General features: G+C 64.2%; 103 protein-coding genes, 1 tRNA gene, 1 other RNA gene and 7 pseudogenes (2 of these 112 cut by a window edge). 57 read left to right on the forward strand and 55 right to left on the reverse strand.

Annotation, left to right across the window (positions count from 1 at the left end; genetic code table 11):
- The 5 genes and pseudogenes from HQ394_RS10945 to HQ394_RS20495 all read right to left on the reverse strand — a co-directional run.
- Nucleotides 1-463: pseudogene (locus tag HQ394_RS10945) on the reverse strand (IS110 family RNA-guided transposase); it reaches 547 nt to the left of the window's first position.
- A gap of 471 nt (nt 464-934) precedes the next feature.
- Complete coding sequence (locus HQ394_RS10950) at nt 935-1,141, reverse strand: type II toxin-antitoxin system HicB family antitoxin (protein WP_190260273.1); 207 nt, start codon at nt 1,139-1,141, stop codon at nt 935-937.
- Nucleotides 1,142-1,442: 301 nt separating this feature from the next.
- Nucleotides 1,443-2,390, reverse strand: a complete 948-nt coding sequence (locus HQ394_RS10955) for an IS630 family transposase (protein ID WP_223291524.1) — start codon at nt 2,388-2,390, stop codon at nt 1,443-1,445.
- 73 nt (nt 2,391-2,463) lie between these two features.
- Complete coding sequence (locus tag HQ394_RS20490; protein ID WP_263053718.1) at nt 2,464-2,643, reverse strand: GntT/GntP/DsdX family permease; 180 nt, start codon at nt 2,641-2,643, stop codon at nt 2,464-2,466.
- On the reverse strand, nt 2,640-2,948 hold the full coding sequence (locus HQ394_RS20495) for a GntT/GntP/DsdX family permease (protein WP_263053719.1): 309 nt from the start codon (nt 2,946-2,948) through the stop codon (nt 2,640-2,642). The genes HQ394_RS20490 and HQ394_RS20495 overlap by 4 nt, the downstream gene beginning before the upstream one ends.
- A 128-nt stretch (nt 2,949-3,076) precedes the next feature.
- Here HQ394_RS20495 and HQ394_RS10965 point away from each other — a divergent pair, with 128 nt between their 5' ends.
- Together HQ394_RS10965 and HQ394_RS10970 are read left to right on the forward strand one after the other, a co-directional pair.
- Nucleotides 3,077-4,261, forward strand: coding sequence for an IS701 family transposase (locus HQ394_RS10965; protein ID WP_190260091.1), 1,185 nt, complete (start codon nt 3,077-3,079; stop codon nt 4,259-4,261).
- Entirely contained in the window at nt 4,258-4,425 is a 168-nt protein-coding gene (locus tag HQ394_RS10970) for a hypothetical protein (RefSeq protein ID WP_190260090.1), read from the forward strand. The genes HQ394_RS10965 and HQ394_RS10970 overlap by 4 nt, the downstream gene beginning before the upstream one ends.
- A gap of 31 nt (nt 4,426-4,456) precedes the next feature.
- Here HQ394_RS10970 and HQ394_RS21190 read toward each other — a convergent pair.
- A pseudogene (locus tag HQ394_RS21190) lies at nt 4,457-5,173 on the reverse strand (GntP family permease); the annotation flags it as partial.
- Between the two features lie 245 nt (nt 5,174-5,418).
- On the opposite strand from HQ394_RS21190, the gene rnpB reads away from it, so the two are divergent.
- The 21 genes and pseudogenes from rnpB to modD all read left to right on the forward strand — a co-directional run bounded on the left by rnpB (nt 5,419) and on the right by modD (nt 30,558).
- Nucleotides 5,419-5,843: RNase P RNA component class A (gene rnpB / locus HQ394_RS10980), an RNA gene on the forward strand.
- Between the two features lie 681 nt (nt 5,844-6,524).
- Nucleotides 6,525-6,710: pseudogene (locus HQ394_RS19925) on the forward strand (division/cell wall cluster transcriptional repressor MraZ); the annotation flags it as partial.
- Nucleotides 6,711-6,788: 78 nt separating this feature from the next.
- A complete protein-coding gene (rsmH, locus tag HQ394_RS10985; RefSeq protein ID WP_263053798.1) occupies nt 6,789-7,799 on the forward strand; it encodes a 16S rRNA (cytosine(1402)-N(4))-methyltransferase RsmH in 1,011 nt (336 codons plus the stop codon).
- Entirely contained in the window at nt 7,796-8,182 is a 387-nt protein-coding gene (ftsL, locus tag HQ394_RS10990; protein WP_190260275.1) for a cell division protein FtsL, read from the forward strand. Before rsmH ends, ftsL begins: the two co-directional genes overlap by 4 nt.
- A 187-nt stretch (nt 8,183-8,369) precedes the next feature.
- Nucleotides 8,370-9,341, forward strand: a complete 972-nt coding sequence (locus HQ394_RS10995) for a peptidoglycan D,D-transpeptidase FtsI family protein (RefSeq protein WP_456151590.1) — start codon at nt 8,370-8,372, stop codon at nt 9,339-9,341.
- Complete coding sequence (locus tag HQ394_RS20790) at nt 9,293-11,611, forward strand: UDP-N-acetylmuramoyl-L-alanyl-D-glutamate--2,6-diaminopimelate ligase (protein WP_190260277.1); 2,319 nt, start codon at nt 9,293-9,295, stop codon at nt 11,609-11,611. The genes HQ394_RS10995 and HQ394_RS20790 overlap by 49 nt, the downstream gene beginning before the upstream one ends.
- A gap of 6 nt (nt 11,612-11,617) precedes the next feature.
- Nucleotides 11,618-12,850 (forward strand): UDP-N-acetylmuramoyl-tripeptide--D-alanyl-D-alanine ligase, encoded by a 1,233-nt coding sequence (locus HQ394_RS11005; RefSeq protein ID WP_190260278.1) that lies wholly within the window; start codon nt 11,618-11,620, stop codon nt 12,848-12,850.
- 4 nt (nt 12,851-12,854) lie between these two features.
- Nucleotides 12,855-13,943: a phospho-N-acetylmuramoyl-pentapeptide-transferase gene (gene mraY / locus HQ394_RS11010; RefSeq protein WP_190260279.1), complete on the forward strand. Its 1,089-nt coding sequence runs from the start codon at nt 12,855-12,857 to the stop codon at nt 13,941-13,943.
- Nucleotides 13,944-13,950: 7 nt separating this feature from the next.
- Entirely contained in the window at nt 13,951-15,330 is a 1,380-nt protein-coding gene (gene murD / locus HQ394_RS11015; RefSeq protein WP_190263270.1) for a UDP-N-acetylmuramoyl-L-alanine--D-glutamate ligase, read from the forward strand.
- A complete protein-coding gene (locus tag HQ394_RS11020; protein WP_190260280.1) occupies nt 15,327-16,451 on the forward strand; it encodes an FtsW/RodA/SpoVE family cell cycle protein in 1,125 nt (374 codons plus the stop codon). The genes murD and HQ394_RS11020 overlap by 4 nt, the downstream gene beginning before the upstream one ends.
- A complete protein-coding gene (gene murG / locus HQ394_RS11025) occupies nt 16,448-17,587 on the forward strand; it encodes an undecaprenyldiphospho-muramoylpentapeptide beta-N-acetylglucosaminyltransferase (protein WP_190260281.1) in 1,140 nt (379 codons plus the stop codon). The genes HQ394_RS11020 and murG overlap by 4 nt, the downstream gene beginning before the upstream one ends.
- Nucleotides 17,584-18,984: pseudogene (murC, locus tag HQ394_RS11030) on the forward strand (UDP-N-acetylmuramate--L-alanine ligase); the annotation flags it as partial. The gene murG and the pseudogene murC, both read left to right, overlap by 4 nt.
- 24 nt (nt 18,985-19,008) lie before the next feature.
- Nucleotides 19,009-19,957 (forward strand): annotated as a pseudogene (gene murB / locus HQ394_RS11035) (UDP-N-acetylmuramate dehydrogenase).
- Entirely contained in the window at nt 19,954-20,859 is a 906-nt protein-coding gene (locus HQ394_RS11040) for a D-alanine--D-alanine ligase (protein WP_190260282.1), read from the forward strand. The pseudogene murB and the gene HQ394_RS11040 overlap by 4 nt, the downstream one beginning before the upstream one ends.
- A 185-nt stretch (nt 20,860-21,044) precedes the next feature.
- Nucleotides 21,045-21,977, forward strand: coding sequence for a cell division protein FtsQ/DivIB (locus HQ394_RS11045; RefSeq protein WP_456151591.1), 933 nt, complete (start codon nt 21,045-21,047; stop codon nt 21,975-21,977).
- 7 nt (nt 21,978-21,984) lie between these two features.
- On the forward strand, nt 21,985-23,301 hold the full coding sequence (gene ftsA, locus HQ394_RS11050) for a cell division protein FtsA (RefSeq protein WP_190260284.1): 1,317 nt from the start codon (nt 21,985-21,987) through the stop codon (nt 23,299-23,301).
- Between the two features lie 44 nt (nt 23,302-23,345).
- A complete protein-coding gene (gene ftsZ, locus HQ394_RS11055) occupies nt 23,346-24,914 on the forward strand; it encodes a cell division protein FtsZ (protein WP_190260285.1) in 1,569 nt (522 codons plus the stop codon).
- Nucleotides 24,915-25,071: 157 nt separating this feature from the next.
- Nucleotides 25,072-25,890 carry an outer membrane protein assembly factor BamD gene (locus tag HQ394_RS11060; RefSeq protein WP_190260286.1) on the forward strand — a complete coding sequence of 273 codons (819 nt, stop codon included), beginning with the start codon at nt 25,072-25,074 and terminating at the stop codon, nt 25,888-25,890.
- A gap of 15 nt (nt 25,891-25,905) precedes the next feature.
- Complete coding sequence (gene recN / locus HQ394_RS11065; RefSeq protein WP_190260287.1) at nt 25,906-27,591, forward strand: DNA repair protein RecN; 1,686 nt, start codon at nt 25,906-25,908, stop codon at nt 27,589-27,591.
- Nucleotides 27,588-29,702 (forward strand): NAD-dependent DNA ligase LigA, encoded by a 2,115-nt coding sequence (gene ligA, locus HQ394_RS11070; protein WP_190260288.1) that lies wholly within the window; start codon nt 27,588-27,590, stop codon nt 29,700-29,702. Before recN ends, ligA begins: the two co-directional genes overlap by 4 nt.
- A gap of 13 nt (nt 29,703-29,715) precedes the next feature.
- On the forward strand, nt 29,716-30,558 hold the full coding sequence (gene modD / locus HQ394_RS11075) for a ModD protein (RefSeq protein WP_190260289.1): 843 nt from the start codon (nt 29,716-29,718) through the stop codon (nt 30,556-30,558).
- A gap of 130 nt (nt 30,559-30,688) precedes the next feature.
- On the opposite strand, the gene HQ394_RS11080 is transcribed toward modD, so the two are convergent.
- Entirely contained in the window at nt 30,689-31,774 is a 1,086-nt protein-coding gene (locus HQ394_RS11080; protein ID WP_456151592.1) for a PQQ-dependent sugar dehydrogenase, read from the reverse strand.
- 654 nt (nt 31,775-32,428) lie between these two features.
- On the opposite strand from HQ394_RS11080, the gene HQ394_RS11085 reads away from it, so the two are divergent.
- The gene (locus HQ394_RS11085) at nt 32,429-33,412 is read left to right on the forward strand and encodes a cell wall hydrolase (protein ID WP_190260291.1); all 984 of its coding nucleotides are present in this window, start codon (nt 32,429-32,431) and stop codon (nt 33,410-33,412) included.
- A gap of 258 nt (nt 33,413-33,670) precedes the next feature.
- Here HQ394_RS11085 and HQ394_RS11090 read toward each other — a convergent pair whose 3' ends face one another.
- The 9 genes from HQ394_RS11090 to HQ394_RS11140 form a co-directional block, all read right to left on the reverse strand.
- Nucleotides 33,671-34,216, reverse strand: a complete 546-nt coding sequence (locus HQ394_RS11090; protein ID WP_190260292.1) for a F0F1 ATP synthase subunit B family protein — start codon at nt 34,214-34,216, stop codon at nt 33,671-33,673.
- Nucleotides 34,216-34,707: a F0F1 ATP synthase subunit B family protein gene (locus tag HQ394_RS11095; protein WP_190260293.1), complete on the reverse strand. Its 492-nt coding sequence runs from the start codon at nt 34,705-34,707 to the stop codon at nt 34,216-34,218. The genes HQ394_RS11090 and HQ394_RS11095 overlap by 1 nt, the downstream gene beginning before the upstream one ends.
- A gap of 66 nt (nt 34,708-34,773) precedes the next feature.
- The gene (gene atpE, locus HQ394_RS11100) at nt 34,774-34,998 is read right to left on the reverse strand and encodes an ATP synthase F0 subunit C (RefSeq protein ID WP_190260294.1); all 225 of its coding nucleotides are present in this window, start codon (nt 34,996-34,998) and stop codon (nt 34,774-34,776) included.
- A 92-nt stretch (nt 34,999-35,090) separates the two neighbouring features.
- Nucleotides 35,091-35,813: a F0F1 ATP synthase subunit A gene (locus HQ394_RS11105; protein WP_190260295.1), complete on the reverse strand. Its 723-nt coding sequence runs from the start codon at nt 35,811-35,813 to the stop codon at nt 35,091-35,093.
- A 4-nt stretch (nt 35,814-35,817) separates the two neighbouring features.
- Entirely contained in the window at nt 35,818-36,207 is a 390-nt protein-coding gene (locus HQ394_RS20795; protein ID WP_190260296.1) for an AtpZ/AtpI family protein, read from the reverse strand.
- 171 nt (nt 36,208-36,378) lie between these two features.
- A complete protein-coding gene (locus tag HQ394_RS11115; RefSeq protein ID WP_190260297.1) occupies nt 36,379-37,320 on the reverse strand; it encodes a coiled-coil domain-containing protein in 942 nt (313 codons plus the stop codon).
- Nucleotides 37,321-38,793: 1,473 nt separating this feature from the next.
- Nucleotides 38,794-39,873 carry an AAA family ATPase gene (locus tag HQ394_RS11130; protein WP_190260300.1) on the reverse strand — a complete coding sequence of 360 codons (1,080 nt, stop codon included), beginning with the start codon at nt 39,871-39,873 and terminating at the stop codon, nt 38,794-38,796.
- Nucleotides 39,874-39,895: 22 nt separating this feature from the next.
- Entirely contained in the window at nt 39,896-40,501 is a 606-nt protein-coding gene (locus HQ394_RS11135; RefSeq protein WP_190260301.1) for a DsbA family protein, read from the reverse strand.
- 3 nt (nt 40,502-40,504) lie between these two features.
- The gene (locus HQ394_RS11140) at nt 40,505-41,113 is read right to left on the reverse strand and encodes a DUF721 domain-containing protein (RefSeq protein WP_223291525.1); all 609 of its coding nucleotides are present in this window, start codon (nt 41,111-41,113) and stop codon (nt 40,505-40,507) included.
- 49 nt (nt 41,114-41,162) lie between these two features.
- Between HQ394_RS11140 and mutY the strand changes: the two genes are divergently transcribed.
- Nucleotides 41,163-42,278 (forward strand): A/G-specific adenine glycosylase, encoded by a 1,116-nt coding sequence (mutY, locus tag HQ394_RS11145; RefSeq protein ID WP_190260303.1) that lies wholly within the window; start codon nt 41,163-41,165, stop codon nt 42,276-42,278.
- Here mutY and HQ394_RS11150 read toward each other — a convergent pair.
- Both HQ394_RS11150 and HQ394_RS11155 read right to left on the reverse strand, forming a co-directional pair.
- Nucleotides 42,250-42,765, reverse strand: coding sequence for an adenine phosphoribosyltransferase (locus HQ394_RS11150; protein ID WP_190260304.1), 516 nt, complete (start codon nt 42,763-42,765; stop codon nt 42,250-42,252). The two genes, mutY and HQ394_RS11150, sit on opposite strands and share 29 nt — an antisense overlap.
- A gap of 121 nt (nt 42,766-42,886) precedes the next feature.
- Nucleotides 42,887-42,961: transfer RNA gene (locus HQ394_RS11155), tRNA-Val, on the reverse strand.
- A gap of 266 nt (nt 42,962-43,227) precedes the next feature.
- On the opposite strand from HQ394_RS11155, the gene HQ394_RS11160 reads away from it, so the two are divergent.
- The 3 genes from HQ394_RS11160 (at nt 43,228) to HQ394_RS11170 (ending at nt 46,851) form a co-directional block, all read left to right on the forward strand.
- Nucleotides 43,228-44,307 carry a glycerophosphodiester phosphodiesterase gene (locus HQ394_RS11160; protein WP_456151593.1) on the forward strand — a complete coding sequence of 360 codons (1,080 nt, stop codon included), beginning with the start codon at nt 43,228-43,230 and terminating at the stop codon, nt 44,305-44,307.
- A 120-nt stretch (nt 44,308-44,427) separates the two neighbouring features.
- Nucleotides 44,428-46,074, forward strand: a complete 1,647-nt coding sequence (locus tag HQ394_RS11165) for a thiamine pyrophosphate-dependent enzyme (protein ID WP_317628941.1) — start codon at nt 44,428-44,430, stop codon at nt 46,072-46,074.
- Nucleotides 46,075-46,176: 102 nt separating this feature from the next.
- Nucleotides 46,177-46,851, forward strand: a complete 675-nt coding sequence (locus HQ394_RS11170; protein ID WP_190260307.1) for a class I SAM-dependent methyltransferase — start codon at nt 46,177-46,179, stop codon at nt 46,849-46,851.
- Nucleotides 46,852-46,896: 45 nt separating this feature from the next.
- On the opposite strand, the gene HQ394_RS11175 is transcribed toward HQ394_RS11170, so the two are convergent.
- The 4 genes from HQ394_RS11175 to HQ394_RS11190 form a co-directional block, all read right to left on the reverse strand.
- On the reverse strand, nt 46,897-47,526 hold the full coding sequence (locus HQ394_RS11175; RefSeq protein WP_190260308.1) for a FecR family protein: 630 nt from the start codon (nt 47,524-47,526) through the stop codon (nt 46,897-46,899).
- Between the two features lie 50 nt (nt 47,527-47,576).
- Complete coding sequence (hemN, locus tag HQ394_RS11180; protein ID WP_190260309.1) at nt 47,577-48,941, reverse strand: oxygen-independent coproporphyrinogen III oxidase; 1,365 nt, start codon at nt 48,939-48,941, stop codon at nt 47,577-47,579.
- The gene (locus HQ394_RS11185; protein ID WP_190260310.1) at nt 48,938-49,738 is read right to left on the reverse strand and encodes a phosphodiesterase; all 801 of its coding nucleotides are present in this window, start codon (nt 49,736-49,738) and stop codon (nt 48,938-48,940) included. The genes hemN and HQ394_RS11185 overlap by 4 nt, the downstream gene beginning before the upstream one ends.
- A gap of 42 nt (nt 49,739-49,780) precedes the next feature.
- Nucleotides 49,781-50,638: a fumarylacetoacetate hydrolase family protein gene (locus tag HQ394_RS11190; RefSeq protein WP_190260311.1), complete on the reverse strand. Its 858-nt coding sequence runs from the start codon at nt 50,636-50,638 to the stop codon at nt 49,781-49,783.
- Nucleotides 50,639-50,836: 198 nt separating this feature from the next.
- On the opposite strand from HQ394_RS11190, the gene HQ394_RS11195 reads away from it, so the two are divergent.
- Nucleotides 50,837-51,574 carry a TerC family protein gene (locus tag HQ394_RS11195; RefSeq protein ID WP_190260312.1) on the forward strand — a complete coding sequence of 246 codons (738 nt, stop codon included), beginning with the start codon at nt 50,837-50,839 and terminating at the stop codon, nt 51,572-51,574.
- 68 nt (nt 51,575-51,642) lie between these two features.
- Here HQ394_RS11195 and uvrB read toward each other — a convergent pair whose 3' ends face one another.
- The 10 genes from uvrB to HQ394_RS11245 form a co-directional block, all read right to left on the reverse strand.
- Nucleotides 51,643-53,817 (reverse strand): excinuclease ABC subunit UvrB, encoded by a 2,175-nt coding sequence (uvrB, locus tag HQ394_RS11200; RefSeq protein WP_190263271.1) that lies wholly within the window; start codon nt 53,815-53,817, stop codon nt 51,643-51,645.
- A gap of 74 nt (nt 53,818-53,891) precedes the next feature.
- On the reverse strand, nt 53,892-55,064 hold the full coding sequence (gene nhaA / locus HQ394_RS11205; protein WP_190260313.1) for a Na+/H+ antiporter NhaA: 1,173 nt from the start codon (nt 55,062-55,064) through the stop codon (nt 53,892-53,894).
- An 82-nt stretch (nt 55,065-55,146) separates the two neighbouring features.
- Nucleotides 55,147-56,244 carry an ATP-dependent 6-phosphofructokinase gene (locus HQ394_RS11210; RefSeq protein ID WP_223291526.1) on the reverse strand — a complete coding sequence of 366 codons (1,098 nt, stop codon included), beginning with the start codon at nt 56,242-56,244 and terminating at the stop codon, nt 55,147-55,149.
- A gap of 199 nt (nt 56,245-56,443) precedes the next feature.
- Nucleotides 56,444-57,256 (reverse strand): vWA domain-containing protein, encoded by an 813-nt coding sequence (locus HQ394_RS11215; RefSeq protein ID WP_190260314.1) that lies wholly within the window; start codon nt 57,254-57,256, stop codon nt 56,444-56,446.
- Nucleotides 57,257-57,411: 155 nt separating this feature from the next.
- Nucleotides 57,412-57,795, reverse strand: coding sequence for an FHA domain-containing protein (locus tag HQ394_RS11220; protein WP_190260315.1), 384 nt, complete (start codon nt 57,793-57,795; stop codon nt 57,412-57,414).
- Nucleotides 57,795-58,787 (reverse strand): vWA domain-containing protein, encoded by a 993-nt coding sequence (locus HQ394_RS11225; RefSeq protein WP_190260316.1) that lies wholly within the window; start codon nt 58,785-58,787, stop codon nt 57,795-57,797. Before HQ394_RS11225 ends, HQ394_RS11220 begins: the two co-directional genes overlap by 1 nt.
- Before the next feature lie 36 nt (nt 58,788-58,823).
- Nucleotides 58,824-59,642, reverse strand: coding sequence for a MotA/TolQ/ExbB proton channel family protein (locus HQ394_RS11230; RefSeq protein ID WP_190260317.1), 819 nt, complete (start codon nt 59,640-59,642; stop codon nt 58,824-58,826).
- A 2-nt stretch (nt 59,643-59,644) separates the two neighbouring features.
- A complete protein-coding gene (locus HQ394_RS11235) occupies nt 59,645-60,088 on the reverse strand; it encodes an FHA domain-containing protein (protein WP_190260318.1) in 444 nt (147 codons plus the stop codon).
- A gap of 99 nt (nt 60,089-60,187) precedes the next feature.
- Nucleotides 60,188-62,230, reverse strand: a complete 2,043-nt coding sequence (locus HQ394_RS11240) for a protein kinase domain-containing protein (protein ID WP_223291527.1) — start codon at nt 62,228-62,230, stop codon at nt 60,188-60,190.
- A 127-nt stretch (nt 62,231-62,357) separates the two neighbouring features.
- Complete coding sequence (locus HQ394_RS11245; protein ID WP_190260320.1) at nt 62,358-62,807, reverse strand: RT0821/Lpp0805 family surface protein; 450 nt, start codon at nt 62,805-62,807, stop codon at nt 62,358-62,360.
- Nucleotides 62,808-63,043: 236 nt separating this feature from the next.
- Here HQ394_RS11245 and HQ394_RS11250 point away from each other — a divergent pair, with 236 nt between their 5' ends.
- Complete coding sequence (locus HQ394_RS11250) at nt 63,044-64,033, forward strand: hypothetical protein (RefSeq protein WP_190260321.1); 990 nt, start codon at nt 63,044-63,046, stop codon at nt 64,031-64,033.
- Nucleotides 64,034-64,130: 97 nt separating this feature from the next.
- Here HQ394_RS11250 and HQ394_RS11255 read toward each other — a convergent pair whose 3' ends face one another.
- The 4 genes from HQ394_RS11255 to HQ394_RS20800 all read right to left on the reverse strand — a co-directional run bounded on the left by HQ394_RS11255 (nt 64,131) and on the right by HQ394_RS20800 (nt 71,381).
- Nucleotides 64,131-65,564, reverse strand: a complete 1,434-nt coding sequence (locus HQ394_RS11255) for a L,D-transpeptidase family protein (protein ID WP_223291528.1) — start codon at nt 65,562-65,564, stop codon at nt 64,131-64,133.
- 15 nt (nt 65,565-65,579) lie between these two features.
- Nucleotides 65,580-68,645 carry a transglycosylase domain-containing protein gene (locus HQ394_RS11260; RefSeq protein ID WP_190260323.1) on the reverse strand — a complete coding sequence of 1,022 codons (3,066 nt, stop codon included), beginning with the start codon at nt 68,643-68,645 and terminating at the stop codon, nt 65,580-65,582.
- 215 nt (nt 68,646-68,860) lie between these two features.
- A complete protein-coding gene (locus HQ394_RS11265) occupies nt 68,861-70,309 on the reverse strand; it encodes a cryptochrome/photolyase family protein (protein WP_190263273.1) in 1,449 nt (482 codons plus the stop codon).
- Nucleotides 70,310-70,382: 73 nt separating this feature from the next.
- On the reverse strand, nt 70,383-71,381 hold the full coding sequence (locus HQ394_RS20800) for a response regulator (protein ID WP_190260324.1): 999 nt from the start codon (nt 71,379-71,381) through the stop codon (nt 70,383-70,385).
- A gap of 271 nt (nt 71,382-71,652) precedes the next feature.
- Here HQ394_RS20800 and HQ394_RS11275 point away from each other — a divergent pair, with 271 nt between their 5' ends.
- The gene (locus HQ394_RS11275; protein WP_190260325.1) at nt 71,653-71,868 is read left to right on the forward strand and encodes a hypothetical protein; all 216 of its coding nucleotides are present in this window, start codon (nt 71,653-71,655) and stop codon (nt 71,866-71,868) included.
- 1,494 nt (nt 71,869-73,362) lie between these two features.
- Here HQ394_RS11275 and HQ394_RS11285 read toward each other — a convergent pair.
- Nucleotides 73,363-74,723: pseudogene (locus HQ394_RS11285) on the reverse strand (IS1182 family transposase).
- 127 nt (nt 74,724-74,850) lie between these two features.
- Here HQ394_RS11285 and HQ394_RS11290 point away from each other — a divergent pair.
- A complete protein-coding gene (locus HQ394_RS11290; protein ID WP_190260327.1) occupies nt 74,851-75,216 on the forward strand; it encodes a winged helix-turn-helix domain-containing protein in 366 nt (121 codons plus the stop codon).
- A gap of 37 nt (nt 75,217-75,253) precedes the next feature.
- On the opposite strand, the gene modA is transcribed toward HQ394_RS11290, so the two are convergent.
- Nucleotides 75,254-76,057, reverse strand: coding sequence for a molybdate ABC transporter substrate-binding protein (gene modA / locus HQ394_RS11295; protein WP_190260328.1), 804 nt, complete (start codon nt 76,055-76,057; stop codon nt 75,254-75,256).
- A gap of 102 nt (nt 76,058-76,159) precedes the next feature.
- Between modA and HQ394_RS11300 the strand changes: the two genes are divergently transcribed.
- The 3 genes from HQ394_RS11300 (at nt 76,160) to HQ394_RS20510 (ending at nt 79,644) form a co-directional block, all read left to right on the forward strand.
- Nucleotides 76,160-76,777, forward strand: a complete 618-nt coding sequence (locus tag HQ394_RS11300) for a molybdopterin-dependent oxidoreductase (RefSeq protein WP_223292090.1) — start codon at nt 76,160-76,162, stop codon at nt 76,775-76,777.
- A gap of 540 nt (nt 76,778-77,317) precedes the next feature.
- Nucleotides 77,318-77,635, forward strand: a complete 318-nt coding sequence (locus tag HQ394_RS11305) for a hypothetical protein (RefSeq protein ID WP_190260330.1) — start codon at nt 77,318-77,320, stop codon at nt 77,633-77,635.
- Nucleotides 77,636-79,509: 1,874 nt separating this feature from the next.
- Complete coding sequence (locus HQ394_RS20510) at nt 79,510-79,644, forward strand: hypothetical protein (RefSeq protein WP_263053720.1); 135 nt, start codon at nt 79,510-79,512, stop codon at nt 79,642-79,644.
- Nucleotides 79,645-79,762: 118 nt separating this feature from the next.
- On the opposite strand, the gene HQ394_RS11315 is transcribed toward HQ394_RS20510, so the two are convergent.
- The 3 genes from HQ394_RS11315 to HQ394_RS11325 form a co-directional block, all read right to left on the reverse strand.
- Nucleotides 79,763-82,132, reverse strand: coding sequence for a tetratricopeptide repeat protein (locus HQ394_RS11315; RefSeq protein ID WP_190260332.1), 2,370 nt, complete (start codon nt 82,130-82,132; stop codon nt 79,763-79,765).
- A 284-nt stretch (nt 82,133-82,416) separates the two neighbouring features.
- A complete protein-coding gene (locus tag HQ394_RS11320) occupies nt 82,417-82,584 on the reverse strand; it encodes a hypothetical protein (protein WP_190260090.1) in 168 nt (55 codons plus the stop codon).
- Nucleotides 82,581-83,765 carry an IS701 family transposase gene (locus HQ394_RS11325; protein ID WP_190260091.1) on the reverse strand — a complete coding sequence of 395 codons (1,185 nt, stop codon included), beginning with the start codon at nt 83,763-83,765 and terminating at the stop codon, nt 82,581-82,583. The genes HQ394_RS11320 and HQ394_RS11325 overlap by 4 nt, the downstream gene beginning before the upstream one ends.
- A 485-nt stretch (nt 83,766-84,250) precedes the next feature.
- Here HQ394_RS11325 and sdhC point away from each other — a divergent pair, with 485 nt between their 5' ends.
- From sdhC to HQ394_RS11350, 5 genes are all read left to right on the forward strand, one after another.
- Complete coding sequence (sdhC, locus tag HQ394_RS11330; protein ID WP_190260333.1) at nt 84,251-84,640, forward strand: succinate dehydrogenase, cytochrome b556 subunit; 390 nt, start codon at nt 84,251-84,253, stop codon at nt 84,638-84,640.
- A gap of 3 nt (nt 84,641-84,643) precedes the next feature.
- A complete protein-coding gene (gene sdhD / locus HQ394_RS11335) occupies nt 84,644-85,024 on the forward strand; it encodes a succinate dehydrogenase, hydrophobic membrane anchor protein (protein ID WP_190260334.1) in 381 nt (126 codons plus the stop codon).
- 24 nt (nt 85,025-85,048) lie between these two features.
- Nucleotides 85,049-86,821, forward strand: a complete 1,773-nt coding sequence (sdhA, locus tag HQ394_RS11340; RefSeq protein ID WP_190263274.1) for a succinate dehydrogenase flavoprotein subunit — start codon at nt 85,049-85,051, stop codon at nt 86,819-86,821.
- Between the two features lie 24 nt (nt 86,822-86,845).
- The gene (locus HQ394_RS11345; protein WP_190260335.1) at nt 86,846-87,625 is read left to right on the forward strand and encodes a succinate dehydrogenase iron-sulfur subunit; all 780 of its coding nucleotides are present in this window, start codon (nt 86,846-86,848) and stop codon (nt 87,623-87,625) included.
- Between the two features lie 258 nt (nt 87,626-87,883).
- Complete coding sequence (locus HQ394_RS11350) at nt 87,884-89,041, forward strand: aminotransferase (RefSeq protein ID WP_190260336.1); 1,158 nt, start codon at nt 87,884-87,886, stop codon at nt 89,039-89,041.
- Between the two features lie 110 nt (nt 89,042-89,151).
- Here HQ394_RS11350 and HQ394_RS11355 read toward each other — a convergent pair whose 3' ends face one another.
- The 6 genes from HQ394_RS11355 to HQ394_RS11380 form a co-directional block, all read right to left on the reverse strand.
- Complete coding sequence (locus HQ394_RS11355; protein ID WP_190260337.1) at nt 89,152-89,727, reverse strand: hypothetical protein; 576 nt, start codon at nt 89,725-89,727, stop codon at nt 89,152-89,154.
- Nucleotides 89,728-89,996: 269 nt separating this feature from the next.
- A complete protein-coding gene (locus HQ394_RS11360) occupies nt 89,997-91,217 on the reverse strand; it encodes a cation:proton antiporter (RefSeq protein ID WP_190260338.1) in 1,221 nt (406 codons plus the stop codon).
- Between the two features lie 222 nt (nt 91,218-91,439).
- Nucleotides 91,440-91,991 (reverse strand): HNH endonuclease, encoded by a 552-nt coding sequence (locus HQ394_RS11365; protein WP_190260339.1) that lies wholly within the window; start codon nt 91,989-91,991, stop codon nt 91,440-91,442.
- Nucleotides 91,992-92,100: 109 nt separating this feature from the next.
- A complete protein-coding gene (locus tag HQ394_RS11370) occupies nt 92,101-92,775 on the reverse strand; it encodes an alpha/beta hydrolase (protein ID WP_190260340.1) in 675 nt (224 codons plus the stop codon).
- A gap of 81 nt (nt 92,776-92,856) precedes the next feature.
- Nucleotides 92,857-93,609, reverse strand: coding sequence for a hypothetical protein (locus HQ394_RS11375; protein WP_190260341.1), 753 nt, complete (start codon nt 93,607-93,609; stop codon nt 92,857-92,859).
- A 225-nt stretch (nt 93,610-93,834) separates the two neighbouring features.
- Nucleotides 93,835-94,167 carry a hypothetical protein gene (locus HQ394_RS11380; RefSeq protein ID WP_190260342.1) on the reverse strand — a complete coding sequence of 111 codons (333 nt, stop codon included), beginning with the start codon at nt 94,165-94,167 and terminating at the stop codon, nt 93,835-93,837.
- 405 nt (nt 94,168-94,572) lie between these two features.
- Here HQ394_RS11380 and HQ394_RS11385 point away from each other — a divergent pair, with 405 nt between their 5' ends.
- The 3 genes from HQ394_RS11385 to HQ394_RS11395 are packed head-to-tail and all read left to right on the forward strand — an operon-like array spanning nt 94,573 to nt 97,291.
- Complete coding sequence (locus HQ394_RS11385; RefSeq protein WP_456151594.1) at nt 94,573-95,361, forward strand: protein-disulfide reductase DsbD domain-containing protein; 789 nt, start codon at nt 94,573-94,575, stop codon at nt 95,359-95,361.
- 51 nt (nt 95,362-95,412) lie between these two features.
- Nucleotides 95,413-96,909, forward strand: a complete 1,497-nt coding sequence (locus HQ394_RS11390; RefSeq protein ID WP_190260344.1) for a protein-disulfide reductase DsbD family protein — start codon at nt 95,413-95,415, stop codon at nt 96,907-96,909.
- Nucleotides 96,851-97,291, forward strand: coding sequence for a peroxiredoxin (locus HQ394_RS11395; protein ID WP_407644742.1), 441 nt, complete (start codon nt 96,851-96,853; stop codon nt 97,289-97,291). The genes HQ394_RS11390 and HQ394_RS11395 overlap by 59 nt, the downstream gene beginning before the upstream one ends.
- Before the next feature lie 129 nt (nt 97,292-97,420).
- Here HQ394_RS11395 and HQ394_RS11400 read toward each other — a convergent pair whose 3' ends face one another.
- On the reverse strand, nt 97,421-97,915 hold the full coding sequence (locus tag HQ394_RS11400) for a bacteriohemerythrin (protein ID WP_223291529.1): 495 nt from the start codon (nt 97,913-97,915) through the stop codon (nt 97,421-97,423).
- Nucleotides 97,916-98,224: 309 nt separating this feature from the next.
- On the opposite strand from HQ394_RS11400, the gene HQ394_RS11405 reads away from it, so the two are divergent.
- The 3 genes and pseudogenes from HQ394_RS11405 to HQ394_RS11415 all read left to right on the forward strand — a co-directional run bounded on the left by HQ394_RS11405 (nt 98,225) and on the right by HQ394_RS11415 (nt 101,307).
- Nucleotides 98,225-98,767: a phage integrase N-terminal SAM-like domain-containing protein gene (locus tag HQ394_RS11405; protein WP_456151595.1), complete on the forward strand. Its 543-nt coding sequence runs from the start codon at nt 98,225-98,227 to the stop codon at nt 98,765-98,767.
- A gap of 12 nt (nt 98,768-98,779) precedes the next feature.
- Complete coding sequence (locus HQ394_RS11410; RefSeq protein ID WP_190260195.1) at nt 98,780-99,955, forward strand: IS91 family transposase; 1,176 nt, start codon at nt 98,780-98,782, stop codon at nt 99,953-99,955.
- Between the two features lie 401 nt (nt 99,956-100,356).
- A pseudogene (locus tag HQ394_RS11415) lies at nt 100,357-101,307 on the forward strand (IS630 family transposase).
- 145 nt (nt 101,308-101,452) lie between these two features.
- On the opposite strand, the gene HQ394_RS11420 reads toward HQ394_RS11415, so the two are convergent.
- The 3 genes from HQ394_RS11420 to HQ394_RS11430 form a co-directional block, all read right to left on the reverse strand.
- Nucleotides 101,453-101,932: a bacteriohemerythrin gene (locus HQ394_RS11420; RefSeq protein ID WP_190260348.1), complete on the reverse strand. Its 480-nt coding sequence runs from the start codon at nt 101,930-101,932 to the stop codon at nt 101,453-101,455.
- 128 nt (nt 101,933-102,060) lie between these two features.
- Nucleotides 102,061-102,579, reverse strand: coding sequence for a ribonuclease HI (gene rnhA / locus HQ394_RS11425; protein ID WP_190263275.1), 519 nt, complete (start codon nt 102,577-102,579; stop codon nt 102,061-102,063).
- An 82-nt stretch (nt 102,580-102,661) separates the two neighbouring features.
- Nucleotides 102,662-103,639, reverse strand: coding sequence for a homoserine kinase (locus tag HQ394_RS11430; RefSeq protein ID WP_190260349.1), 978 nt, complete (start codon nt 103,637-103,639; stop codon nt 102,662-102,664).
- 106 nt (nt 103,640-103,745) lie between these two features.
- On the opposite strand from HQ394_RS11430, the gene HQ394_RS11435 reads away from it, so the two are divergent.
- The 7 genes from HQ394_RS11435 to HQ394_RS11465 all read left to right on the forward strand — a co-directional run bounded on the left by HQ394_RS11435 (nt 103,746) and on the right by HQ394_RS11465 (nt 109,720).
- Nucleotides 103,746-104,030, forward strand: a complete 285-nt coding sequence (locus HQ394_RS11435; protein ID WP_190260350.1) for a CDGSH iron-sulfur domain-containing protein — start codon at nt 103,746-103,748, stop codon at nt 104,028-104,030.
- Nucleotides 104,031-104,035: 5 nt separating this feature from the next.
- Complete coding sequence (locus tag HQ394_RS11440; protein ID WP_190260351.1) at nt 104,036-104,647, forward strand: hypothetical protein; 612 nt, start codon at nt 104,036-104,038, stop codon at nt 104,645-104,647.
- Between the two features lie 98 nt (nt 104,648-104,745).
- The gene (gene gcvT, locus HQ394_RS11445) at nt 104,746-105,861 is read left to right on the forward strand and encodes a glycine cleavage system aminomethyltransferase GcvT (protein WP_190260352.1); all 1,116 of its coding nucleotides are present in this window, start codon (nt 104,746-104,748) and stop codon (nt 105,859-105,861) included.
- Between the two features lie 14 nt (nt 105,862-105,875).
- Nucleotides 105,876-106,253, forward strand: a complete 378-nt coding sequence (gene gcvH / locus HQ394_RS11450; protein WP_190260353.1) for a glycine cleavage system protein GcvH — start codon at nt 105,876-105,878, stop codon at nt 106,251-106,253.
- Entirely contained in the window at nt 106,253-107,620 is a 1,368-nt protein-coding gene (gene gcvPA / locus HQ394_RS11455; protein WP_190260354.1) for an aminomethyl-transferring glycine dehydrogenase subunit GcvPA, read from the forward strand. Before gcvH ends, gcvPA begins: the two co-directional genes overlap by 1 nt.
- Nucleotides 107,617-109,203, forward strand: coding sequence for an aminomethyl-transferring glycine dehydrogenase subunit GcvPB (gcvPB, locus tag HQ394_RS11460; RefSeq protein ID WP_190260355.1), 1,587 nt, complete (start codon nt 107,617-107,619; stop codon nt 109,201-109,203). Before gcvPA ends, gcvPB begins: the two co-directional genes overlap by 4 nt.
- 49 nt (nt 109,204-109,252) lie before the next feature.
- Nucleotides 109,253-109,720, forward strand: coding sequence for a type II toxin-antitoxin system RatA family toxin (locus HQ394_RS11465; RefSeq protein ID WP_190260356.1), 468 nt, complete (start codon nt 109,253-109,255; stop codon nt 109,718-109,720).
- Nucleotides 109,721-109,723: 3 nt separating this feature from the next.
- Here HQ394_RS11465 and HQ394_RS11470 read toward each other — a convergent pair whose 3' ends face one another.
- Nucleotides 109,724-110,524 (reverse strand): YdcF family protein, encoded by an 801-nt coding sequence (locus HQ394_RS11470; RefSeq protein WP_223291530.1) that lies wholly within the window; start codon nt 110,522-110,524, stop codon nt 109,724-109,726.
- Between the two features lie 169 nt (nt 110,525-110,693).
- Here HQ394_RS11470 and aqpZ point away from each other — a divergent pair, with 169 nt between their 5' ends.
- On the forward strand, nt 110,694-111,392 hold the full coding sequence (gene aqpZ / locus HQ394_RS11475) for an aquaporin Z (protein WP_263053721.1): 699 nt from the start codon (nt 110,694-110,696) through the stop codon (nt 111,390-111,392).
- A gap of 95 nt (nt 111,393-111,487) precedes the next feature.
- Here aqpZ and HQ394_RS11480 read toward each other — a convergent pair whose 3' ends face one another.
- The 3 genes from HQ394_RS11480 to mtnA all read right to left on the reverse strand — a co-directional run bounded on the left by HQ394_RS11480 (nt 111,488) and on the right by mtnA (nt 113,475).
- On the reverse strand, nt 111,488-111,796 hold the full coding sequence (locus HQ394_RS11480) for a hypothetical protein (RefSeq protein WP_223291531.1): 309 nt from the start codon (nt 111,794-111,796) through the stop codon (nt 111,488-111,490).
- Nucleotides 111,797-111,859: 63 nt separating this feature from the next.
- A complete protein-coding gene (locus tag HQ394_RS11485) occupies nt 111,860-112,333 on the reverse strand; it encodes an EndoU domain-containing protein (protein WP_190260359.1) in 474 nt (157 codons plus the stop codon).
- A gap of 47 nt (nt 112,334-112,380) precedes the next feature.
- Nucleotides 112,381-113,475, reverse strand: a complete 1,095-nt coding sequence (gene mtnA / locus HQ394_RS11490; RefSeq protein WP_190260360.1) for an S-methyl-5-thioribose-1-phosphate isomerase — start codon at nt 113,473-113,475, stop codon at nt 112,381-112,383.
- Nucleotides 113,476-113,954: 479 nt separating this feature from the next.
- Between mtnA and HQ394_RS11495 the strand changes: the two genes are divergently transcribed.
- From HQ394_RS11495 to HQ394_RS11505, 3 genes are all read left to right on the forward strand, one after another.
- On the forward strand, nt 113,955-114,197 hold the full coding sequence (locus HQ394_RS11495; protein ID WP_190260361.1) for a hypothetical protein: 243 nt from the start codon (nt 113,955-113,957) through the stop codon (nt 114,195-114,197).
- A 52-nt stretch (nt 114,198-114,249) separates the two neighbouring features.
- The gene (locus HQ394_RS11500; RefSeq protein WP_223291532.1) at nt 114,250-114,429 is read left to right on the forward strand and encodes a hypothetical protein; all 180 of its coding nucleotides are present in this window, start codon (nt 114,250-114,252) and stop codon (nt 114,427-114,429) included.
- 293 nt (nt 114,430-114,722) lie between these two features.
- A protein-coding gene (locus tag HQ394_RS11505) for a multicopper oxidase family protein (protein WP_223291533.1) crosses the window boundary here: on the forward strand, nt 114,723-115,343 show its 5' end (the start). It continues 771 nt past the right edge of the window; only the first 621 of its 1,392 coding nucleotides appear in the window; the start codon lies at nt 114,723-114,725; the stop codon falls past the right edge of the window.

The raw sequence follows: 115,343 nt of genomic DNA on the forward strand, positions 1-115,343 counted from the left end.
CGGCCAAGGCGGCCGACATGACCGAACTCGGCCGCGTGTCCGCGCAGCGCGTTGACCAGCTGCGTGCGTTGGCGCACCAGGAGCTCGCGCACCGACAGCAGCATCGCGTTGGCCTGCTGCCTCGCCGACTTGACCGCGACCTCGCGCATCTCCGGCCGGGCCGCGGCTTCGCTGATCGCCTCGGCATCGTTGCGATCGTTCTTGCCGCGCTTGACGAAGGGTTTGACGTATTGCGGCGGGATCAACCGCACCGTGTGGCCGAGCCCAGCCAGCACACGGCCCAGTGATGCGAGCCGCCGCAGGCCTCCAGCACCACCTCCATCGGCGGTCGGCGCGCGAAGAATGGCACCATGTCCTGGCGGCGCAGATTTCGTCGCAGCACCGCCCGCCCGTCGGCATCCGTGCCATGCAGGGTGAAGACGGACTTGGACGTGTCGATCGCAATGCGGGTAAGCTCGGTCATGGACGGCTCCTGTTCACTTTGACAGCGAACCTTGGCACCAGATGCCGCGGGGCCGTCCACCCCAACGGATAAAATCCCGATACATCTGTCAGCTGCATCCAAGCGTCCGTCGGAACGATGCCCTTCGCCGCCGGCGGACGATTCAGCCCTCTCACGGCTACGGGTCGAGGTTACGACGCCTCATCGATTTGCGCAGGATACCGGATATCGCAAGCGAAAACATGAACCGATGCACCTGGGATTTCTGCTCAGTTCGATCGAAATGCCTCGGCTAACGCCTCGGGCGTAGGGCGTAACGCCGGCTTGTTTCGGAATGCCGATCAGGGTTCCGGTTTTAAGCTCCCGATGATAGGGACCACGCAACCGACGCCGCCGCGTCGCATCATGATATGGCCGCTGCGCTGCCGGGCGACGATGAATCCTAGCAATTCGAGCGTCCTGACGACATCGGCGCCGGAGACTCGCGGTGGCTTACCCACGAACCTCCACTTCGAAGGTGGTCAACAGTGGGCGCTCCGACGCGACGAGCGGTAACTCCTCAAGGTATAGCGTTGTCGTCTCGCGAAGATTGGCCAGCGTCTCTTCCACCGTTGCACCTTGGGTCGTCGTTCCGGTCTCGGGATTGAACGCGGTCAGCCCACCCTCCGTGGCAGGCAATAGAACGGCGGTCAGCAGCATATCGACATCTCAAATCAGGGTTGGGGAACAGGGTGTGCCGCGGACTGGAGCGCTGCCAAGCGCAACGTCAGAGAGGAGAGGGAAGTCCTGGCTCTACGGCAACACAGTGTTTGGTAACGCCTGGCGGGGGCGAGCCCAGGGAAAAGTGCTCGTTGCCGCTGAGGAGCGGGGGCGACTGGCCGCCGTTGTCGGTGATGGTGAATCCTCTCGTTGTGTCAGTGTGTTAAAGAACGAATGCAGCTATCACCCAGACGGCGGCCCCGGCGACGACTCCCTGGACAAGCGTCCCTAGAGCGGAATCCTACCAGTCTGGATCGTATCCGCAGGCGCTGAAGTAGTTTGCGCACTCGGCTGGGGTGAAGTCGTCGGCGAAGCGGCCGATGGCGGCCCAGAGGGCTTCGACGGTGCGCTCGGCGGCCTTGCGGAGCAGGGCCTTGAGCTTCGCGAACGCCTTCTCAATGGGGTTGAAGTCGGGGCTGTAGGGCGGCAGGAAGAGGAGGCTGGCGCCCGCGTCCTTGATCAGCGCATCGGTGCGCGGCCCCTTGTGGCTGGACAGGTTGTCCATGATCACGATGTCGCCGGGGCGGAGCTCGGGGACGAGCACCTTCTCGACATAGGCATCGAAGGCGTCGCGGTTGATCGCTCCGGTGAGCACGAAGGGGGCGATCATGCCGCGCATGGTCAGGGCGCCGACGAAGGTCGTGGTCTTCCAGTGGCCATGGGGAAGCCCATGCGCAGCCGCTCGCCGCGGGGCGCGCGGCCGTAGGTACGGCCCATGTTGGTCTTCGCCCAGGTCTCGTCGATGAACACGAGGCGCTCCGGGGCCAGGTCGATCTGGCCGTCGAACCACGCCTCGCGCTGCTTCAGGATGTCGGGGCGGTCCTGTTCGGTCGCATGGCCGGTCTTTTTTGCGCGTGAGCCCGTGGCGGCGGAAGAACCGCTGCAGCGTGCCGTAGCCGAAACCGTGGCCCCGCTCGGCCAGCGTCGCGCGCAGCTCTTCGGTGGTGACGTCCGGCGTCGCCTCGATCAGCTGCCGGATCAGCGCGCCTTGCGCCTCGACGCGGGCGGAGCGGCGGTCGCCGCCGAGCGGGCCAGGGCGCGGATCACCCTGCGTCCGCTCCAGCGCCCGCCATCGGCTCACGCTGGCGGCGCTGACGCCGAACCGCGCCGCCGCCGCGCGATGGCTCGCGCCTTCCGCCACCGCCTTGAGAACCCGGACGCGAAGATCGAGGGAAAGCGCTGTCGACATGTCCACCGGCCTCCTCCTCCGGCAGACATCTTGAATCAGAACCAGCCCCCAATGGGAATCCCCAACGATTCACTCAGATCGGCCTCCGCTCTAGCGTCTGCAGCTTGTAGCCGGTCTCCGGGGTCATGTTCGAGAACTGGGTGACAACCCAGAAGAAGCTGTCGTTGGCGTGCGAGGCCACCATTGCTCCTGCACCGATCGCCACCACCACCAGCGCCTTTGCCGTCTCGCCGTCCAGACCAAGCGGTGTCACAGCAGCGGCGCCATCAGGCCGGCCGTGGTGATGATCGCAACAGTAGACGAACCCTGAGCCGTCTTGATGCCGGCAGCGATAACGAACGGTAGCAGGATGCCGAGCGGTGTGTTCGTCAGACTCTGACCAACCACGGCGGCAATGCCGGAGTTCTGCAGGACCTTGCCGAAGGCGCCGCCTGCCCCGGTGATGATGATGATGATCGCGGCATCGAGAATTGCATTTCCCACCAGTCCCTTGTCGGACAGCATCATACGCTCGAGCTTTTTCGGCAACAGCACGGCCAGCCCCACTCCGAGCAGCAAGGCAACTACTGGCTGGCCCACAAAGCCGAGAGCCTTGAACGGGATGCCCTTCCCCAGCGGCCTACTACTACAGTTGCATTTTATCCTCTAATATGGTTCCGTTGCCTGCGGCTGTGGGAGGGCGACGGATGGGTGTGGCGGAATGGGCGGGCACGCTTGTTGATTGGAAGGCGGAGCTCGAGGGGTTGAGGCGGGTGATCGCGCCGGCGCTGGGGCGGGCGGAGACGCGCCGTTCGGCCGGGATGTTCATCGACGGGCTGTTCTCGGCGGCATCGCGCAAGACCGGCTGGATGCTGGCCGAACAGGCGGGCCTCGAGGCACCCTATCGCCTCCAGTCACTGCTCGGACGCAGTTCATGGTCGGCAGACCAGCTTCGCGATCTGGTGCGCGGGTACGTGACGAACGCGCTGGGTGATCCGGGCGGCGTGCTCGTTGTCGATGAGACCGGTTTCCTGAAGAAGGGCCGGCACTCGGTGGGTGTCGGCCGTCAGTACTCGGGCACCGCCGGCCGGATCGAGAACTGCCAGGTCGGCGTTTTCGTCGCCTACGCCAGCCGCTGGGGCCACGCGCTCATCGACCGGCAGCTGTACCTGCCGAAAGACTGGGCGGACGATGCGACGCGCCGCCGGACGGCCGCCGTGCCGGACGACGTCGAATTCAAGACCAAGCCGGCGATGGCGCGGGAGATGATCGAGCGGACGCTCGACGCCGGCCCGCCTTGCGCCTGGGTTCTCGCCGATGCGCTCTACGGCTCGGACAGTCAACTCCGGCACCTGCTCGAGGGCCGCGGCCAGCCTTATGTCCTTGCCGTACGCTCCAACCACACCCTTCGCTTCCTCGAGGACGGGACCCTCGTCCAGACCGACCCTGCCACCATGCTGGACACGCTGGCGGACGATGCGTGGTCGTCGCTGACCGCCGGCGAGGGGGCGAAGGGTCCAAGGCTCTACGACTGGGCAAGGCTGCCGCTCGGATGGTCGACGGATGACGGTTTCGAGCGCTGGCTGCTCATCCGCCGCAGCCGGCGTGATGCGCAAGCACTCGCCTATTACCTTGCCTATGCCCGGCAAGGCACGTCCCTGCCCGAGCTTGCCGCTGCCGCAGGCCTCCGCTGGACGATCGAGGAGTGCTTCCTGCGGGCGAAGGACGACCTCGGCCTCGATCACTGCGAGGCGCGCTCCTGGCACGGATGGCATCGCCACATGAGCCTGGTCCTCGCTGCCGCCGCCTTCCTCGCCAAATTGTCGGCCGACCAGCGCCGGATCGCCTTCGATAAACGGGACAAAACGAGTCCGGCCGCCGCGGCCGCATGACCGTCCCGCTCGCCACGCCGGAAATCCGCCACATGCTCGAAAGGATCCTGTTCCGGGCGAAAACCCATCCCGCCTTCGTCTGGGCCTGCTCACGATGGCGCCGCAGCCACCAAACGACAGCCGCCAGCAGTCACCGCAAGAAACGACTAGAAACGCAACTGTAGTACTAGTCGGAAACTCGGCGATTGAACGCAGCACGATCAGCAGAATAGGGATCAGGATTGGCATCAGCGACGCGAAGGCGGAGGGACTGTTCTCTACGGAGGGCAGCGGCGGTGGTGCTTCCCCGGGCTTGTCCGGCGAGATCTCGACGCGCTTAGCGACGGTGATGGCGAACAGCCAGCCGCCGAGGCAGGCGATCACGGCGGTGAGAAGCCCCCACATGATGACGAGGCCGATGTCCGCCTTGATGATGCCGGCCGCGGCGATCGGGCCCGGGGTCGGCGGCACCATGGTGTGCGTCGCGTAGAGCCCGAGCGATAATGCAATGGCGCTAGCGGCGATGCCGATACCGGCCCGCCGGCATAATGCCTTGTTCAGCGGCGAGAGCAGGATGAAGCCGGAATCACAGAATACCGGGATCGAGACGATGTAACCCATGATCGACATCGCTGCCGGAACACTGTTGCGGCCGGTAATCCGTAACACGCTCTCGGCCAATCGGTAGGCGCCGCCGGACTGCTCGAGGAAGGCGCCGATAATCGCCCCGGCGAGGATGAAAATGCCGATGTAGCCGACTGTCCCACCGAAACCGTCGTTGACCGACTTCACCACATCGGCGAGTGGCATTCCGGACAGTATGCCGAAACCGAACGCAGCGATCAGCAGGGCAAGGAAGGGGTGCAGTTTGAGTCGCGCTGTTGCAAAGATGATGAACGCGATCGCGACGACGAGGAGAACGAACAGAAACATGGCGGGACCACCTTTGTGAGGTGCTGTACCCCAGGGGGCATTAATCCTACGCGCACGCTATACCAACGGCAACGCATTGCCGACGCATCAGGCAGTGGTGTTAGTGGTAACTTTCTAACTCCCGGGATGGTTACGAGAGAGCAACTGTTGCAACGAGCCGTCCGCAGGGTGCGTCGGGACAAACTTGAGCCGCGGCGCCGCACTTGGCTTGCATTCACGCCCGACCCTACTAGCATCAACGGATGCCAGACGGCCGGATGGCCGCCTTCGTTTGGCCTTGCGCCAGCGGGGAGGAAAGTCCGGGCTCCACGGAAACACGGTGCCGGGTAACGCCCGGCGGGGGCGACCCCAGGGAAAGTGCCACAGAAAGCAAACCGCCGGCCAGGGCGCGTCAATGCGGGCGATCGACCGTAGCGCGACGGCCTGTCGGCAAGGGTGAAAGGGTGCGGTAAGAGCGCACCGCGCCTCCGGCAACAGAGGCGGCATGGTAAACCCCACCGGGAGCAAGACCAAGTAGGGACGGTACGCCGGCTTCGCGCCGGCAAGCGCGTTTCCGCGCCGCCGTCCGGGTCGGTCGCGCGAGGCGCCCGGTAACGGGCGCCCCAGATGAATGGCCATCACCCACCCTGAAGGGTGGGTACAGAACCCGGCTTACAGGCCGTCTGGCATTTTCATTCCCGCTGCAGCAGCGGGTGCGATTTGCACGCATTCGCTAACGACGAGGTGATTCGGCCGTTTTAGGTCACGGAGACGCAGACGGCGCTCGTCAGCGGCGCCTCCGGGATGGCGAACGCCCGTCTGCAACAAGAACAAAAAATGAACAATTGTCCAAGCAACAGACTCACCGCCGTAAAGCCGCCGCAGATGATTCGCCGGGTCGGTGACGAATCGAATTCTGTCCACAGCCAGTGCTGAGGCAAGCGGCTTCCTCGTTATGACTTCATGGTTTAGCCGATATCACTTTGTCGTGGCGTCAGAACCCACCGATTACCCATCATTACCCAGCCCCTCCCATTGACGACCAACAGGACCCATGTTATTGGATAATTAACCGGCGATCCTTGTGGCAGCCAAACGCGGTGGGTCGATCGGCACAGTGAGCGTCGCGGCAGCGACGAAATGGGCCGTTTCCGCGGGGGCCGGAATGCCGTTATTGGTCGGCAGACATCTCAATAAGATCGACCGTAAAGGACGCGTGTCCGTGCCCAAGGCATTTCGCGATGCTCTGCAGCCACAAGCGACGGAAGGCCCATTGGCCCTATACGCCTACCCCTTGTTTAAGGCGTCCGGGGTCGAAGCGTGCGGCGAGGAATTTATGCAGCGGATCGCGCAGAGCCTGGACGACCTGGACATGTTCTCCGACGAGCAGGATGAGCTTGCCTCGGTGCTGCTGGAGAGCGCGCATTTGTTGCCCTTCGACCCGGAGGGCCGAGTAGTGTTGCCGGCCGACCTGATCGAGCATGCCGGCATCGACGGCGAGGCGCTGTTTGTCGGTCGCGGCGTCCGCTTTCAAATCTGGAATCCCAAGGCCTATCAGCAGCATCGTGGCGAAGCTGTCGCCCGCGCGCGTGCACGCGGTGCGACCTTGCCTTTGCGGCGAGAGGGTGCGGCCGCATTGACAGCCCCCACATTCCCTGCCGCCGCCTTGTCTCCCCTGCATCGACCGGTGATGCTCGACGAGGTGCTGGCAGCGCTGGCGCCGCGTGCGGACGCGGTCTATCTCGACGCCACCTTCGGTGTCGGCGGTTATACCGCGGCGCTGCTTGAGGCGGCGCCCTGCAGCGTCGTCGGCCTCGACCGTGACCCCGCCGCCTGCGCCCGCGCTGCGGCGCTGTGCGAGCGTTACCGCGGCCGGTTGACCGTGCTGCACGGCTGTTTCGGCGAGTTGGCCTCGGTGTTGCCGGCGCATGGCTTCGCCCGTATCGACGGCGTCGCTTTTGATCTCGGCGTTTCCTCGCCGCAACTGGACGATCCCGAGCGCGGCTTCTCCTTCCGCGCCGACGGTCCGCTCGACATGCGCATGGACCCCACCGCTGGCCAGCCGGCCTCGTGGGCGGTGAACGAATTGCCCGAGGTGGAACTGGCGCGGATCATCGCCGAGTACGGCGAGGAANNGCGGGCGGCGCGGCGCATTGCCCGCGCCATCGTCCGCGCCCGCAAGGCGGCTCCGATCGCGACGACGCTGATGTTGGCGGAGATCGTCCGCGCCGTCCTGCCGCGTGCGGCCGACGGCATCGATCCGGCGACGCGGACCTTTCAGGCGTTGCGCATCCTCGTAAACGACGAGTTGGGTGAGCTCGATCGCGGATTGCTGGGTGCCGAGCACCTGCTCGCCGCCGGCGGCCGGCTGTGTGTGGTGTCGTTCCATTCCCTCGAGGACCGCCAGGTGAAGACNTTTTTGCGCGCCCGTGGTGGTTCGGCGCCACGGCCGTCGCGTCACCGCCCGGAGGCGATCGATCTGCACGAGGCGGCAGCCTCGTTCCGGCTGATCACCAATCGGCCTCAGCGACCCACGGAGGCAGAGATAACCGTCAATCCACGTGCCCGTTCGGCGCGCCTACGTGCGGCCGAACGGACATCCGCCCCGGTCTGGCCCGGATCCAATGCGAACAGGAGAGCTGCATGAATGGCTGGCCGGTCTTTGTCCGCCAGACGACGATTCTCTGCTTGTTGCTCGCGGTTGGCTTGGCCGTGGTGCTGTTGGCGCTCAAGCATCAGGTGCAGCAGTTGAGTGACGAGCTGAATGCGCTCAATCGGCAGTACGTCGAAGAACAGCAAACCATCCGCGTCCTCAAGGCAGAGTTCGCCTATCTGAGTCAGCCCGATCGGTTGCGCGGACTGGCGACGCAACTGGGGTTGGTGCCGGTGGAGCCGCGGCAGTTGGCAACCTTCGCCACCCTTGACGCTGTCCTCGCCGCCCTGCCGCCCGAACCAAAGGCAGCAAAGCAGACGGCCAGCAATCGCAGCAGTGTACATTTGGTATCGAAGACGAGGGGATCGCAGAGATGAGCGGCGCTGACGACCTGTGGGCACTCCCCGGACCAAATTGAACACCTTCGCCATCCGTCGGGCGCGGGCGGTCGAAATCGCCCGTAACCGGTTGCTTGCCACCGGCCTGATCTTTATTTTTGCCTTCCTGGTCATCGGCGGTCGCCTGATCGACCTCACTATCGTTGATCAGGGCGACTCGCGGAGCGTGGCGGCGGCAATCAAGAAGAGTACGGTCGGTCGCGGCGATATTGTCGATCGGACCGGTGCCATTCTCGCAACCAGCCTGCCACTTCCCTCGGTTTATGCCGACCCGCACGACATCATCGACGTGGACGCGGCAGTGCGCGACCTTTCCAGTGTCTTCCACGATCTGGATCGCCAGGCGCTGCGCACGAAGCTTGCCAGCGGCGGCCGTTTCGTCTGGATCAAGCGGCTGATTTCGCTCGACGACAAAATCAAGATCAATCGTCTCGGTATTCCCGGCGTCAACTTCGTCGACGAGCGTCGGCGCTTCTATCCCACGGGCAACGCCGCCGGCCACATCCTCGGCTTTACCGATATCGATGGTCGAGGCATCGCCGGTGTCGAGGAATACTTCGAACCGCAGCTGTCCAATGGCGAGTCGCTGCGGCTGTCGCTCGACATACGCATCCAGCAACTTATGCGTCAGCAGCTTGAGCAGGCGCGACGCGAGTTCGACGCCATCGGCGCCGCCGGCCTCGTCTACGATGTCAGCACCGGCGAGTTGCTGGCCATGGTCTCGTTGCCCGATTTCGACCCCAATGCCCCAGTAACCGATCCGAAGGACGACGCCCGCTTCAACCGGATCACCAAGGGCGTCTACGAGATGGGCTCGACGTTTAAGCTGTTCACGCTATCGATGGGTCTCGACAGCGGCGTCACCACCATCAAGGGAGGCTATGACGCCAGCCGGCCGATCCATATTGCCAAGTACACCATCAGCGACTACCACGCGCTCAATCGCTGGCTGTCGGTGCCGGAAATTCTCATCCATTCGTCGAACATCGGCGCCGCCCTGATGGCGGTGGACGTGGGAACGGCACGGCAGAAGCAGTATCTGCAGCGTTTCGGCATNNTCTCAACAAGCCGCAGATCGAGCTGCCGGAAGTGGGGGCGCCGCTGGTCCCCGATCCATGGCGTGAGATCAACACCATGACCATCGCTTTCGGGCATGGGTTAGCGGTGACGCCGTTGCAACTGGCGGTGGGCGTTGGAGCGGTGGTCAACGGCGGCACGCTGTTGCGGCCGACCCTGTTGCGGCGCGATAATGACGATCCCGTCCCCGGCAAGATGGCGATTTCGCCCAAGACATCGCGGCAGATGTGCGATCTGATGCGACTCGTGGTGGAGGTGGGTACCGGCGCCAAGGCCGACGTGCCGGGATACGAGGTCGGCGGAAAGACCGGTACTGCCNNCGAAAAGCTTGGCCATGGCCGCTACATCGCCAATGCTCGCATAGCCTCCTTCGTCGGTGCGTTTCCCATGTCGGACCCGCGCTACGTTGTTCTGGCCATGCTCGACGAGCCGAAGGGCAACAAGAGCACCTATAACTATGCCACCGGCGGCTGGGTGGCGGCGCCGGTGGTTGGCGCCGTGGTGCGTCAGATGGCGCCGATCCTCGGCATTCCACCCGAGGCGACACAGGAAGCAGCGAAACCAATGGGCAAGACGAAGGGAACCGGCAAGCCGCAGAAGGTGGCGGTTCGTGATGCGATTGCCCGCGTTCAGGGANNAAGCAGGTTGCGGCTAACTGACCTCTTGGAAGGGATCCGGATCACCTTGACTGCTCTTGACGCCGAACGATTGGAAATCACCGGCCTTGCCGCCGATTCACGCAAGGTCGAACCAGGCTTCCTGTTCGCCGCCCTCCCCGGCAGCCGCGCCGACGGCGTGAACTTCGTCGGTGAGGCAGTGCGGCGTGGTGCCGCCGCGGTGCTGGCGCCGAAGGCGGCCGAGGCATCGCTGCGGCTCGCCCTCGATCAGGCGCCCCCGGTGGTGCTCATCTGTGATCCAAATCCGCGGCGCCTGTTTGCGTTGATGGCGGCGCGCTTTTTCGGTCGGCAGCCGGAAACGGTGGCGGCGGTGACCGGTACCAACGGCAAGACCTCNGTGGTTTCCTTCCTGCGTCAGATCTGGACAGCGGCGGGACGGCGGGCGGCAAGCCTCGGCACCCTTGGGCTGACGGCCCCCGGGCGGAGCGACGCGGGCAGCATGACCACCCCCGATCCGGTGGCGCTGCACCGGATGCTCAGCTCACTCGTCGACGCCGGGGTCCAATGTCTCGCCATGGAGGCCTCCAGCCATGGCCTCGATCAGTGCCGTCTCGATGGCGTTCGCATCGCGGCCGGCGCGTTCACCACCCTCGGCCGCGACCATCTCGACTATCATCCGAATATTGAAGCTTATCTGAGCGCCAAGCTGCGCTTGTTCGATGCACTGGTGGTGGACGGTGGTGCGGCGGTGATCTGCGCCGACGATCTTGCTGCCGGGCGAGTCCGCTCGGCCGCCGCGGCGCGTGGTCTGCGGGTGCTTACCTACGGCCGGCGTGGTGAAGACCTGCGGCTGCGCGGCATCAGCCCCACCGCCGACGGACAGCAATTGGCAGTGACCGTCGCCGGCCAGGATCGGCTGATCGAACTGCCTCTGGCGGGCGAATTTCAGGCATTGAATGCCCTCTGTGCGCTTGGCTTGGCGCTGGCTACCGGCACCGATGCCGAATTGGCGATCGCCGCGCTTGGCCGACTGGAGGCGGTGCGTGGCCGGCTGGAGCGCGTCGCCCGCGTCGGTGGCGCTTCGATCTATGTGGATTACGCCCATACCCCCGACGCGTTGGCGGTGGTGCTGCGGGCGCTGCGACCGCAGGTGCGCCGGGAATTGGCCGTGGTGTTCGGCTGCGGCGGCGATCGCGACCCTGGCAAGCGCCCGCAGATGGGCGAGGTGGCGCGCCAGTTCGCCAATCGCATCGTCGTCACCGACGACAACCCGCGCAGCGAGGAGGCGAGTGCCATTCGCCGGCAGATTCTCACCGCCTGTCCCGACGCGCTGGAGATCGGCGATAGGGCCGAGGCGATCGCCGCGGCCATCGCCGCGCTGCAGGATGGCGACGTGCTGGTGGTCGCCGGCAAGGGACACGAGACAGGGCAGGTCGTCGGCGATCGGGTGCTGCCCTTTGACGATGCCGCCGTCATTCGTCACGTCGTCGGNGGAGACTGCCCGGTGACCGATCTCACGGCGCTCTGGACGAGCGCAGCGGCAGCGGCGGCGACGGGGGCGNNATCGACCGGTCCCTGGTCGGCGACCGGAGTCGGTATCGATTCCCGCAGCCTCGTCCCCGGTGATCTGTTTATTGCCATCAAGGGGCCGTCGCAGGACGGCCATGCCTTCGTCGCCGCGGCGCTGCAGCGGGTGCGGCGGCAGCGGTGGTAAGCCAGNGTGCCGGACGACGTCGCCGCCGATGCGCCGCTCCTGGTGGTGGACGATACGATGACGGCGCTGTGGGACCTGGGCCGGACCGGCCGGGCGCGCACTGCCGCTCGCGTTGTCGGCGTCACCGGCAGCGTCGGCAAGACCAGCATCAAGGAAGCCTTGAAGCAGGTGTTGGCGCGGCAGGGTCGTACCAGCGGCAACGACGGCAGCCTGAACAATCATTGGGGCCTGCCGCTGACCCTGGCCCGTCTGCCGCAATCGGCCGTATATGGCGTCGTCGAGATGGGTATGAACCATGCCGGCGAACTAACGCCGCTCGCCCAGCTGGCGCGGCCGCACGTGGCGGTGATCACCACCATCGCTCCCGTGCACATCGAGCATTTTCCTTCGGTGGAAGCGATCGCCGACGCCAAGGCGGAGATCTTCACCGGCTGTACGCCGGATGGCATCGTCGTCCTGCCGGCCGACGACGTCCACTTTTCCCGCTTGGCCGCGGCTGCAAGGCGAGCCGGGATTGAGCGCGTTATCAGCTTCGGTATTGCCGCGGATGCGGACGTTCGCCTGCTCGGTGCCGACGTAGATGGAGGCGGCTCATCCATCCACGCCCGGGTGATCGATCGCGATCTCGTCTACCGCGTCTCACTGCTCGGCCGCCACTGGGTGGTCAACAGCCTTTGTGTGCTGGCGGCGGTGCAGGCGCTTGGCGGCGACGTAACGCAGGCCGCGGCCGATCTGGTGACGCTGCAGGCAGCGAAGGGACGGGGACGGCAGTGCATCGTCCGCCTGCCGTATGGATCGTTCCGTCTGATCGACGACAGTTACAACGCCAGTCCGGCTTCCATGGCCGCGTCCTTTGATGTTCTCGGCCGGCTGCAGACCGGCAGCGGTGGCCGCCGTATCGCCATCCTCGGCGACATGCTGGAACTTGGCCGGGACGAAATCGCCTTTCACGCCGCCCTCGCCGTGCCGCTGGAGGACAACGGCATCGATCTGGTGTTCACCGCAGGTGAGCGGATGCAGGCACTGGCCGCCGTCCTGCCGCCGCACATGCAGGGCGCCCACGCGGCCGACGCGGCGACGCTCGCGCCGCTGGTGGCTGCCGCGGTTCGACCGGGCGACGTCGTCAGCGTCAAGGGGTCGGCCGGCAGTCGGATGGTGCGCGTCGTCGAGGCGTTGCGGGCGCTGGACGGTGCAAGCGAGGCGGCAAGCGAACGGACCTGTGCCGAGGGAGTGTCCTGACCCCATGCTCTATGCACTGTTGGTTCCTTTCGCCGACGAGATCGGACTGTTTAACGTCTTCCGCTACATTACCTTTCGCAGCGGCGGGGCGCTCCTGACTGCGCTCCTTATCGGCTTTGTCATCGGCCCGCGGCTGATCCGTCTGTTGCGCTCGAAGCAGAACGGCGGCCAGCCGATCCGCGAGGACGGGCCGCAGAGTCATCTGGTGACGAAGCGCGGTACTCCGACCATGGGCGGCTTCCTGATCCTGGTCGCCGGTTCGCTGTCGACGCTGCTGTGGATGGACCTGCGCAGCGGCTTCGTCTGGGTCGCTCTGATGGTCACCCTCAGCTACGGTGCCATCGGCTTCCTCGACGACTATCGCAAGGTCGTCCACAAGAACAGCAAGGGTTTGCCTGGGCGTGGCAAGTTGTTCCTGCAAGTGATCATCGCCGTCAGTGCGGCGATCTGGATCACCCTGCTCACCCCAGGGCCGCTGGAACACACGCTCGCCGTCCCATTCTTCAAGAACGTGCTGATCGACTTGCACGTCTTCTTCTACCTACTAGCCATTGGCGTCATCGTTGGTGCCTCGAACGCCGTCAACCTCACCGATGGCCTGGACGGCCTCGCCATCGTCCCGGTGATGATCGCCGCCGGCGTCTTTGCAATGATCGCCTACCTCGTCGGCAACAAGGTGTTTGCCGATTACCTGCAGATTCATTACGTGCCGGGCACCGGCGAGCTGGCGGTATTCTGCGGCGCGCTGATGGGCGCCGGCCTCGGTTTCCTCTGGTTCAATGCCCCGCCGGCCAAGGTGTTCATGGGCGACACCGGCTCGCTGTCGCTGGGCGGCGCCTTAGGGGCGATCAGCGTTTCCACCAAGCACGAACTGGTATTGGCGATCGTCGGCGGCCTGTTCGTGCTCGAAACCGTGTCGGTGATCGTCCAGGTGGCGTCATTCAAGCTGACCGGCAAGCGGGTGTTTCGCATGGCGCCGCTGCACCATCATTTCGAAAAGCTGGGCTGGGCGGAGCCGACGATCGTCATTCGCTTCTGGATCATCGCCTCGGTGCTGGCGTTGATCGGCCTCTCGTCGCTGAAGCTGCGGTGAGGTGGCAATGATTCCCTTGACCGCCCTCGCCGCAAACACCTTCGCCGTCCTCGGGCTCGGTCGTAGTGGTCGTACCGCCGCCCAGGCGCTGCTGACTGCCGACAAGTCGGTGCTCGCCTGGGACGACAATGCGGGGGCACGCGAGACCGCAGCCGCCGACGGTCTGCCCATCGTCGATTTGCAGGCTCGCGGCCTTGCCGGTGTTGACGCGCTGGTGTTGAGCCCCGGCATTCCGCATAGCTTCCCGGCGCCGCACCCGGTCACCACCCTGGCGCGCGAACAAGGCGTGCCGATCATCGGCGACATCGAACTGCTGTTCGCGGCGCAGCCGGACGCCCGCTACGTCGGCATCACCGGCACCAACGGCAAGTCGACGACGACGGCGCTCATCGCGCACATTCTCATTCGCTGCGGTGTTGAGTGCGAGGTGGGTGGCAATCTCGGCCAGCCGGTGTTGGGCTTCCGCCCACTTGGTGCCGGTGCTGTCTATGTCCTTGAAATGTCCTCCTACCAGCTGGAACTGACACCTTCACTCGCCTTCGACGTTTCGGTGCTGCTCAACATCACCCCGGATCATCTCGACCGACACGGCGGCATGGACGGCTACGTGGCGTCGAAGCGGCTGATCTTCGCCACTCTCCCAGAGGGGGCAACCCAGGTGATCGGCATCGACGACGCGCCGTCGCGACAAATCTATCAAGACCTTGTCGCCGCCGGCCGCGGCCGGGCGATTCCCGTTTCCACCCGCGAGCGGCCGGCGGGCGGCGTGTTCGTCGTCGATGGCAGGCTCTACAACACCAGCCAATCCGGTGAGCCCGAGTTGCTTCTTGATTTGCGGGAAGCACAGGCGCTGCCCGGCGAGCACAACGGCCAGAACGCCGCCGCCGCCTACGCTGCTACCGCTGCCCTCGGCCTCGATCGGGCGGCGATCGTCGCTGCCATCGGCGATTTTCCCGGTCTTGCCCATCGCCAGGAGCGGATCGGCGTCGTCGCCCAAGTGGCCTACGTCAACGATAGTAAGGCGACCAATCCCGAGGCGGCGGCGAAGGCACTTGCCTCCTACTCCACCATCTACTGGATCGGCGGTGGCCGACCGAAACAGGGCGGTCTCGAAGCGCTCAACCCCTTTCTCGATCGCATTCGCCACGCCTTTCTCATCGGCGAGGCGGCGGCACCCTTTGCCGCGGCGCTGCAGGGGCGGGTGGCACTCACCCATGCGGAGACACTCGATCGCGCGGTAGCGGCGGCACGGGCGCTGGCCGAGGCCGAGCGGTTGCCGGGAGCCACCGTCCTCCTCTCGCCCGCCTGTGCCTCCTTCGATCAATTCCGCAACTTCGAAGCCCGCGGCGATGCCTTCCGCGCGCTGGTGGAGCAGATGACGCGATGAATTCCTTTGCCCGCACCGACAAGAGCCTGATCAGCCGCTGGTGGTGGACGGTCGACCGTTGGACTTTGGCCGCGGTGCTACTCCTGGCCGGTGTCGGCGTGGTGCTGACCATGGCGGCCTCGCCTTCAGTGGCCGAACGGATCGGCGTCGATTCCTTCTATTTTGCCCGCCGCCAGTTCGTCTACGTGCCGATCGCCGTTGCGATAATGCTGGTAACCTCGCTGCTTTCACCGACCGGCGTTCGCCGCATCTGTCTCAGCATGTTCGGCCTCGCGCTGCTGATGACGCTCGCGACCATGTTCGTCGGCACCGAGATCAAGGGCGCCGTCCGCTGGCTGAGCGTCGGCGGTCTGTCGATCCAGCCGTCCGAGTTTCTGAAGCCGGCGTTCGCCGTTGCCAGCGCCTGGGCGATTGCGCGTAGCCGGGAGAAGGAGGGGATCGTTGGCTACCCGCTGTCCATCGCCATCTGGCCGCTAGCTGCNGGTGTCCTGCTGGTGCAGCCGGACGTGGGGACCTCAGTGCTGCTGATTGCGGTGTGGGGGATGCAGATCTTCCTCGCTGGCTGCCCGCTGGCGCTGATTGCGCTGCTGGCGTTGCTCGGCGTNGGGGGGGCGGTCGGTGCCTACTTCACCTTCAGCCACGTGCAGTTGCGGGTTAATCAGTTCCTCGATCCGGGATCAAGCGAGGGCTATCAGGTTAACCGAGCGCTGGAAGCGTTTCAGAGCGGCGGTCTGTTCGGCCGCGGGCCTGGCGAAGGCCGGGTGAAGGAAGTCCTGCCCGACGCGCATGCGGACTTTATCTTCGCCGTTGCCGGTGAGGAGTTCGGCCTCATCGTCTGCATTCTCATCGTTGCCCTGTTTGCCTTCGTCGTCCTGCGCAGCCTCGCCCGCACCTTCAAAGACGAGGATCTGTTCGTCATCCTCGCTGGCAGCGCCCTCGTTGCGCTCTTCGGTATGCAGGCGTTGATGAACATGGCGTCCACCATGCACCTGATTCCACCGAAGGGAATTACCCTGCCGTTCATCTCCTACGGCGGTTCCGCCACCCTGGCACTTGCCTGGGCGATGGGGATGATGCTGGCGATGACGCGCGAGCGGCCAAAGAGTGGGGGCGTCGAATGAGCTTGCCGCAGCCCTGCATCGTCCTCGCTGCCGGCGGCACGGGAGGCCACGTCTTCCCCGCCGAGGCGCTGGCCGGTGCGTTGGCCACCCGAGGCCTGGATACCGTCCTGCTCACCGACTCGCGCGGCCGTGACTTTCGCGGCGCGAAGCAGATCCAGGTTATCGCCGGCGGCGGTATCGCCGGCCTCGGGACCGCCGCTCGTCTGCGCAGCGTTGGCGCGCTCGCGGTTGGTTTCGCCCAGGCGCTATGGCACCTGCGGCGGGTCGCGCCGCAGGTGGTCGTCGGTTTTGGCGGCTATGCCTCGCTGCCGCCGATGCTGGCCGCGGTCCTGCTCCGCATTCCCACCCTGCTGCATGAACAAAATGCGGTGCTCGGTCGCGCCAACCGGCTGCTTGCCCGGCGTGTCAAACGCATTGCCGTTGCTTTCGACCAAGTGGCGCGACTGCCCGCCAGTGCGGCGTCGCGCACGGTGCGTATCGGCATGCCGGTGCGGCCGGCGTTCGCAGCGATTGCCGGGACGGCCTATCAGCCAGCGACCGATGGCGAACCGATCCGCCTGTTGATCCTTGGCGGCAGCCAGGGGGCGCAGATCTTTTCTACCCTGCTGCCGGATGCGATCGCCCACATCGACCCGGATCTGCGCGGACGTCTGCAGGTCAGCCAGCAATGCCGGCCGGAGACCCTCGAGCTTACCCGCACGGCTTATCTCGAACTAGGCGTCGAGGCCGAACTGGCGACCTTCTTCGACGATGTCCCCCTGCGCATGGCTACCTCGCAGCTGGTGATCGCCCGCTCCGGCGCTTCGACGATTGCCGAATTGACTGCGGCTGGGCGGCCGGCGCTACTGGTGCCTTACCCCTATGCCATCGACGACCACCAGTCGGCGAACGCCCAGGCGATCGAAGCCGCGGGCGGCGGTTGGATGCTACCGCAGGCAACGCTGACTCCCGAGGCGCTGGCCGCCCGGATAACGGCGCTGCTGCGCCAGCCGGCGACGTTGATCGCGGCCGCGGCGGCGGCGCAGGCCGCCGGGACCATTGATGCCGCCCAGCATCTCGCCGATCTCGTCATCTCCATGATCCCCGCGGCCGGTGGCTGTTCTGCCGCCGCCTTACCCAAGCAAGGCGCGGCATGAAATCCATTCCTCTCGACATTGGCACCATCCACTTCGTCGGCATCGGCGGCATCGGTATGAGCGGCATTGCCGAACTGCTGCACAACCTCGGCTACCGGGTGCAGGGAACCGACCGGGCGGAGGGCGCCAACACCCGGCGCCTGCAAGCCGCCGGCGTTCCCATCACCATTGGCCACGACGAGAGCAACCTCGGCGACGCGCAGGTGATCGTCACCTCTTCGGCGATCAAGTCCGACAACCCTGAGGTGGTGGCTGCGCGCAAGCGGCTGATTCCGGTGGTGCGCCGCGCCGAGATGCTGGGCGAACTGATGCGGCTCAAGTGGTCGATCGCCGTCGCCGGCACCCATGGCAAGACCACTACCACCTCGTTGGTGGCCTCGATCCTCGATACCGCCGGCCGCGATCCGACGGTGGTCAACGGCGGCATCATCAACGCCTGGGGCTCCAACGCCCGGCTCGGCTCCGGCGATTGGATGGTGGCAGAGGCGGACGAGTCCGACGGCACTATGGTGAAGCTGCCGGCGACCATTGCCATCGTCACCAACATCGACCCCGAGCACCTTGACCACTACGGCACCTTCGAGGCGCTGCGCGAAGGCTTCGTCACCTTTCTCGCCAACATTCCCTTCTATGGCTTTGCAACCCTGTGCATTGACCATCCGGAGGTCCAGGGCATTATTCCCCGGCTGCTCGACCGGCGGATCATCACTTATGGCTTCAGCGCCCAGGCCGACGTCCGCGCCAGCGACCTGCAGCTGACGTCTGCCGGGGTCCGCTTCACCGCCATCATCACCGACCGCAAGACCGGCCAGGCGAACACGGTGGACGATATTTTCCTGCCCATGTTCGGCCGCCATAACGTGCAGAACGCGTTGGCCGCTCTCGCCGTCGCCCACTTCATCGGCATCGACGATGAAGTGGTCAAGTCGGCCTTCGCCGGTTTCGGCGGCGTCAACCGCCGGTTCACCAAGACCGGCGAGGTGGATGGGATCACGATCATCGACGACTATGGCCACCACCCGGTGGAAATCGCTGCGGTGCTGGCGGCTGCGCGCAGCGTGACCCAGGGACAGGTGATCGCGCTGGTCCAGCCGCATCGCTATTCGCGACTGAAGAGCCTGTTCGACGGTTTTTGCTCCTGCTTCAACGACGCCGATACGGTGATCGTCGCCGATGTCTATCCGGCAGGGGAAGAGCCGATCGAAGGCATGCACCGCGACGGCCTGGTNGGGGGGCTGCGCGCGCATGGTCATCGCCACGTGGTGCCGCTGGCCGAACGCGGCGATCTGGCACGGCTGGTCTCCGATCTGGCGCGGCCAGGCGATTTCGTCGTCTGCCTCGGCGCCGGCAACATCACCCAATGGGCACACGCGCTGCCGGAGGAACTGACGGACCTGCGTCGGCGCGGGGGCGGGCGAATGATGGCGGCACGCCGACACGACGAGCCGCGGCTGATCGATCGCCTGCCAGCCGTCCGCGGCCGCTACAGCGAGAACGTGGCGTTGGCGCCGATCACTTGGTTTCGCGTCGGTGGTCCGGCGGAGGTGGTGTTCCGGCCGCTGGATGTGGACGATCTTGCGACGTTTTTGCGGGCAAAGCCGGCTGACGTTGCGGTGACCGTGCTCGGCGTCGGTTCCAACCTGTTGGTTCGCGATGGCGGCGTGGCGGGCGTGGTCGTCCGGCTCGGTCGTGGCTTCGCCGCGATTGCCGCCGAGGACGAGCGGATCGTCGCCGGTGCCGGCGCGCTCGATCTCAACGTCGCCCTCGTTGCCCGTGATGCCGGCCTCGCTGGTCTCGAGTTCCTCTCCGGGATTCCGGGGACCATCGGCGGCGCCCTCAGGATGAACGCCGGTGCCTATGGCAGCGAAATGGCGGATGTCCTGCTGCAGGTGCAGGCGCTGGATGGCGCGGGCAACACGTACATGCTGGCGCCAAGCGAGATGCGGCTGAGCTATCGCCACTGCGGCCTGCCGGCGGACTGGATTTTCACCGGAGCGGTGTTGGCCGGCCGGCCGGCGGAGGCGCTGGCGATCGCGCGGCGGATNGGGGAGATCCGTCAGGCACGGGAAACGACGCAGCCGATCCGTTCGCGCACCGGCGGCAGCACCTTTGCCAACCCCGAGGGCGCCAAGGCCTGGCAGCTCATCGACCGCGCCGGCTGTCGTGGCCTGCGTCGCGGCGGCGCCATGGTCTCCGAGCAGCACTGCAATTTCCTGATCAACACCGGCACTGCCAGCGCCGCCGATCTGGAGGAACTGGGCGAGGANGGTGCGTCGGCGGGTGCTTGACGCCACTGGCGTCAAGCTCAGCTGGGAAATCGACCGCATCGGCCAGCTGGCCGCGGTGTCATCGGTGGAGGAGCCGCGATGACCCGGCGGGTGACGGTACTAATGGGCGGCTGGTCCTCGGAACGAGAGGTCTCGCTGGTCAGCGGCGCTGCTGTCGCCGACGGCCTGCGCGCCAGCGGGTTCGCGGTTACGACGGTAGACGTGGGCCCAGATCCGCGGCTGCTGATCGATCGCCTCGATCCGCGCCCGGATGTTGTCTTTAATGCTCTGCACGGCCGGTTCGGTGAGGACGGCTGCATCCAGGGCCTGCTCGACATCCTCGGCATTCCCTACACCCATTCGGGCGTGTTGGCCTCGGCCCTGGCGATGAACAAGGCGATGGCCAAGCAGCTGTTCTCCGAGGTGAGTATTCCGGTGGCAGCGCATCGGGTAGTCAGCCGCGAGGAGATGGCGGCCGGTGATCCGCTGCCGCGCCCCTACGTGGTGAAGCCGGTGAGCGAAGGCTCCAGCGTTGGTGTGCGCATTGTCCGCGACGACGACGAAGGCGTCCCGGTGGGCATCGATAGCTGGCCCTATGGCGCCAGGGTGATGGTGGAACGGTTCGTGCCCGGCCGCGAACTGACCGTGGCGGTGATGGGCGACCGACCGCTCGCGGTCACCGAGATCACCACCAAGCGTGGCTTCTACGATTACGATGCCAAGTACACTTCCGGNGGCTCGCTGCACGTCATTCCTGCTGCGGTCAGTCGTGCGGTGTACGACGAGGCACTTGAGTTTGCCGTCCGCGCGCATCGAGTGCTCGGTTGTCGCGGCGTCTCCCGCGCCGATTTCCGTTACGACGGCGATGAACTGTTCATTCTCGAAGTCAACACCCAGCCGGGGATGACACCCACCTCGCTGGTGCCTGAGCAGGCGAAATACGCCGGGATCTCCTTCCCGCAACTCGTTGCCTGGATGGTGGATAAAGCGGAGTGCGACGGATGACCTTCGGACGTAAGCCAGGCAAGGCACAGGCGGCGCGTGCATCCGCCGGCCAGTTTTTCAGCCGGCGTAAGATCGTCGTCACCGCCGGGGTGCTGACGTTGGCCACTCTCGTGGCCGCGGCGGCGGTCCTGGGCAAGAACTCTCCGATCCATGATCGGGTGCAGACGGCGGCCGACGCATTCACCATGCACTTGGCGCAGCTCACCGGCTTCACCGTAGGCGAAATTCTCGTTGTCGGGCGCCAGGAGACACCGCGCGATGCGCTGGTTGACGCCCTGAACGTGGACTTCGGCGATCCCATTTTTGCCATCGATCTGCAGACGGCGCGCGAGCGGATTTTGGCTCTGCCCTGGATCAGTAGCGTCGCGGTGGAACGGGTGCTGCCCGACACCGTGGTGGTCCACCTGACCGAACGGCGACCGATGGCGGTCTGGCAGCACAACAACAAGCAGTACGCCGTCATCGATCGCGAGGGCCACGTCCTCGACCGCGACAGCGTGTCCGCTTTTCCCAACCTGCTGGTGGTCTCGGGCGAGGATGCGCCGGTGCACGCGGCGGCGCTGATCGACATGTTGCGCAGCGAGCCACAGCTGATGGAGCGCGTCGATGCGGCGATGCGCGTCGGNGGGCGGCGCTGGAACGTGTTTCTGGACAACGGTGTCAGTGTCCGCCTGCCGGAAGAGGACCCGACGGAGGCGTGGCATCGGCTAGCCGAATATCAGCGGATGCATGCCCTGCTGGCGAAAAACATTCGTGCCATCGACATGCGGATCCCGGACAAGCTGATTTTGCAGGCAAAGGGGCCGCAGGAGCCGGCGTCGGAGGATGCTGCGGCTACCAGCGGTGACGACGTCAAGTCGCAAAGCGGCGTGGCTCCGCGCAGCGCCGGATCCGTCAACACCGGCCAGCCGGCTACCGGTAAGTCGGTTCGTGACAAAGCGAGTCCCAGCAAGCCGGTTCAAGGCAGGGCCACGCATGACCACGGCGACGCAGGCAAGACGGCGCCGGGCAAGACGGCTGCCGGCAACGGCGGCGCCGGCAGGACTCGTCCCGGCAAAACCGCGCCGGACAAGGCAACCGAAGGCAAGGTGACGGCGCGAGGACACGCCGAGGGCTGACGGCTGAATGAATGAACACAACGCGGCAGGAGAGTTTGAGGGAACATCGGTGAAAAAGGCAAAGGCATCCTCCCAGACGAAGGCACGCAGCGGGCTGATCGGTGCCCTCGACATTGGCACGACGAAAATCACCTGTCTGATCGCGCGCGTTGCCGGCTCCCAGGGCGCACGCGTCGTTGGCGTCGGCCACCATGCGTCGCAGGGGGTGCGCAACGGCACTTTGGTGGACCTGGACGCCGCGGAAACGACGATCCGTGCCTGCGTCGACGCCGCCGAAAACATGGCCGGCGAAAAGATTCGCCACGTGGTGGTTAATGTCGCCACCGGTTCNTCGCCGCGCTCGCGCCTGTTCGCTTATGAAATCTCCGTGGGAGGGCACGAGATCGGTGATGGCGACATTCGCCGCATCCTCGATCCAATTGGTTTCGCCGACTCGGTGCCTGATGACCATCGCGTCATCCATGCCATCCCGGTGGGTTATTCGATCGATGGCTGCCGTGGCGTACGCGATCCGCGCGGCATGTTCGGCCAGCGCCTTGGCGTCAATCTGCACGTCATCACCGCCGCGGCAGGAGCGCTGCGCAACCTCTACACCTGCGTCAGCCGCTGCCATCTCGATGTGGTCGGCCGGGTGGTTTCGCCCTACGCCTCGGCACTTGGCTGTCTGATCGATGATGAGAAGCAACTGGGCGTCACCCTCATCGACATGGGTGGCGGGACGACCTCCGTTGCCGTCTACTTCGANCCCGAACTGGTGTTCACGGATGTCCTGCCGGTGGGTGGCATGCATGTCACCCGCGATCTGGCCAAGGGGCTGTCGACGCCGATGGCGCAGGCGGAACGGATCAAGACCCTGTTCGGCAGTTGCTTGCCGTCGCCGTCGGATGTCCGTCAGCTGATCGAGGTGCCGCCAATCGCCGCCGAGGGGGGGGCGAATGCNACCCAGGTTCCTCGCTCGATGCTGGTGACCATCATCCGCCCGCGGATGGAAGAGATCTTCGAGATGGTTCGCTCGCGCCTCCAGGAAGCCGGCTTCGATAAGGTGGCCGGCCGTCGCTTGGTGTTGACCGGTGGGGCCAGCGAGCTGCCCGGCACGGCCGACCTAGCCGGCATGATTCTCGACAAGCAGGTGCGTATCGGTCGACCGGCACCCATCGAGGGGTTGCCGGAGGCTGCGGCGAACCCGGCATTCGCTACCTGCGCGGGACTGCTCCGCCAGGCTGTCAGCCAGGCCGAAGAGCCGGCGCAAACAATCTATTGCCCGACCAATGTGCCGCAGGGCCGTTTCGGCCGCTTCGGCCAGTGGCTTCGGGAAAACTTCTAACCGTCGTTTCGGGTTTACAACATGTGCAACCGGAGGCTTTGCCTATGACCATCAACCTCAGCGTTCCCCCTGCCGGCCCGGCCCCGGAACTGCGTCCGCGGATTACCGTGGTCGGAGTTGGCGGCGCGGGCGGCAACGCCGTCAACAACATGATCCGTGCCAAGCTTGAGGGTGTAGAATTCATTATTGCCAACACCGATGCGCAGGCGATTGCCCAGTCGCTCTCTGACCGCCGCATTCAACTGGGCGTCACGGTAACTCAAGGTCTCGGTGCCGGCTCCCGGCCGGACATCGGCCGCATCGCTGCCGAGGAAGCGCTCGAAGACATCATTGAAGAGATCCGCGGCTCGAACATGGTGTTCATCGCCGCTGGCATGGGCGGTGGCACCGGCACCGGCGCGGCTCCGGTCATTGCCCGCGCGGCGCGTGAGCAGGGGATTCTGACCGTCGGCGTCGTTACCAAGCCGTTTCAGTTCGAGGGCGGCCACCGGATGAAAATCGCCGACGGCGGGATCGAGGAGCTGGAGCAGTTCGTCGATACCCTGATCATCATCCCGAACCAGAACCTGTTCCGGATTGCCAACGAGCGCACCACCTTCGCCGACGCCTTCAAGATGGCAGACGATGTGCTCTATTCCGGTGTCCGCGGCGTCACCGACCTGATGGTCATGCCGGGCCTGATCAACCTCGACTTCGCCGATATCCGCGCGGTGATGAGCGAGATGGGCAAGGCGATGATGGGGACCGGCGAGGCCACTGGCGACCGCCGCGCGCTCGACGCGGCTGAGGCGGCGATCTCCAACCCGCTCCTCGACGACATCTCGATGAAGGGCGCCAAGGGCGTGCTGATCAACATCACCGGCAGCTACGACATGACGCTGTTCGAGGTGGACGAGGCCGCCAACCGCATCCGCTCCGAGGTGGATCCGGAAGCCTTCATCATCTTCGGTTCCACCTTCGACGATGTGATGGAAGGCCGCATTCGCGTCTCCGTCGTTGCCACGGGCATGGACGCGGTGCAGGCGCTGCGGGCCACCCCGCCCAAGGTTTCAGTAGTCAGCCGGTTGAGCGATGTTCGCCCGCAGCAGTCGGTGGCCAAGCTGCGCGAGATCGGTTCCGGTGACGGCCCTGGTCGTATCTTCGCCGAGGACCATCTGCCGGGACTGCAGGCTGGCCACGGCCATGCTGAAATGCCGCGCGAACTGGTCCAGGCCGACGCGGGAGAAAACACCATGGCGGCGACGGGTACAGACGGCTCGCCGGTGACCAACGTCTTCATTCCGCCGGCACCGGTCTCCAAGGGCGACATGGATGCATCCGGCATGGCCGAAGTTGCTCCTGGTGGGCATGGCGCAGCGCGTGACGGCGACAGCGATCCCAATCGCAGCCGGACGCGGATGTCCAATCTGTTTGCCCGCATAGCCGGCACCACCGGCATGAAGGCGGCGAAGAGCGACGTCGGTGCGGAAGCAATCGAGGAGACGCCGGCGGCGGCGGCCGCACGCAAGGCACCGCGACTCGGCGGCTTTTCCACTGCTGAGCGGCTGCCGTCTTCACAGCCGGAGGAGGACATGCTCGATATTCCGGCGTTCCTCCGCCGTCAGGCCAACTAGGCCAAGCCGACCAGGCGAGGCCAACCTAGGCTGCTGCCTCGACCGACGGTTCAGGTGAAGGGAGCCGGGCGAAAGCCCGGCCCCTTCCCTCTGACTTGCCGATCAGGAATCCCGCGTGCTATACTCGCCCGCGGTCGCTGCTGGCTAAGGTTTGCACATGAGGATCCTCCCGATTGCGAAATCGCCCAGCAGGCGCATTGGCGCCTGCTTCGGCATTCTCTGCCTGTTGCTGGCGGCATGCGCCTCCGACGACAAGGACGCCTACGTCGATCGTCCAGTCGACGACCTCTATAATGACGCCATGAACAAGCTGGAGGAGGGCGACTACAAGAAGTCGGCAAAGTTGTTTGACGAGGTTGAGCGCCAGCATCCCTACTCTCCTTGGGCGACCAAGGCGCAGTTGATGGCGGCTTTCGCGCATTATAAAGCCGATCAATACGACGAGGCGATCGCTGCCGCCGACCGATATATCGAACTACATCCGGCTAACCCGGATGTTGCCTACGCCTATTACCTCAAGGGTTTGTCGTACTACGAGCAGATCTCGGATATTCATCGCGACCAAAACATGACCGTTGATGCGAAGAAGGTATTCGAAGAACTGGTCTCGCGCTACCCGGACCCGAANTACGCGCGCGATGCCAAGATCAAGATCGAACTCTGCAACGATCACCTGGCTGGCAAGGAAATGACCGTCGGCCGCTTCTATCTTCGCCGGGCACAATACCTGGCCGCGATCAACCGATTCAAGACGGTGATCTCACAGTATCAGTCGACGACGCATGTACCGGAGGCGCTGTTGCGGCTGACTGAAGCCTACACGGCCGTCGGCCTTGACGAGGAAGCGCGCCGGACAGCGGCGGTCCTCGGCTACAACTACCCCGGCAGCGAATGGTATGCCGACGCTTACAAGTTGGTCGGCGCCTCTGCCGACCGGGGGCGCCCAGGAGGAACAGGGGCCACCGCCAGCTTCTGAGGAGCGCGCGCCGGTATGCTGTCGTCGCTCTCGATCCGTGACGTGGTGATTATCGACCGGCTCGACCTGGAGTTTCCTCCGGGCCTGTGCGCCTTGACCGGCGAGACCGGCGCCGGCAAGTCGATCCTGCTCGATGCACTTGGCCTTGCCCTCGGTGGCCGCGCCGATGCGCGGTTGGTGCGCCAGGGTGCGACGCAGTTGACGGTGACGGCGGCATTCCGCCTGCCGCCGGCGCATCCGGCTTTGGCGATCATTGCCGCGCAAGGGATTGACGGCATTGAGGATGGCCTCATTCTGCGCCGGACGGTGAGCAGCGACGGCCGCTCGCGCGCCTTCGTCAACGACCAGCCGGCGAGTGTGTCGCTGTTACGGCGGCTGGGGGAGACACTGGTGGAGATCCACGGCCAGTACGACAATNNCAGAAAGCTGCTGGATCCCAACACTCACCGCATCATCCTTGATGCCTTCGGTGTCCTCCAAACGCAAGTCACCGCCTGTGCTACCGCGTGGAAGGCCTGGCAGGTAGCGCGCGATGAGCGCCTGCAGGCGGAAGAGGCGATCAAGGCCGCGCGACGCGACGAGGACTTCCTGCGTCACGCGTTGGCCGAGATTGAGAAGATGCATCCGGAAGCGGGCGAGGAGATGCTCCTCGCGCAGCGTCGGGCGATGCTGATGCACGCCGAGAAACTCATTCAGGCTATGGACGAGGCAGGGCAGGAACTGGCTGGCGGCAGCTCCGGCCGTGGGGTGGCGGAGTCGCTGCGTTTGGCGAACCGGTCGCTGGAGAGGATTGCCACCAAGGCGGAAGGTCGCCTCGATCCGGTTCTGGCCGCGTTGGAGCGGGCGCAGGGCGAGGTAAGCGATGCGATCGACGGCTTGGCGCGGCTGGCTGCCGATGCTGATCTCGATCCGCGCCACTTGGAAGAGGTGGAAGAGCGGCTGTTTGCCCTGCGCGCCCTGGCACGCAAGCACGACATCGCGGTGGACGACTTGGCGCGGCTGGCAGAGGATTTTGCGGCGCGACTGGCGGCGATCGACTGTGCCGATATCAACATCGCCGGACTGGGTAAGGCCGAAGCGGCGGCGGAACGGGCGTATCTGCAGACGGCGGCAACGCTGCACGACGGACGTCTCCAGGCGGCGAGCGGCCTCGATCGCGCCGTCGCCGCCGAACTGGAGCCGTTACGGCTTGGTCGCGCCCGCTTTCTCTGCCGCATCGATGCTCTTCGCGTCGAGGAGTGGGGACCGAATGGTCAGGATCGGGTGGTGTTCGAGGTGATCACCAATCCCGGCATGCCGGCAGGACCACTGAGTAAAATCGCCTCTGGCGGCGAGCTTGCCCGGTTCATGTTGGCGCTGAAGGTGGTGCTTGCGCGCTCAGATCCAGTACCGACGCTGATTTTCGACGAAGTGGACGCCGGCGTTGGTGGTGCTGTGGCGCACGCCGTGGGCGAACGTCTTGCCCGCCTCGCGACCGACGTGCAGGTGCTGGTGGTCACCCACTCGCCGCAGGTAGCGGCGCGCGGCCACCACCATTGGCAGATTCAGAAAGCGGTGAACGACGGTGCAACGCGCGTCTCGGTCGTTCACCTCGATGGCAGCGGCCGCCGTGAGGAGATCGCCCGGATGCTGGCGGGGGCTGCCGTGACCGACGAGGCGCGCGCCGCCGCCGACAGCCTCCTGCAGGGCACCGCGGCATGACCGGCGATCTGCGTTCGGTTCCGGTCGAGGCGCTGGACGAGTCCCAGGCGGCAGCGGAACTGGCGGCACTAGCAGTTGAGCTTGCCGCTGATGACGTCGCCTACCATCAGAACGATGCGCCGATTATCACTGACGCCGAGTTCGATTTTCTAAAACGCCGGAACGCAGCAATCGAGGCCCGTTTTCCTCACCTAATCCGTGAGGATAGTCCATCGAAAAGAGTTGGTGCCCCACCGGCAGCGGGATTTATTAAAGTACAACACTCTCGTCAAATGACGAGTCTTGATAATGCCTTTACAGAGGATGAACTTATCAACTTTGTGAACGGAGTTCGGCGATTCTTAAGAGAGCTGCAGGATCAAGCTGTAACTCTGGAAATGATGGCAGAGCCGAAGATTGACGGCCTATCAGTCGCTCTTAGATACGAGCGAGGCAGGCTAACATTGGGGTTAACTAGAGGCAATGGCTATGTCGGCGAAGATATAACTGATAATATTCGAACAATTTCGGCGATTCCGGCAGCAGTACAGACGGAATTAGCTGTATTGGAAGTGCGTGGAGAGGTCTTTATGGACCGTCATGCGTTTCAACAGTTAAATGAGTCTCAGCGTGCTCAAGGCAATAAGATTTTTGCTAATCCTCGTAATGCTGCAGCAGGGTCACTTCGCCAACTTGATCCTGCGATCACGGCCGAACGACCCCTGCGCTTTTTGGCTTACGCTTTAGGCGAGTCAAGTAAGCAGATTTGGGAAACTCATGAAGAGATCCTCAACTACTTCAAGTTAATCGGAATTCCTGTAAATAATGAAAACATATTGTGTAATAATATTGAATGTATGTTGCAATATTATAGAGCATTAGAAGGTAAACGGGCGGATTTGCCGTATGATATTGACGGTGTTGTCTTTAAAGTGAACCGCTTGGATTGGCAGGAGCGATTGGGATTTGTTACCCGAACTCCGCGCTGGGCGATAGCACAAAAATTTCCGGCTGAGCGGGCGGAAACGAGAGTAAACGCGATCCGCATCCAGGTGGGCCGGACAGGGACGCTGACGCCAGTCGCCGAGTTGGAGCCGGTGACGGTGGGCGGCGTCGTCGTCTCGCGGGCGACGCTGCACAACGAAGACGAGATCGCCCGCAAAGACATCCGTGTCTGTGATCAGGTGATCGTCCAACGGGCCGGCGACGTGATCCCGCAGGTGGTGGCGGTGGTCCCAGAGAAGCGGCCGGCCGACTCACTGCCGTTCGCCTTTCCCGATCATTGTCCCGAGTGTGGCAGCCTTGCGGTGCGCGAAGAAGGGGAGGCCGCCCGGCGCTGCACCGGCGGGCTGATCTGCCCCGCTCAGGCGGTGGAACGCCTCAAGCACTTCGTGTCTCGCGACGCCTTCGACATCGAGGGGCTGGGCGAAAAGCACATCAGCGCATTCTGGGCGGATGGCCTGATCGCGAAGCCCGGTGACATCTTCCGCCTGCGGACGAAGGTCGACAGCCTGCACAGCCGCGAGGGCTGGGGCAGCCGCTCGATCGAAAACCTGCTGGTGGCGATCGAGGCTAGGCGGACGATCGGTCTCGACCGCTTCATCTATGCACTTGGCATCCGTCAGGTGGGTCAGGCGACGGCGAAACGCCTCGCCCGCCATTACCGGACGTGCGAGGCTTGGCGGTCAGCGATGCAGGCGGCGAGCGAACTAGCCGCCGAATCAGCTACCGAACCGGCGGCGAACGCCAGAAGCGAACTGATCAATATCGAGTCTATCGGCCCGTCGGTGGCGGCCGACCTCGCTGCCTTCTTCGCCGAGCCGCACAACATCGAGGTGCTCAACGATCTGGCGCGCGAGGTCACCGTCGAGCCGTACGTGCCGCGGACCGCTCTGGTCTCACCGGTGGCCGGTAGGACGGTAGTCTTCACCGGAACCTTGGAGAGTATGACCCGCAGTGAGGCGAAAGCGCGCGCCGAGGCCCTGGGCGCCCAGGTGGCGGGGGCAGTGTCGAAGAAGACCGACTACGTGATCGTCGGCGCCGACGCCGGATCGAAGGCAACCAAGGCGCGGGACCTGGGCGTGACTGTACTCAACGAAGCCGAATGGCTGAGGCTGATCAGCGTCGAATAGGGAATATTGACCAATGATGCTTGCTCACGAGGAGGTGGATCGCCTGCTCGACGAAGACGTGCCATTCGGCGATTTGACGACGGCGGCACTGGGGATCGGTACGCGGCGCGGCCGGATGACGTTTGCGGCGCGCGGCGAGATGGTCGTCTGCTGTGTCGAGGAGGCGGAGGGGCTGCTGCAGCGTCAGGGCGCCAACGTGGTTCGCTCGGCCACCAGTGGCGACCGAGTGCCGGGCGGTCAGATTTTTCTCCAGGCCGAGGCGAAGGCGGCGGTGCTGCACCGCATCTGGCGAGTGGCGCAAAACCTGATCGAGCATGCCTCGGGCATCGCCACCGCCACCCGGCTGATCGTCGATGCTGCCGCTCAGGTGACGCCTGACATCGTCGTCGAATGCACGCGCAAGCACCTTCCCGGCGCGCGGGGCATCGCGGCGCGCGCGGTCCTTGCCGGCGGAGGGCAAATGCACCGGCTGGGATTGTCGGAGACGTTCCTGATCTTCCCGCAGCATCTGGCCTTCCTGCCGGACGGTGCGGACCTCGCCATGATGATCCGCCGGTTGCAACGCCAGCATCCGGGCAAGAAGGTGACGGCGGAGGCTTGGTCGATGGAGACGGCTCTGCAGCTGGCAACGGCGGGGGTGGACATTATCCAACTCGACAAGCTTTCGCCGGCGGACGCGCGCAGCGTTGTCGAGCGCACCCGTCAGTTATCCCCGGCACCGCTGATTGCTGCGGCCGGCGGCGTCAACCTTCGCAACGCCGACGACTACGCTGTTGCGGGCTGTGCGATTCTGGTGACCTCGGCGCCGTATTTCGCCCCGCCGATGGACGTGAAGATCAGCATCGAGCCGGAATGAGAACGCTGGCGACGATATGATCACCACCCAGCCGAAGCGGTACCAACTCTTCGCTTCCTCTTGGCGGCCTGTGCTCGTTGGCGGCATGGGTCAGATGCCGCGAACCGAGCTTCGCTGATGTGAGGAGCGTTTATTTGGGCAGAGTGACCTCCCAGATGCTCTGCGTCCCACCGTAGTCGATGACGTAGATCTTATTGTTGATCATCGCGGAATCGATCGGATTATTGAAATTGCCGACGATCCGCGTCGCATGAAGGCTATAACCCGTCGTCGTCTTGGTCAGGTTCAGGTGCAGCAGATCCTGGCCGGGATCCTTGAACGGACCGGCCGCGCTGTTACCGGTCGGGTCGCCCTTGGTCCAGCTTAGCATGAACCCGTGGCCGCGAAATTCTGGCGCGAGCGTCCGCGTCTGGTCGAAGACCAAACCGAGCGGACTGCGATGCGCGGTGAAGGTGCCGATCGAGGCATGCAGCAGGCTAGCGTCATGGATGACGCCGTCGGCGGAACGGAAACTGTCGGCATCCGGGCCGAAGTTGCGGATCGGCTCAATCAGGGCCACCGCCGGTCGCGGTGGGAAGGCCGGATCGTTGCGATAGTAGCCCTTCTGCACCGCGTTGAAGAGCGGGTTGAGCAACTTATCGGTGGCCGGGTTGTAGTTGGCAAACTGCTGCGGGTTATCGGCGCCACCAATCCGCCACGGAAAGCCGTAATGCAAACCAGGGCGCAGCCAGTTCAACTCGTCCGCCATATCGCGGTCGGGGCCATTTTCCGTCCCGAATAGGTTGCCATCGGCATCGTAAGCCATGTCAAAGGTGTTGCGGATGCCTTCGGCGAAGATGTAGCCGTTGCTTTTCAGCCAAGCCCGATCATTCTGCAGCAAAATGTTGTTGCCATTGGTCGGCAGCTTAAGGATGCAGGCGGTCAGGCCGACTTCGCGGACGCCCGGAAACAGGCCGCCGGCCGATTGCTCCTCGCCGTGGTCGGTGCGGGCGCCGCTGTTGACATAGACGAAGTTCCCGCCTTGGGCGACGATGATGCCGTTCAACCGATGGTCGTAAGCGGTCTTACTCTTCGGATAGGCGGCGGTCTTCGCCAGCACTGACCAGACTCGCCCATTGGGCGATAATTTTCCCCGGGCGATTGTGCCTTGCGTCTTCGTCCCGGACACGTCGGTGTTGCCGACGAGGTAAATTGTTCCGTCGGGCCCGATGGCCATGCCTTGGGTTATGGTCAATCCGTGCCCGTTCGGGCCGGCGACGANACTGCTGGTCCTCGCTGTGACATCGACTTGGTAGATATCGCCCGAACTCTTCAGGTAGTAGAGCGTATTGTTGCGCGGATCCTTGACGAGCCGCGTCGGTGGCACGCTGGGCTTGAGGGTCACCAGAAGCCTGCGAACGGTAATATCCGAGCGCAGCGACTGCGGCACCGTCTCGGCGATCGCGCCGTGGATCGATGCCAGCAGAATCGCTCCCGCTAACGTAAGGCCCGCCAACGTTAGGCAAGTGGTTCGCCCACGCCGGCGCCGTGCGCCCCCATTGTCTCCATCACAAAACGGCCTTTCCAGCTATTACAGTCCCCAACGCCAGTAGATAGGCGATCATCAAAGCAAAAATTCTACCATTCATTGATCAATCGATCCAGTTCGCACGGCTCAGTGGGCCGATGAGCGTGGCGCCCGCTGATGGATATGACGATCAGGATCGAACCGAAGTCATCGCTCCGTTGCCGCCAAAGGAATCGGCGCTCTATTTGCGGCCGCGGCAACATGCCGGGCCGGGCCGAGCCTTGCCATGTTGAGCGGGTGCGGCAAAGACGCCAGTGGCTGTTCGTTGGCACGTAAATGCCGGGTCATTCAGGATCTTAGCTTGTGTCGGTGGATAAAAATATCGTCGTTGGATCTTTATTTCCGTATTGCACAGCAGGGCATTTGCCTCAAAGCCGGCCGGATGCCAGTATTAACTCGGACAAACAACCCGATGAGCCAGCAATGCCGAGACGACCCGTTCGTGACATTGTCGCCGCCGCATCATTGACTCTTTCAATTGCGGCTTGTGCCAGTCCGGACGGGACACAGTCTTGGAATGATGCAACGACAGCGTCCTACGGTGCAGCGGCAGGGAGCTATTACGGCATGGGCGCGCCGGAGCTGACCTGGGAGGACCGCGATGCTCTCGGCCGCGTCGCTTTCGCCGAGGCGGGGAACCAGGGCGATCTCGGGATTGCCGCCGTCGTCTACACGATCTTCAACCGCGTCAACTCCGGCCAGTTCCAGAGCACGGTGCAGGACGTGATCGATGCACCCAATCAATTCGAGCCGTGTATGCGTGCCGGCGGCTGGCGAAACCTGCGACCCTTGAGCGCGTCGCAGGACGCTGTGTTTGCCAATATCCTCGATCAGATCCTCTCCGGGGCTCTGCCTGACCCGACCAATGGCGCGCTGTTCTTCCAGAATGCGCGGATCGTCGCCGCGCGAGCGGCGCGAGGGAAAGGCTCGGCGAGCCTGGTGGATTTCGGCGGCACGCCGCCGGTGGCCGAGATCGGTGATCACCGATTCTACGACTGGCGGGCGGCGATTAATCTGGCTGCTGCACGCAGCCGTTCCTCTGGCGGCTATTCGTCTCCGGAAGTTGCTGATTTGAACAGCCGATCCGCCGACGGAAGCTATAGCGCAGTGTCGTCCTATTCCTCTCAGGAGGTGGCAGACCTGAACGCTCAGCAATTCCGTGGTAGCTCAGGCTATTACGCTTCCGCGGCTTCGTCTTACGCCGATCCGGAGGTGGATTACTCCTCCCAGGAAGTTACCGACCTGAACGAACGCTCTCTCGTCCGACTGCTCAACGAGAACCAATAAGCCTGTCAGCAGGCATTGGCTCCATTGGCCGGTCGCTTCGCGGCGATGAACTCACCACGATCCGGTACGGCGGCAAAACAAAATTCGGAGACGAGGCCTTACCTGCTCATGCGAAATGGCCTGAAGTAACCGGAGCTACTAAGTAGGTTACTGATTATAAATGTTTAGGCCTGATTCATAATGCTCATAATTATAAAAAAATCCCCGGGACCAGCCCGGGGATTTTTGATGGTGTAGTTATCGTGGTGCGACCGCTGCCTAATGCAATTTGCCCGGCAGTTCGGCGATGGCGGTGTCGATCAGCGCATTCGACTGCGCCGGGGTGAGCTTTTGGATCAGCAGATTCTGCGTTGCCTGCATCGCCACATCGACGGCACGGGCGCGGACTTCAGCGACGGCCGAAGCCTCCGCCTGAGCGATCCGCTCCAGCGCCAGTTCTTCGCGCCGCTTCAAGGAGCGCTGCAGTTCGGCCGAAGCCTGTTCGGCAAGGCGGTCGGCCTCGCGACGGGCGTCGGCAACGATCGCCTCCGCTTCGCCGGCAGCATCCCGCTGCTTGCGCTCGTAGGTGGCAAGCAGCGTCTGGGCTTCTTCCGCCAGCCGTCCGGCTTCCTCTAGCCGGGCCCGGATCCGCTCGGCGCGCTCGTCGAGGCCAACGACGACCAGCCGATACGCCCGCTTGCCGATGAGCGCGATGAAGATGAGGAAACCGATTGCGACCCAGAATTCGGCGGTAGCGTAGAAGGCCTCAGGTGCGGCGGCATGCGCCGCACCGTGGGCGGTTTCGGCGGCAAGGGCGGACCACATTACGCTTTCCCTCCCAAGACGACTTCGACGGCGTTGCTGACGGACGTGGCATCCGCCGGTTGGCCGATCAGACGCTCAATGGCAGCACCGGTAACCGCTACAGCCACTTCACGAATATGGGCTACCGCCTGACCACGCGCGGCAGCGATGCGGGCTTCGGCATCGGCAACCTGCTTGGACAGCAGCTCGCTCAACTGCGCGTGACGCTCTGCCGCTTCGGCATCGGCGCGTTCGCGTACGGTGCGAAGCTGGTCGTGCGCCTTGGTCCGTGCATCCACCATCAATTTCTCGTAGGCGGCGACGGCATCCTCGGCCTGAAGCTTGAGCGCCTCGGCTTTGCGCAGACTCTCGTTGATACGAAATTCACGCTCTTCCAGGACCTCGGCGACCCGCGGCAAGGCGATACGGGCCATGAGAAAGTAGAGCGCAATGAAGCTGATAATCAGCCATACGATCTGGGGCGGCCAGACGGCCGGATCAAACTGCGGCATATGTGGATTCCGCGAAAGCGACGAGGCGGCTAAGCCGCCGCCTCCCGGGCGGGCCGGACGAACTGATCAGACGAACAGGATGATCAGCGCGACAACGAGAGCGTACAGGGCGANGGCTTCCACCAGTGCGAAGCCGACCCACATAGGCAGCTGAATCAGTGGCTGGGCGGCAGGATTGCGTGCCAGCGAGGCGATTGTCGTCGAGAAGATGTTACCGATACCGGCGCCAACACCACCCAAGCCGACGACCGCGATACCCGCGCCGATCATCTTTGCAGCATCAAGTTCCATGACCTGATTTCCCTCTTCAACGTTTGTTGTATCGTTGGGCGGCTTGGCCGTGCCTTACGCCCGCTACCGGTCCTCAATGTACTGATTGGCACTTAGTGCATGTGCAAGGCGTCATTGAGGTAGATGCAAGCCAGTACTGCATACACATAGGCTTGCAGAAACGCGACAAGAAACTCCAGACCCGTCAGGCCGATGACGGCCAGCATGGGAATGAAGCCCATGAAGCCGAGCGAAACGACGAAGCCGGCGAACACCTTCAACAGGGTGTGGCCCGCGGTCATGTTGGCGAACAGACGCAGCGAAAGGCTGACTGGCCGGAAGCGGTAGGACATCACTTCGAGTGGGATCAGCAGCGGCGCCAAGAAGATCGGCGTGCCATGCGGGAGAAAGAAACCGCAGAACCCGAGGCCGTTCTTGATAAAGCCGATCACCGTCGTGCCGATGAATACGGCCAGGGCCAACCCCAGCGTTACCACCAGATGCGAGGTGAATGCATAGCCATATGGCAGCATGCCCAGCATGTTGCCAAGGAGAATGAAAAAGAACAGGGAAAAGATAAACGGGAAATACGGCCGACCTTCGCGACCAACATTGGTTCTGATCATGTTGGCGATAAATTCATAGGCGAGTTCGGCGATCGATTGCAGCCGCCCGGGTATGACCGACCGCGGTTTCATCGCCTGGACGAGGAAACCGGTGATCACTGCCACCGCCACCAGCATGAACAGGCTGGCATTGGTAAACGAGGCATTGAAGTTGCCGATCTGGATCGGAAGGATGGTGTGGACTTCGAATTGATGCAGCGGGCTGGCCACCGTTTTACCTTTCTTGTTCCCCGTTTCCGTCGCCGGTTGAGGGACCCGGCGAGCGCTGTCCCGTTTGACTGGTCCCGGTGGGGTTACGAAACCCCATGGCTGCGTCGTGACCGCGAGCAGTCCGATAGACGTTCCACATTCCGGCAGCGGCGCCGACAAAGAAGAACCCAACCAGACCCCACGGCGCGGTATTAAGCCAGGAATCAATCCCCCAGCCGAGCAGGCCACCTCCGATCAATCCGCCCACCATGTCAGTGGCGAGCGTAAACGCGAGACCGTAACCGCTGCTTGCCGGCCGCTTCGGCGCGGCATTCCCCTCGGATAGCTCCCCTTGCAGACGCTTGATCCGCGCGTCCAGGTCGTCAATCCTCCGGGGAGGTTGTTTATCGGTCATTGAGGATGGTGTGGCCAACCCCTGGCGAAATCCGCTGCATTGCACAAGCGGACGATAAAGAGGGGTCAACGGGGTGTCAAGGCTCACGCAGTACGAAAGAATCGCAACCGAGCGGCCGCAAGCTGCTGAACGAAGTCGCTGATTCGGAGGCTAAATTCGCCACGACAGCCGTTAGCCGACGGAGCGCAGGCCGTTGTGGTCGACCAGATCCACCGACACAAGCTGCGAGACGCCCTTTTCTGCCATGGTTACGCCAAACAGCCGATGCATCCGTGCCATGGTCAGCCGGTGGTGGGTGATTACCAGGAAGCGGGTGCCGGCGGCGGCGAGATCGTCCAACAATGTGCACATGCGATCGACGTTGGCGTCGTCGAGCGGCGCGTCAACCTCGTCGAGGACGCAAATCGGCGTCTGCTTGGCGAGGAAGATCGCAAAGCGCAGTGCCAGGGCGGTGAGTGTCTGTTCGCCGCCGGAGAGCAACGACAGATGCTGCAGTTTTTTGCCGGGCGGGCTCGCCATCACCTCAAGGCCGATCGCCATCGGATCATCCGCATCCATAAGCGACAAATGCGCATGGCCGCCCCCGAACAAACGCCGGAACAGCTGCTGGAAATGGCGGTCGATCTCATCGAAGGCGGCGAGTAGGCGGGCGCGCGCCTCCTTATCCAGTTGTCCGACCCCCTGGCGCAGCTTGGCAATCGCCTGCAACAGGTCCTCGCGTTCGCCGTCGAGCCGGCCGCTTTCGCCCTCCAGTTCCGCCAGTTCCTCCTCGGCGCGCAGGTTAACCGGGCCGATCAGGTCGCGTTCCCGCTTCATCCGCTCGAGCTGCTTCTCCGCGGTGGCGAGATCGCCCGTCGTGGGCTCGTTCACCTCACCCACAAGCTCGGCAAGTCGCTCCGGCGGAAGCGAGAAACGCTCGTTCGTCTGCCCCTCGATCGTCACCAGTGTTGCCTCGGCCTGCTCGGCTGCGGTTTCGGCACGAACCCTCTCCTCGCGCGCCGCCGCCAGCCGCCCTTCCGCAGCACGCAGGGTTCGATCGGTCTCCTCCAGTTGTCGTTCACTGTCATCCAGGCGCCGACGGCAATGATCGGCGCGGCTTGCAGCCGCGGCCATCTCATCGTTCAAGTCCTGACTGCGCTGGGCGAACTCTTCCGGCAGGCTATCGAGATGCGCGACATCGCGTTCGGTCGCGGCACGACGGGCGAGGAGAACCTCCACCTTTGTTGCCGCCTGCTGCCGCCGGCTTTCCCATGCGGACGTTTCCGAGGCGATGCCGTCGAGGCGGCGACGGCGTCCATTTGCTTCTCGGACGATGGCATCGAACTGGGAGCGGCGATCCAGTTGCGCTTGGCGCCAGCGGCCGACCTCGGCCGCAAGCTGCCGCAGCTCTTCCTGACGCGCGACCAGTTCGGGATCAAGCGTCGCCTCGGCCGCCAAGGTTTCGCGCCGCTCGGCCAGTTCATCGATTTGNNCGCTTTGAGCGTGGCGGTGGCGGCTGCCAGCGCTGCCGATCGCTCTTCCTGCCGGGCACGGGCTTCCCGCGCCCGCGCGGCGGCGGTTGCTGCCGCGGTTGCCGCCTGCCGCGCCTGACCGGCGGCGGTCTCGGCGTTGCGCACCTGATGGCGATGCAGCTGGAGCGCGGTGGCGGCCTGCTGCTCGCGCTCGCGTGTCGCCCGGAGTTGGCTTTCGCTTTCCTCGCACCGCGCCTCAGCCTTGGCGAGAGAGGCCGCNAACATCGGCCAGACGGGCGCGTTGCTGCATCCGGACCGCGGCCGGGGTGGCGCTCTCGGCTGGTTTGCGGAAACCATCCCAGCGCCATACGGCGCCATCGGCGGTGACCAAGCGCTGACCGGGACGCAGCTCCGGCTGCAGACGTTCGCCGGTGGCGTCGTCGTCGACGAGCCCAACGTGGGCGAGGCGACGGTTAAGGGCGGCGGGAGCGTTCACCCGTGCCATCAGCGGCGCAACGCCGGCGGGAAAATCGTCTATAGCCGGCAGTGGCGGCAGAGTTTGCCAGTGGCGGGGTGCCGTTCCCGTCATCGGCAGCAGTGCATCGTCACCGAGGGCTGCGGCCAGTGCCGTTTCCAGACCCGTGGCGACGCCGAGCGTGTCGACGAGAACGGTACCAGCACCTGCCGCGTCACCCTCAAATCCGATCACGTTGGCCAACGCCTGATGCTCGGCGCGCAACTTGGCTCGTGCCGTCTCTGCCGTGTGGTGCAACCGCGTCGCCTCGGCGACAGCGGCCGCCGCTTTCGCCTGCGCAGTCTCGACGGCGTCGAGCGCCTCACGAACAGCTTCAAGCGTGGCATCAGCCTCGGCGAGGATGGCGGCCGCTTCCTCCGCATCGTCGGTGTCCGGCTTTGGCGGTAGCGGTTCGCCACCCTGGCGCACCGCTTCACCGAGCCGTGCCTGCAGGCGGCGCTGCTCGGCGTCGATTTCTTCCAGACGGCGGACGCCGGCGCTGCGGCGCGCCTCTGCCTCGGCCACCCCGCGGGTAAGCACNNGCCCATCCGCTCCTCGATCTCGCCCAAGGTCGCGCTCACCTCGGCAAGTGCCGCCTCGGCCTCATACCGGGCAACGTCTTCACTTCCTGTTGCCGCGCTCAGCCGGGCGCGCTCGGCGGCAAGCCGCTGCAGGGTNCGCCTCGGTGTCTTTCAGTTGCGCCTGCTCGCGCGCAAGATCACCGATGGTCTCTTCGAGACGCCGGCGTGCCGCCAGTCGATCCGCTTCGAGTCGCTTGCCCTCGGCGAGCAGGGAATCGTGCATCGTCCGCAGCCGCTCCAGTGCCGCCGCTGCCTCCTGGTCTTCCTGTCGCAGTGTCGGCAGGGCGGCGGATGCACTCACCCGGCGTTGGTCAAGTTCGCTGACCGCTTGGCTGGTCTCCCCGCTCAGCGCCTCGGCAGCATTGAGCCTCGCCGATGCCGTCACCAGCGCCGTCTTGGCCTCACGCCAGCGCCGGTGGAACAATCGGGCCTCGGCGGTGCGAATGTCCTGTGAAATCTGCCGATAGCGGGTCGCTTGGCGGGCCTGCCGCCGCAAGTTCTGCAGTTGGGTGGTCAGCGTCGACAGCACGTCTTCCAACCGTTGCAGGTTGGCCTCGGCTGCGCGCAGCTTCAGTTCGGCTTCGTGACGGCGGGAATGCAGGCCGCTGATCCCGGCCGCTTCTTCCAGGTAGCTGCGCCGGTCCACCGCCTTGGCGGAGATCAGGGTTGCTACCTGACCTTGGGTAACGATCGCCGCCGAACGCGCGCCCGACGAAGCGTCGGCGAACAGCAATTGCACATCGCGGGCGCGCACCTCGCGACCATTGATTCGGTAAAGGGAACCACGGTCACGCTGAATGCGGCGGCTAACCTGGAGAATGTCACAGGCGGAATAGGGCGGCGGTGCACTGGCATCTGAATTGTCGAGATCGATGGTCACCTCCGCAAAGCCGCGCGACGGCCGCGAGGATGAGCCAGCGAAGATGACGTCTTCCATTTCGCCGCCGCGCAACTGCCGCGCCGAGGATTCACCCATCGTCCAGCGTAGCGCCTCGATCAGGTTGGATTTACCGCAGCCGTTGGGTCCAACGATGCCCGTCAAGCCGGATTCAATCTGCAGGTCCGTAGGCTCGACGAAGGACTTGAAGCCGCTCAGCCGAAGTCGGTTGAATTGCAACACGCGCTACAAGTGCTCCCTTATCTTACTGCTTCGCCTTCAACGCTTCGTTGATTGCCGCCTCGAATTGCTCATAGGGCACGGCGCCACTGATTTTCGTCCCGTTGACGATAAAGGTTGGCGTCGAGTCGATGCTGTATTCCTTGCTGCCGGCCTCCGCCCGCCTCTGGATGCCCTCGAACAACTGCTTGTTGTCGAGGCAGGCCTTGAAATCGCTCTCCGACATCCCGGCAAGTTGTGCCCGCAGCTGCAGTTCCTTGATCGGATCACTCGCTTTCGCCCAACTCGCCTGATCGCCGTAGAGCATGTCGACGAAGGCAAAATAGCGGCTGGGATCGACGCACCGGGCAATGATTGACGCGGCCATCGCTCGTGGTTCAAGGGGAAACTCACGGAACACATAAAGAACCTTGCCCGTGTCAATGTAGTTGGACTTGATTTTTGCCAACGTCTCTCGGTGAAAAGCGGCGCAGTGCGGGCAGCTCATCGATGAATACTCGATCAAGGTGACCGGTGCCTTGGGGTTGCCGAGGCTTCGCTCGGCGAGCGCCTCTTCCGTCGATAGTGCCGCGAATGCGGTTATCGGCGCCATGACCACCAGCAAAAGCAGCAGTCGCCAAAATTTAGTCACGATTCACCTCTTAGACACAAGATGTTGGGGTACTATAGCGATTCTGTATAATCCCGACAAGCGGGCGCAGGATCCAGGGGGCCGGTGGCGGCGAATCGCTACCGGCGAGGCGATTGGCGAGCCGGGCGAGCGACGCGCGTAGTCGCGGATCGGTGATGCCGTCAAGCGGTACGGTGGCAGCCGCCGCGGCGTCGCCGCGGCTGGCGCGAAGGCTGGGAAGGCTGGCAGCGAGCGTCGCTGGTGACGGGTGGGACAGGGGGCGTGAACTAGCTTCAGCCGTGCCACAGCGGCATAGCCGAGACAGCTGTTGATCCGCTGCATCAGCAGAGGTGCCTGATGCTGCAATTCGATCGCCACCGCGCCCGAGGCCACCTGCAGGTGCAAGGTCCCGTTGGTGCGTTGGCGTGGGGGCATAACCAAGCGATGCGGCTGGCATAACTCCGCCAGTCGCCGGCCGACGATCTCGCACCAAGCCACACGCAGATCCGCGAGCGGAACGCGACGGTCGCCGATCAGGGGATGGGTGACCTGCGCCACCGTTTCACTCAGCGAACGCAAACCGGATATGTTGCTGCGGCCGATCGAGCGTCCGTGTGCGATCGATGCATTCATCAACCGCGATGGTAGCGCACCCGGCGCCGCCTCGCCATCATCCACGTCGATGCCTACACCCTGCGCACGCCTTAGTGAACACCCGCTCGCCGAGCAACTGCTCGCTTGGTATGACCGCGCCCGGCGGCAGTTGCCGTGGCGGGCAGCCCCGGGAATGGCGGCCGATCCGTACGCGGTGTGGATCAGCGAGATCATGCTGCAGCAGACCACGGTTGCGGCGGTGGGTCCTTATTTTCGCGCGTTCCTCGGCCGCTGGCCCAGCATCGAGTCGCTGGCCGCGGCGCCTTTGGATGACGTGCTGCACGCCTGGCAGGGGCTCGGCTATTACGCCCGTGCCCGCAACCTGCATGCGGCGGCGCAGGCGGTGGTGCGCGACTGGCACGGCCGCTTGCCGCACCTTGAGGCCGAGTTGCGGACGCTACCGGGAATCGGCGCCTACACCGCGGCGGCAGTCGCCGCCATCGCCTTTGGCGAGAGGGCGACGCCGGTGGACGGCAACGTGGTTCGCGTCGTCGCCCGTCTCTTCGCCATCGCCAAGCCGCTGCCGGCCGCGCGTCGCCTTATCGAGGCGCAGGCGCGACAGCTGACACCGGCGCAGCGCAGCGGTGATTTCGCCCAGGCGATGATGGATCTGGGCGCCACCGTCTGCCTGCCGCGCCAGCCGCTGTGCCGCCTTTGTCCATGGCGCGACGCCTGCCTCGGCCACGCCGGTGGCCGGCCGGAGGCACTGCCGGTGCGGGCAGCCAAGCCCGAGCGGCCAACCCGTCACGGCGTCGCCTTCTGGGCCGAGCGGGCGGACGGCGCGGTATTGTTTCGCCGCCGTCCGGAAAAAGGCCTTCTCGGCGGGATGATGGAGGTTCCCTCTACCGATTGGCGGGCGCAGCCGTGGGAATTGACGGAGGCGCTGGTGGCGGCCCCTCTCACCGGCGCTTGGCGGTTGCTGCCGGGCGCGGTCGAGCACACCTTCACCCACTTTCACCTGGTCCTGCAGGTGGTCAAACTTATCGCTCCCGCCACGGCGGAGGCGAGTGGAGCCGTCGGCCTCTGGGTGGCGCCGGCGCGGTTTACTGATCTGGCGCTACCGACGCTGATGCGCAAAGCGGTTCGCCAGGCCCAGGCGGCCGCGGCGCCAGTTGCTACGCATCGTAGGTCACGAGCGACGTAAAGGGAACGTCGAGGCGCTTGCGGCCGTTGAGGAAACTGAGCTCGATGATGCACCCGGCGCCCACCACGTTGGCGCCGAGGCTGTTGAGCAGGTCGATGGAGGCACCCATGGTGCCGCCGGTGGCGAGCAGGTCGTCGAGGACCACCACCCGCTGCCCGGTCTGCACCGCGTCAGCCTGCACCTCGATCACGTCGGTGCCGTATTCGAGTGCGTACTCGTAGGGGACGGTCGGCCCCGGTAGCTTGCCGCGCTTGCGCACCATGATGAAGCCAAGCCCCAGCTTGAGCGCCAAGGGCGCGGCGACGAGGAAGCCCCGCGACTCGACGCCTGCCAGCACGTCCGGCTGGTAGCGGCTGATCCCCTTGGCGAGACGGCCCATTGCCACCGACCAGGCGTCGGCGTGCGCGAGCAGGGTGGAAATGTCGTAAAAGAGGATGCCCGGCCGGGGAAAATCCGGGATCGAGCGAATGTGGTCCTTGATGTCCATACTGCCGGTTCCGCCGCGCTGAAGAGGGAAGCGGCGAAGCTAACCCGTCCCTGCACCGGCGGCAACGCGCATGAGAAGTATAGTGATGCAGAGCAGATATTCGGCTAAGCCACTGATTCAATGGTGGGCGCGGCTGGGATTGAACCAGCGACCCCTACGATGTCAACGTAGTGCTCTCCCACTGAGCTACGCACCCACTGACCGTGGCCAACCTGCCGACCATGGTCGACGGCACCCGGACGGAGACAGATAGGCGCCTGCGGTCGGTTTGGCAAGCACAAGCCGCCCGGTTCAACGCAATTCCACGACCGCCGCACCAACGCGACCAGCGGGGCGAGATGAAAAACAACGCGGCGCCGTTCCTGAATCGGCGAGTGCAAAGAAGAAGACAGCATGGTCAGCTTCAGGCATGTTCGGCGGCGTGTCGCGGCCGTGGTGGCCGCGGTTCTGGCTATGGCAACCATGCCGGCGAACGCCACCAATATCCAGCCCGGTGGCCCGACAGTGATCGGCCATCGCGGCGCCAGCGGCTACCTGCCCGAGCATACGCTTGGCTCGTATTGCNNGCTCGCCATCGAGATGGGGGCCGACTACATCGAACCCGATCTGGTGATGACCAAGGATGGGGTACTGGTCGCGCGCCACGAGAACGAAATCAGCGGCACCACCGACGTGGCCGACCGTCCCGAGTTCGCCAGCCGCCGGGCCACCAAGACCATCGACGGTGTCACCGTTAGCGGCTGGTTTACCGAAGACTTCACGCTGGCCGAATTGAAGACCCTGCGCGCCATTGAGCGCCTGCCCGAGCTGCGGCAAGCGAACACCCGCTTCAACGGTGATTTCGAGATACCGACGCTGATGCAGGTGCTCGACCTCGTCCGCGGCACCAATCAGCGCTTCTGCATCGAGGCGCGGCGCAACGGCAGCACAAAACAACGAATCATCGGCGTCTATCCCGAAACGAAGCACCCCAGCTATTTCACCGCCATCGGTCTGCCCATGGAGGCGTCTCTGGTGGCCAGCCTGCACGGTGCCGGTCTGAACAAGCGTGGGTCGCCGGTGTTCATCCAGTCCTTCGAGGTGGGCAACCTGAAGGCCCTGCGGCAGATGACCGAACTGCGGCTCATTCAGCTGATGGACGCTAGCGACAGGCCTTACGATTTCGTTGTGTCGGGCGATCCGCGCAGTTACGCCGATCTCACCGCGCCAGCCAATTTGGCGGAGATCGCCACCTACGCCGACGGCATCGGCGTCAACAAGGCGCTGATCATCCCGCGTGATGCGGCGGGCAAGCTTCTGGCGCCGACGCCGCTGATCCAGAATGCGCACGCTGCCGGCCTGCTCGTCCACGGCTGGACCTTCCGCGCCGAAAACACCTTTCTTCCGGCCGACTTCAGCAGCGGTAATCCCGCCGACGCGGCGGAGTTTGGCAATCTCACGGGCGAAATCACCACGTTTCTTCAGGCGGGCATGGACGGTTTCTTCACCGACATGCCGGACCTGGGCGACAAGGCGCGCGGCGCCTTCGCCGCCGGTCGTTGAGGCCATCGGCCACGCCGTGGTGCGGCTGCCGCATGTTGCGGTATTGCCTGGCAAGGGACACCTTCGGTCATCCATGTCGAACCAAGTCCACCATGCATGAATGAGGCTTCTTCCTCCTCCTTGTCCCACCGCACTGGCGGCCGGCTGCTCGCTGACGCGCTGAAGGCGCATGGCTCCGGGACGATCTTCTGTGTTCCCGGTGAGAGTTTTCTAGGCCTGCTCGATGCGCTCTACGACGAGCGCCACACCCTGCCAGTGGTCGCCTGCCGCCACGAGCACGGTGCGGCGATGATGGCCGAGGCCTTGGGCAAGCTGAGCGGCCGGCCAGGGGTCTGCGTCGTCACCCGCGCGCCTGGGGCCTGCAATGCTGCCATCGGCGTGCACACCGCCTTTCAGGATTCGACGCCGATGCTACTCATCGCGGGCCAGGTGCGGCGTGCCTTTCGCGGCCGTGAGGCGTTCCAGGAAGTCGACCTGGTGGCGATGTTCCGGCCGCTCGCCAAACACGTGGAAGAGGTTGCGACCGCGGCGGCGATCCCGGGGGCGGTGGCACGGTGCTGGCAGCAGGCAATGTCGGGCCGGCGGGGACCGGTGGTTCTCGTCGTTGCCGAGGATATTCTGCGCGAAGAGGCTCAGGTTGCCGATGTGGCACCAATGACTGTGGACGCGCAGCAACCCAATCCGGCGCTGGTCGCCGACGTGGCGCATCGCCTCGCGGCGAGCCGGCGGCCGCTGCTGATTGTCGGCGGTAGCGGCTGGTCGCAGGCGGCACGCGCCGATCTTCTTGCCTTCGCAGAAGGGCAGAGCCTGCCGGTCTGCTGCGCCTTTCGTCGTCTTGATCTCGTCGACAACCGGCGGTCGATCTTTGTGGGCGAACTCGGCATCGGTGCCAACCCGCAGCTACTGGCAAGGGTCAATACCGCCGATCTGCTGATCGCCATCGGCACTCGGCTTGGCGAATCGACCTCACAGGGCTATCGGCTGATGGCGACGAGCGACGCCAAGCTGGTTCACGTTCACCCAAGTGCTGCGGAATTGAACCGCGTCTTCCCGGCGGTGGTGGCGATCGAAGCCGACGTTGCTGCCTTTATTGCCGCGGCTCGGGCGCTCCCGTTCTCGGACGATCCGCAGCGTTGCGCCTGGGCGGCGGCGGCGCGCCAGGACTATCTTGACGATCGGGTCGGTGGCGTCGTCGCGGGGTTGCTCGACCTGCGTCAGGTCATGGCGATTCTTGACGAACGCTTGCCGCCGGACGCCATCGTCACCGTCGATGCGGGCAACTTCTCCGGGTGGCCGCAACGATTTCTCACCTTCGGCGGCGAGCGCAGGCTGCTGGCACCTGCCAATGGTGCCATGGGCTATGCCGTTCCGGCGGCGGTGGCGGCGCAAATCCATGCGCCACAGCGGACGGTAGTTGCCTGTGTCGGCGACGGTGGCTTCGGCATGACCGGACAGGAATTAGCCACCGCCGCCCGCTGCGGGGCGAAGCCGCTCGTTCTCGTCTTTGACAACGGCATGTATGGCACGATCCGGATGCATCAGGAGCGCGCCTATCCCGGCCGAGCGATCGCAACCGACCTCGGCAGCATCGATATTGCCGCGTTTGCCGCGGCGCTCGGCGCCTGGGGTGCACGCGTCGACTCTGCCGCCGCCTTTGCCGTCGCCCTCGACGACGCGCTTGCTTGTGGGCGGGCGGCGGTGATCGCGTTGTCAGTGGATCCGGAGCAGATTTCCACCCGCGCCCGCCTGAGCGAGCTTCGACCGTAGTGACCGTAGCCGTCGGGCTACTGGCCGCAGCGAGGTGCCGATTGTCCCATCCGGCGGAACTGCGCATCTATTGGGAAACCAGACCAAGAGGGAGCAAACCGGGTGTCTCGACGAACCATCGGCCTCAGCGAGGAACTGCACCGCTATCTGCTCGGCACCTCTCTGCGTGAAGTGCCGCTCCAGCGTCGCCTCCGCGAGGAAACGGCTGCCCTGCCCAATGCGCAGATGCAGATTTCGCCCGACCAGGGCCAGTTCATGGCCCTCTTAGTGCGCCTGATCGGCGCGCGTCGTATTCTTGAGATCGGCACCTTCACTGGCTACAGCGCGCTGGCCATGGCTCTGGCGATGCCGGCCGATGGCCGCCTCGTCGCCTGCGATATCAATGCCGAGTGGACGGCGATCGGCCGACGCTACTGGACGGAAGCCGGCGTCGGCGACCGGATCGACCTCCACCTGGCGCCGGCTCTGGCGACCCTCGATCAGCTATTGGTAGAGGGCTGCGCCGGCAGCTTCGATCTCGCCTTCATCGATGCCGACAAGGAATCGTACGCGGCCTATTACGAACGAGCGCTAGAGCTGCTTCGCCCCGGCGGGCTCATCTTGGTGGACAACACGCTGTGGAACGGGGCTGTTGCCGATCCCGCGCGCAACGATCCGGACACCGTGGCAATTCGCGCCTTTAACGCCGCCTGTCTGACGGACGAGCGGATCGACTTCAGCCTGCTTCCCATCGGCGACGGCCTAACGCTGGCGCGCAAACGTGAGGTCGTTGCCTGAGCCGGCCGGCCGACACGTCTGCCGCCCGGGACAATATGGGACGGCTTACTGCAGGTCGAAGCTGATGGCGGCTCGGGCGGCGGCCAAGCGTTCGTCGGCCCACGGCCGCGGCTGCGGCGGCACCTGTCCCGGCACGACGGTGATCCCGGAATTCGGCTGCGTCATCTCAACCTTGCCCTCCGGCGTCGTCACGCTGACGGCGGTGCCGGAGAGGAGGGCGATCTCGACCCGGTTGTCGTCATCGACTCGTCCCCAAACCTCCGTGCCACGGACGCCAAGGATGGCCGATGGTGTTTCGACGACGAAGTGGTCGGGACCCAGCTTGGCAAGGGCACCGCTGACGGCGAGAAAGACGCCGCTCGCCATCTTCAAGATGCCGACGCCCTGCTCATCCACTTTACCATAGAGATCGACGACCATGCTGCTGTTTTCACCCAGCGTAATCTCGCTGCCGTCGTTCATCCGCAGCTGTATGCNGGCGCCGGATGTGGTCTCGATCCGGTCACCGACGAGAATGGTCGAGCCGAGGTACAACGGGCGGGAAAAGCCGGTGTTCATCGCCGCAACGGAGTTGCCGAGAAGACGAACCACCGTTCCCGCAGGATCCACCGCGTAACCGGGTGGGGCAATCAACAGCAGGACGAACAGGAGGGCTGACGCGGCCAGTCGAAGCATGAGAATAAACTCTCCTAAATGCAGGATGGAACGGCAAAGGGGCTGGACGGTCAAACGGCGCGGGAATGACGGGCGTTCTGGGGTGCGAGGTAGGTATCGAAGACGGCGGCAATGATTCGCACAAATGGCCGGCCGGCCTCGGTGATCGTCAGCCGATGATCTTCAATCGTCAACAGTCCATCGTCGGCGTAGGCCTGCAGGCGGTTGAGCTCNNGGCGGCGAAAGGCGGGATGTCGGATGGGGGCGTCAGGCTCGACGACACGCAGCGCTGCGTCCAGGTCGACACCAAGCTGGCACATCAGCGCCTGGATGATGTGACGGCGCAGTCGGTCGTCCGTAGTCAGTGTCCGGCCGCGCGCGATCGGCAGCGTGCCCGCAGCGACGGCCCGCGCATAATCTTTGAGCGGCGAGACGTTCTGCACGTATCCCCCGGGCAGGGCGCCGATCGCCGAGGCGCCGAGACCGATGAGCACCGGCGCGTCGTCGGTGGTATAGCCCTGAAAATTGCGCGACAGCCGGCCGGAGGCGAGCGCCCGGGCGAGACCGTCGTCAGGGCGGGCGAAGTGATCGAGCCCGACGGCGACGAAGCCGTGCTGGCGCAGGCGGGAGGCAGCCTGGGTCAATTGCTGCCAGCGCTCTTCGGTGGACGGCAGGACCGTGGTATCGATCAGCTTCTGGTGCACCTTCATCCAGGGCACATGCGCATAGCCGAAAAGGGCGACACGACTGGGTGCCAGCGCCACCGCCTGGTCCACCATGCGGAGGACAAGCTCGACGGTTTGGTGCGGCAGGCCGTACATGAGATCGAGGTTGATCCGCTCGATGCCGTGGCGGCGCAGCCAGCAACAGACCCGTTCCACCACCTCGAAGGGCTGCAACCGGTTGATCGCTAGCTGCACTGTTGGATCAAAATCCTGAACACCGATGCTTGCTCGGTTGACTCCCGCTGCGGCGAGGGCTGCCACGTAGGCTTCGGTGGCGTCGCGCGGATCGAGTTCCACCGCGAGCTCCGCCTCGGCCGCGAGGTCGAAATGGCGGCGAATGTGGGCGCTGAGCCGCTGCCAGTCCTCGGCGCGCACCATCGTCGGACTACCGCCACCCCAGTGCAGGTGACGCAGGCCAAATCGCCCGGGCAGTGCCGCCGCCACCAGTTCGATTTCCCGCTCCAGCGTATCCAGATAGTCGCGAACCGGCTCGTAGCGTTGGACGATCTTGGTGTAGCAGCCGCAAAACCAGCACATCTCGTCGCAGAAAGGGATATGCAGGTATAGCGAGAGCGGCTCGTCGGCGGCGAGTTGCGCCAGCCAGTGGCGATAATGGTTGGCGGCGATCCCCGCATGGAAGTGCGGCGCCGTCGGATAGCTCGTATAGCGGGGGACGTTGATATCGTACTTGCGCGCCAGTTCGATGGTCATGGTCTGCCTTCGGCCATCTGCCGGTTTTCCGTCATGCCGATCAGGCTGAGGTAGCCCACCGGGGCCCCTTCGCCGGACCAGAGATAAAGCGACATCGCCGATGGCTGGTTGAGGAGGTAAAAGCTCTCCCCGTCGTTCAGCGCCAAGCTCATCTGATAGACGACGCTGGGGGCGATGGCCGCAGTCGTCCCGGCCCAGCTGTGATGCACGGCGCGGTGGAGATGGCCGCAGACGATCTGCCGCACCTGTGGGTGCTGACGGACGATTGCTGCCATCGCCTCGGCGCCGACGAAGGGCGTATCGAGGAAACGGATCCCGGTGACGAAGGGTGGATGATGCATGAACAGCAGCGTCGGCCGCTCCGGCTGCTCGGCGAGACGATCGGCGAGCCAGCGCAGCCGTTCGGCGCAGAGGCCGCCGCCCATCTCTCCGGGTAGCAGCGTATCGAGGCCAAGCAGTCGCAACGGCCAGTCTTCGATCGCGTAGTGGATAAAACCGTCGCGGGGCATGTAGGCATAGTCGGCGAAGGCGGCGGCGAGGCCGGCGCGGTCGTCGTGGTTGCCGGGAATGAGCAAGACCGGCATCGGCAGCCGGGCGAGATGGTCGTACAGTAGCGCGTAGTCCTCAGGCCGTCCCAGGTCCACCAGATCGCCGGTGGCGAGGACCACGTTCGGGCGCGGATGCAGGCGCAGCAGGTGATCGATGCAGGCGACAACCGCCGCCTCGGTATCGATGGCACCGTGCAGCGGCCGGCCGCAGGCGCGAAGGTGGAGGTCGGAAATCTGCGCGATCAGCATGCGGCTGCTCCCGATTGCCTGCGGCGATACGGTGCTTCCTTCTCAGACGCCGGCGAGTGGTGCCGCAATTACTTCGTGGCGCTGCTGGCCGAGGCCGGCGACGCCGAGATCGACCACGTCGCCCGGCTTGAGGAATTGCGGTGGTTTGCGGCCGGCGCCGACGCCATCGGGCGTTCCGGTGGCGATGACGTCGCCCGGCATCAGCGTCATGAACTGGCTGATATGGCTGATCAGGAAGGCGACCGTAAAGATCATATCGCGGCTGTTGCCGGTCTGCCGGCGCTCGCCGTTGACGTCGAGCCAGAGGTCGAGAGCCTGCGGATCGGCCACTTCGTCGCGGGTCACCAGCCAGGGGCCGATGGGAGCGAAACTGTCGGCGCTCTTGCCTTTGACGAACTGCCCGCCGCGCTCCTTCTGGAAGGCGCGTTCAGAGAGATCGTTGATGACGGCATAGCCGGCGACGTAGGCAATGGCTTCCGCTTCGTCGACGTACTGCACCTTGCGGCCGATGATCACCGCCACCTCCACCTCCCAATCGGTCTTTACCGAGCCGCGGGGATGATNGATGGGATCGGTGGGGCCGCTAAGTGCTGTCACCGCCTTGGAGAATAGCAGCGGTTCGCTGCCCGGGGTGGCGCCGATCTCCGCTGCATGACTGCGGTAGTTGTGGCCAATGCCGAGGATGTTGCCGATCCCTGCCACCGGCGTGCCGAGCCGCGGCGAACCGCCCACCAGCGGCAGCGTCTCAGGATCGAGTGCGGCGAGGCGGGCGAGGCCAGCGTCCGACAGCACGTCGTCGCGAATATCTGACACCAGCGCCGAGAGGTCGCGCACGCCACCCGCAGCGTCGATCAAACCCGGCCGCTCCGCGCCGCGCGGACCATAACGTACCAGCTTCATGCTACCTCTCTTCGACCCTGAGCGCCCTGATCTTCGACCATGGACGCCCTTACCATTCCGTGCCCGTGCTCGCCACAGAGTAGCCACCTCCAATCCCGCGTCAACGTCGGCGGTGGGTAAAGGACCCGCGGCGAACGTGGACGGCGTTGCTATCCCCTGCTATGGGGTAACACCCTACGACTGCCGTCGGAGTGCTCCATGATCGAACTGCTGCAGGACCCGCAAGCTTGGGCGAGCCTGCTGACGCTTACCGCCCTTGAGATCGTCCTCGGGATCGATAACGTCATCTTCCTGTCAATCATTACCGCCAAGTTGCCGGCGGCACAGCAACCGCTGGCCCGGCGCGTCGGCCTTGGTCTGGCGGCGATCATGCGGATCGGGCTGTTGCTGTCGATCACCTGGATCATCGGTCTGACCGAGCCGCTGACGACAATATGGGGCTACGTCCTGTCGTGGCGCGACGTGGTGCTGATCGGTGGTGGGCTTTTCCTCCTCGTCAAAGGGACAACGGAAATCCACCAGATGACCGAAGCGCTGGAGGAAAACGCCGTCGGCGGTTCCGGTGGCAAGTCCTCCTTTGCCATGGTCATCGTCCAGATCGTCCTGCTCGACATCGTCTTTTCCCTCGATTCGGTGATCACCGCCGTCGGCATGGCGCAGCACCTGCCGGTGATGATCGCAGCGGTGCTGATTTCCGTCGGCATCATGTTGCTGGCGGCAAAGTCGATCGGCGACTTCATCCACCGCCACCCGACGGTCAAGATGCTGGCGCTGAGTTTTCTGCTCCTCGTCGGCGTCGCGCTCGTCGCTGACGGTCTCCACTTCCACATCCCGCGCGGCTATCTGTACTTCGCGATCGCGTTCTCCATCGGCGTCGAGATCCTGAACCTGCTCGCCGCCAAGGCGCGACGACGCAAATCTCCCGCGGCGCACTGAGGCAAACAGCGCCGCGCATGATCGCGCCCGGGCCGCCGCCCCTGTCCGCTTGGGGCGGCTGTCACGCCCTACCGCGCACGGCGGCCGCGCGTGCGTTTTGCCGCCACCTTGTGCTCGGTGAGTTGTGCCTGGCGCTTGGCGACCTTGGCGCGTTTTTCCAGCTTCGCCTTATCGGCATCGCTCCAGCCGGCTGACGCCGCGGCCTTCGGCGCCATGCCGGGGCGGTCGAGGCCCAGTTCCATCGCTTCGAGGCGGCGGATCTCGTCGCGATAGCGGGCTGCGTCCTCGAACTCCAGGTCTGCGGCCGCCTCGCGCATCTTCTTCTCCAGATCGGCCAGCACCGACTTGATATTGTGGCCGACCAGTTGCGTCGCCCCGGTGGCGCCGGTATCTACGGTGACGTAGTCCTGCTCGTAGACGCTCTGAAGCACGTCGGAAATGCCCTTGCGGACGCTCGCCGGGGTGATGCCGTGCGCCTCGTTGTAGGCAATCTGCTTTGCCCGGCGGCGTTCGGTCTCGGAGAGTGCATACTGTAGCGACTGAGTGAGGGTGTCGGCGTAAAGGATCACCCGGCCATCGACGTTGCGCGCCGCCCGGCCGATGGTCTGCACCAGCGAGGTCTTCGAGCGCAGATAGCCTTCCTTGTCGGCATCAAGGATCGCCACCAGGGCGCACTCGGGAATGTCGAGACCTTCGCGCAATAGGTTGATGCCGACGAGGATATCGAAGGCACCGAGACGGAGATCGCGGATGATCTCGATGCGCTCCAGCGTTTCCACATCGGAGTGCATGTAGCGAACGCGCAGCCCTTGTTCGTGCAGGTATTCGGTCAGGTCTTCCGCCATCTTCTTCGTTAGCGTGGTGACCAGGATGCGCTGGCCGGCGGCGGCGACCGCCTTGCATTCGCCGAGCAGGTCGTCGACTTGGTGCGCCACCGGGCGGACGATGCACAGGGGATCAATCAGCCCGGTGGGACGAACCACCTGTTCGACGATGACGCCTGCCGTCTGCGACAGCTCCCACGGCCCCGGCGTCGCCGAGACGAAGATGGTTTGCGGTCGCATCCGCTCCCACTCCTCGAACTTCAGCGGCCGATTGTCGACGCAGGACGGCAGGCGGAAGCCGAAGTCGGCTAGCGTCGACTTGCGCTGATAGTCCCCGCGGTACATGCCGCCCAGTTGCGGGACGGTGACGTGGCTCTCGTCGGCGACGAGAAGCGCATTCTCAGGAATGTATTCGAACAGGGTCGGCGGCGGTTCGCCCGGATTGCGGCCGGTCAGATAGCGGGAATAGTTCTCGATACCAGAGCAGTGGCCAGTGGTTTCCAGCATTTCGAGATCGAAGGTGGTGCGCTCCTGCAGCCGCTGCGCCTCCAGCAGTTTGCCCTCGCCGACGAATTCGTCGACGCGACGGCGCAGCTCCTGTTTGATCCGCGGGAATGCCTGCTGCAGCGTCGGTCGCGGGGTGACGTAATGGCTGTTGGGGAAGACGGTCACCTGCTCAAGGGTCGCCAACTTATCACCGGTGAGTGGGTCTACCTCCCAGATCGCCTCGATCTCGTCGCCGAAGAGGGAAAGCTTCCAGGCACGGTCTTCCAGGTGCGAGGGGAAAATCTCGATAGTGTCGCCCAGCGCGCGGAAGGCACCGCGGCCGAAGGCGAGGTCGTTGCGCTTGTATTGCAGTTCCACCAGCCGCTTCAGCAGCGCCGCGCGTTCCATCATCTGGCCGGTGGCAAAGGTGGCGGTCATCTGGGCGTAGGTTTCCACTGCGCCGATGCCGTAGATACAGGAGACCGAGGCGACGATGATCACGTCGTTGCGTTCGAGCAGTGCCCGGGTGGCGGCGTGGCGCATCCGGTCGATCTGCTCGTTGATCGAGGAATCTTTCTCGATGTAGGTGTCGGTGCGCGGAACGTAGGCCTCCGGCTGGTAGTAATCGTAGTAGGAAACAAAGTACTCCACCGCGTTCTCGGGAAAGAAGCCTTTCATTTCCGCATAGAGCTGGGCGGCGAGGATTTTGTTCGGGGCAAGGACCAGCGTCGGCCGCTGAATGCGGGCGATGACGTTGGCAACGGTGAATGTCTTGCCGGAGCCGGTGACGCCGAGCAGCACCTGGTCGCGCTCGCCGTCGGCGATGCCGCGGACGAGGGTCTCGATCGCCTGCGGCTGGTCACCTGCCGGCTGGTAGGGAGAGGCGAGGACGAAGGGCCGCCCTCCGGCGACCGGTGGTCGCTTCGCCGGCATGAAGATAGCGGGGTTGTGGAAGGTCTCCATGGCCAAGAAGTAGGGTGCCGGCGTCCGTCGTGCTAGCGCGTCGGCTACGTCGACCGGTTCGGTGGGGCGAACAGCAGCACCATGGCGCCGATGAAAGCCGATGCGACCGATCCGAGAATCACCCCCAGCCGGACCTCGGCGTCGTAGTCGGTATGCGGCCAGGCAAGGCCGCCGATGAACAGGCTCATGGTGAAGCCGATACCGCAGATAATCGCGACGCCATAGACCTGTGCCCAGCTTGCACCCTCCGGCTGGCTGGCAATGCCGGCGCGGCAGGTGAGCCAAGTGGCACCGAATACGCCAAGCTGCTTGCCGACGAACAGACCAAGAGCGATGCCGAGCGTCAGCGTGTCGGCCAGCTTGTACCAGCCGATATCGGCGAAGGAGACGCCGGCGTTGGCAAAGCCGAACAGCGGCAGGATGCCGAAAGCGACCCAGGGGTGCAGCCCGTGCTCGCAGCGCTTCAGCAACGACTCCTCGCCGGACTTGGGCTCTCGCACGGGAATCGCCATCGCCAGCGCTACTCCGGCCAGCGTTGCATGCACGCCCGATTTCAGGACGCAGACCCAGAGAATGAAGCCCAGGATCAAATAGGGCGCCAGCTTGTTGACATTGCACAGGTTGAGAATGACGAGGCCGACCAGGGCGGCACCGGCGAGGGCGAGCGACAGCAGCGATAATTCATAGGTATAAAAGATAGCGATAATGACGATCGCGCCCAGGTCGTCGATGACGGCAACGGCGGTGAGGAACACCTTAAGCGACAGGGGCACACGCGAGCCGAGCAGCGCCAGCACTGTCAAGGCGAAGGCAATGTCGGTGGCGGCAGGGATTGCCCAGCCGTAGAGATAGGACGGCGCGCCCAGGTTGAGGCCCGTGAAGATCAGCGCCGGCAGCAGCATGCCTCCGATGGCGGCGATGAAGGGCAGGATCGCCTGTTCCCGCCGCGAAAGTTCGCCACGCACGAACTCCCGTTTGATCTCAAGGCCGACGAGCAGGAAAAACACCGCCATCAGGCCGTCGTTGATCCATAGCAGCAGCGGCTTGTCGATTTTCAGCGCGCCCGCCTGAATCGCCAAGTGGACGTCGAGCAACTCCTGGTAGTAGGGGGCAACGGGTGAATTGGCGACCCAGATGGCCAGCGCTGCGGCGATGACCAGCACCACGCCGCCAGCAGCCTCCATGCGGAAAAAGTCACGAATCGTGGTGATGGCCATCGGCAAATTCCTTCGCGGGTCTGATCGAACGGGATCGACCTCTTAGCGTCAGTCTTGATTCTAGCAGACCAGCGCGCGGGGGTCAGTCACCGAGGCAGATTCCCAGCTGCCGCGCCGTCTTCACCAGGGTGTGGTCAGCAGTGAGCGCCCGCGTCTTGCCAGCGACATCCTGCAACGCCACGTCGCTCGCTTCGCCATTGCGCCAGACGGTGACCCGGTCGGTCATGCCGCGCGCCAGCAGATCCACCGCGTGCGCGCCCAGCGACGAGGCAATGATGCGGTCGAGGGCGGTCGGACTGCCGCCGCGCTGCACGTGACCCAGCACCGTTACCCGCGCCTCGGCGCCGGTTTCCTGCGAGATCAGCTCGGCGATTGCCGCGCCGACGCCGCCGTAGCGCACCTCACCATCGGCGTAAACCTGGGACACCCGCTCGCCGGAAACCAGCTTCACGCCTTCAGCGCAGATGACGAGGGCGTAGTTGCGGCCGACCGCGTAAAGCGCGCGGATCTTCTCCCCGACCTTTGCCATATCAAAAGNGATCTCCGGGATCAGCGCCACATCGGCGCCGCCGGCGATCGCCGCTGCGAGTGCAATCCAGCCCACGTCACGGCCCATCACTTCAAGGACAATCACTCGGCCGTGGCTGGAGGCCGTCGGCTGCAGCGCGTCAAGAGCACCGACAGCGGACTGCACCGAACTGAGAAAGCCGATGGAGTAGTCGGTCTGGTCTACATCGTTGTCGATCGTCTTCGGGACGGCGATAAAAGGGATCTGACCTTCCGACGCCAAGCGGCTGAGAATGCGCAGGCTGCCATCACCACCGATGCCGATCAGCGCATCCACGTTAAGCGCGCGAAACCCATCGATCACTTCCCGCGATCGGTCTTTGATGGTGCCGTCGGGTAGCGGATACTCGAAGGGATTACCCTTATTGACGGTGCCGAGCATGGTGCCGCCGCGACTGAGGATGGTGCCGTCGAAGACCTCCATGCGCAGTTCGTGAAACTTGACCGGACGGGTCAGCAAGCCGGCGGTGCCCTCGTGGATACCGATGACCGTCCAACCATATTCTCCCGCCGCCCTGAGGACGATCGCCCGGATCGCTGCATTGAGGCCGGAGCAATCGCCACCGCTGGTTAGAACGGCGATGCGATTGTGCTTCATCTTGAACTCACTCATCGATTATCCTTGCCTGATGTGCGCCGCGTCCGCCTCGCTTGGCGATTGGCGACCGACATCTCTAAGCAAGACCCCGGCCATGTGCGGTGCCGCTGATAGCATGATTGAGATGCGGCAAAAAGCATCACAGGGTTGTCATCTAAAAAGCGCTTCAGTACAGCATGTTATTCGATGAGCACCGAGGCGAGGACGCTGTCGATCATGCTGCCGGCATGGTCGGTGAAGGTGCCGTTGCCGGCGGCAGCGATGCCCTGAAAAACGATCGATCAATTTGCCCGCGCAGCAGCGAACCAGGCGTGGTGACGAACAGAGCGGAAACGGTTCGCTTGTCGCCAGCAGCGGTGCCGCGGGCGACAAAGGCGCGTACCAGTTGCAGGGCGGGCGCCACTTCTTCCGGGTGCGCGGCGGCGTCGCCGATCAGCACTAGCGACTGGATCGCCGTCGGTCGGTAGGCGAAGGTGACGGCGGTCTGCAGACCGAGATAGTCATCTTCCTCCGGCGTTGGGCTGGAGATGCTGGAGGCCCGCAGTCCCTGGACGAACTGCAAGATGCGCGGCAGCGACGGCGTGGTCGCCGTCAGCGGTAGCACGGTAATCGGGTTCTGGCCGGTATCGCGATCACTATAGGCGACAACGCCGATACGCACTGAAGGAACCAGCCGCTCCAGGACGCGAACAATGCTGGAGAGGTCGAGAGCGAGTTCGCCTATCGCCGGCGTCATGCTGGCGGTGCGGTCGATCACGAACACCAGATCCAGCTCGCCGGCGACGGGTGTCCCCAGCGCTGGCACCGGCGGCGTCTTTGGGGCGGAGGGTTGGGGGGCGGGCGGCGCCGGCTTCGGGATCCGCGGCCGGGCGGAACGGTCAAGGTCTGCCCGCTGCTCCAGCGACTTCGCCACTGCAGTGAGGTGGGAGACTTCGCCGAGCAGTGCTTCGGCCTCGTCATCAGCCCAGGCGGCACGGGCGGCCACTGCCGCCGTTTCCGCCTCGGTGGCGATGATCGTTGCCCGCAATTGCTGCAGCCGCGCGCCTCGGCGTCGAGCGTCTTGCGGTAGTAGGGGATCATCATCACCAGCAGCAGAACGAAAACGCCGGTGGACATGGCGAGCACGTCGAGTGCCGACATGGAGAAGGTGGTGACCTCGCGAGGCGGGCGGCGCATGGCGGGCTACGTTGCCAGCGGTGTCACTAGCAGCGTGATCCGACCTATGGTGATCCGCTGGCCCGTCGTTACCGCCAACGGCTGGAAGGGAGTGAGTTCCATGTCATCCACCAGCGTGCCGTTGAGTGAATTGAGGTCTTCCACGAACAGGCCGCCGTCGGCGAGGCCGATGCGGCAATGGCGGCGCGACACGGCGGCATCGGTGACGACGCGGTCGTTGAGGGTCGCGTCGCGGCCAATGGTGAGACCGAGATACGCCTCCGCCAGCTCCGTTTCGCCGAAGACGAAGCGCAGTTCCTCGCCCTCCACGCCGCCGCCGGTGAGGACCCATCCGCCTTCCACATCGCCATGCGATTTGAATGGACCAGCACCACTGCCGCGCGTCTTCATTATTTCGTTTCTCCCTGGTTACCCAGCACCGCCAGCATCACGCTTTCGATGATCCGGCCCTTGTTCTGCGCAAAGGCACCGCCCCCGGCCTCGGCGACCTTTTGAAAAAAGACCCGATCAAGCGGGTTTTGACCGGCGAACACTGCGGTCACCGTTCGCGTGGTCGTTGGTGATGGACTGGATGCTTGGAACTGGCTGGCAAGGGCGAGGGCGCGTGCCACCGCGTTGGGGTGGGCTCGTGCATCGCCAATCAGGATGATCCGTCCCGCCGCGTCGCTGCGCCAGGGCATGGCAACCGCTGCGGCGAGGGCTTCATCCACCGCTTCCGGGTCGTCGCCGCCACCGCCAGCCTGAATGCTGCGGACGAAGCTGACGATTTCCTCCGCCTGGTTGCCGGTGGCAGGTCGCAGCGAAAAGATCCGGGTAACATAGGCCTCCCCTTGATCCTTATAGGCGACGAAGCCGACCCGCAGACTGCCGGTCAACCGGGCGAGTACCTTCAGCGTTCCGAGCAGACTGGCCTGCACCTCAGCCAGTTCGTCTCCCATGCTGCCGGTGGTGTCCATGACCAGCACGAGATCGAGGGGACCGATGGCGATGCCGGGCTTGGTGGCGTTCGCCGGCGGTGGCGCTGGCGCAGGTAGCGCCGGCGTTGGTGCCGGAACGGGTGTTGCTAGTGTTGCCGCCGCTGCTTCGGCATCCCGCCGCGCCCGGCTTGCCGCTGCCTCCGCTGCAGCGGCGGTTGCCGTTTCCTGTCGCGCTTTCGCTGCCGCCAGGGCTGCATCGGCATCGGCAATCCGCTGCTTCGCCTGCGCTTCTGCCAGCGCGGCCGCATCGCGGCTACGGGTGGCGCTGGTCAGTGCTGCTGTTGCCGTTGCGATGTCGCGATCAAGGGCCGGTTTCTTTAGGTAGTAGGGAAACAGCATCACCGCCAACAGCATGAACACGCCTAGCGACGAGGCGAACAGGTCAAGCGCGGACACACTCAGCATGAGGAAGCTCGTGGGGCGGCGAGCGCGCACGACGACTCAATCCACGTAGAGGCGGTTGATCAGGTTGTCGAGGCAGTACTCGCCGCAGCGGTTGAGCGCTCGCTCCTCGGCGGCCTGTACCAAGTGCTGCACCAGCACCAGCACCGTTGACATGCACAGTGCCACCAGCGTGGTGTTGAACGCTACCGCCAACTCGCGGGTCAGGCCGGCGAGAAAGCCGGGATCATCGACGTTGGCGCCGCCGGCATAGTTGAGGGCGAGCGCGATGCCGAGGACGGTGCCGAGGAAACCCAAGGTCGGGATCGCCCAGATAATGTAGCGGACCATGGTGTAGCGGAGATCGATTTCGTGCAGATAGAGGTCGAGGCTCGAATTAAGCACTGCATTGGCCTGGTCCACCGACTTCGTGGTTTGAAACTGGGTCACGACTCGGTGGATTAGCCGCGGCAGGAAGCGTTCGCTTCCCGCTGGCACCGCGTCTCGGGCCGACCTGGCGATGGCGTAGACACGCCGCAGGTCCAGCGTCTGCAACACCGTCGTCTCATCCTCGGGCAGGTAGCCGCGCTGCAATTCGGTGCGCTCGCCGGCTGCCTCCCGGGCACGCACCAGGAGTTCGCCGAGGCCGAGCGCGAAAACTACCCACTGCACCGTCTGCACCGTAAACGGGTAGGTGGTCTGCTCGATGTCGAGAAGGACGACCGCCCAGGAATGCGGCAGCGCCACTGCCATCACCGCAATTATTGCCACCGCGGCGGCGATGCTGAGCCCGATCGCCAACCATCGGTGGGGCAGCGGTCGTCGCCCGCCCGAGTGTTTGGCTACCGGCGTCGTTGGGTCGACGAGGTGATCTGGCATGGCTACGGCCTCCGACGAACAATCTCGCCGGTGGCGGCATCGCGTTCAACCCTGCCGCGAGGAACCAATCCTCCCTGGGCAGGGGACAGACGTGCCTCACCCGCCGCCTCACCCGCCGCTGCGAGTGGAGGCCCCTTGCGCGCCCGGGCGAGCAACTCGCCGACGGTGCAGCAATACTCGCCAAGCCGCAGCGGCGTCTGCGGCGTAACGAAAGTCTGACGCACACGGACCCAGCCTTCCGCGGCCGGTCCGGTGGTGGCTGCGTTGCTGCTGCCGTGCCCGGATGGCGACGGCAACTGCCACGTCCCACCCTGGGTGGCACAATCGGTTGCGTGCACTCGGCCGTTGTCGGCAATCACCAGTTCCAGGTGGTGCGGGGCAACGCTGGCATCGGCGACGACGACGTCGGCGAAGGGACTGCGGCCGATGACGAGCGTCCGAGGCATGACGAAACGAGTCCTTTCCACCCTTTAGGGCGCGTCCTTTCTACCGGCTACGCAGGTCAAGAATGTCGGGCGTCCGATTGTGCTCGGTTCGATTACCGCTCACTGTTTCCGCCACTTCGCCTTCGGCGACGATAACTGCATGTCCCTTGTTGTCACGCAGCGTGTTGTCGACGATACGTCCACCACCATTTTCCAGCACCAGGATGCCGTGTTCACCCGAACCGGTGATTGTGTTGCCGAAATGTCGGGCGAGCCGCCGGCGACGACAACGCCCGACAACCGGGCGCCGACGATTTCGTTGCCGCTGATCCGTCCGTTGCCGTCGTCGTAGATGTAAATGCCCGCTTCCGCCGGCCGTTCAATGTTGTTGTCGACAATTTCCGGCCGTGCACCTGAGGCGACCTGGATCGCCGACGTCCGGGCGTTGCGGATGATGTTGTGGCTCAGCCGGCCGCCACCACCGGAGATGAACAGCACGCTGCCGCTGTCATCGATATTGTTGTGCTCAACGGACGGCTGCGCACCGCTGCCGATGCGGATCGCCGCCACGGGCGTATTGCTGATACTGTTGCCACGGATCACGGGCACGGCGCCGTCCTTCACTTCGATGGCAGGGCCGGCCTGAGCGCTGATCCGATTCCCGTTCAGTTCCGGCGCACCACTGCTGACGATGACGCACGCCTCGCTGGCCAACGGGTCTTCGGACGCAGCAGCGGGGTTGGCCGTGAGCTCTGCCGGCTTTGCTGCCAGTGGCATGCCGCGAATCTCCAGGCTGCGCACGACAATGCCGTCGCCACGGACGGTCAGGCACGGGCCGGCGATCGGTGCGATGATGGGCGGTGCCGAGGTGTCTGCCGCCTCTAGTAGCATCGGCCGATCGAGCGCGATCGATTCGGCATAGGTACCGGGCTCGATGCGAATGTGCGCGCCATTGGGCGCCTGGGCGATCGCTTCGCTGATCGTTCGCGTATCGCCGGTGCCTTTGCTGTCGACCGTCCATTCCTTGAGCACCTGGCGTCGATAGGACGGCTCCAGCAACCAGCCGATGGCGGGTATCGCCAGCGCCACCGCGAGCAGCACCAGTAACACCCGCGACAGCATCGATGAACGCCCGCCCTTGGCTGCGGCGGCCACATGCGGGGTGATCGGCGCGAAGGGCGTGCCGATGCCGCTTGGCGTCCGGGTGATGCGCAGTGTTGGTGGATCCTCGGACGGATTGTTCGCCAATTCCTGCTCACTCTTCGCCTCCAGGTCCTCCGCTTGCAGGATCGGCTCGGCAAGCACCCGCTCGTCGTCGATGCCGCCGGGCGACAGCAGCGTCGCTCGCCAAGCGGCAATGTCATGCGGTCGGACGTGTGGATCGAGGCTGAGGCCGCGGGTGACTGCCGCCGCCAGTGCCGGATCGGCGGCAGAAAGCCGATCAAGAGCCGGCAATTGCTCCCCCACTTCGCCGAGGCGCAGCGGCGCCGGCGGCGGCGGCGCCCCGGTCACGATGCGATAGGCGATGGCAGCCAAAGCGTAGATGTCCGTCCACGGACCTTCCACGCCATCGATCTGGTACTGCTCCGGCGCGGCGTAACCGTCGGTGGCGAAATCCTCGGCCCGCGCTTCGTCTTCGGACGACGAAGACCCGCGTGCGGCGCCGAAATCGATAATCACCGGCGTGCCATCGGCGCGGACGATGATGTTGGCCGGTTTCAGATCCCGATGCAGGATGCCGGCCCGGTGGACGGCATCAAGCGCGTTGGCCAGCGCCAGTAGCATGGGTCGCACCTGGCGGGTCGACCGGGCCGGACCATCGTCGCGCAGGCGTCGTTCTAGCGATGCTCCCGGGACCAGGTCTAGCGCCAGGTAACCCCCGCCAGCGTGCATGCCCCAATCGATCATCCGAGCGAGCGCCGGATGATCCAACTGGGCGAGAATTGCCGCCTCGCGCCGGATAGCATTGCCATCGATGCTGAGCTTGATGAAGACCGGTCGGCCCGTCTCGGTGTCGCTGCCGTTCATCCGCAAGCGGGGCGGTGCGTCGGGCGCGGTTGCGGCGCGACGGACGTCCGCTTCGATCAGGTAGCGTCGGGGGAGCGCGGCGAGAGTCGGCGGGCTCTCAGGCGAATTCGGACGAGAGGAAGCAGAGGAACTCAAACTTGGGGCGTCCATGGCGAATCGATGATTGAACGGTTTATGAGCCCGCCTTGGTGGGGAGCGTATACGCCGGCAGCGAAGGCGCGCTGCTGCTGGAGCAGTGGGTCTGCCGCCGGCTTGCGCGTCGTTACGCTGGTCGGGCTGGCCTTGCGCGCGGGCGGTGGTGCAGGCGATGCCGATGGCGTGGGTGAAGATGGGGTGAACCGACGGCGACGGCAACCGTGACCACGGTTTCCTCCACCGTCCAGATGGCGGGACCGATGCGGCAACCGTTGCCTCGCACTTCGGCCGGGCTGAAACCCGGCTGTTCGATCGTGCGCCGATAGCCGCGGCAGGGCTTGTTGGGCTCCGCATAGGTGGCAGCCTCGAGGATGATGGTGCCGCTGTGGCCGGTTTGCGCGTTGGTCCAGGGAATGGCGCCGCCGCTGCGCTCCCGTTCCAGCGCCTGATTGACCGCAAAGCCAACAATAGGCGCATCGCGGCTGTCGCCGGCTACCGCTGCCACGCCTGAGGCCGCGCCGCAGACGCAACAAAGGACCGTCAGCGTCAGGGTTCCCAGGGTGCGAGGCGTAACCAAAGGCCGCCCTCGCAAGCCGCGGCTTGGAAGTGCAACTTGATCGGCAATGGCAGCGTCGGTCGGGCCGACGAATGCGCCAACTTTATCGGCAACGTGGAACATTGTTTCCCGCGATCGAGGCGTCAAGTGCGTGGTTACTTATCGCCCCATTCGTCACCACGATACGCCATCAGCGTAGCATAATCTTGGTGGAGATTGTGGCTGCACTATGTATGCAGGAGTGAGGCGCGTGTTCCGTGCAAGGCGCTTCCATAGAAGGCGTTTTGCCGGCTGTGGTGCTCGATCACTGCCAACCCGACCATGCCAACCCCGAGGATGAAAGCATCGTGCTGAACCGTTACGTCTGCACCCTCGTCGCAGGTCTTATCGTCGCCGGCTGCGCTAATCCCACGTCGAGCCGTTACGAAGGCGCGGAAGTGGGGCGAACGATCGAAACATCACGTGGAACCATCGTTGCCGGGCGCGTGGTGGACATCAACGGCGAATCCAATGCCGCCGGACCTCTCGCCGGCGCCGCCATCGGTGGTGCAAGCGTCGGTCTTGGCACCCATTCCGGCTGGGCGGCCATTCTCGGTGCCGTCGTCGGTGCCGGCATCGGCTATGCGACACAGCAGGTCGCCAACGACCGCGAAGGCATCGAGTACATCGTCGATATGGAAGACGGGCGGACGGTGACGCTGGTGCAGAACCGGGAGAAGAGTGAAGCGCCACTGCAGCCAGGTACCGTTGTGCTGGTTCAGGTGAGCGGCACGTACAGTCGGGTCATTCCGCGCACACCGCCATTGGATCGCCCCGTGACCGTGACCGGGAGCGAGCCGGCGGCCGGTGCGGCGCCGGCGACAGCGCCGGAAGCGGAAGCCGCAGGGGCAGGCGGGGACGGCGGCAGTGGCAGTGGCTGGAACGACCCTGACAAGCCAGCCACGGTGCCAACGTCTTTACCGGCGCCAGCATCCGCCAGCCCAACTACAAACCCGCAGGGGTCGCCCTCGACGCAACCGCAGCGGCCGCCATCAACACAGACACAGACTACGGGTGAGACGACACCCCTGGTGGCGACCGGTCAGTCAACGTCATCGCCAGTGACGACGACGCCGGCCACCGAGGCCACGCAATTCACGGCGAGTGGTACGGCCGCTGGTCAGGCCACGACGAGTCGTCCGTCAGCGGCATCGTTGCGCAGCGGCACGACGACCTCCTGGGCCGTTCCGCCGCCGACGCAACAGTGAAGGGCCGTCGGTTGTTTCGAAGCCGATAACAGGTGATAGCAGCGCCGGGTCGGAGCTGAGTGGGTGAAGATCGCCGGTGGTCAGCTACGGCCGCTATTCAGCGACTGGCCGTTCGCTGCGTCGTACTGGTGACCGCCGGTTTGGCAACCGGGGTCTTAGCCGGCGCGGAGGATGTCTTGGCGGTGCTGTTTTGGGCCACCGTGGACTTGGGCGTGGTGGTTTGCGAAGCGGTCGCCTTTGCTTTGGCCGGGGTTTTCTCGGCCGTTTTCGTTTTGGTTGTTTCCGGGGCCTTGGTGGCCGCCGATTTTGTCGGCGCACTTTTGCTGGCCGGCACGTTGGTCGATGTCGATGCCTGTTTGGCGCTTGCCGGCTTGCCGGTGTTGGCGGCTGTCGTCTTCGTTGCCGTGTCGGGTTTAGTGTCCGTCTTGTTCGCTGCTGCTGCGGCCGCTGCCAGGGTGAGCGGCAGGGCAACGGCAGCAAGCGCCGGTTTGTCGATCGGAATCGCCGACGCGGCCGGCGTGCCCGCATGGTTCTCGCTGGTGGCGATGCGGACGGGGTAGCCCTGGCGGTCGCTCAGCGCCTTTTCCACCGCTGGCCAGTCGATTCGGTCCATATCGGGCCCGGCAAGGGTCAGGATTCGGTCACTCCACTCGGCAAGCGGCAACGGCTCGGCAGGCGCCGGCGCCTTGCTCGTCTCCTCCATCACATCGATCTGGTGCGAGGACGGCTGTACTTCGATGTAAAGGTCGCCATCCATGCGACCGATCTTGACCGGCTGATCGACGACAGTGACCTGGGTGCCGATCGGCACCCGGGAGAACAGCCATTCGATGTTCTCCGGATACATGCGGATGCAACCGCGGCTGGCGCGTCGGCCGATGCCCCAGGGAATATTGGTGCCGTGGATGAGGTAGCTATGCCAGCCGAGGTACATGGCGTAATCACCGAGCGGGTTGTCGTCGCCCGGCGGAATCACGCTCGGCAACTCCGGATGATCGGCGATCTCCGAAGGGGTCAGGTACCAGCTTGGCTTTTCCTTCTTGCGGACGACGGTGGTGCTGCCATGTGGTGTCAGATAGCCGTCGCGACCAACACCGATAGGGAACGACAGTGGTTTCGCCGGGTCGCCATAATAATACATCCGCAATTCAGCGGTGTTGATGACGATGCCCTTCTTCGGCGCGTCAGGCAGCAGATGCGCTGTGGGCAGCAGCAGATTCACGTCGGCACCGGGCAGCCAAGCGTCGACGCCGGGATTGGCCGCCATCAGCTCGATGGCACCGAGACGGGAGTCGCGGGCGATGTCGAGCAGGGTATCGTTATAGTGCGTCTTATACGTGTGCATCTGGCCGAGCATGTCACCGTTCAGCTGTGCGCGAGCGCCCACAGGAGCGATGCACAACGCCAGCGCGAGTCCGGCGGCAAGAACGAGGGGACGGGCGACGAAGCGGCCTGTCCGACGGGCGGAGGTGCTGCGGACTGGTTGCCCAGTCACGGCTTGGTGGGTCAAGCGGCGAAGCAAGTTGATCATCGTCCAGACGGTCCTCTATGGCCCGATAGCGCTCTGCCCGGTGCGTCCCTTGGCTGATGCCACCACGGTCGACGGCACATCGGCCGGGACCTGTGGCTCGTTGATCATCGGTTGCAGCGCTGGGGCCAGCGACTTCAGAACCTGCACCGGCAGGGCGCTGGTAAACCGATAACCATATGCATTTGGTCCTGGTACATGCGCGGTTATCACACCGAAGAAGCGATCGCCAATGAAAAAGGTGAAGGCGGCACTGCGGCTGACTTCCTTCAGCTTGGCGCCGGCGGTACCCGGTCCGTAGCGATCGGCGAGTTCGTCACCGGTGCCGGTCTTACCGCCAGCCGGTAAGGGCTTGCCCGCAGCATCCTTGAACGTTCCGGCCAGTCGCTTCGCCGTGCCATTCGCAACAACCTCTGTCAGGGCTCGCCGCACCGCAACGGCGACCTCGCGCGGCAGGATCTGCTCGCCACCGGCAGGAAGTCCCATGTGCGTTTCATATGGGGTGCCCTCGGCGAAATGCAGTTGGGTAACCCGCGCCGTCGGTTGGCGGACACCATCGTTGACGATGATACCCATCAGTTCCGCCAACGCTGCCGGCCGGTCGGCCGAGGTGCCGATGGCGGTCGCCAGCGATGGGACCAGACTAGGGAACGGATATCCCAAACGCGCCCACGCCTGATGCAACTGCTCGAAGGCTTCCTCTTCGAGAATGATGCGGATGCGGCTATCGGCGGCACCCTTGCGTTTTGACTTGAACAGCCACTGGTAGACTTCCTGCCGCGTATCCGCGCTGGCGTCGATCATATCCCGGCGACGTCCACCGGGATGAGACTGCAGGTAATTGACCAGCCACAGCTCCAGAGGATGAATGCGGGAAATATAGCCGCGGTCGTGCAGATTGAATTTCTCCGGTCCATAGCCGGCGTACAATTCGGCGAGATCGTTGCTGTCGAGCGACGACGATGCGTGGGCGTGCATGAAGGTGGCAAACTCTGCCAAGCCGGCCTCCGGACGCACCGAGCGGAAGACGGTGGCGAGCCGGTGCGGCGCCGGCGGCGTCCGCGCCGCCACCGTCTGCAGCGCCTCATCAGGCGAAAGTTTGGCGTAGCGGCGCCAGAACTGGTTGAGGAAAGTTTGCCCTTCCATATCGGCGAACCGAGCCAGATATTCCTGACGCGCCGGGTGTGTGGGATCACCCAGGATGTCCTGCGGTGAATCTTCGCTTCCTGCCTGATAATAACGGATGATGTCGCGCATCATCCGGATAAACACGAGATTGACCGAGTTCCTGAGCGCGTCGGAAACGGTCATGATCCGGCTGTTGTCCGCTTTATTGAAGTTGACGAAGGTGTGCATTCCGCGCCCGGTGAAAAACGCTTCGCCGGGATTGCCGGAGTATTTACGCGCCATGGCGGCGTCAATGATCGCCTCCAGGCTCTTGTCTTTGGCATCGACAAGCCACCCGGCGGCCCAGCGGCTCAGTGGATCGGCGGACGCCTTGGCGAGCGCCACCAGGTCCTCGCGGTCGGAGTCCGCCAGCCGGTCGTGCAGTTCGGCAATGATCTCAAGATAGGTCACGAGGGTGCGGAATTTGGCGGTCGAGCCCAGGTCGAACTTACCGCCCTCATTGATATCAAGCGGTCGTTCCAGATTGTCGGCCTGCAGCCGCAGCAGATTCAGTCCCTGTGTTCGCTCGTAGAGGGTCACGCTGTATACGACACCGGCGGGATGGCCTTGCAGCAACCGTTCGCCGATCAACCCGGCTTTGGCCGCTCCGTCCATGGTTGCCAGTTCACGTAGCCGTGCGATCACCTGCTCCTGGGTGGTGCTGTCGAGGGTGGTTTCCGCCCGCAGGTCCAAACGGTCGAGGTCGTAGTATTGCGGAACTTTCAGCAGTGAGGCGATGTGGGTGCGCATGGCGTTGACTGCCTTGCGCTCGACGAAAGAGAATTCGGCAGTGGCAGGCAACTCGTTACGGAACTTGAGCGGTGCCGCCAAAGCCAAGTCGCGAAAGTCGTCATCGATGATGCCCGCGCCTGCCAAGAGGCGGAGGTGACTGTCGGCGAGTTCCGCCAGATCGTTGCGACCCTGGATCAGATAATAGGATGGTCGCCGCTGCGCCAGCATCAGGCTGAGTGCGGACTTGAAAACGGCGGCTGCCTGGTTCCTTTCGGCGCTATCCCGCGCCGGCGTGCCGAGCAGGCGAATCGCTTCCGCCAGTTCGATGCCATACCAGGCAAAGAGGCCGTCGCCGAGGCCGATCACTTCACCGAAGCCGGGGCGTGCCGACAGCGGCGTCGAATTGATGTAATCGAGAACGATGCGGTGGCGTGCCTCGGTGGTGTCCGGTCCGTCCTGGTACGCCCGCATGCTGGCAGAGGTTATTTGCCGCAGTTTTTCGCCTACCGAGCCGGTGCGCCCTTCCGGTGAGTGGCGATATTTCTCCAGCTGTGTTGCCAGCGTGCTGCCACCGAAGCGATGACCACCGTCGTCGATATGGCGGGTGACGATGTTGGCGGCGGCGGCGGCGAAGCGATCCCATTCCACCGCCGGATTGCGGGTGGCCGCACCGCTATCGAGCAATTCGCGGTTTTCGACGAACAGCAAGGTGTCCACCAACAGGGGTGGAATGGCTTCGAAATCGGCGAAAATTCGTTCAGGATAGCTGGCAGTATGGAGGATTTCGCCCCGTCGATCGAACAGCATCAGCCCGGTTTGCGGCTTTTCCGCATAGAGGGCGAAACNCCCGTAGTCCATGAACCGCTGCAAATCAGGCGACATGCGGGCTTGGCGCTCGACCATGTAGCCGCTGTCCTTCAGTGCCGCGATGAATTGCGGCAGCCGAGCATAGCCCAGACGTTCGTCGTAGGGGCCACCTTGAGGAAAGCGGATGTCGTCGCTCGCACCGGCGTCGGTGTGATACGTCATGCCGCGCGCGAGCTTGGAAAATAGCCGTGACTGGACCGGCGAATCCTCAACCTCGAGGCCAATCCCCCAAACGGCCAAAGCCCCTACACCGACGGCAACACTGCCAGCGAACAGCCCGTACCAGGACAGGCGCCACCGCCTCCGAGTGCTCTGCATCGCCACGTCTCATCCTGACCAGCTAACGCGTAACGCGACCGCAACTCCGCCTTAGAACAAATGGAAAATCCGGCAGGGGAGAGGAGCGGACGCACCACAGATAAGTGTATGAGGCAAAAAGACGTTCGCAAGGTGTTCACAGGGTCGTGACGCACGAGCGATCAAGCCCATCGTGAAGCTATTGCACAGCAAAGGACAAAGATATCACATCTGGCTCAAGAAACGATCTTCGTTTGTGCGAAAGCCTCGATGGCGCGGGTGCGGGCGATGGAGTGTTCGACCAATCGATTCGGGTAATCGATGCCTGGACGAATCCCGGCTGCTGCCAACGCCAGGGGTGGAGCCTCCCAGGGCTGGTGCAGCCAGCGATCGGGTAAGCGAGCGAGTTCGGGAAGCCAGCGGCGTACGTAAGCTCCGCCGGCATCGAAACGTTCGCCCTGGAGGATCGGATTGAAGATGCGAAAATACGGCGCGGCATCGCCGCCGCAGCCGGCTACCCACTGCCAGCCGCCGGCGTTGTTGGCCAGATCGGCGTCGACCAGATTATCCCAGAACCACGCTTCGCCCGATTGCCATGGTTGCAGCAGGTGCTTGACCAGGAAGGAAGCGGTGATCATCCGCACTCGGTTGTGCATCCAGCCGGTGGCCCGAAGCTGGCGCATGCCCGCATCGACGATGGGATAGCCGGTTTCACCGCGTTGCCAGCACCGCAACACAGCGGCGTCCTCTCGCCAGGGAAAGGCGGCGAACTTGGGCTGCAGCGGCGCATCCGGCAGTTGCGGGTTATGGTGAAGGGTATGGACGAAATACTCCCGCCAGCCGAGCTGTCGCAGGAACGCCTCGGCCGGGGTGGCGAGCGCGGGCGCAACGGCAGCACGGGTGAGGGTCGCGTGCCAAACCTGCCGAGGCGAAAGTTCGCCGAAATGGAGTCGTGGCGACAGGCAAGAGGTGGCGGCAGGCTCAGGGCGGTCGCGGCTCAGGGCGTATGTGGCGAGATCCTGATCAAGAAAGTGGACCAGTTGCTGCTGCGCTGTTGCCTCGCCGGGTTGCCAGGCCGCACGTAGCCCAGCCGCCCAATCGGGCGACGTGGGCCGGAGCGACCACGCGGCAAGGTCGTCACTGGCTGGCAGGGAGGTGGGTGGCCGCAGGTGTAGGGGAGCAGGCTGGAGTGGCGCCGGCGCGGTGGTGCTGCGGCAGGCTCGCCAGAAAGGGGTGAACACCTGGAGCGGCTGACCGCGGCGACTGCGAACACTGCCCGGTGAAAAGAGGGTCGTGGCAGCAAAATAATGGACGGTAACCCCGGCCGCGGCGAGCGAGCGCTGCAGCGCCGACTCCGCACCCAGCCAGTACGGCTCAGGATTCGTGTTCGCATAGACGGCGGCGGCATCCGTTTCAGCAATCAGGCGCGCTATGCACTCGGTGGAAGGACCTTGGCGCAGGATAAGCGGTGCGCCCAGCTGACGCAGCGTTTGCCCGAGAGCGGCCAAGCTGCCGTGCAGCCACCATCGCGCCGCACCGCCCATCCGCCATCGTCCGGGCGTCGCATCGTCCAGAACGTAGACCGGCAGCACCGGTGCCCCAGTAGCGGCCGCGGCAGCGAGGGCGGGGTTGTCAGCGATGCGCAAATCTTCGCGTAGCCAGACAATGAGGGGACGATCGGCCATAAACGCCATGTGGTGAGGGGAGGGACATGCCCGCCTCGTCCTACGTCTGCGGGCTGGCCTTGGATTGGCGCGATCACCGAAGGTGGATCGGCTTGATCCCGGTTTTTGCCGTCGTGGCCGCCGCCGTCGCGACCTGAAAGGCGCGGACCGGCTCAACTATGTTCTTCAGGCGCTGGGGACCCAGGTCCACCAAGCTGAACGAAGCATCACCGGCGAGAATGAGGCGGACCGCCTCGGAGATCAGGACGCCACCGACGGGAGCGAGGGCCTGCAGCCGCGCGGCGACGTTCACCCCATCGCCGAACAGATCGCCGCCGTCGACGGCGATAATGGCGGCATGGTGGATGGCGATACGAAAACGCATCCGCCCGTGCGGCGGCAGGGCGCGATTGCGCCCGTCCAACTGCTCCTGGATGGCGAGCGCCGCGGCGACTGCAGGTCGCGCCCCGGCCATCTCGGCAAACAGGCCATCGCCCAGCGTCTTCACCAGGCGACCGCCGTGGGCGTTCAGCGTGGGGGCGATCACTTCTTTTAAATAGCGACCGAGTAGCCGCAGCGTCCCCGCCTCGTCGGCGCGGATCATCCGGGTATAGCCTTCGACGTCGGCAAAGAGAATCGTCGCATCGCGGCGAAGCGAACGGCTCAGCGTCAGCAGCCGCATCTGCGCCGCGTCGTTCTCCGCGACACGCTGTGTCGGCGCCAACGCTCGCCGGCGCAGCACCGCCTGGACTCGCGCCGCTAGTTCGCGCCAGTTGAACGGCTTGGTGACGTAGTCATCGGCACCCACTTCGAGGCTGCGGATGCGCTCTTCCTCTTGCGCCAGGCCGGTGACGGCAATCACTCCAAGACCTTGCTTCTGCAGTAGTTCGGGCAACAGCTTGAGCGCGCGGCTTCCGGGCGCGGTGCAGTCGAGAAGGATCAGGTCGACCGCCGCCTCCGCCAACGTCTTCCACATGCCATCGGCATCGCTCGCGGCAAGGACGTCGTAGCCGACACCGGTCAGGTATTCGACCACCACCTCGCGGTCGTTTACTTCGCTATCGACGACCAGGACGGTTCTGTGGTCGCTCATTGTCCCATTCCCCGCGACGGCACCCCGGACGCGAGCCTACGTCCGCCGGCCATTTACGCAACAGTTTGGCCAAGATCGCAAGTCCGTCACGCACTATTTGCCGATCCGAGCTTGTGACGTTGATCGCCATCACAGCCGGACGTTTCCCGCATCTTGTAGAGAGGTAATCGACGTCGCGCCTCCATGGCCGGGAGCATCGGCATCCGGTACCCCGGCGATGGCGCTCGCCTTTTGCACAAACGGCCCATGACGAGGCAGAACGGAGCGTTGCATGCAAACCCCGACCTACTATGGCAATATCGGGATCCTGAGCGGCGGCAAGCGGCGCCGCGCCCGGCTGCGTCGTCGGTTCAGCGCCTGGATCAAGATAATTCCATGGCGCCGGCGTCGGCGGCGCCGGGATTGGCTCGACGGCGACGCGGTGTCGCCGGCCGAGACACTGTCGGTTGACGTCAGCGTTGCCGAGCGGCTGGGCGCATCAGCATAATCGGGCTCCGGCACTGCGGCACTGGCTCCGGTAGACTCGTCGCCGCCGCCGCTGTAGGCGCAATGGGCGCGGCATGACCACACGCGGGATCATCGCCGGGACGGCATGAAACGGAGAGACACCGATGTCGCGCGTTGCCGATTGGCTCAGAGCCGCTACCATCGCTGTTCTCGGCTTGACGCTGGTCGCGGCCACGCCGGCGGGCGGTCGGCCGGCGGCAGTAACCGGCTTCTTTGTCGGGACGCTAAACAGCAGTCAGCCCGTCTCGCTCTCTCTGCGCGCTGAGGGTGACGTGGTGAGCGGCTATTACTATTATGATCGCATCGGCGAGGATATTCCGCTGCGGGGCGCCATTGCCGCCGACGGTACGCTGCAATTGGATGAGTTCGGCAAGCCGCAGTTACGCACCGGCCACTGGTCGGTTCGCCTCGACGCCAGTGACGCGTCGCCAGCCGTGAGCGATTTGAACGGTGCGCCGGTGCGCCATTTTAGTGGCCACTGGCAGGACTTGGGTAGCAAGCGCACCTTGCCCATCGCTCTCGACGGCACATCGCCGCTCGCAGCTTCGCCGCCGGCATTCAGGCCGCTGGCAGCGGGTGAACCGCCGCACGCAGCGATCAGTGTCGGCGCGATCAGCTATCGTCAGGCGGCTGTGCGGCGGACCGGCGTGCAGTATCCACGACTGACAGCATACCAGGATGACAGGATACTTCGCAGCGTCAACAGCTCCATCGACCGGATCACCGCCGATTTCGGCTGCGAGGGTAGGCGCGGCCAAGATCAGTACTTCCAGGTGGACGCCGCGGTTACCTACGCTGCCGACGACGTCTTCAGCATTCTCGGTGAGGGCGGGTACTATTGCGGCGGCGCGCATCCGGAAGATATCTGGCCGACAGCCACCTTCGATCTCAAGAGCGGACGCCAACTCGCCTTCCCTGATCTGTTTCGTGATTATGCGCCGCCGACCGTGACCGCNATCCTCGCGGCGATCATTGCCGCGCGAACGGCGCAGCAAGCCGTTCCGGACACCGCCAGCGGCGACAACGCCGCCAGTTGCGAGGAACTGTTCGCCCTCGACAATCTGCGCGACACCGATTTCGCCTTCGCCCTCAGTCGTGACGGTCTCTATCTCATCCCCGCAAGCTGGCCGCACGTGGTCGCTGCCTGTGCCGAGCCGACCATCGTTCCCTATCCCCGACTGAAGCCTTTCGCCGCACCAGGGGGCGTGCTTGCTCGGGTTGGCGGCTGACGGCTGGGCTCAATCCCTTCCTCGACCGCAATGCGATCGACAGGGGCGAGGGTACTCGCCCACGGCGATGGCGTGCCTGTAACGATCATGCGTGAGACAGCGCAGTTTACCCGTGCTAGCAGCCTGTCGGACTTGCGTCTCGGGCGTCGCCGGACCTGCGTAGGGATCGGTGCGTCGGCGCCTCTGTCAGCGCCATTTTGGGCGGTGCGGTCGCGCTGGCGCGCCTGCGGAACTGGCCGCGCAGGCTAGACGGCGCGGCTGAGGGCGAACATCCGCTTCAGGTTCCATGCCATGGTCACAAGCCTCCACTCGCCACGGGCGGCATTGAGCCCGCGCAGCAGGAACTGCCGGAACCCCAGCACGGACTTGATGATGCCAAACACTGGCTCGGGCGTCTGCTTGCGCAGGGCGTAGAGCGCGCGGCCCTGCGGCGTGCGCAGCCGATACGCCATCGCCTGAACCGGGGTGGGGTCTTCGGGCGCCGGTGGCGCCGCAGCGAAGCGCTCTTGCAGGCTGAGATGATGCGCCTCGCGACCAAGTGCGATCAGCGGTTCGATCCCGCCGGCCACACAGGCCTGCACATTCGCCTCGCTGAAGTAGCCATTGTCCGCCAACAGCATGTCCGGCCTGCCGAGCACGTCCGGCAGAGTGCCGATCTTGTCCAGCATGGGTGTAAGCTGCTGCTTGTCGTTGGGCGCCTGCACCACGTCGGCGACCACCACCAGCAGACTGCCCGCCGCCACCGCCGCCTGCGCATTGTAGCACTGCTCAAAACCGCCGCCCGCCACCGCCATGATGCGGCTTTCCTCGTCGGTCAGATTGATCTGATCCGTGGGCAGCGGCGTCGCCACCGGCGGCTTCGGCTCACGGCCCGTGGGCTTCTTGCCGGTGGCCGCTGCCTTGGCGTCCCGTGCTGCGAGTTTCGCCTGATGGTCTGCCTGCTCCCGTTCGAAGCGTTCCTTCGCGCGGGCCTCGATCTTCGCCCGGGCCTCGGCGAGCCTGGACAACCGTTCCTCACGTCGCGCCAGTTCGTCGGGGATCGACATGCCGTCAGCGATGTCCACCTGGTCCGCCGCTTCTGCCTTGGCCATGAGATCGGCCACTTCGGCCTGCAGTTGGGCCTCCAGCTTGCCCGCATGGTCATAGGACAGCGCGCTGTGCCGGCTGGCATTGGCGTGGACCTTGGTCCCGTCGAGCCCGACCGTTCCCACTTCAGCACGCCCATCTCGCGCGCGAGCACCAGCACCTGGACGAACAGCTTCTCGATCTGCGGCAGAAAGCGTCGGCGGAACGCGGCGATGGTGTCATGGTCCGGATGATCGTTCGCCGCGATGAAGCGGAACGCCACGCTGTCATAGGTCGCCCGCTCCAGCTTGCGGCTGGAGAACACCCCGGTGGCGTAGCCGTAGATCAGAATGCCCAGCAGAAGGCTGGGGTGGTAGGACGCTTCCCCAGAGCCACGGTAGCTGCCGGTCATCGGCCGCAGATCCAGCCCCGCGATCACCTCCACCACGAACCGCGCCAAGTGCCGCTGCGGAAGCCACTCGTCCACCGACGGCGGCATCAGAAATCCGCTGTCGCGGTCGATCGGGCGGAAGTTGCTCATGCCGAAGAGGTCCGGGCCGGGGGCGTGAATCCATGCCCGGATTCTATAACCCACAGCTCCGCCTCGCGTTAAGTCCGACAGGCTGCTAGGTGGTCGGTAACAATGGCATCCGTAACGGAGGCATCGCATGGCACGGCTGCATTTGCGCATCGATTTCGGCGCTGCCGGACGGATTGGGCCGGGCAAGGTGGCACTTCTCGAGCGGGTGACCGAGGTAGGCTCGATCTCGGCAGCGGCCCGCACTTTTGATATGTCGTATCGACGTGCCTGGTTGCTGATCGACGCGATGAACCGCACCTTCGCGCAGCCGGTTGTCGCGACCGTGAAAGGTGGCCACGCTCATGGCGGGGCCACCCTCACACCTTTCGGCCTCGAACTGATAAAGCGCTACCGGCGGATGGAGGCAACCGCAGCGACGGCCATGGCCGAAGACGTACAAGCCCTGGAAGCCGCGCTTGCATCGACTGTTGCAGGCTCAACGGCCGTTGATTGATCTCCCGTAAACCAGCGGCGCTCAAACGCCGACGGCCTCAGTTGATAGTGAAGCCGTATTTGCGATAGACCGCCTTGGCCTCGTCACCAGTCAGAAAAGCAAACAAGGCACGGCTCGATGGCCCGTCGGCAGCGGTGACGATTGCCATCGGATAGGTGATCGGCGCGTGTGACGACTCAGGAAAGGTGCCGACAACGCGGACCTTCGACGTTTGCGCGGCATCGGTTGCGTAGACGATGCCAAGCGGCGCTTCGCCCCGTTCAACCAGCGCCAGTGCCGAGCGGACGCTGTCGGTGCGGGCAACGCGGGGTTCCACCTGCGCCCAAACGCCGAGCGCGGTGAGTGCTTGCTGCGCGTAGCGGCCGACGGGGACGTGATCAGGATCGCCGGTGGCAAGCCGGCCGTCACCTAGCAGCGAGGGCAACTGCACGCCGGGTTGCAGATCGACGGAGGTGATGGCGCTATCGACCGGTGCGATGAGCACCAACGCGTTACCGATCGGGCTGATGCGCGTTGAGGTGACGATCAGGTTGCGCTCGGCCAGATAGTCCATCCACGGCTCATCCGCTGACGCAAAGACGGCCGCGGGTGCACCACCTTCGATCTNGCGCGCCAGGCCCGAAGAGGCGGCGAAGGAAAAGCGCACCGCCTCTCCCGTTTTCTCCCGATAGAGCTTGCCCAGTTCTTCCATAGCGTTGGTCAGGCTGGCCGCGGCGAACACAGTCGCTTCGTCGGCGCGCACCGCGGCAGCAGCGGTCATGACGAGCAGCGCCAGGGCGGCGACGATGGCCATTGACAGGCGGCGCACGACGTCGCGGCTGCCGGCTCGGCGGATGGGCATGGCTGGAAATCCTTTCGTTTGGGAGTTTCGACATATTTCTTGAAATACGTCGGGACGATAGGCGAATGTGCAGCGGTGCACAAGTGGGGCGCCGGCTTGGCGATGCTTCGTCAGCGCGACACGATATCCACACTTTCAGCGATGACACGACGGGAGAATGGAGGAAAAATGCGGGATCTACGCGGACTTGTCCTGGCTGTGGCGCTGCTTCTGGCGGCGCTGCCATGGTCGGCGGCTGAAGCTACCAGCTGCAATGGCGGCTATTATCCCAGCGTGAAGATCGGCGGCGAGGTCACTACGGCCAAGACCTATACGCTCACCGATCTGCAGGCAATGACGACAAGTAAGCTCAATGTCGCCTTTTTCAGCGGCAGTGCCGGTATGCAGACGTATTCCTTTATAGGTGTACCGCTGCTTGATCTATTGAATGAAGCCGGGATTGTTACCAATTCAAACCAAAAGAACGATATTCTGCGTAAGTCTTTGGTTGTCACCAGCAGCGATTGCTATCAGGTGGTGGTCGCGATGGCCGAACTGCTGCCAACGTTCAGTGGCCAACAGGTGATGGTCGCCTTTGCCGACGGTGACGGCACCCTGTTGCCGTCCAATCAAGGCATGGCCCGTCTGGTCGTGCCGCAAGACAAGCAGGGCGGTCGCTATGCCTCGAACATTGTTAGTATTATGGTACGCTCGCCCGGCCCCGGACCGCAGACGAAATAACCCTACCATAGAGGATCGGCCACAGCTGATCCGGCGGGCCCGCGCCAGACGGCGGACCCGCCGCCTTGGCGAGCGCGACTGCAACGCACGCCTTCCCGCTGCCCCTGGCGATGCTGTCGCTCTTACTCGGTGCTCTCAGGACGAGAATCAACGGTCGAGCGAATTCGCCGATGGCCGTGCTCGTTACCAGATGCATCCATTCAGCTATCGAAAGCAATTGCGAGCAAATGTTTGGCTAGAGTGAAGCGCTTAAGTTGTTCTATCAAATGCGGCGTTACTAATATTGTCACTGGGAAGCGATATAGGTAGTCCCGTAGCAAAAATGCTTGTCGTAGGGCGGGGAAGACGTTAAATTCATTCAAGATTATTTTTATGTTTCCTTTTTTTGGTGTGACGATTAACTACCTAGGGACCTATCAGGGGAACAGGTCGGGCGAATACCCTTTCTTTTTATTAGAAAACTCGTATACGCCAAGGCGCGATTAGGGGGCAATTCCCTATTCATGCATTGGTTTCTTCAATTTTTGTGGGAGAACCTCAATGAAAATTCTCGACACGATAGGGTATGCGATCATCGTCGTGAGCTTCATCATCAGCTGCCCTGCCGCGCACGCCAACTCGGTAAAGAACAAGACCTACACTGTCTGGGTGTCGTCCAGTTTTGATGAAAGCCCATTCCCCCATTTCAGGACTGCTTTCAATTCACCAAAGACCAGCTTTGTATCGCCGGATGTTCAGGGGAATGTGGGCGGCTGTCGGAAGTTCCGTCGTTGGGCGTATGGGAAGCGCGCGTTTCCTGTGGCGGATTGGACCTCCGTTTCAAGGGCACATCGCTCACTGAGCCGGCGACAAGCGTGATCGCCGCAACGGGGGCAGGGGTCGCCGAAGGCACCAATTTTGCCGTCGAAGGCATTAAGGATACCTGTTCGCTGGCGGCATCCAGGAGCGCCGGGTCACGCTACAAGCGGTGAACAGGACGGGGTCTGCCCAAAATACTGTTGAGTTGTGTAGCTATGCTTCGCCTTGACCCCGCATGGCAAAGGCCGGGTGGAGGTCAGAGAAATCAGGAATGCAGCGGGGAAGGAGGGGCCCATGGCCAAACGATCGTCCAGTTCGCACGCTCTCGCCTTTATTCTGGCGCAGGCCCTCTGGGTTCTGCTTGGTGCTGCCCAGCCGGCATCCGCCCAGATCACTCCTTCCAAATGCTACCTGCCGCCGTTCTCCCCCATCGTCAGCCCCTGTGTCCCGCACGACACTCCAGCCGGGTCGACAGCCAGCGTTGCCGATCTTGCCGTCTTCGCCTGGCAGGAATTCATCGCGCTGAATTGGGTGGCGATGGATCCGGCGACGACTGGTATGCGGGGGCGGCCCAATACCAACGTCGGCTTCCTCAGCATCGCGCCCGACAGCAGTGGCAATTTCCCCCTCGTCGTCTGGCAGACCTACCGGCACAAGAACGAACTGTTCCCGGCAGACGGAAACACCGATCCTAGCTTTGATTCCACGGCGCCGACGTATAAGTACAAAAACCCAGTTAGCGCCGGTTCCATTGTGCCGCCGGTGGCCGGTCAGAGCCCGAGCTTCACTCTCTTCAATAATCTCGATGAGACAAGCGAGATTGGCCTGTGCAACATGTACGCACACGCCACATCGTACCTCCAACCGACGACCGGGATCCGTGTCGCCTACGAAGCGAAAGTCAATCGGGCGGTGTTTGACTACGCAAACCAGAACGACTTTACCAATCCCGATGGCCAATATTCGGCACTGAATATCGCCCTCGCCAACACGCAAAACAATCTTACCCAATTCGGCGGCATTTGCTCGACCACCAGCAGCCAGCCGATCGTCATGCTGCCGTGCGGTGATATCAACGTCCCCGGCGATCCGGGCGAAGGTGCGATCGAGATCAAGGCGGCGTGGCGGCAATTGACGGCTGCCGAAGCCGCCAGCGGTCGGTTCTTCACCCGGAACGTCATTTTCTACACCGGTACGCCGAGTGCTTACTCCAGCGGCCAAGGTCTCGCCTACAATAATGCGGTGTGGGGGCTGGTCGCCCTGCACATCATCCATAAAACGAAATCATTTCCGGCTTTCGTCTTTGCGACGTGGGAGCAGGTCGACAACTACGATGATAGTGCGACGCCGCCCACTAACCCCAACAGCGAAAACTTGGCGTTCCAGAACACCGGGACGCCGCTTGCCAATATTCCGTTGACGCGGGCCCATCCCATCCACTCGCAGGTCGCGTCGACGAATGCCTCGGTGCATGCCGTATTCAAGGCGGGCAATCCCAATACTGTCTGGCAGTACTATGAACTGATCGGTGTTCAGGCGACCCCGGTCAATGGTCCACCGCCTACTCCACCCGTCAATGCTCCACCTTCGGTAACAGACCCCGTCAGCTACTACTATCTCGCTAACATTATGGTCGAGTCCAATCAGACGCTGCAAAACTTCTTCGGTGGCGCTCCCAACGGCCTGCCGATCAAGCTTCAGAACGTCTTCCTCAACGGCCAAGCCTATGTGATGGGCGGTTGCCAGNNGGGCTGCCACGGCTTTCAGGCACAATATATCGGCGGTGATATGAGCCGCCTCATCGCCACCGGAGCGTCGAACGCGGCACAGCCGGAGTCGATCGGTGCGAACACAGCAACGTCGATCCGCACCTACGGGCAGCGGTCGAAGGGCGTGACGCTCCGCCAGCCGCCTCGGCACGGCTGGAGCGCCAAGTGATGATAATTACCATGATGATGGAGGATATGGCCCGCTTGGTCGTCCCCGGCGACAAGTCGGGCGGCCTCTATGTCTCCAACGCCATCCGCATCGCCGTCCGCTCCCCCGGCCCCGGACCACAGGCGAAATGATGCGGCCACGGTAACCCTGGCACAGCCGACCCGGCGGGCCCGCGCGCGCCAGCGAACCCGCCGCCTTGCCGGCTCGGTCGGGGCTGCCGTCGGCGGAGCAGCGAGCCGGCGACGCGGCTCAATCAGGAGCTTCGTGGGACGCATCGCCTTGCGCTCGCAGCCAGTCGCGAATCTGGCGTTGTTGCCCGCTGATGTCCTCATCCGCTGCGTCGAGCAGCCAAGCGAGTTGGTCGTTCCGCACCCGGGCGACCTCTTCTGCGGCATTCAGCTTCGAAAGAGTGGCGAACAGGTTCCAGGCGCTTAAGGTCGTGTCCGGATGGCGATTGCCCAGTAGCTCGCAGCGGGAAGCCAGCACCGGCTTCAGCAGCGCCCGCGCTCCGGCTAATTCGCCCTGGGCAATAAGCGTCTCCGCCAGACCGTTCATGCTCCATAGCGTGTCCGGATGCCGCTCGCCCAGCACCTCGCGCAATCCGTCCAGAGCCTCCTCCAGCAGCGCCCGCGCTCCGACCAACTCGCGCTGGACAAAAAGCGTCGCCGCTAGGTTGTTCACGCTCATCAGTGTGTCCGGGTGCTTCTCGCCCAATAGTTCGCGGCGCGAAGCCAGCACGTGCTCCTGCAGCAATCGCGCTTCAACTAGTTCGTCCTGCTGCAAAAGCGTAGTCGCGAAGTCGCTCATGCTCGTCAGGGTATCCGGATGCCGATCGCCCAGCAGCCGAACCGCAAGATCCTGCGCCCGCTCATTTGCCACGCGCGCGAGTTGGTAGAGGCCGCGGGCGTAGTAATAGTGCCCGAGCTGAAGGCCCAGAATGAGGCCCACCTTACTTTGCAGCCACGAGGCAAAATGACGCGTTTGGCGCATCGCGTCGGCCAAGGCTTGGTCGTGGGTGAGGATATCGCCGGCCGTGTTCACCAACCTGAGCAGCGGACGGGCAAGCGCGTCGGCCAACTCTTCGGCCGGCATTGGCAGCCTCCTCAACATAACGTCCGCCACCAGCGGATGGATCTCAACCGGCTCGCCTCCCTGCTCGCGGTCGCGGCGGCGGTTGAGCAGGGACGCGCGCAGCAGTCGCGAAAGGGCTGAGGCAAATTCATCCTCGTCCGTCACACAGGCCGCTAACAATGGCACCGGGATTGGTTCGTTCGGCGCGCAGACGGCGGCAACCCCGAGTAACGCGCGCGCATCCGCATCAAGGGCAGCGATGCTCATCTCGAAGGTGGCGAGGATGCCGCGCGCTTTCTCACCTAGCAGCGGTTGCAGCAAGCGGGCGAGGGCCTCGATGCGGTCGAGCCGGCCGGTCGCGCGCAGCTTGGCCAGCGCACCGGTGTAGCCGCCCGGCGCCTCGCGCAGCTGCTCACCGATCAGGGTCAGGGCGAGGGTGTGGACGCCGACATCCGCGACGAGGTCCTCTGCCGCGTCCCGCTCGTCCTCGCGGGGATAGCGGAAGCGGGCGAGCAGCCGCAGCGCGTCCTCTTCGCTCAGCACCTCCAGCCGCTCCTCGGCGAAGCCCTCGGCGGGACGGCTGTCGCGGGTGGTGATCAGAGTGCGGCCGGCCGCACCGGTTGCGCGCCAGAACGCCAGCACCGCCGCCCGCCGGTCCAGCGGCGAGAGCTCCGGTACATTGTCAAGCACCCAGAGATAGGGCTCGGCTCCGAGGCTGCGCCCCAGTTGCGCGCGCAGCTCTGGTGCCGGCAGCGGCTTGCCTTCGGCATCGGGGGTGAGCTCGGGCTCGCCGGCGAAGGTCTGTTCGAGGGCGAGTAGCCAGGCGTTGTGCGCGTCTGTCTCGCTCACCGGGCCGTCCGGTGCGAAGCCGGCGAAGTTGAGCCAATAGACGCCGCCCGGATACGTGTCGGCGAAGTCGAAAGCGTACTTTGCCGCCAGCTCCGTCTTGCCGATGCCGCCGAGCCCGTGCGTCTGCACCGCCACCGCGGTGCCGCCCGCGCCGATGTGCGCCGGGTGCAGCTTGCTATGGATGCGCATCAGCTCGGCATTGCGGCCGGTGAAGGTGGCGGTCGGGTGGGGGACGTTGCGGAGCCGCGGCGGCGGCCCGGACTGTCGCTCGCTAGCCAGCGGGCCCTCCGGTAGCAGCGCCAGCAGGCGCGCGCGCAGCGGCGCTACCCACGGCCCGATCGCGCCGTCCGCGGGTGGTACGATAAAGTTCTGGCTCGCGAGCTCGCCGGCGGTGATGTGGTCGGCGTTAGCCTCGGGGTTGAGCACCCACACCCTGCGGCCGACGTCCGAGCTCAGCCGCCGCGCGTGCTGCCAGGCGAGCTTGAACTCGGCCATGCAGTGATCCGAGGCGGCGTAGTCGGCCGACCACCAGGCGAGCAGGCCGTGGCTGGCGCCGATGCCCTGGCGGATGCGTGCCGGGAAATCCTCGAGCGGGTCGATGGCATCCTGATCGAAGAAGCAATCGATGCCGGCGGCTTGCAGCACCCGGACCACAGGCTCGACCCGCGCGTGCTGGCTGCGCCGGTAGCTGATGAACAAGTGGGGTCTCGGTGCGGCGGTTGCCGTTGCCCGGACCTGCGGCTGCCCTGCGGGTTCGTCTCCAGGCCCCTTTACCCCCGGCGCCTCTTCGCCCATCCCTTTCCCCCAAACACAACGGTCCGCGGTCAGTATAGCATCCGCGACGACAACATCAGCGGATGTACGCGAGGAAGAGCACGAAACGGTCGAAACTGGACTACTGCGGCCGTGCCGGGGACACGTCGGGCGGCCGTTACTCTCGAACATCATCCGCAGCGCCGTCGGTTATTCATCCGACCCTAGTACTACAGTTGCGTTTCTAGTCGTTTCTTGCGGTGACTGCTGGCGGCTGTCGTTTGGTGGCTGCGGCGCCATCGTGAGCAGGCCCAGACGAAGGCGGGATGGGTTTTCGCCCGGAACAGGATCCTTTCGAGCATGTGGCGGATTTCCGGCGTGGCGAGCGGGACGGTCATGCGGCCGCGGCGGCCGGACTCGTTTTGTCCCGTTTATCGAAGGCGATCCGGCGCTGGTCGGCCGACAATTTGGCGAGGAAGGCGGCGGCAGCGAGGACCAGGCTCATGTGGCGATGCCATCCGTGCCAGGAGCGCGCCTCGCAGTGATCGAGGCCGAGGTCGTCCTTCGCCCGCAGGAAGCACTCCTCGATCGTCCAGCGGAGGCCTGCGGCAGCGGCAAGCTCGGGCAGGGACGTGCCTTGCCGGGCATAGGCAAGGTAATAGGCGAGTGCTTGCGCATCACGCCGGCTGCGGCGGATGAGCAGCCAGCGCTCGAAACCGTCATCCGTCGACCATCCGAGCGGCAGCCTTGCCCAGTCGTAGAGCCTTGGACCCTTCGCCCCCTCGCCGGCGGTCAGCGACGACCACGCATCGTCCGCCAGCGTGTCCAGCATGGTGGCAGGGTCGGTCTGGACGAGGGTCCCGTCCTCGAGGAAGCGAAGGGTGTGGTTGGAGCGTACGGCAAGGACATAAGGCTGGCCGCGGCCCTCGAGCAGGTGCCGGAGTTGACTGTCCGAGCCGTAGAGCGCATCGGCGAGAACCCAGGCGCAAGGCGGGCCGGCGTCGAGCGTCCGCTCGATCATCTCCCGCGCCATCGCCGGCTTGGTCTTGAATTCGACGTCGTCCGGCACGGCGGCCGTCCGGCGGCGCGTCGCATCGTCCGCCCAGTCTTTCGGCAGGTACAGCTGCCGGTCGATGAGCGCGTGGCCCCAGCGGCTGGCGTAGGCGACGAAAACGCCGACCTGGCAGTTCTCGATCCGGCCGGCGGTGCCCGAGTACTGACGGCCGACACCCACCGAGTGCCGGCCCTTCTTCAGGAAACCGGTCTCATCGACAACGAGCACGCCGCCCGGATCACCCAGCGCGTTCGTCACGTACCCGCGCACCAGATCGCGAAGCTGGTCTGCCGACCATGAACTGCGTCCGAGCAGTGACTGGAGGCGATAGGGTGCCTCGAGGCCCGCCTGTTCGGCCAGCATCCAGCCGGTCTTGCGCGATGCCGCCGAGAACAGCCCGTCGATGAACATCCCGGCCGAACGGCGCGTCTCCGCCCGCCCCAGCGCCGGCGCGATCACCCGCCTCAACCCCTCGAGCTCCGCCTTCCAATCAACAAGCGTGCCCGCCCATTCCGCCACACCCATCCGTCGCCCTCCCACAGCCGCAGGCAACGGAACCATATTAGAGGATAAAATGCAACTGTAGTAGTAGATGAAGTAACCCCGGACGCAGCTGATCGCCGGCCCGTTGCGATGTGCAGCGGAGCGCTATCCAAGACGCTCGCCGCGTGCTGGCGTCGTGGGCTAGGCATCGGGCGCCGATCGTGCCGCGGCACAGCGACGCTGCGCGCTCAAGGATGAAATTTAAGCGAAAGATTTCGGCCAAGTTCTTGCGACGACGCATACACACCTGCGCAAATAAGAATGGATCGCAAGTGGAGAAGTGAGCAGGTTAAAGACACTGCTCCGATAGTGTCGGTAGGGTCCGCCTATGCCGCAAACGCTGTTCCCTATTGCAACCGCCGCATAGTTTTTGCGTGTGCGAAGATTGACTCTTAAGCAGCCTGGGATTAAGGGATAGTTAACATTGCAAATTTTGCGGACCCAACAACACAAGAAGGGTAGGTCCCATGGCGTCTCCGGAACGTCCCCTCTCACCACATCTCCAAGTCTACAAACCACAGCTCACGTCGGTGCTGTCGATCCTACATCGTGTCACTGGCGTCGCTCTGACCGCGGGTACTCTCCTTCTCACCTGGTGGCTGGTCTCCGCAGCCTATGGTCCCGATGCCTTTGCAACTGCGCAGGGGTTCGCGGGATCATTGATCGGTCAACTGATCCTGTGGGGCTTCACGTTTGCCCTCTTCTATCACCTTGGCAACGGTGTTCGCCATTTGGCCTGGGATTTCGGCTGGGGTTTTGAACTCTCGCAGCTGCGAACCTCTGGCATCATCATGGTTGCCTTCGCGGTTGGTGCCACTCTCGTCACCTTGATCGCCGCCTACGCGGTTGGAGGCTGAGCCATGCAGATGCGCTCTTCATTGGGCCGCGTCCGCGGCCTCGGTTCCGCCAAGGAAGGCGTCGGCCACTGGTGGGCCCAACGCGTCACCGCCATCGCGCTGGTGCCGCTCGCCATCTGGTTCGTTGTCAGTATCATCTCGCTGACGGGTGCCACCTACGCAGAATATGTCGCCTGGATCGGCGTGTTCGGCAACGCACTCCTCATGATCCTCACGGCGTTAGTCCTGTTCTACCACGCCAGTCTTGGCATGCAGGTGGTGATCGAGGACTACGTCAGCGGCGAAGGCGCGCGCATCGCCGTCCTTCTGGCCGTCAAGTTCATTCTCTACACCCTGGCCGCCTCCTGTGTGCTGGCCGTGGTGCTCGTCGCGATGAGGAGCTGATAATCCAATGCCCCCGCCTATCCAATCATCGATCACTCCTATGATGTCATCGTCGTTGGCGCTGGTGGTGCCGGACTGCGCGCGACCATGGGACTCGCCGCCGCTGGTTTGAAGACAGCCTGCATCACAAAAGTGTTCCCCACTCGCAGCCACACTGTCGCCGCCCAGGGCGGCATCGGCGCCGCGCTCGGCAATATGGCCGAGGACTCGTGGGAATGGCACATGTACGACACCGTCAAGGGCTCCGACTGGCTCGGTGACCAGGACGCGATCGAATACATGTGTCGTCAGGCTGTCCCGGCAGTGCATGAGCTGGAGCATTTCGGCGTACCGTTTTCGCGCACCGCCGAGGGCAAGATTTATCAGCGCCCCTTCGGCGGCCACATGCGCAACTACGGTGAGGCCCCGGTGCAGCGCGCCTGTGCTGCCGCCGACCGTACCGGCCATGCCATCCTGCACACGCTCTATCAGCAGTGCCTGAAATTCTCGGCCGAGTTCTTCGTCGAGTACTTCGCCATCGACCTGATGATGGACAGCGAAGGCAGGTGCCGCGGTGTCGTCGCCTGGAACCTCGATGATGGCACGATCCATCGTTTCCAGGCACACAATACCGTGCTCGCCACCGGCGGCTACGGCCGCGCCTACTTCTCCTGTACGTCGGCGCACACCTGTACCGGTGACGGCAACGGCATGGTCGCTCGCGCTGGACTGCCTTTGCAGGATCATGAGTTCGTCCAGTTCCATCCCACCGGGATCTATGGCTCCGGCTGTCTGATCACCGAGGGTGCCCGCGGCGAGGGCGGTTATCTGACCAACTCCGCCGGCGAGCGGTTCATGGAACGCTACGCGCCGACGGCCAAGGATCTCGCGTCGCGCGACGTGGTCAGCCGCTCGATGACGGTGGAAATTCGCGAGGGTCGCGGCATAGGTGCTGACGCCGATCACATCATGCTGCACCTGGAACACCTGGGAGCCGAGATCCTGCTCGCCCGGCTGCCCGGTATCACCGAGACGGCAAAGATTTTCTCCGGCGTCGACGCCACCAAGGAGCCGATCCCGGTACTGCCGACGGTGCACTACAACATGGGCGGCGTGCCGACGAATTATCACGGCGAGGCGCTCAGGCCGACGGAGAGCGATCCCGATGCGGTGTGCGAGGGGCTGATGGCGGTCGGCGAATGCGGCTGTGCCTCGGTCCATGGCGCCAATCGTCTTGGTACCAACTCACTCCTCGATATCGTCGTCTTCGGCCGTGCCGCTGCATTGCGGGCAGCGGAAAAGATCAAGCCGGGCACACCGCACCGTCCCCTGCCGAAGGACTCCGCCGATCTGGCGCTCTCGCGCCTCGACCGGCTGCGGAACGCCAACGGCACCCAGTCGACCAGCCAGATCCGACTCGCCATGCAGCGGACGATGCAGAACGACGCGGCGGTATTCCGGACTCAGGAGGTGTTGGCCGAGGGCTGTCAGAAGATCGACGCCGTCTGGTCGACGCTCCCCGATATCCGGGTCAACGATCACTCGCTGATCTGGAACTCGGATCTGGTGGAAGCGCTGGAGCTCGAAAATCTGCTGGTCTGCGCCAAGGCGACGCTCTACTCGGGCGAAGCTCGCAAGGAAAGCCGTGGCGCCCACGCCCGCGAAGACTTCAGTTCCCGCGACGACGTCAACTGGATGAAGCACTCGCTGGCGACAATCGACCACAACGGCAAGGTAACCCTCAGCTACCGGCCGGTGCATACTTACACTTTGACCAGCGAAGCCAAATACATCGAGCCGCAAAAGCGGGTTTACTGAGCGAGGGCGAGGAGGAACGAAAAAATGGCCGAATTCAACCTGCCGCCCAATTCGCGGATGAAAGAAGGCAAGACCTGGCCGACACCGCCAGGCGCGAAGCGGGTCAAGCGCTTTCGCATTTACCGCTACAATCCCGATAGCGGTGAGAACCCGCGCATCGACACTTTCCACATTGATCTTGATGCCTGTGGGCCGATGGTTCTCGACGCGCTGATCAAGATCAAGAACGAGATTGACTCGACACTGACCTTCCGCCGGTCATGTCGCGAGGGTGTGTGCGGCAGTTGCGCCTTCAACATCGATGGTACCAACACGCTTGCCTGCATCAAGGCGATCGAGGACATCAAGGGCGACGTTCGTATCTTCCCTCTGCCGCACATGCCGGTGATCAAGGATCTGGTCCCCGACCTGTCGGTGCCCTACGCCCAGTACCAGCTGATTCAGCCGTGGCTGCAGGCTGACACACCACCACCAGCGGGCGAACGCCGGCAGAGCCCGGAAGAGCGGGCGAAGCTCGATGGCCTGTGGGAGTGCATCCTCTGCTTCTGCTGCCAGACTAGTTGCCCCAGCTACTGGTGGAATGGCGACCGCTACCTCGGCCCAGCAGTCCTGTTGCAGGCATACCGCTGGATCGCCGACTCCCGCGACGAACACACCGGTGACCGGCTGGATCAGTTAAACGATCCGTTCCGCGTCTACCGCTGCCACACGATCATGAACTGCTCCAACACCTGCCCGAAGCATCTCAATCCCGGCAAGGCGATCGCCGAGATCAAGACCGCCTTGGCGCAGCGCATTCTCTAACAGCTATCGCCACGGCCGCGGGGCGGTCTACGCCCCAGGCTGCGGCCTATCGGACGCCTCTGAGGGGCAAGACTGCGGCTCGCAAGGTTGCGCAGGGGAACACTCCGGGCATAGTGCCTCACCAATAAAAGCAAATCGAAACGACCGCCGGGAATCTTTCCCGGCGGTTTCGTTTTGGCCACGACGATGGCGCGTGCTTGGCGACGGCCCCATCGCCGGCATTGACAGGGACGGCCGGCGAAGCTTATCCGGTCGGGCATGAAATCCGTTAACCGCACGCTCTCACGCTACGGGACCACCGTCTTCACGGTGATGAGTGCGCTCGCGGTTCGCCACGGCGCTGTCAACCTCGGCCAAGGCTTTCCGGACGAAGAAGGACCAGAGGCGATCCGCCGGCTGGCCGCCGACGCGGTATACGAGGGTCCCAACCAGTACCCACCGATGCGGGGGCTGGCGGAACTGCGCGAAGCTGTTGCCACCCATAACCGCCGCTTCTACGGCCTCGACATCAACCCGGAGACCGAGGTACTGGTCACCTCGGGCGCGACGGAAGCACTCGCCTGCGGCATGCTCGGGCTGATCGAGCCCGGCGACGAAGTGGTGCTGTTTGAACCGCTCTACGACTCCTACCTGCCGATGATCGAGCGGGGCGGCGGCATTGCCCGCATCGTCCGCCTGGAACCGCCCGACTGGCGGCTGCCTGAGGCGGCGTTGGCGGCAGTGTTCTCGCGGCGAACCAAGTTACTGGTGCTTAACTCGCCACTCAATCCTGCCGGCAAGGTCTTCGGCCACGAGGAACTGGCATCGATTGCCCGGCTGCTGCTGGCGTACGACGCCTTTGCGCTCTGCGACGAGGTTTATGAACACTTGGTGTTCGACGGCGCCAGCCATGTACCGTTGCTGAGCCTGCCCGGCATGCGGGAGCGCTGCGTGCGTATCGGCTCCGCCGGCAAGACCTTCTCCGCCACTGGCTGGAAGGTGGGCTATGCCAGTGGTCCCGCGCCGCTGATCGACGCACTCGCCCGGGCGCACCAATTCCTCACCTTCACCACGCCGCCCAACTTGCAGCGGGCGGTGGCGGCGGGCTTGTGCCAGAATGACGGCTACTTCGGCGGCCTTGCGGCGCAGCAGCAGGCAAAGCGCGACCGGCTTGCAGCCGGACTTGCCGCCGCCGGCTTCGGCGTGCTGCCTTCGACCGGCACCTATTTTCTTGTTGCCGACTACAGGCGGCTCGGCTTTGACGAGACGGACGCGGCGTTCTGTCAGCGGCTGATCGAGGAGGCGGGGGTGGCAGCGATCCCGCTAAGTGCCTTCTACCGCGAGGCACCTCCAGTAGGTTTCGTCCGCTTCTGCTTTTGCAAGCGCGACGCCGTCCTCGACGAGGCCGTCGCCAGACTCCACCGCCGCTTTCGCTGACCCGCCGTGACGGCCGCGGGTCGGCGCCCGGCCCAAGCATCGTTCCTCAAACACAAAAACATGACGGAGTTGCCGCTTGGGATTGTGCCCGGCGGTTGTGTTTCCCAAACCTACAGCTGGGTGGGCGCGGCAGAAGGTGGGCTTTCCGTGGCTGGGACAGGTGTGCTTGCGTCCGGTACAGCGACGGGGTCGGACGGTTGCGCCTCTGTCGCGTCGGGTGCGACGCCGGCGGGCGCGGGCGCGGGCGCGGGCGCGGGCGGGGTCACGGGAACCATACCGGTGCCGCTGTCGCTAGCAAGTGCTGCCGCGTTAGCCTGAATGTCCTGCGCCAGGAAATCGACCCAACGGTTGTAGGTCGGGTGCACGGTGTTGTTCTTGGCGTCGAACTGTAGGCTCGCGCTTTCATAGTAGAGGATCGACAGCGTTGTCGTGGTGTAGAGAATATCGACCACCGCCATGTGCCCGGAGCGCTGGTGGGTGGCGATAATCTTGCCTGGCACTTCCTGGCGCATTTGCCAGCCGCGCTTGTTGCCGGCGAACATGATCGCCTGGCGGACTTGGTCGAGTGTCACGCCCGGTGGCGCGTCGAGCGGCATATCAACGATATTGTTGACCGGCGGATTCTGGCACGCGGTTAGCACGAGCGCCACGGAGAGTGCCGCCGCGATCAGTCCCTTCTTCAGCATCGACGTTCCCCGATGTCCTGGTTCAGCGCCGGATTGTGTCGGCGCCGCCTCGCGTCCCGTTCCGGATCTGATGCCACAACGCAGGACGCGCGGTCAGCACGTCATTCTATCGGTTCACTCTCCCCACCGCGATTTAAACCCTACTCGCCAGTTCATCCTGCGGTGTTCGTGGATGCAAAAGAAAGCCGCAGCATGACCGAGCAACTGCTGAAGCACATCAACCCAGGCTTCGCGAACTGGCGTAAATCCGCGCGGTGAACTTCTCCCGGTCATTTTATGATCCGTCGCGTCGTTTGTCGGTTTAACAGGGCGGCAGACGGTGCTGCGGTGGCCCCGTGCAAAACGATGCTGAGCAGAACAGTCAGGACGATGACGGCGAAAATCCGCTCCTGACCCTGAAAGCCGAAGTGATCGATGACGAGCGATAGATAGAGGACCGAGGCGATGCCGCGTGGGCCGGACCAACCAATGAAGGCGACCGTCGCCGCATCGAGGCGGCTACCGAGCAGACTGATTGCAGTCGGTAGCATGCGTACCACGGTCAGGCTGGCGAGGGCGTAAAGCAAGGTACGCCAATCCCACAGCGGCGCAGNCACGATCGGCAGCATCATCAGGCCGAAAATGAGGAAGACGAACAAGGAGAACTGGGCGCCGTCCGCTTCGCCGAATTCCCGCAACTGGGCACGGAACTGGTCGTCGCGCGCCCCCAGCATCAGACCGGCGAAATAGGCAGCGACGAACCCATTCAGGCTCAGCAGGTTGGCGGACGAGAAGGTAAACACGGCAAGACCCGGTGCGACCAGACGAATGAACGTCTCGTTCATCCAGCCCTGCTGCCATGCTGCATCAAGGCTCCTGCCCCCGACCCGGCCGATAACGGCGCCGAACAGCGCCCCCAACCCCAGTTCCTTGATTGCGTCCAGCATCCAGGCAGACGACGTCGTGTCACCAACTCCGGCCGTGCCGATCAGTGCCATCAGCATTAGGATCGGCGGCAAGGCGATGCCGTCGTTCAGGCCACTTTCGACGTTGAGCGTGTTGCGAATCCGCTCCGGCACCAATGGGCTTTGCACAACTGCGATGCCGAGTGCCGCGTCGGTGGGGGCAAGGATACAAGCGATAATCGCCAGCCAGGCGATCGGCACCTCTGGGAACAGGAGCCGTCCGACAACGATGCCGGTAACGATGGTCAACGGCAGCGCGATTGCCAGCAGTCGCACCGGCAAGGACCAGTCATGTTTGAAGCTCCGGAGCGCGACGCCGCTTGAGTCCGAGAACAGGATCACCGCCAGAGCAACTTCACCGATGATGGTGATCACGTCACTGTCGAGCGGCAAATCAACCAGGCCGAAGCCGAGAGGTCCCGCAGCGAAGCCGAAAGCCACGCATAGCATTGGTGCCGTAAAAACCCCGTTTTCAAGGCGCTTTGACAGGGCACCGAACAGCAGAAACAAGAGAGCGGTGAGCGCGAGAATGACGTGGTGAGGCATCGATTCTGCTTCCTTGGCCCGCAATTGGGGTGACCGCCGCGGGGATCATTGACACAGCATTCGGCAGGCGCATTACGTCACCAGATTTTGCAGCGCATACCTCTGGGAATGCTGTCCGTCGTTGGCTCGCATCGCAACGATCGAACTGCAAGATGCTGGTCGGTCCACAAGGTACCGCGGCCGGCGACGTCCGGGCTGGTGCCGGGCCATCGGCCGACCGGCTCAGCTCGGGTCCAGTTCGCTGTCCCAATAAAGGAAGTCGCGCCAGCTTTCGTGCAGGTAGTTGGNGGGAAAGGCACGGCCGTTTTCCTGCAGCTCGTAGGTGCTGGGCTCACAGGGCGGCGTCAGCGGGAACATTCCCGTTTCCTTCGGCAGGCGGTGGCCTTTAGACAGGTTGCAGGGCTCGCAGGCAGCAACCACGTTGGTCCACTCGGTGCGACCGCCGCGGGCGCGCGGGACCACGTGATCGAAGGTCAGTCGCTCGGCCGGCAGGTCGTGACCGCAGTACTGACAGGAAAACCCATCACGGAGGAAGACGTTGAAACGGGTGAAGGCAGGCCGGCGGGCGGCGGGGACGTATTGCTTAAGGACGATGACACTCGGCAGCCGCATTTCGTGACTGGGAGAATGCACCAAGCGGTCGTATTCGGAAACCACGTTGACCCGGCGGAGAAACACCGCCTTGATCGCTTCCTGCCATGACCACAGGGAAAGCGGGAAGTAGCTAAGCGGCCGAAAGTCCGCATTCAGAACCAGTGCCGGGTAGTTGTTCATGCCCGCGCACGCACCCTATGCCTGTAAGCGACGGCACCGTACTACAACTGCCCCGGCCTGCCAAACATTCTGAGGGTTACATTTCGGTGAAGTGAAGGCTGCCGGCGGATCAGCCGGGGTGGCGGCCGTTCAAGGTGCGAGCGAGAAAGGTAATGGCGATCCGCAGCGTCGCCTCGTCGATGCCGTGTCCCAAGTTTGGCAGCAGATGCGCTTCCACCGGCACGCTGGCCGCGACCAGCGCGGCCTCTGCGATCGGCAGATTGGCCGCCGGCAGGACATCGTCGTCGGTGCCATGGGTGAGCAGCACCGGTGGCCGGCAGCGGATCTCCGCCGCCAGGCGGTCCGCATCCACCAGCATCCCGGAATGGGAAATGATCGCTGCGGGCGGGGCGTCCTGGCGCAAGCCCACGTGCAGCGCCATCATCGCCCCTTGCGAGAAGCCGAGGAGGACGAGGCGATCGGGGCCGAGGCCGTGATGTGCCAGCTCGGCGGCGAGAAAGGCTTCGAGCAGTGGCTGCGCCGCCCGCACCCCGCGCGATCGGGTCTCGGCATCGAAGTTCTGCAGGCTGAACCACATGAAGCCGAAGGGCGCCATATCGAAGCGCAGCGGCGCGTTCGGGGCGACGAAGGCGGCACGCGGCAACAGCTGGCGGTAGAGCTCGGCGAGCGCAATCAGATCGGCGCCGTCGGCCCCGACGCCGTGCAGGAGAACAACGAGCAGGTCGGCCGGCGCGTCGCCTGCCGGCGGCAGGCGTGGACCATCAAGCGGGGGAAGTACGGCCATGGGGATAGCATTCGCCTCTGTCAGCGTCGGTCTCCCGGCTTCGCCGCGAAAAGAGCGATAGCGCGAGCGGAGGCGAGGGCCTCAGAACCGATAGTTGAGAATGACGCCGCCGAAGAACTCGTTGGAGGTGTCGCCTTCTTCCGAGCTCCGCGTCTTGTCCTGGCTGCGCAGGGGCACGGCGTAGGTGGCCTGCGTCTGCACCGTCCATTTCTCCGACGGCGCATAACCAAGACCGAGGCTGAGGCCCACATCGCGAAAGCCGCGCTCTTCGCCGGCAAGTCCGGCGCGGGCACCGGCGGATGAGCCGTCCAGGTTATAGGTGGAGAACAGCCGCGAGTTCAGCTGCCAGGAGGAGCCGAATGACGTGGTATAATCAAAGCCCGGCTGTACTCGCCAACTGTCTGTGCTGCTCAGAGGATCGGTGCCGAAGTGCATGTTGACTCCGTAACCGTCGCGCGGATTGGCCTCTGATGTGAAGCGATAACCAGCGTAGCCGCCCACCAAGGCGTTGCTGTTGCGACTGGGAACGGCCGGCGTGCCGGCCACTGAACGGCTGCCGACACCGCTGCCGAATTCACTGAGTGCACCGACGTTGACGCCGCCCACCGACGCGGTGGCCGATTGTACTGGCGTCGAACCGAGGGCGCCGGGGGTAATCGGCTGGGCAAAGTCCTGCAGGTTAACCGCACCGGGGACGGTCGTATCCTGCCCGTCACCGAGGACGAAGGTGTCGCCATGCGCGGTACCAAGTTCGGCAGCGGATGCGCCATCGAACGTGCCAACCGTCGCGGCCAGCACCGATAACGCCATCGCCAATCCTGCCAGGGACCTCATGTCGTTCCGGCCTTCCTGCAACTCTCGACAGTCCTTTGGTGAGTACAGCGGCACGCTCGCGTTCTAGTAACGGGTTGCCACGCAATCGCTGCAACGAAATATAGGGGAAACGTGGCAGACACGCTACATCATCGGTGCTGAATCGGCGCGAATCACCACCCCTGTGGCCTTTTGATCGCATCGCGCTGCGATCAAGCAAGGCCCAGGCAAGGCCATCCAGGCAAGCTATGTCGGCGCCGGAGTGGCCGTTTCACTCTCGGACGGAAGATTGAGCACAGGGTCGCTTGGTGTCAGCGGCGAGGCGGCCGGCCGCTGACAGCGGAAGCTGCTGACCCGAAGGTCGTAAGGATAATATTGCGCCGACTCCACCAAGTGCGCCGGCCTCGCGTCAGTGCATTGCGCGGCGGCCAGCCGATTCACCTCACCGCTGCCATTGATCAGTGGCGCATAGCGGACGTAGAACCAGTCCGGATTGTAGTGCACAACCCGTGGACCCTCGTAAACTTCGACGCAGCCACCAAGGGCAACAACCACGCCGATCAGGAGCAATGACCGCATGCGGTTGAGCTTAACCAGCCGGCGCCAAACTCACAACGGTTGGCTGGCCCCCAGCTATCGTGACTGCTCCCGGTTTCGCGTCGGGACGCGGGCAGCCCGGTGCGTCGCCGAACCGTGAACACATGCCGTCTTGCCGGCCGGGCAGCCGGCGGCCAACATCAGAAGTGAGGACCCTTGCCCTACGGAGCCCTTGCCGTGCACGATCCTGCGTCTCGATCTTCGATCGCGCTTCGCTCCGCTGCCTATGCTCTGCGCGCCTCTCCGGCGCGGCTTCTGCTGTTGCTCCTCCTCATATTCGCCTGGGCCGCATTGCTGCCGTCGGTTGCGGTGGCGGCGCCGGCGGCTGCGAGCGCCTGGAGCGAAACCGAGCATGGCCGTGTGCGGCTGATCGCCGGCGTCGAAGCGGTGGGCACGGCGCCGACGGTACCGCTCGGCCTGCAGTTCGAGATGGCGCCAGGCTGGAAAATTTACTGGCGGGCACCGGGAGACGCCGGTTTCCCTCCACGCATCGACTGGTCGGGCTCGGCAAATCTTGCGACGACGACCGTGCTCTGGCCGGCGCCGCTACGGTTCAGCGTTCTCGATTTCGAGACAATTGGTTACGAAGACGCGGTGATACTGCCGATCGAGGCACAGTTGGTCCGTTCAGGTGAACAGCTGTCACTCAACGCCAGCGTCGATTACCTCACCTGCAAGGACATCTGCGTTCCTTACCGCGCCCAACTGGCGTTGGCGCTCCCGGCGGGCACCGCCGTTGCCAGTCGGTTCAGCGACGAGATAGCCCAGTTTGCTAGGCAGGTCCCGCCGGCGCAGGCAACGAGGGCCTCGGCCGCGGAGGCAGGTGGCTGGTTTGCGATCGAAGCGGCGGCGCTTGCCGGGGACGAGGCGACGCTGGCCATTGTCGCCCGCGCCGTAAGCCCGTTTGTTGCTCCCGATGTATTCATCGAAGGGCCAGCCGAGCTGGCGTTCGANGCCCCGCGGGTCGAATTGCTTGGCGACGGCCGGATTGCCACCCTTCGCATCCCCGTGCATGGCACGCCGGCGGCGGTGGCGGCGCTACCGGGCAGCCGGATCGTGTTGACGCTGGTGGATGGCGCGCGGGCAGTGGAGCACACCATGNNATCGTTGGTGCAGGCACCGTTGGCACCGGTATCGTTGGCAGCGGCGCTTCAGGAGGCGCGGCGACCGATGTAACGACGGCGACGATGGTCGCGGCCACCCCTCTCCCCGGTCCGCTCCTTTGCCGTGATTCTGTTGCTGGCGGTCGTCGGCGGCCTGATCCTGAATCTGATGCCCTGCGTCCTACCTGTGCTTTCGATCAAGCTGCTTGCGGTTGTCAGCCATGGCGGCGGTGATCGCCGTCAGGTGCGGCTTGGCTTCCTCGCCACCGCGGCGGGGATTCTCTTTTCTTTCCTGCTGCTGGCAGTGGCGCTCATCGCCGTGCGCGCTGCCGGTGTTGCCGCGGGTTGGGGGCTGCAGTTCCAACAGCCGTGGTTTCTCGTCGCGATGACGCTGGTGGTGACGCTGTTCGCCTGTAACCTTTGGGGCGCGTTTGAACTGGGCGTTCCTACGACAGTTGCCGCGGTGGACGATCGGGCGGCGCGCGTGCACGGACTAGGCGGACACTTCCTCACCGGGGCGCTGGCGACACTGCTCGCCACCCCGTGTTCGGCGCCCTTTGTCGGTACCGCCATCGGCTTTGCCCTCTCGGGTGGCCCGGTTTCCACCCTGGCGGTGTTCAGTGCTTTGGCTGTCGGCTTGGCGTTACCCTATCTCGCCGTAGCTGCGGTGCCCTCGCTGGCGACACGGCTGCCGCGGCCGGGGCGCTGGATGGTGTGGTTGCGCCGAGGGTTGGGTGTTGTCCTGGTGGGCACCGGCGTTTGGTTGCTGACGATTCTCGCTGCGGCGCAGGGCGCCGGCGATGCCGTCCGGGTGGGTGTGCTCGCGGCTGCGATGGCACTGGCACTGGTACTTGGCCGGACGGTGCTGCCGGCGCGCTGGCACCGTCTCAGCCAGTTCGTGGCGCTCGCTTTTGGCGTCATCGCCTTCCTTGTTCCGGCGCCCTCGCTACCCACAGCCAACGCGCCGGCAGACCGAGGCTGGCAGCCCCTCGTTCCCGCAGATATCCCGGCGCTGGTCGCTGCCGGCAACACTGTTTATGTCAACGTCACCGCCGATTGGTGCCTCACCTGTAAACTGAACGAGCGCCTGGTCCTGGGGCGGGATCCGGTCGCATCGCGGCTGGCGGGGACTGGCGTCGTCGCCATGCGCGGCGACTGGACACGGCCGGACGAAGGAATCGCCCGCTATCTCGCCGACTTCGGCCGCTATGGCATCCCCTTCGACGCGGTCTATGGACCGGCCACCCCCGGGGGCACCGCCTTACCGGAACTACTCACCGCCGAGGTGGTGATGGCGGCGCTGGCGCGGGCCGGGGGCTGCCGGAGGCGCGCGCCGATGCCGACGCTGATGCGGCATTGGCCGCCCAGGTACCGACGCGCCCCTGAGGACCACCGAACGTGCGGTCGCTGTCGCGGTCGGGAGATGACCGGGGTTTCGTTTTACGGCCAGTCGGGCCATATGAGGGGCGGTGGTTCCGGCCGGGACCGTTATGACAATGCAAAGGAGGAAGGGGGCAGCGATGACAATCAAGGTTGGGGATTCGATTCCCGCGGTAAAGCTGATGGTCTGGGGCGAAAAAGGGCCAGAGCCGGTCATGACCGACACCCTGTTCAAGGGTAAGACCGTGGCCTTTTTCGGCGTTCCAGGTGCGTTCACGCCCAAGTGTTCGGAGGCGCATCTACCAGGCTTCGTGCAGAATGCCGACGCACTGAAGGCAAAGGGTGTCGATGCGATCGTTTGCACCGCCGTCAACGATGTCTTCGTTATGCACGCCTGGGGCAAGGATCAGGGCGTTGGCGACAAGGTGGTCATGGTTGCCGATGGCGATGCCGCGTTCTGCAAGGCGGCGGGACTGGAGTTTGACTTGACCGGCAAAGGCCTTGGTCTGCGCAACCAGCGTTTTGCCATGGTGGTCGAGGACGGCGTTGTGAAGAGCATGGCGATCGATCCACCGGGCGCCTTCGAAAAGACCAGCGCCGAGGCGGTGTTGGCGGGTCTGTAAGCCAGCCTGCGGGTTATACGTTCAACGCGATACGACATAAAGAAGGCGGGTTGAAACACAGCCCGCCTGATGCCGTTGACACGCCTGCCTCGGGTACATTTGCCCAGGCAGGCGTGTGCCCGGAAAGCCTCAATGCAGGCCGATAAGGGAACTCAGCGGCGGCACTGCCGCCCGTGCGATACGATCCACCCGCTCCTTGTCGACGCTGACGGTGCGCAGTTTTGAATCGTGGTCGGTGAGGTGTTGCCAGACCCACGCGTGGATGAAATCGACGATGCCGTGAACCCTGTCGATCGAGAGTTCGAGGGCGACCTCGGCGCGTGTCTCAGCAATGACGCGTTTGAAGTAGTCATGGTCGGCGCAATGCGCAGCGTCGAGAACTAAGCCGACCTGCTGAAAGACGATCTCTTCCCGTTGGCAATGAATGTGGGCAAATATCGTCAGCCGGTCAAGTACCTGGGCGAGCGTTGTCTTTAGGGCGTCGCCGTCCACATCGTCCAAAACGCTGAGCAAGTCGATAGCGTACCGGTGATCATCATCTATGGAGGCGATGCCGACACTGAAGGCACTTGACCACTTGAACGCGCTTCGCCGCGCCAACGTATCCATGTAGACTGCCCCCATTTGGTGAGCCCCGGCCGATTCCTGACTGGTTAGCTCAATTCTGACGCAAAAATTTCATTATCACAGTAGCATTACCGAATCCCGATGTCATCAGCGGTGCAATGGCAAGCATCGATCTGTATGCATTCACGCGCACTAGAGCGGAGGCCGATCTGAGTGAATCGTTGGGGATTGAACGAACCCGCTGTCGCGGGAGTGGGGTGATCGGTTAGCAGGGACAGCTCCCGTCTGAGAGGATTACGGCGTGTTGAAGCCCTATTCTCAGACAGGAGCACCTCGATGGCCGAGATGAGCCCTCTGCGCCGGCGCATGACCGAGGACATGACGGTCCGCAATCTGTCGCCGGCGACGCAACGGTCCTATCTGCACGCGGTCAGCAAGTTCAGCCGCCACTTCGGTCGCTCGCCGGACCAGCTTGGCCTGGAGGACGTGCGCGCGTTCCAGGTCCATCTGGTGTCGACCGGCATTTCGTGGCCGGCGCTGAACCAGACGGTGTGTGCCCTGCGGTTTTTCTACGGCGTGACGCTCGGGCACGGCGAGATCCCGGAGCGGATCCCCTACGCGCGCGAGCCGCACAAGCTGCCAGTGGTGTTGAATGCCGATGAAGTGGTGCGCTTTCTCGAGGCGGTGCCCAGCCTGAAGAGCCGCGCTGCGCTGGCAACGGCCTATGCGGCACAGCTTCGCNNCACCCACCTGCTGGAGAACGGCACCGACATCCGCATCATCCAGGTGCTGCTTGGCCACGCCAATCTGTCGAGCACGGTCCGCTATACCCGGGTCTCGAACGGCCTGATCCGGCGAACGCAGAGCCCGCTCGACCGGCTGACGCTGGAGGTCGTGCCGCCCGCCTGATGCGGCCGCACGATGGCGGCCAGATGGGAGGTGGCGGATGTCTTCCGCCGCCATGGGGATGCTTATCGCCGGGCGCACGACGGCCATCTGGGCCGGGTCGAGCGGCGGGTGATGAGTGCGGTCGCGCTGTGCCGGACGGCGGCGCTGGGCGGCCATGCCGAGGGTTGCGCCGACTGCGGCTTCGTCCGCCACGCTTACAACTCCTGCCGCAACCGGCACTGCCCGAAGTGCCAGGGTCAGGCCCGCGCCGAGTGGCTGGCTGCCCGGCAGGCCGAGCTCCTGCCGGTGCCGTACTTCCACGTCGTCTTCACGGTAGCGTCGCCGGCGGCCGAGATCGCCTTCCAGAACAAGCAGACGGTCTATGCCATCCTGTTCCGCACGGCGGCGGAGACGCTGCGCCGGATCGCCGCCGACCCGAATCACCTCGGGGCCGAGATCGGTCTCGTCGCCGTGCTCCACACCTGGGGCCAGACCCTGCAGCATCATCCCCATGTCCATTGCGTCGTACCCGGCGGTGGCCCGTCGCCCGACGGCACCCGCTGGGTCGCCTGCCGGCCCGGCTTCTTCCTGCCGATCCGCGTCCTCTCGCGGCTGTTTCGCCGGCTGTTCCTGGACGAACTGCGCGCCGCGTTCGACGCTGGTCAGCTCGGCTTGTTCGGCGATCTCGCCCACCTCGCCGACCCGGCCGGCTTCGCTCGTCGCCTCCGCGATCTGCGGCGGGCCGAATGGATCGTCTATGCGAAGCCGCCGTTCGGTGGGCCGGAACAGGTGCTGGCCTATCTCGCTCGCTACACCCACCGCGTCGCCATCGCCAATTCGCGGCTGATGACCGTGACCGAGGATGACGTCACGTTCCGCTGGAAGGACTATCGTCACCACGGCAAATCGAAGGTCATGGCCCTCGACGCCGACGAGTTCATCCGCCGCTTCCTGCTCCACACCCTGCCGGACGGGTTCCATCGCATCCGCCATTACGGCTTCCTCGCAAACGGCCACCGCGCCGCGAAGCTGGCGCTGTGCCGCGAGTTGTTGGCCGCGCGACCGATCATCGAGCCCGCAACACCGACTGAGCCGAAGCAGGCCACCATTGCGTTCGATCGCTGCCCCTGCTGCGGCGGCGCGATGATCACCTTCGCCATCCTCCTTCGACCACCGCCCCGCCCCTCGTTCCGCCAGGACACCTCATGAGCCGCCGGCATCCTTGCCGCTCCGCCTGTCCGGCACCGACGCTGCCGTGCGTCGGTGCCCATAGCCTTGTCCAACAGCCTGCCCGGCTGCGCCAGATCCGGCGCAGCGCCCCTCGAACGCGCGGTTCAGCTCACTGCCGCGACCAACCGCCCGGCATCGCCGGCCTCGACCGCTCCCGGGCAATTCTCATGCAGACCCGCCCGAAAGCTGTCTCGGACCACCAGACGCGGCAACAATCCCCATAGCTCGCCGGCCATCCGCGGGTTCGCTCAATCCGGCTTCAATGAGGTCGCGCCGACGCACGCCAAACACCTCGTCACGCGACCTCACAGAAGCCTCCAGATTCCCATTGGGGGCTGGTTCTGATTCAAGATGTCTGCCGGAGGAGGAGGCCGGTGGACATGTCGACAGCGCTTTCCCTCGATCTTCGCGTCCGGGTTCTCAAGGCGGTGGCGGAAGGCGCGAGCCATCGCGCGGCGGCGGCGCGGTTCGGCGTCAGCGCCGCCAGCGTGAGCCGATGGCGGGCGCTGGAGCGGACGCAGGGTGATCCGCGCCCTGGCCCGCTCGGCGGCGACCGCCGCTCCGCCCGCGTCGAGGCGCAAGGCGCGCTGATCCGGCAGCTGATCGAGGCGACGCCGGACGTCACCACCGAAGAGCTGCGCGCGACGCTGGCCGAGCGGGGCCACGGTTTCGGCTACGGCACGCTGCAGCGGTTCTTCCGCCGCCACGGGCTCACGCGCAAAAAAAGACCGGCCATGCGACCGAACAGGACCGCCCCGACATCCTGAAGCAGCGCGAGGCGTGGTTCGACGGCCAGATCGACCTGGCCCCGGAGCGCCTCGTGTTCATCGACGAGACCTGGGCGAAGACCAACATGGGCCGTACCTACGGCCGCGCGCCCCGCGGCGAGCGGCTGCGCATGGGCTTCCCCCATGGCCACTGGAAGACCACGACCTTCGTCGGCGCCCTGACCATGCGCGGCATGATCGCCCCCTTCGTGCTCACCGGAGCGATCAACCGCGACGCCTTCGATGCCTATGTCGAGAAGGTGCTCGTCCCCGAGCTCCGCCCCGGCGACATCGTGATCATGGACAACCTGTCCAGCCACAAGGGGCCGCGCACCGATGCGCTGATCAAGGACGCGGGCGCCAGCCTCCTCTTCCTGCCGCCCTACAGCCCCGACTTCAACCCCATTGAGAAGGCGTTCGCGAAGCTCAAGGCCCTGCTCCGCAAGGCCGCNCGAGCGCACCGTCGAAGCCCTCTGGGCCGCCATCGGCCGCTTCGCCGACGACTTCACCCCAGCCGAGTGCGCAAACTACTTCAGCGCCTGCGGATACGATCCAGACTGGTAGGATTCCGCTCTAAATTTTTGCGCGCCGCGTCGCGTCAGCACGAAACTCAACGAGCGGCATCATGCATGCCGCTCGCTACCTTCCCGTATTGCTTTAAGTGATTCGCACTCTCGCGCCTGTAACCGTCNTCCTGGCGAGGGGGTCCTCAGGCGAAGCCGACGCTCGGTTGGTGCAGCAGTGCCATTTCGACCGGAGGCGCTACACCCTCGGCGAGCGCGTTCAGCGCCACCGCATCAACGACAAACGGCTTGTAGGCCATGTCTTGAATCAAAATATGGTGCCGAAGCCAGTTGGTCAGGTACTCGTGCAACTCTGCCGCGACGGTGGCGTCCAGCCGCTGATGAACCCGCTGTCGCATCGCCTGGATGTAACGGCTGAAGCCCGAATGCTCTCGCGAATGGAACTCGATGCCTGGAAACACGCAGTCCGACATCACCCGTTCCTCGCGACTGAAATGGAACCGGCTGTACACCAGCAGGGTTTCGAGCACGGTCTCGATCAGTTCCGGAACGTCAGTCGCGTTGGCTTCCGCCAACAGGTTGATGATGCGTACAAGGCAGCGATGGTCGGCATCGAGAGCCGGCACGCCGACGCTCATCGCTTCGCACCACTGGAGCATGGGCATGGTCTTTATCCTTTGCAGCGAGCGGCATCTCTGAACTAATGAACCATTATAACATGCTGTGGTGCAGTGCAGCAGTGACGAAACCGCAGGTCTGCTAGCGCTCAGTCCATTCTCGTGCCGCCCTGTGACTAAATAGCGGCTGAGACCTTGTCCGCCTCGGCGAGGTGGGCCTGTTGGCGGCGAGCGGCGCCACGCGCCAACGCGTCGACACGCTCGTTCTCTGGATGGCCGTTATGACCGCGAACCCAAACCCAATCGATACGATGGGNGGCCATAATTTCGATCAGTTGCTCCCACAAGTCGCGGTTGCGGACCGGCCGGCGGTCGGCGGCGCGCCAGCCGTTGCGCTGCCAGGCGTGGATCCAGCGGGTGATGCCGTCGCGGAGATAAATCGAATCGGAGCAGACCCGCACCGTACACGGACGCTTCAGTGCTGACAGCGCTTCGATTGCCGCCGTCAGCTCCATGCGGTTGTTGGTGGTCAGCGGCACGGCGCCAGACAATTCCTTTTCCTTGCCGCGCCAGCGCAATATCGCTCCCCAGCCACCCGGACCCGGGTTGCCGAGGCAGGCGCCGTCGGTAAAAATTGCGACCGTCTGATCCTCAACGGGCGACGATGTGTCGACCTCCGGATCCTGCGACGCCAGTGGGTCATCGAGAAGGGTGGCACCTCCGACACGGCAAGCTCCTCAGCGGCAAGCGGCGGACGGTTCCCGGCTGACGGGGCGTTCACGCCGCGCGATCCACATCAAGTCCATACTCTCCGGGACTGCGGACCCGACGATGAAAGCGCATCTTCTGCAGGTATTCCACCGGGTTCTTCGGCGTAACCAGAGCCGTGCGCGGTGTGTGCAGCCAGTCGTAAAGCCGGGTCAGCAGGAACCGCATCGCCGCTCCGTGCGCAAGCAACGGAAATGCCTGCCACTCCGCAGCCGTCAACGGCCGAACGGACTGATAAGCTCCGGCCAGACGGCGAGCCTTGGTCACGTTAAAGCTCCCATCGGACTCAAAGCACCAAGCATTCATGCATACTGCCAAGTCGTACGCAAGGAAATCGGTGCAGGCAAAATAAAAATCGATGATCCCAGAGAGGTTTCCGCCTTGAAAGAACACATTGTCAGGAAAGAGATCGGCGTGGATCACTCCCTCCGGCAGATGTGCCGGCCAACCGCTCTCAAGATAGCCCATGTCGGCTGCCAGTTCGTCAACCAGCTCGGCCGCCACCTCCTGCTCATGCCGTGCGCTCGCCTGCAGCAACGGTCGCCAGCTATCCACCGATAAACCATTGTGCCGCCGCAGCGGAAAGTTGGCGCCGGCCAAGTGCAGCCGCGCCAGCGCCTCGCCGACGGCGGTACAATGTTCGGGTGTCAGGCGTCTGGGCGACATGCCGTGGAGAAACGTAACCATCGCCGCCGGCCGCTCGTTCAGCCGGCGTAAGGCCTGACCGTCGCGACCGTGCAAGGGTGTCGGACAGGGGATCCCGTGCGCAGCCAGATGCTCCATCAGCGAGATGAAAAAGGGCAATTCCTCCTCGCGTACGCGCCGCTCGTACAAGGTGAGGATGTAGGTGGCGGTCTCCGTTACCAGGAGATAGTTGGTATTTTCGATTCCTTCGGCGATGCCCTTGCAGGCGACGACACGACCAACCGCATACTCGGCGACAAACGCCGCCACCTCTTCGTCGCCAACCTCGGTATAGACAGCCATGGATGCATCTTGTCATGTGGGATGAGCTGGCGATAGTGTTCCCGCGCACGGTGGTATGGTCAAGCATGCCGATGCTTCGGCGCTGTTTGCGGGCCGCCCTTGCAGTATGCTGGTCGACGTCACCCGACAAGAGCCCCCATGGGAGCCCGCTGATGCCCGATGTTCTGATCGCCCAGAAATCACCCTATGCCGTGATGTGGAAGCGGGGCGGCGTTACGCGTGGTGCAGCTGTGGACGCAGTTCCAATCAGCCGTTCTGCGACGGCAGTCACCAGGGCACCGGGTTGATGCCGGTGCTGTTCACCCCCGAGCGGACGGAGACCGTCTACCTCTGCGGCTGCAAACACACCCAAGACAAGCCGTACTGCGACGGCACGCACGAAAATCTGTGACCGCCATGTCGAGTTCTCAGCCTGGCGGTCGTCGTCGTGTCCTTGCTGTAGCCGTCGCCCTGATGGCAACGGTTGCCGCCTGCTCCTCGAATCGTGATGAAGCACCGGCCTGTCCGGCAACGGCAGTGCTCAACGACGCGGGTACCATTACCCGCTTTGGTCCCGGGCCGGCGCGCGACCTCCTGAACGTCGACCTGCAAGGGGAGATCGCCGATTTGGTCGTCGCCTGCAACGACAAGGCGAAGCGTGATGGCGTGCAGGTGGCGGAGGTCGTCGTTGCCCCGATCATTGTCGCCAGCCGCGGCCCGGCCAATCTTAATCGTACCCCTATCTTGCGCTATTTCGTCAGCGTCGTCGATGCCAACCAGCAAATCCTGCAGAAGCAGGCTTTTGATCTGCCGCTCGATTTCACCGACAATCGCACCCGCCTAGTGATCCGCGATGACGATCCGCCGATCAAGATTTACGTCCCCAACCGTAAGGGCTCCGGCGCCCGCGGCTATCAGGTGCTGGTCGGCTTTCAACTCACCCAGGAAGAACTCACCTACAATCAGCAGCGCGGCGCTGGCGGCGTGGCGCCGGGTGCTTTGACGCGTCAATCCGGACCGATACAGTAATCACCGACGGCAGCGATGCCCCGGCCCAAGGCGACCGATGGTTCAGACAGGATGTCGTTCCCAGGCAGCACGCGGCGAAGGGTGAGGAGGCGGATCGAATGAGCGCGGAAGCCGAGGCGGCGTTGAAACGCACGCCGCTCGAACGCCTGCATCGCAAACTCGGTGCCCGGATGGTGCCGTTTGCCGGCTATCTCATGCCGTTGCAGTACAGTGGCATCATTGAAGAACATCGGCACGCGCGCCAACGTGCTGTCCTGTTCGATGTCTCGCACATGGGCCAGGCGCTGGTGACGGGCGATAACGTCCTCGCGGCGATGGAGCGCCTTGTGGTTGCCGATCTGCAGGGGATGCAGGCAGGGCGGCTGCGCTATACGCTGCTGACCAATGACGACGGCGGCATCATCGACGACATCATGGTCGCGCATGGCGGCACGACGATTTGGCTTATTCTCAATGCGTCGCGCGCCGAGGTTGATCTCCAGCACATCGGCCAGCATCTAGGATCCGGCTGCGCGCTGCAGCCGCGACCGGACCGCGCCCTGTTGGCGCTGCAGGGGCCAGCGGCAGCAACGGTGCTCGGCCGGTTCGCGCCCGCTGCGCGGCTGATGCTGTTCATGACCGTGACCACCCTCAGCATTGATGGCATCAAGTGCGGCGTTTCCCGCTCCGGTTACACCGGCGANGATGGGTACGAAATTTCCTTGGCGGCCGACGCCGCCGAACACGTGGCGCATCTGCTGCTGGGTGAACCGGAGGTGAAACCGGCCGGCCTCGGTGCGCGCGACACCCTGCGGCTGGAGGCGGGACTTTGCCTCTATGGCAATGACATCGATACCACGACGACGCCGGTGGAGGCCGGTCTCGCCTGGACCATCAACAAGCGACGGCGGCTGGAAGGCGGTTTCCCCGGCGCCGAGGTGATCTTGGCCCAGTTGCAGCACGGCGTCGCCCAGATGCGTGTCGGCATCCGCCTTGACGGCAAGGCGCCGGCACGTGCGCACACCCCGATCACCAGCACCGACGGGCAGACGATCGGTCACGTGACCAGCGGCGGCTTCGCCCCCAGCCTGCAGGCGCCAATTGCCATGGGCTATGTTGCCAGGGGCTTTGCTGCGCCAGGGACTCTGGTCAACCTGATCGTTCGCGACAAGCCGTTGCCGGGCCAAGTGGTTTCGCTGCCNCTCGTCGAACATCGCTACGCCAAACCGGCTTGAAAGGAGCGTGCGCCATGACTTCCCTGCGCTTCACCCCGGAACACGAATGGATCCGGGTGGACGATGAGACCGGCGTCATCGGGATCACTAACTTCGCCCAGACACAACTGGGAGATATCGTCTTTGTCGAACTGCCACCCATTGGCAGCACGGTGGAGAAGGGTACGCAGGCGGCAGTGGTGGAATCGGTGAAGGCGGCGAGCGAGGTCTACGCTCCGGTTTCGGGCGAGGTGACCGCCGTCAACGATGCGCTCGCCGAGGACCCCGGTCTGGTCAACACCAGCGCCGAAAAGGATGGCTGGTTCTTCAAGATCCGCATCGCCGATCCGGCCGAACTGGACTCCCTGCTCGATCAGGTGGCCTACGACGCGCGCATCGCGGACCAGGGCTGATGCGTTACTTGCCGCTGACCGAGGCCGACCGGCAGGAGATGCTGGCGACGATCGGCGTTCCCTCGATCGAAGCGCTCTATGGCGACGTTCCCGCTGACGCACTACTCAGTGAACCGGTGGATCTGCCGGCACACCAGGACGAGATGGCGGTGGAACGCGCCTTTCGCGGCTTTGCGGCGCAAAACCTCTCGCCGACCACGGCGCCCTGTTTTCTTGGTGCCGGCCTCTACCGCCACCACATCCCGGCGGCGGTGGATCACCTGATTCAGCGTGGCGAGTTCCTCACCGCCTACACTCCCTACCAGCCGGAGATTGCTCAAGGGACGCTGCAGTACCTGTTCGAATTCCAGACCCAGGTGGCGCTGCTTACCGGCATGGAGGTGGCGAATGCGTCGATGTACGACGGCGCTACCGCCGCCGCCGAGGCGGTGCTGATGGCCAAGCGGCTGACTCGACGCGAGGGTGTTATGCTGTCCGGCGGCCTGCACCCGCACTACCGGGCGGTGATCGAAACCTACGGGCGCTTCCTTGGCCTGTCCGCCACGGCGTTGCCGCCGAATCCTGCCGCCGAAGAGAACNNGATTAGCAACGGAATCGACGCGTCCACCGCCTGTGTCGTCGTCCAGAACCCCGATGTCTTCGGCCGGGTGCACGACCTGAGCCCGCTGGCCGCGCGATGCCATGCGGCGGGGGCGCTGCTTGTTGTCGTCGTTACCGAGGTGGTTTCACTGGGCTTGCTGCCGCCGCCGGGAGAGATGGGCGCCGATATCGTTGCCGGTGATGGCCAGTCGCTTGGCAACGCCCTGTCCTTCGGCGGCCCGACGGTGGGCCTGTTTGCGGCGCGAGAGAAATTCGTCCGCCAAATGCCGGGACGCATTGTGGGCCAGACGGTCGATGTGGACGGCCGCCGCGGCTTCGTGCTCACCCTGGCCACCCGCGAACAGCACATCCGCCGCGACAAGGCGACGAGCAACATCTGCACCAACGCTGGGCTTTGCTCGCTTGCCTTCACCGTGCATCTGACCTTGCTCGGCGAGGCTGGTTTCACCCACCTGGCTCGGCTGAATCATGCACGGGCGTGGTGGCGNGTGGCCGAACGGCTTGCCGCGATTACCGGCGTCGAGGTGATCACCAGCAGCTTCTTCAATGAGCTCACCCTCCGCCTGCCAATGCCGGCGGCAACCGTGGTGGATCGCATGGCGGCGCGCGGCGTGCTGGGCGGGGTGCCGCTGTCGCGATTGTTTCCGGATGATCCGGCGCTGGCCAATCTGCTGCTGGTGGCGGTGACCGAAACCGCCAGTGATGACGACGTGACCGCATTGGTGGCGGCGCTGGGCGATGCCTTGTCCTGGATGGTGGTAGCATGAACGATGCCGAACGACCGACGCTAGCGGCCGCGAGCGGTCAATACGCCGGCGGCGATAGCGGCAGCGGCACCGTTTCCGGCAACCGCGGCCTGGCGATCGAGGAACCGCTGATCTTCGAGCAGGGCTCGCCGGAGAAGACCGCGGTAGATCTGCCGCCCATCCCCGCGCACCTCAGCCGCCTTGGCGGCCTTGCGCCACGCCAGAGCATCGGCCTGCCCGGACTGAGCGAGCCGGAGGTGGTCCGCCATTATCTCCGACTCAGCCAGCAGAATTACGGGATCGACACCGGCTTCTTTCCCCTCGGTTCGTGCACGATGAAGCACAACCCACGCCTGAATGAGAAGCTGGCGCGCCTGCCCGGACTCGGTGACGTGCATCCGTTGCAGCCTGTGGCGACGGTGCAGGGAGCGCTGGCGGTGATTTTTCACTGTGCCGCCTGGTTGAAGGCGCTGACCGGGATGCCGGCGGTGGCGATGTCACCCGCTGCCGGTGCGCACGGCGAGATGGTGGGGCTGATGGCGATTCGTGCAGCGCTGGAAGCGCGCGGGGATGCGCGCCGCCGCGTCATCGTTCCGGAGTCGGCACACGGCACCAACCCCGCAAGTGCGGTCGCCTGTGGCTACGCGGTGGAAGCGGTTGCCGCCGACGCCCGTGGCCGCGTCGATCCGGCAACGCTGGCCGAACGTCTCGGCCCGGACGTGGCGGCGGTGATGCTTACCAACCCCAACACCTGCGGCCTGTTCGAGACCCATATCCGCGAAATTGCTGCGGCTACCCACGCCGCCGGCGCCTTCTTCTACTGTGACGGCGCCAACTTCAACGCCATCGTCGGTCGTGTCCGCCCCGCCGACCTTGGCATCGATGCGATGCACATCAATCTGCACAAGACCTTCTCCACCCCGCATGGCGGTGGCGGCCCGGGCAGCGGTCCGGTGGTGCTGTCGGCGGCGCTTAGCCCTTATGCACCGGTGTCGATCGTGATCGAAACGCCGGCGGGCTATCGCCTGATCGAGCGGGCCGATGCGGAAGCGAATGCGTCCATCGGCCGGATCAAGGGATTTCACGGCCAGTTCGGCATGTTCGTGCGCGCGCTCGCCTATATGATGAGCATGGGTGGCGACGGTCTGCGTCAGGTGGCAAGCGATGCGGTGCTCAACGCCAACTACATTCTTGCCAGCTTGAAGGAGACGCTGACGCCAGCCTTCGAGGGACCCTGCATGCACGAGGCATTGTTTGACGACCGTTGTCTCGCCGGCACCGGTGTCACCACCCTCGACCTGGCCAAGGCGTTAATCGACGAAGGTTTTCATCCGATGACCGTCTATTTTCCGCTTGTCGTGCACGGCGCGATGCTGGTGGAGCCGACCGAAACCGAAAGCAAGGCGACGCTCGACCAGTTTATCCGCGTCATGCGCGAACTGGTGCAGCGGGCGCATCGGAGCGGCGCCGCGCCTTTCCACGCCGCCCCGCGTCTGGCGCCACGCCGCCGCCTCGATGAAACCACCGCCGCCCGCCATCCGGTGTTGCGCTGGCGGCCGGCGGCGAACGAGCGATCAACGAAGCAACCACAGTCAACGCGCTGAAGATGCGTGACTGGACAAACGCCGGCGAAGACAATGGGAGGACGCCGCCATGACCACGCATAGGGAAACGCGCTTCGTATTGGTGCCAACGGAGCATTTGTTCGACTTGGTCAACGATGTGGAACGCTATCCGAGTTACCTATCGTTGTGGCGCAGCGCCCATGTCTACGAGCGCGAGGAGTCTGGTTACTATACCGATCAGGAAATTGGCCTCGGGCCGATTCGTGAGTCCTTTCGCACCCATACCATCTTCGAACGGCCGAGTTCGATCGATGTCACCTCGATCGATCCACTCTTCAAGCGCTTCCACATCCGGTGGGACTTTACTACCGTCCGCAGCGGTACCCGCGTGGTCATTGCCCTTACCTGGGCGGTGCATTCACGCCTATTGCAACACGCTATTGACGCCGCGTTGCCGATGACCACGAAGCGAATGGTCGTGGCTTTCGAGGAGGAAGCGCGGCGGCTGCGGCCGCGATCCGTCGGTTCACAGGCGTCGCCGGCAGAAAAGAGCTGAGCTCTATTGGTAATTCAACCGGTAGAACGTGACGCCGATAAGTTCACGCAGTGCCCGGCTGGAGTCGGCAAGATAATAGGCGCGGGGCATCAGGCTATAGAGCGTTGCGCTCTGTGTGGGGGCAAGGTAAANACCGGTGGATGCCGGCACCACGTGAAAGCCGCAGCGCTCAAAAATCTCCACGGCGCGCGGCATATGCGCGGCATGGGTCACCAGGTAAATGCTATTGATTCCGGCTGTGCCGAGAATCTTGGCTGAATACTTGGCATTTTCGAAGGTTGTTTGCGACTGATTCTCTTCCCATGCGACGGCGATGCCGAAGTCTCGCTGCAGCGATTCGCTCATTGTCTGCGCCAGCGTTTTCGTCGATCCGGGCATCGGGCCTCCCGCCACCAGGATCGGCAGATGCGTCTCGCGGTAGAGGTTCGCCGCGTGACGAGCTCGCTCCAAGGTGTCTTCACCGATCATGTCGCCACCCCGTTCCGGCGGTGCCCGGTGCATTCCGCCGGACAGCACGACGATGGCGCGTGGTAGATCGGTGGCAGTGGCCGGACTGCGCGGTGGAGCGCTCTCGGCCAAAGCCAGCAGGCGCGAACTCAAGTATTCGGTTGAGAACGCATAAAGCATGAAGAACGAAAGAAAAATCATTACCATGCCGATGACTCGATAGCGCAAAACGGCGATTAGCCCGAGGCAGCCGATGAGAAGTACGAAAAACGTCGGATCAACGAAAGCTGAACGAACCAATCTCTTCTCCACCTCGTAGAGTATATAGCGCTGTGCCACGGGCACCGTGACGAACATGACCAAGCAAAGCCGCTACGTAAACGCTCCTTTCGGAAATGTGGTTGCTAATTCCGTCAAACACGTCCATAGGTTTGCGTTGGGTGGGATGGGGCGGTTAGCTTCGGGCGCTATGCCTCCTGCGAGTCTCCATCCTGTTCGGGGAATTGGGACAGTAGGGTACTTTATAATGAATATGTCGAAACGGTTGGCGGCCGAGTTTTTCGGCACCTTCTGGCTTGTGTTCGGTGGCTGCGGCTCGGCCGTGCTTGCCGCCGGCTTTCCAGACATGGGTATCGGCTTTGCCGGCGTGGCGCTGGCGTTCGGCCTCACCGTGTTGACCATGGCATATGCCGTTGGCCACATATCCGGCGGCCACTTCAATCCGGCGGTGACGCTGGGCCTATGGGCCGGCGGGCGGTTTCCCGCCAGCGATATCATCTTTTACTGGGTCGCGCAGGTCATTGGTGCCATCGCGGCGGCAGCGGTCCTCTTTCATATTGCCAGCGGCCATGCCGGCTTCTCGCTCAGTACCGGCTTCGCCAGCAATGGATTCGGCGAGCATTCGCCGGGTGGCTTCTCGCTAAGCTCGGCTTTGGTGGCCGAAATTGTGCTCACCTTCTTCTTCCTGCTGATCATCCTCGGTGTCACTGACAAGCGGGCACCGGCGGGCTTTGCCCCGCTGGCGATCGGCTTTGCCCTGACACTGATCCATTTGATCAGCATCCCGGTCACCAATACGTCGGTGAACCCGGCTCGCAGCACCGGTCAGGCGCTGTTCGTCGGTGACTGGGCGCTGGAGCAGTTGTGGCTGTTCTGGGTGGCACCACTGATCGGCGGACTCATCGCCGGCTTCTTCTATCGCTGGCTAGGGTCAACTGACGACTAATCAACCTAGTTGCGCGCGGTCGGGGCGACGTTGATCCCAACGTTGCCCCGTCGTACCGCAGCGATGCGCTTGTGCAGGGAAGTGAGCAGTTCAGCCTATTCGATGGCCCGGAGCCAGGCGAGGAGTGCCCGCTCCAGATCACGCAATGGCAGCCGCAGCGGCTCCAGCGCGTCATCGTAGCCGTTCTTGATCTCGACCATCACCGGATCGGCCATGACCTCGTAGATGTTGCCGGTGGCGATGAAGCTCTCGCCACGCCGCGCCCGCTCCAGACCGGCGAGCAGTTCCTCGCACCAGGAGGAATGCTCGGAGACATCGGTCTCCAGAAAGTCCGCCAGCACCACCGGAAACGTATCCGGCGACGCGCGTAGGCGGTGGTGGTGGTCACGGTATATCCCTCGCATATCGACATCCTTGTCCAGATCAGGGTTTTGCTCTTGATCGGTCACGCGATGTCTCCGCGGGCATCAATTGGGAAAGGCGGTGTTGATCCGTCCGTCCTTTAGCCGTCCGAATCGGATTTCGAACGGCCGTTGGTCAGCATCGAGGCAGAAACCCGGGGCACCGGCAGTAGGTGCCGAGAGGCCAATGAAGCCCCAGGCGGGATGAGGTACCGCATCGTGCGTCCCGGCATGGTAGATGGATTGTGTCACCTGCTCAACCGTGCAGTGATCGGGGAAGAACGTCGACAGCTTGCGCTGGCCGTTGGTGAACACGACGATGGCGGTGTAGATGCCCTGGCGATCGCCGCGCGGCGCTTCAACGCGACTCACTACGGCCGACGTCGCCAGGAGCTGCATCGAGTGCAAGCCCTTCGAACGGCCGTGGTTAATCTCACCACAAAAGACGTGGCGGCGGTTGATTGCCGGTTTGGTGTCGGACCAGGTGAATTTCCGATTGTTGCAGTCAAGACTGTAGGCGGGGGTGGCGGCAATCAACAACAGAGTCGCCGAGGCCTGAATGAGCCATCTGCATATGGCTGGCCTGATCATGCCCGTTCGGGGAAAAGCCGGGCCAGTCCACGCGCCGAGGCGGCGCTGATGCCGCGCTCGGTGATCAGGCCGGTCACTAGGCGCGCCGGGGTTACGTCGAAGGCGGGATTGGCCGCCGCCGATCCGGATGGCGTCAGCCTCACCGTCTCTTGTTGGCCTTCGGCGGTCAGCCCGGTGATGCTGGTGACTTCCGCGTCACCGCGCTCCTCGATCGGAATCTCCTTGATGCCGTCGGCGAGCGACCAGTCGATGGACGGACTGGGGGCGGCGACAAAAAACGGTACACCACAGTCACGGGCACACAGCGCCTTCAGATAGGTGCCGATCTTGTTGGCCACATCGCCGGTTCGTGTCGTCCGGTCGGTGCCGACGATGCAAAGATCTACTCGGCCCCGCTGCATCAGGTGACCGCCGGCATTATCGACGATCACGGTGTGCGGAACCTGCTCTTGCCCCAGTTCCCAAGCGGTGAGCGAGGCGCCCTGGTTGCGCGGCCGGGTCTCGTCGGCAAAGACATGTACCGGGATACCAGCATGATGCGCCTTATAGACCGGCGCCAGGGCGGTGCCCCAGTCCACGGTGGCGAGCCAGCCGGCGTTGCAGTGAGTGAGAATGTTCACCGTCTCGCCCACTGGCTTTCCTCGCTGCACGGCGCGGATCAGAGCGAGGCCATGCTCGCCTATCGAGCTGTTCATCGCCACATCGGCGTCGGCAATTTCGGCGGCGCGCCGCCAGGCGGTCTCGACGCGGTGGTCGGTGGGCAATTGCTTCAGGACCGCCAGCATGTCGTCCAGTGCCCAGCGCAGATTGATCGCGGTTGGTCGGGTGGCGAGAAGCAGGGCGGCGGCAGCGGCAAGTGTCTCCTCACGCGGATCACTGGCTGCCGCCAACGCCAGACCATAGGCGGCGGTGGCGCCGATGAGTGGCGCACCCCGCACCTGCATCGAGCGAATGGCATGCGCCGCGTCGGCGACCGTCGTTAGCCTGAGTGTTTCGAACCGATGCGGCAGGCGTGTCTGATCGATGATGTGTACGGCCCGATCGTCTTCCGCTGGCCATATCGTCCGCCGTTGCTGGTCGCCGACGCGCACTGTGCTGTTCCTTCCCGATTGCGAACCCCGGCAGTCTCGCAAGTTCGCCTGCGGCCGGGAAGAGCCAGGCCAACGAAATCGCAACCTTAATAGCCTATTTACTCTATGGATATTCTAGTGTAATAAGGATGCGTCCAGGCGGAGAGCCTAGGATCGCGGGATTTGAGGGACAGCAGCTTGCGCCGCGACGCCAACCGCTAAAGCGCCACGAAATTCGCTCGTGGTTTCCCTATGAACGAAAGGGAACACGACCATGGTCATGAACCTTGGACACATACTTCGACCGCCGTCGGCTGACGGGTGCTTGGTCGAACCTGCCGGGGACGGGCGATGTTTCGCCGCCATGGCTACCATGGATTGCCGCCGTCGCTGAACGGGCGACTTGGCTGCGACCATAGCTGACCCTCCTGTCTGCATCGACTGTCGTGCTGCCTCGACCTTGCTACGGTCGCGGGGTGCCAAACCGAAGGACTGTCTCAATGCGCGACACACTCTCTCCCTTTCGCAACCATCCGGCGCCATTGTCGCCACCGGTTGCCTATGCGGTCGAACTTCATGGTATGGCGATCGGCGTGGCGGTACCGGTGCGTGGCGGCTATGTCTTCCGCACCGCCGAACCCACCTATCTTGTACTCGACGGGCGCCGGTTTCGCCGGATGAGCCAGATGCGCCACGCCGCAGGTGCGCTGCGACGCGAAAAACCAGCCGGCGACGCACCCTGATGCGACGAAGCTGCCCACGCGTCGGACAGGGGGACGAACCTGCAAGACAGGCGTGCATGTCAACGCGGCGCTATCGGAAGAGATTATCAACCGTATCACGGCAATTCTTGCTGCTGCCGAGATACTTGATAATAATATTGACCTTGAAATGAACGAAAGGCAGGCATTTCTAAACGTCATCCATGCTGAAGCGTTGCAGCTTGAGCAGCATATTCGCACGATACAGTGCTGATTAGTTCAGTAGGCTCATCGGCATGCTTGTGGATCATCCTGGACCCGCATTCGCCTGCGGTTGAATAGCATGGGTTTCGTTTTCCTCTCGATTGCGCGATACTGATGGCAACGAGGCCTTCTCCGGGGTGCGAGATCCGGAGAAGGCGAAGCAACCGGGAAGAAGCGCGGCATATGCACGGGTCCGAGAGATACGGCGCCGGTGCGCCCACGTGTACGCGCCGGCGCATTTTAAAGAGCGCTGGTGTTGTTGTTGCGGCAGTCCTGCCCGGCACGGCGCTGGCGCAGCGGGTCATGTCGCCGGCGGTGGGGGATGCCGTTCCCTCAGCGGCGGCGCCGGTCAAGCGTTCCGAGTCACTTTTTCGCATCCTTGCGTCCGAGCTGAACCCGGATGGGGCCAAGATGGTGCAGGGGGTGACGGTTGGTGGCAATCTGCCGGGGCCGGAGCTACGCCTGCGCGAGGGCGAGGTGTTCCGCGTCCTGGTGGACAATCGCCTCGGCGAGCAGCCGACGTCCATTCACTGGCATGGTCTGCTCCTGCCATCGGCGATGGACGGTGTGCCGGGCATAAGTCAGGCGCCCATCCCACCCGGCGAGTTCTTCCTTTATGAGTTTCCGCTGCGGCAAAGTGGTACCTACTGGTACCACTCACATTTTGGCCTGCAGGAGCAGCGCGGTTTGTTCGGGGCGCTGATCATCGAGGCAAAGACCGACGGCGTCGGCTATGATCAGGATTTCGTACTCCTTCTCTCCGACTGGCTGCATGCCAATCCGGCCGACGTTATCCCCAACCTACGCCAGCCTCCGAGTAGCGGTGGCAGAGAGATGAAGATGGGGAACGGCAAGAGCGGTGCCGCACCGATGGGTACGGTAGCGGCAGACGATCTGGCCGACGTCAGCTATGATGCTTTTCTC

This window comes from Defluviicoccus vanus, from assembly GCF_014672695.1.
GTDB classification, from domain to species: domain Bacteria; phylum Pseudomonadota; class Alphaproteobacteria; order Rhodospirillales; family Defluviicoccaceae; genus Defluviicoccus; species Defluviicoccus vanus.

Coding starts and splice junctions, on each gene's coding strand:
- HQ394_RS10950 (WP_190260273.1), bottom strand. CDS start 1,141: ATGCTGCTGACCGCCGTTCTATTGCCTGCCACGGAGGGTGGGCTGACC.
- HQ394_RS10955 (WP_223291524.1), bottom strand. CDS start 2,390: ATGTCGACAGCGCTTTCCCTCGATCTTCGCGTCCGGGTTCTCAAGGCG.
- HQ394_RS10965 (WP_190260091.1), top strand. CDS start 3,077: ATGGGTGTGGCGGAATGGGCGGGCACGCTTGTTGATTGGAAGGCGGAG.
- HQ394_RS10970 (WP_190260090.1), top strand. CDS start 4,258: ATGACCGTCCCGCTCGCCACGCCGGAAATCCGCCACATGCTCGAAAGG.
- ftsL (WP_190260275.1), top strand. CDS start 7,796: ATGAATGGCTGGCCGGTCTTTGTCCGCCAGACGACGATTCTCTGCTTG.
- mraY (WP_190260279.1), top strand. CDS start 12,855: ATGCTCTATGCACTGTTGGTTCCTTTCGCCGACGAGATCGGACTGTTT.
- murD (WP_190263270.1), top strand. CDS start 13,951: ATGATTCCCTTGACCGCCCTCGCCGCAAACACCTTCGCCGTCCTCGGG.
- murG (WP_190260281.1), top strand. CDS start 16,448: ATGAGCTTGCCGCAGCCCTGCATCGTCCTCGCTGCCGGCGGCACGGGA.
- ftsZ (WP_190260285.1), top strand. CDS start 23,346: ATGACCATCAACCTCAGCGTTCCCCCTGCCGGCCCGGCCCCGGAACTG.
- ligA (WP_190260288.1), top strand. CDS start 27,588: ATGACCGGCGATCTGCGTTCGGTTCCGGTCGAGGCGCTGGACGAGTCC.
- modD (WP_190260289.1), top strand. CDS start 29,716: ATGATGCTTGCTCACGAGGAGGTGGATCGCCTGCTCGACGAAGACGTG.
- HQ394_RS11080 (WP_456151592.1), bottom strand. CDS start 31,774: ATGGCCATCGGGCCCGACGGAACAATTTACCTCGTCGGCAACACCGAC.
- HQ394_RS11090 (WP_190260292.1), bottom strand. CDS start 34,216: ATGTGGTCCGCCCTTGCCGCCGAAACCGCCCACGGTGCGGCGCATGCC.
- HQ394_RS11095 (WP_190260293.1), bottom strand. CDS start 34,707: ATGCCGCAGTTTGATCCGGCCGTCTGGCCGCCCCAGATCGTATGGCTG.
- HQ394_RS20795 (WP_190260296.1), bottom strand. CDS start 36,207: ATGACCGATAAACAACCTCCCCGGAGGATTGACGACCTGGACGCGCGG.
- HQ394_RS11115 (WP_190260297.1), bottom strand. CDS start 37,320: ATGGCCGCGGCTGCAAGCCGCGCCGATCATTGCCGTCGGCGCCTGGAT.
- HQ394_RS11140 (WP_223291525.1), bottom strand. CDS start 41,113: ATGAATGCATCGATCGCACACGGACGCTCGATCGGCCGCAGCAACATA.
- mutY (WP_190260303.1), top strand. CDS start 41,163: ATGCCTACACCCTGCGCACGCCTTAGTGAACACCCGCTCGCCGAGCAA.
- HQ394_RS11150 (WP_190260304.1), bottom strand. CDS start 42,765: ATGGACATCAAGGACCACATTCGCTCGATCCCGGATTTTCCCCGGCCG.
- HQ394_RS11185 (WP_190260310.1), bottom strand. CDS start 49,738: ATGCTGATCGCGCAGATTTCCGACCTCCACCTTCGCGCCTGCGGCCGG.
- HQ394_RS11195 (WP_190260312.1), top strand. CDS start 50,837: ATGATCGAACTGCTGCAGGACCCGCAAGCTTGGGCGAGCCTGCTGACG.
- uvrB (WP_190263271.1), bottom strand. CDS start 53,817: ATGCCGGCGAAGCGACCACCGGTCGCCGGAGGGCGGCCCTTCGTCCTC.
- nhaA (WP_190260313.1), bottom strand. CDS start 55,064: ATGGCCATCACCACGATTCGTGACTTTTTCCGCATGGAGGCTGCTGGC.
- HQ394_RS11220 (WP_190260315.1), bottom strand. CDS start 57,795: ATGAAGACGCGCGGCAGTGGTGCTGGTCCATTCAAATCGCATGGCGAT.
- HQ394_RS11225 (WP_190260316.1), bottom strand. CDS start 58,787: ATGCTGAGTGTGTCCGCGCTTGACCTGTTCGCCTCGTCGCTAGGCGTG.
- HQ394_RS11230 (WP_190260317.1), bottom strand. CDS start 59,642: ATGCCAGATCACCTCGTCGACCCAACGACGCCGGTAGCCAAACACTCG.
- HQ394_RS11235 (WP_190260318.1), bottom strand. CDS start 60,088: ATGCCTCGGACGCTCGTCATCGGCCGCAGTCCCTTCGCCGACGTCGTC.
- HQ394_RS11255 (WP_223291528.1), bottom strand. CDS start 65,564: ATGATCAACTTGCTTCGCCGCTTGACCCACCAAGCCGTGACTGGGCAA.
- HQ394_RS11265 (WP_190263273.1), bottom strand. CDS start 70,309: ATGGCCGATCGTCCCCTCATTGTCTGGCTACGCGAAGATTTGCGCATC.
- HQ394_RS20800 (WP_190260324.1), bottom strand. CDS start 71,381: ATGAGCGACCACAGAACCGTCCTGGTCGTCGATAGCGAAGTAAACGAC.
- HQ394_RS11275 (WP_190260325.1), top strand. CDS start 71,653: ATGCAAACCCCGACCTACTATGGCAATATCGGGATCCTGAGCGGCGGC.
- HQ394_RS11290 (WP_190260327.1), top strand. CDS start 74,851: ATGGCACGGCTGCATTTGCGCATCGATTTCGGCGCTGCCGGACGGATT.
- HQ394_RS11300 (WP_223292090.1), top strand. CDS start 76,160: ATGCTTCGTCAGCGCGACACGATATCCACACTTTCAGCGATGACACGA.
- HQ394_RS11305 (WP_190260330.1), top strand. CDS start 77,318: ATGAAAATTCTCGACACGATAGGGTATGCGATCATCGTCGTGAGCTTC.
- HQ394_RS11320 (WP_190260090.1), bottom strand. CDS start 82,584: ATGACCGTCCCGCTCGCCACGCCGGAAATCCGCCACATGCTCGAAAGG.
- HQ394_RS11325 (WP_190260091.1), bottom strand. CDS start 83,765: ATGGGTGTGGCGGAATGGGCGGGCACGCTTGTTGATTGGAAGGCGGAG.
- sdhC (WP_190260333.1), top strand. CDS start 84,251: ATGGCGTCTCCGGAACGTCCCCTCTCACCACATCTCCAAGTCTACAAA.
- sdhD (WP_190260334.1), top strand. CDS start 84,644: ATGCAGATGCGCTCTTCATTGGGCCGCGTCCGCGGCCTCGGTTCCGCC.
- HQ394_RS11345 (WP_190260335.1), top strand. CDS start 86,846: ATGGCCGAATTCAACCTGCCGCCCAATTCGCGGATGAAAGAAGGCAAG.
- HQ394_RS11350 (WP_190260336.1), top strand. CDS start 87,884: ATGAAATCCGTTAACCGCACGCTCTCACGCTACGGGACCACCGTCTTC.
- HQ394_RS11355 (WP_190260337.1), bottom strand. CDS start 89,727: ATGCTGAAGAAGGGACTGATCGCGGCGGCACTCTCCGTGGCGCTCGTG.
- HQ394_RS11370 (WP_190260340.1), bottom strand. CDS start 92,775: ATGGCCGTACTTCCCCCGCTTGATGGTCCACGCCTGCCGCCGGCAGGC.
- HQ394_RS11375 (WP_190260341.1), bottom strand. CDS start 93,609: ATGAGGTCCCTGGCAGGATTGGCGATGGCGTTATCGGTGCTGGCCGCG.
- HQ394_RS11380 (WP_190260342.1), bottom strand. CDS start 94,167: ATGCGGTCATTGCTCCTGATCGGCGTGGTTGTTGCCCTTGGTGGCTGC.
- HQ394_RS11395 (WP_407644742.1), top strand. CDS start 96,851: ATGGTCTGGGGCGAAAAAGGGCCAGAGCCGGTCATGACCGACACCCTG.
- HQ394_RS11400 (WP_223291529.1), bottom strand. CDS start 97,915: ATGGGGGCAGTCTACATGGATACGTTGGCGCGGCGAAGCGCGTTCAAG.
- HQ394_RS11410 (WP_190260195.1), top strand. CDS start 98,780: ATGGCGGCCAGATGGGAGGTGGCGGATGTCTTCCGCCGCCATGGGGAT.
- HQ394_RS11420 (WP_190260348.1), bottom strand. CDS start 101,932: ATGCCCATGCTCCAGTGGTGCGAAGCGATGAGCGTCGGCGTGCCGGCT.
- HQ394_RS11430 (WP_190260349.1), bottom strand. CDS start 103,639: ATGGCTGTCTATACCGAGGTTGGCGACGAAGAGGTGGCGGCGTTTGTC.
- HQ394_RS11435 (WP_190260350.1), top strand. CDS start 103,746: ATGCTGGTCGACGTCACCCGACAAGAGCCCCCATGGGAGCCCGCTGAT.
- HQ394_RS11440 (WP_190260351.1), top strand. CDS start 104,036: ATGTCGAGTTCTCAGCCTGGCGGTCGTCGTCGTGTCCTTGCTGTAGCC.
- gcvH (WP_190260353.1), top strand. CDS start 105,876: ATGACTTCCCTGCGCTTCACCCCGGAACACGAATGGATCCGGGTGGAC.
- gcvPB (WP_190260355.1), top strand. CDS start 107,617: ATGAACGATGCCGAACGACCGACGCTAGCGGCCGCGAGCGGTCAATAC.
- HQ394_RS11465 (WP_190260356.1), top strand. CDS start 109,253: ATGACCACGCATAGGGAAACGCGCTTCGTATTGGTGCCAACGGAGCAT.
- aqpZ (WP_263053721.1), top strand. CDS start 110,694: ATGAATATGTCGAAACGGTTGGCGGCCGAGTTTTTCGGCACCTTCTGG.
- HQ394_RS11480 (WP_223291531.1), bottom strand. CDS start 111,796: ATGCGAGGGATATACCGTGACCACCACCACCGCCTACGCGCGTCGCCG.
- HQ394_RS11495 (WP_190260361.1), top strand. CDS start 113,955: ATGCGCGACACACTCTCTCCCTTTCGCAACCATCCGGCGCCATTGTCG.